At 60.3% G+C, this 113,366-nt stretch carries 106 protein-coding genes, 2 tRNA genes and 1 pseudogene (2 of these 109 running past the window's edge); 72 read left to right on the plus strand and 37 right to left on the minus strand.

Features of this window, described 5'->3' with window-relative positions:
- The 17 genes from AF71_RS09995 to folD all read left to right on the plus strand — a co-directional run.
- Positions 1-139, plus strand: partial view of a winged helix-turn-helix domain-containing protein gene (locus AF71_RS09995; RefSeq protein ID WP_018856802.1) — the 3' end only. Its footprint begins 533 nt before the window's first position; the window shows 139 of its 672 coding nt (coding positions 534-672); its start codon lies beyond the left edge, outside the window; the stop codon is at positions 137-139.
- Positions 140-268: 129 nt separating this feature from the next.
- Complete coding sequence (locus tag AF71_RS10000) at positions 269-1,570, plus strand: flagellar hook protein FlgE (protein ID WP_018856803.1); 1,302 nt, start codon at positions 269-271, stop codon at positions 1,568-1,570.
- Between the two features lie 18 nt (positions 1,571-1,588).
- On the plus strand, positions 1,589-3,055 hold the full coding sequence (gene flgK, locus AF71_RS10005; RefSeq protein WP_169681195.1) for a flagellar hook-associated protein FlgK: 1,467 nt from the start codon (positions 1,589-1,591) through the stop codon (positions 3,053-3,055).
- 3 nt (positions 3,056-3,058) lie between these two features.
- Positions 3,059-4,180 carry a flagellar hook-associated family protein gene (locus AF71_RS10010; RefSeq protein ID WP_169681197.1) on the plus strand — a complete coding sequence of 374 codons (1,122 nt, stop codon included), beginning with the start codon at positions 3,059-3,061 and terminating at the stop codon, positions 4,178-4,180.
- A gap of 36 nt (positions 4,181-4,216) precedes the next feature.
- A complete protein-coding gene (flaF, locus tag AF71_RS10015; RefSeq protein ID WP_007530128.1) occupies positions 4,217-4,564 on the plus strand; it encodes a flagellar biosynthesis regulator FlaF in 348 nt (115 codons plus the stop codon).
- Positions 4,561-5,010, plus strand: a complete 450-nt coding sequence (gene flbT / locus AF71_RS10020) for a flagellar biosynthesis repressor FlbT (RefSeq protein ID WP_018856806.1) — start codon at positions 4,561-4,563, stop codon at positions 5,008-5,010. Before flaF ends, flbT begins: the two co-directional genes overlap by 4 nt.
- Positions 5,001-5,441 (plus strand): flagellar hook assembly protein FlgD, encoded by a 441-nt coding sequence (flgD, locus tag AF71_RS10025; RefSeq protein ID WP_018856807.1) that lies wholly within the window; start codon positions 5,001-5,003, stop codon positions 5,439-5,441. The genes flbT and flgD overlap by 10 nt, the downstream gene beginning before the upstream one ends.
- Before the next feature lie 63 nt (positions 5,442-5,504).
- Positions 5,505-5,771: a flagellar biosynthesis protein FliQ gene (gene fliQ, locus AF71_RS10030; RefSeq protein WP_018856808.1), complete on the plus strand. Its 267-nt coding sequence runs from the start codon at positions 5,505-5,507 to the stop codon at positions 5,769-5,771.
- An 88-nt stretch (positions 5,772-5,859) separates the two neighbouring features.
- On the plus strand, positions 5,860-7,947 hold the full coding sequence (gene flhA, locus AF71_RS10035; protein ID WP_169681199.1) for a flagellar biosynthesis protein FlhA: 2,088 nt from the start codon (positions 5,860-5,862) through the stop codon (positions 7,945-7,947).
- Entirely contained in the window at positions 7,944-8,696 is a 753-nt protein-coding gene (fliR, locus tag AF71_RS10040) for a flagellar biosynthetic protein FliR (protein ID WP_018856810.1), read from the plus strand. The genes flhA and fliR overlap by 4 nt, the downstream gene beginning before the upstream one ends.
- Before the next feature lie 4 nt (positions 8,697-8,700).
- A complete protein-coding gene (locus tag AF71_RS10045; protein ID WP_018856811.1) occupies positions 8,701-9,114 on the plus strand; it encodes a hypothetical protein in 414 nt (137 codons plus the stop codon).
- 31 nt (positions 9,115-9,145) lie between these two features.
- Positions 9,146-9,712 (plus strand): rod-binding protein, encoded by a 567-nt coding sequence (locus tag AF71_RS10050; RefSeq protein WP_025659520.1) that lies wholly within the window; start codon positions 9,146-9,148, stop codon positions 9,710-9,712.
- Between the two features lie 17 nt (positions 9,713-9,729).
- Positions 9,730-10,095 carry a hypothetical protein gene (locus AF71_RS10055; protein WP_018856813.1) on the plus strand — a complete coding sequence of 122 codons (366 nt, stop codon included), beginning with the start codon at positions 9,730-9,732 and terminating at the stop codon, positions 10,093-10,095.
- Positions 10,095-10,601: a membrane protein gene (locus tag AF71_RS10060; RefSeq protein WP_025659519.1), complete on the plus strand. Its 507-nt coding sequence runs from the start codon at positions 10,095-10,097 to the stop codon at positions 10,599-10,601. The genes AF71_RS10055 and AF71_RS10060 overlap by 1 nt, the downstream gene beginning before the upstream one ends.
- Before the next feature lie 317 nt (positions 10,602-10,918).
- The gene (locus tag AF71_RS10065) at positions 10,919-11,722 is read left to right on the plus strand and encodes a WecB/TagA/CpsF family glycosyltransferase (RefSeq protein ID WP_169681316.1); all 804 of its coding nucleotides are present in this window, start codon (positions 10,919-10,921) and stop codon (positions 11,720-11,722) included.
- Positions 11,723-11,809: 87 nt separating this feature from the next.
- The gene (locus tag AF71_RS10070; protein WP_169681200.1) at positions 11,810-13,540 is read left to right on the plus strand and encodes a succinoglycan biosynthesis protein; all 1,731 of its coding nucleotides are present in this window, start codon (positions 11,810-11,812) and stop codon (positions 13,538-13,540) included.
- Between the two features lie 117 nt (positions 13,541-13,657).
- A complete protein-coding gene (gene folD / locus AF71_RS10075) occupies positions 13,658-14,557 on the plus strand; it encodes a bifunctional methylenetetrahydrofolate dehydrogenase/methenyltetrahydrofolate cyclohydrolase FolD (RefSeq protein WP_169681202.1) in 900 nt (299 codons plus the stop codon).
- On the opposite strand, the gene AF71_RS10080 is transcribed toward folD, so the two are convergent.
- On the minus strand, positions 14,536-15,582 hold the full coding sequence (locus tag AF71_RS10080) for a substrate-binding domain-containing protein (RefSeq protein ID WP_169681204.1): 1,047 nt from the start codon (positions 15,580-15,582) through the stop codon (positions 14,536-14,538). The genes folD and AF71_RS10080 overlap by 22 nt on opposite strands.
- Before the next feature lie 286 nt (positions 15,583-15,868).
- Between AF71_RS10080 and AF71_RS10085 the strand changes: the two genes are divergently transcribed.
- The 6 genes from AF71_RS10085 (at position 15,869) to AF71_RS10110 (ending at position 22,991) form a co-directional block, all read left to right on the plus strand.
- The gene (locus AF71_RS10085) at positions 15,869-17,233 is read left to right on the plus strand and encodes an ABC transporter substrate-binding protein (RefSeq protein ID WP_169681206.1); all 1,365 of its coding nucleotides are present in this window, start codon (positions 15,869-15,871) and stop codon (positions 17,231-17,233) included.
- Positions 17,234-17,397: 164 nt separating this feature from the next.
- On the plus strand, positions 17,398-18,411 hold the full coding sequence (locus AF71_RS10090) for a sugar ABC transporter permease (protein ID WP_018856820.1): 1,014 nt from the start codon (positions 17,398-17,400) through the stop codon (positions 18,409-18,411).
- Between the two features lies 1 nt (position 18,412).
- A complete protein-coding gene (locus tag AF71_RS10095) occupies positions 18,413-19,576 on the plus strand; it encodes a carbohydrate ABC transporter permease (protein WP_018856821.1) in 1,164 nt (387 codons plus the stop codon).
- A gap of 26 nt (positions 19,577-19,602) precedes the next feature.
- Entirely contained in the window at positions 19,603-21,255 is a 1,653-nt protein-coding gene (locus AF71_RS10100) for an alpha-glucosidase family protein (protein ID WP_169681208.1), read from the plus strand.
- Between the two features lie 21 nt (positions 21,256-21,276).
- A complete protein-coding gene (ugpC, locus tag AF71_RS10105; RefSeq protein ID WP_018856823.1) occupies positions 21,277-22,368 on the plus strand; it encodes a sn-glycerol-3-phosphate ABC transporter ATP-binding protein UgpC in 1,092 nt (363 codons plus the stop codon).
- Positions 22,369-22,637: 269 nt separating this feature from the next.
- Entirely contained in the window at positions 22,638-22,991 is a 354-nt protein-coding gene (locus tag AF71_RS10110; protein WP_169681209.1) for a hypothetical protein, read from the plus strand.
- 73 nt (positions 22,992-23,064) lie between these two features.
- Here AF71_RS10110 and edd read toward each other — a convergent pair whose 3' ends face one another.
- The 5 genes from edd to AF71_RS10135 all read right to left on the minus strand — a co-directional run bounded on the left by edd (position 23,065) and on the right by AF71_RS10135 (position 30,013).
- A complete protein-coding gene (gene edd / locus AF71_RS10115) occupies positions 23,065-24,885 on the minus strand; it encodes a phosphogluconate dehydratase (protein ID WP_018856825.1) in 1,821 nt (606 codons plus the stop codon).
- A gap of 60 nt (positions 24,886-24,945) precedes the next feature.
- Positions 24,946-25,644 carry a 6-phosphogluconolactonase gene (pgl, locus tag AF71_RS10120; RefSeq protein WP_112649568.1) on the minus strand — a complete coding sequence of 233 codons (699 nt, stop codon included), beginning with the start codon at positions 25,642-25,644 and terminating at the stop codon, positions 24,946-24,948.
- Between the two features lie 11 nt (positions 25,645-25,655).
- Positions 25,656-27,131, minus strand: a complete 1,476-nt coding sequence (gene zwf, locus AF71_RS10125; RefSeq protein WP_062375911.1) for a glucose-6-phosphate dehydrogenase — start codon at positions 27,129-27,131, stop codon at positions 25,656-25,658.
- A gap of 133 nt (positions 27,132-27,264) precedes the next feature.
- Complete coding sequence (locus AF71_RS10130) at positions 27,265-28,563, minus strand: FAD-binding oxidoreductase (protein ID WP_018856828.1); 1,299 nt, start codon at positions 28,561-28,563, stop codon at positions 27,265-27,267.
- A gap of 13 nt (positions 28,564-28,576) precedes the next feature.
- The gene (locus AF71_RS10135) at positions 28,577-30,013 is read right to left on the minus strand and encodes a glutamine synthetase family protein (protein WP_025659508.1); all 1,437 of its coding nucleotides are present in this window, start codon (positions 30,011-30,013) and stop codon (positions 28,577-28,579) included.
- Positions 30,014-30,138: 125 nt separating this feature from the next.
- Here AF71_RS10135 and AF71_RS10140 point away from each other — a divergent pair, with 125 nt between their 5' ends.
- The 4 genes from AF71_RS10140 (at position 30,139) to AF71_RS10155 (ending at position 36,474) form a co-directional block, all read left to right on the plus strand.
- A complete protein-coding gene (locus AF71_RS10140; protein ID WP_025659507.1) occupies positions 30,139-31,320 on the plus strand; it encodes an NAD(P)/FAD-dependent oxidoreductase in 1,182 nt (393 codons plus the stop codon).
- A gap of 150 nt (positions 31,321-31,470) precedes the next feature.
- On the plus strand, positions 31,471-31,614 hold the full coding sequence (locus AF71_RS10145; protein ID WP_018856831.1) for a hypothetical protein: 144 nt from the start codon (positions 31,471-31,473) through the stop codon (positions 31,612-31,614).
- A gap of 324 nt (positions 31,615-31,938) precedes the next feature.
- On the plus strand, positions 31,939-34,467 hold the full coding sequence (locus tag AF71_RS10150; RefSeq protein ID WP_018856832.1) for a HAMP domain-containing methyl-accepting chemotaxis protein: 2,529 nt from the start codon (positions 31,939-31,941) through the stop codon (positions 34,465-34,467).
- Between the two features lie 165 nt (positions 34,468-34,632).
- Complete coding sequence (locus tag AF71_RS10155) at positions 34,633-36,474, plus strand: methyl-accepting chemotaxis protein (protein WP_169681211.1); 1,842 nt, start codon at positions 34,633-34,635, stop codon at positions 36,472-36,474.
- Here AF71_RS10155 and AF71_RS10160 read toward each other — a convergent pair.
- Positions 36,447-36,680, minus strand: coding sequence for a hypothetical protein (locus AF71_RS10160; protein WP_018856834.1), 234 nt, complete (start codon positions 36,678-36,680; stop codon positions 36,447-36,449). The two genes, AF71_RS10155 and AF71_RS10160, sit on opposite strands and share 28 nt — an antisense overlap.
- 87 nt (positions 36,681-36,767) lie before the next feature.
- Here AF71_RS10160 and AF71_RS10165 point away from each other — a divergent pair, with 87 nt between their 5' ends.
- Complete coding sequence (locus tag AF71_RS10165) at positions 36,768-37,637, plus strand: LysR family transcriptional regulator (RefSeq protein ID WP_018856835.1); 870 nt, start codon at positions 36,768-36,770, stop codon at positions 37,635-37,637.
- A 17-nt stretch (positions 37,638-37,654) separates the two neighbouring features.
- On the opposite strand, the gene AF71_RS10170 is transcribed toward AF71_RS10165, so the two are convergent.
- Both AF71_RS10170 and aceA read right to left on the minus strand, forming a co-directional pair.
- Positions 37,655-37,891: a hypothetical protein gene (locus AF71_RS10170; protein WP_025659502.1), complete on the minus strand. Its 237-nt coding sequence runs from the start codon at positions 37,889-37,891 to the stop codon at positions 37,655-37,657.
- Positions 37,892-37,913: 22 nt separating this feature from the next.
- Positions 37,914-39,203: an isocitrate lyase gene (gene aceA / locus AF71_RS10175; RefSeq protein ID WP_018856837.1), complete on the minus strand. Its 1,290-nt coding sequence runs from the start codon at positions 39,201-39,203 to the stop codon at positions 37,914-37,916.
- A 191-nt stretch (positions 39,204-39,394) separates the two neighbouring features.
- On the opposite strand from aceA, the gene AF71_RS10180 reads away from it, so the two are divergent.
- The 5 genes from AF71_RS10180 to AF71_RS10200 all read left to right on the plus strand — a co-directional run bounded on the left by AF71_RS10180 (position 39,395) and on the right by AF71_RS10200 (position 45,006).
- Entirely contained in the window at positions 39,395-40,807 is a 1,413-nt protein-coding gene (locus tag AF71_RS10180; RefSeq protein WP_169681213.1) for a short-chain fatty acyl-CoA regulator family protein, read from the plus strand.
- Between the two features lie 126 nt (positions 40,808-40,933).
- On the plus strand, positions 40,934-42,034 hold the full coding sequence (locus AF71_RS10185) for a polyamine ABC transporter substrate-binding protein (protein WP_062375939.1): 1,101 nt from the start codon (positions 40,934-40,936) through the stop codon (positions 42,032-42,034).
- 93 nt (positions 42,035-42,127) lie between these two features.
- Complete coding sequence (locus tag AF71_RS10190; protein ID WP_169681215.1) at positions 42,128-43,270, plus strand: ABC transporter ATP-binding protein; 1,143 nt, start codon at positions 42,128-42,130, stop codon at positions 43,268-43,270.
- A 3-nt stretch (positions 43,271-43,273) separates the two neighbouring features.
- Positions 43,274-44,185 (plus strand): ABC transporter permease subunit, encoded by a 912-nt coding sequence (locus AF71_RS10195; RefSeq protein WP_062375944.1) that lies wholly within the window; start codon positions 43,274-43,276, stop codon positions 44,183-44,185.
- A gap of 2 nt (positions 44,186-44,187) precedes the next feature.
- Positions 44,188-45,006 carry an ABC transporter permease gene (locus tag AF71_RS10200; RefSeq protein WP_169681217.1) on the plus strand — a complete coding sequence of 273 codons (819 nt, stop codon included), beginning with the start codon at positions 44,188-44,190 and terminating at the stop codon, positions 45,004-45,006.
- On the opposite strand, the gene AF71_RS10205 is transcribed toward AF71_RS10200, so the two are convergent.
- Entirely contained in the window at positions 45,007-46,887 is a 1,881-nt protein-coding gene (locus AF71_RS10205) for an AsmA-like C-terminal region-containing protein (RefSeq protein ID WP_112668177.1), read from the minus strand.
- A 163-nt stretch (positions 46,888-47,050) separates the two neighbouring features.
- On the opposite strand from AF71_RS10205, the gene AF71_RS10210 reads away from it, so the two are divergent.
- Complete coding sequence (locus AF71_RS10210; protein ID WP_169681219.1) at positions 47,051-49,003, plus strand: acetoacetate--CoA ligase; 1,953 nt, start codon at positions 47,051-47,053, stop codon at positions 49,001-49,003.
- Between the two features lie 223 nt (positions 49,004-49,226).
- Here AF71_RS10210 and AF71_RS10215 read toward each other — a convergent pair whose 3' ends face one another.
- Positions 49,227-52,901, minus strand: a complete 3,675-nt coding sequence (locus tag AF71_RS10215; RefSeq protein ID WP_169681220.1) for a PAS domain S-box protein — start codon at positions 52,899-52,901, stop codon at positions 49,227-49,229.
- Between the two features lie 215 nt (positions 52,902-53,116).
- On the opposite strand from AF71_RS10215, the gene AF71_RS10220 reads away from it, so the two are divergent.
- On the plus strand, positions 53,117-53,566 hold the full coding sequence (locus tag AF71_RS10220; RefSeq protein WP_018856846.1) for a phasin: 450 nt from the start codon (positions 53,117-53,119) through the stop codon (positions 53,564-53,566).
- Positions 53,567-53,693: 127 nt separating this feature from the next.
- Positions 53,694-53,770 (plus strand) — tRNA-His (locus tag AF71_RS10225).
- A 152-nt stretch (positions 53,771-53,922) separates the two neighbouring features.
- Here the strand turns inward: AF71_RS10225 and AF71_RS10230 are convergent.
- Positions 53,923-54,666, minus strand: a complete 744-nt coding sequence (locus AF71_RS10230) for a hypothetical protein (protein WP_062375956.1) — start codon at positions 54,664-54,666, stop codon at positions 53,923-53,925.
- 351 nt (positions 54,667-55,017) lie between these two features.
- On the opposite strand from AF71_RS10230, the gene AF71_RS10235 reads away from it, so the two are divergent.
- The gene (locus AF71_RS10235) at positions 55,018-55,752 is read left to right on the plus strand and encodes a polysaccharide pyruvyl transferase family protein (protein WP_169681223.1); all 735 of its coding nucleotides are present in this window, start codon (positions 55,018-55,020) and stop codon (positions 55,750-55,752) included.
- Between the two features lie 156 nt (positions 55,753-55,908).
- Here the strand turns inward: AF71_RS10235 and ppk2 are convergent, their stop codons facing one another.
- Positions 55,909-56,826: a polyphosphate kinase 2 gene (gene ppk2, locus AF71_RS10240; protein WP_018856849.1), complete on the minus strand. Its 918-nt coding sequence runs from the start codon at positions 56,824-56,826 to the stop codon at positions 55,909-55,911.
- A gap of 582 nt (positions 56,827-57,408) precedes the next feature.
- On the opposite strand from ppk2, the gene AF71_RS10245 reads away from it, so the two are divergent.
- The 3 genes from AF71_RS10245 (at position 57,409) to AF71_RS10255 (ending at position 58,894) form a co-directional block, all read left to right on the plus strand.
- Complete coding sequence (locus AF71_RS10245; RefSeq protein ID WP_018856850.1) at positions 57,409-57,654, plus strand: helix-turn-helix transcriptional regulator; 246 nt, start codon at positions 57,409-57,411, stop codon at positions 57,652-57,654.
- A gap of 243 nt (positions 57,655-57,897) precedes the next feature.
- Entirely contained in the window at positions 57,898-58,362 is a 465-nt protein-coding gene (locus tag AF71_RS10250; RefSeq protein ID WP_169681225.1) for a hypothetical protein, read from the plus strand.
- A 64-nt stretch (positions 58,363-58,426) separates the two neighbouring features.
- Positions 58,427-58,894, plus strand: coding sequence for a DUF4174 domain-containing protein (locus AF71_RS10255; RefSeq protein ID WP_018856852.1), 468 nt, complete (start codon positions 58,427-58,429; stop codon positions 58,892-58,894).
- A gap of 21 nt (positions 58,895-58,915) precedes the next feature.
- On the opposite strand, the gene AF71_RS10260 is transcribed toward AF71_RS10255, so the two are convergent.
- Both AF71_RS10260 and AF71_RS10265 read right to left on the minus strand, forming a co-directional pair.
- Positions 58,916-59,797: a LysR family transcriptional regulator gene (locus tag AF71_RS10260; RefSeq protein WP_025659491.1), complete on the minus strand. Its 882-nt coding sequence runs from the start codon at positions 59,795-59,797 to the stop codon at positions 58,916-58,918.
- The gene (locus tag AF71_RS10265) at positions 59,794-60,108 is read right to left on the minus strand and encodes a putative quinol monooxygenase (RefSeq protein ID WP_169681228.1); all 315 of its coding nucleotides are present in this window, start codon (positions 60,106-60,108) and stop codon (positions 59,794-59,796) included. The genes AF71_RS10260 and AF71_RS10265 overlap by 4 nt, the downstream gene beginning before the upstream one ends.
- A gap of 192 nt (positions 60,109-60,300) precedes the next feature.
- Here AF71_RS10265 and AF71_RS10270 point away from each other — a divergent pair, with 192 nt between their 5' ends.
- The 8 genes from AF71_RS10270 to AF71_RS10305 all read left to right on the plus strand — a co-directional run bounded on the left by AF71_RS10270 (position 60,301) and on the right by AF71_RS10305 (position 68,692).
- Positions 60,301-61,797 (plus strand): CoA-acylating methylmalonate-semialdehyde dehydrogenase, encoded by a 1,497-nt coding sequence (locus tag AF71_RS10270; RefSeq protein WP_018856855.1) that lies wholly within the window; start codon positions 60,301-60,303, stop codon positions 61,795-61,797.
- Positions 61,798-62,026: 229 nt separating this feature from the next.
- Positions 62,027-62,509, plus strand: a complete 483-nt coding sequence (gene rirA / locus AF71_RS10275) for an iron-responsive transcriptional regulator RirA (RefSeq protein WP_018856856.1) — start codon at positions 62,027-62,029, stop codon at positions 62,507-62,509.
- Between the two features lie 332 nt (positions 62,510-62,841).
- Positions 62,842-64,437 carry an ABC transporter substrate-binding protein gene (locus AF71_RS10280; RefSeq protein ID WP_018856857.1) on the plus strand — a complete coding sequence of 532 codons (1,596 nt, stop codon included), beginning with the start codon at positions 62,842-62,844 and terminating at the stop codon, positions 64,435-64,437.
- A 90-nt stretch (positions 64,438-64,527) separates the two neighbouring features.
- Positions 64,528-65,532: an ABC transporter permease subunit gene (locus tag AF71_RS10285; protein ID WP_016552833.1), complete on the plus strand. Its 1,005-nt coding sequence runs from the start codon at positions 64,528-64,530 to the stop codon at positions 65,530-65,532.
- 9 nt (positions 65,533-65,541) lie between these two features.
- Positions 65,542-66,432, plus strand: coding sequence for an ABC transporter permease subunit (locus tag AF71_RS10290; protein WP_018856858.1), 891 nt, complete (start codon positions 65,542-65,544; stop codon positions 66,430-66,432).
- Position 66,433: 1 nt separating this feature from the next.
- Positions 66,434-67,270 carry an ABC transporter ATP-binding protein gene (locus AF71_RS10295; RefSeq protein WP_169681230.1) on the plus strand — a complete coding sequence of 279 codons (837 nt, stop codon included), beginning with the start codon at positions 66,434-66,436 and terminating at the stop codon, positions 67,268-67,270.
- Positions 67,267-68,106, plus strand: coding sequence for a dipeptide ABC transporter ATP-binding protein (locus AF71_RS10300; protein ID WP_018856860.1), 840 nt, complete (start codon positions 67,267-67,269; stop codon positions 68,104-68,106). Before AF71_RS10295 ends, AF71_RS10300 begins: the two co-directional genes overlap by 4 nt.
- 52 nt (positions 68,107-68,158) lie before the next feature.
- Positions 68,159-68,692, plus strand: coding sequence for a gluconokinase (locus tag AF71_RS10305; protein ID WP_169681232.1), 534 nt, complete (start codon positions 68,159-68,161; stop codon positions 68,690-68,692).
- On the opposite strand, the gene AF71_RS10310 is transcribed toward AF71_RS10305, so the two are convergent.
- From AF71_RS10310 to AF71_RS10325, 4 genes are all read right to left on the minus strand, one after another.
- The gene (locus AF71_RS10310; RefSeq protein ID WP_169681234.1) at positions 68,689-69,909 is read right to left on the minus strand and encodes a YeeE/YedE family protein; all 1,221 of its coding nucleotides are present in this window, start codon (positions 69,907-69,909) and stop codon (positions 68,689-68,691) included. The genes AF71_RS10305 and AF71_RS10310 overlap by 4 nt on opposite strands.
- Before the next feature lie 131 nt (positions 69,910-70,040).
- On the minus strand, positions 70,041-71,288 hold the full coding sequence (locus tag AF71_RS10315; protein WP_025659486.1) for an FAD-binding oxidoreductase: 1,248 nt from the start codon (positions 71,286-71,288) through the stop codon (positions 70,041-70,043).
- 74 nt (positions 71,289-71,362) lie between these two features.
- Positions 71,363-71,866, minus strand: coding sequence for an isoprenylcysteine carboxylmethyltransferase family protein (locus tag AF71_RS10320; protein ID WP_112667597.1), 504 nt, complete (start codon positions 71,864-71,866; stop codon positions 71,363-71,365).
- Positions 71,863-72,915: a type III polyketide synthase gene (locus tag AF71_RS10325; RefSeq protein WP_169681235.1), complete on the minus strand. Its 1,053-nt coding sequence runs from the start codon at positions 72,913-72,915 to the stop codon at positions 71,863-71,865. The genes AF71_RS10320 and AF71_RS10325 overlap by 4 nt, the downstream gene beginning before the upstream one ends.
- A 164-nt stretch (positions 72,916-73,079) precedes the next feature.
- On the opposite strand from AF71_RS10325, the gene AF71_RS10330 reads away from it, so the two are divergent.
- From AF71_RS10330 to AF71_RS10350, 5 genes are all read left to right on the plus strand, one after another.
- Positions 73,080-73,670 (plus strand): tetratricopeptide repeat protein, encoded by a 591-nt coding sequence (locus AF71_RS10330; protein WP_018856866.1) that lies wholly within the window; start codon positions 73,080-73,082, stop codon positions 73,668-73,670.
- Positions 73,671-73,721: 51 nt separating this feature from the next.
- Entirely contained in the window at positions 73,722-74,327 is a 606-nt protein-coding gene (locus tag AF71_RS10335; RefSeq protein WP_025659483.1) for an RNA polymerase sigma factor, read from the plus strand.
- Positions 74,324-75,109, plus strand: coding sequence for an anti-sigma factor (locus AF71_RS10340; protein WP_169681238.1), 786 nt, complete (start codon positions 74,324-74,326; stop codon positions 75,107-75,109). The genes AF71_RS10335 and AF71_RS10340 overlap by 4 nt, the downstream gene beginning before the upstream one ends.
- Before the next feature lie 233 nt (positions 75,110-75,342).
- Positions 75,343-76,737 (plus strand): selenium-binding family protein, encoded by a 1,395-nt coding sequence (locus tag AF71_RS10345; RefSeq protein WP_169681240.1) that lies wholly within the window; start codon positions 75,343-75,345, stop codon positions 76,735-76,737.
- 29 nt (positions 76,738-76,766) lie between these two features.
- Entirely contained in the window at positions 76,767-77,399 is a 633-nt protein-coding gene (locus AF71_RS10350) for a hypothetical protein (protein WP_169681242.1), read from the plus strand.
- A gap of 142 nt (positions 77,400-77,541) precedes the next feature.
- On the opposite strand, the gene AF71_RS10355 is transcribed toward AF71_RS10350, so the two are convergent.
- The 4 genes from AF71_RS10355 to AF71_RS10370 form a co-directional block, all read right to left on the minus strand.
- Positions 77,542-77,760 carry a DUF982 domain-containing protein gene (locus AF71_RS10355; RefSeq protein ID WP_025659479.1) on the minus strand — a complete coding sequence of 73 codons (219 nt, stop codon included), beginning with the start codon at positions 77,758-77,760 and terminating at the stop codon, positions 77,542-77,544.
- Between the two features lie 473 nt (positions 77,761-78,233).
- Entirely contained in the window at positions 78,234-78,371 is a 138-nt protein-coding gene (locus AF71_RS10360) for a hypothetical protein (protein WP_162716094.1), read from the minus strand.
- Between the two features lie 974 nt (positions 78,372-79,345).
- The gene (locus AF71_RS31310; RefSeq protein WP_210258229.1) at positions 79,346-79,582 is read right to left on the minus strand and encodes a hypothetical protein; all 237 of its coding nucleotides are present in this window, start codon (positions 79,580-79,582) and stop codon (positions 79,346-79,348) included.
- Between the two features lie 685 nt (positions 79,583-80,267).
- Positions 80,268-80,341 (minus strand) — tRNA-Gln (locus AF71_RS10370).
- A 256-nt stretch (positions 80,342-80,597) separates the two neighbouring features.
- Between AF71_RS10370 and AF71_RS10375 the strand changes: the two genes are divergently transcribed.
- The 3 genes from AF71_RS10375 to AF71_RS10385 are packed head-to-tail and all read left to right on the plus strand — an operon-like array spanning position 80,598 to position 83,305.
- Positions 80,598-82,133, plus strand: a complete 1,536-nt coding sequence (locus AF71_RS10375) for a Ppx/GppA phosphatase family protein (protein WP_169681244.1) — start codon at positions 80,598-80,600, stop codon at positions 82,131-82,133.
- Positions 82,134-82,142: 9 nt separating this feature from the next.
- Positions 82,143-82,862, plus strand: a complete 720-nt coding sequence (locus AF71_RS10380) for an RlmE family RNA methyltransferase (protein ID WP_018856877.1) — start codon at positions 82,143-82,145, stop codon at positions 82,860-82,862.
- Positions 82,863-82,921: 59 nt separating this feature from the next.
- Complete coding sequence (locus tag AF71_RS10385; protein ID WP_018856878.1) at positions 82,922-83,305, plus strand: VOC family protein; 384 nt, start codon at positions 82,922-82,924, stop codon at positions 83,303-83,305.
- 3 nt (positions 83,306-83,308) lie between these two features.
- On the opposite strand, the gene AF71_RS10390 is transcribed toward AF71_RS10385, so the two are convergent.
- Positions 83,309-84,733 carry a DHA2 family efflux MFS transporter permease subunit gene (locus tag AF71_RS10390; RefSeq protein WP_169681246.1) on the minus strand — a complete coding sequence of 475 codons (1,425 nt, stop codon included), beginning with the start codon at positions 84,731-84,733 and terminating at the stop codon, positions 83,309-83,311.
- A gap of 251 nt (positions 84,734-84,984) precedes the next feature.
- On the opposite strand from AF71_RS10390, the gene AF71_RS10395 reads away from it, so the two are divergent.
- The 3 genes from AF71_RS10395 (at position 84,985) to AF71_RS10405 (ending at position 88,201) form a co-directional block, all read left to right on the plus strand.
- A complete protein-coding gene (locus tag AF71_RS10395; protein ID WP_169681248.1) occupies positions 84,985-85,974 on the plus strand; it encodes an MBL fold metallo-hydrolase in 990 nt (329 codons plus the stop codon).
- A 178-nt stretch (positions 85,975-86,152) separates the two neighbouring features.
- Positions 86,153-87,637, plus strand: a complete 1,485-nt coding sequence (gene guaB, locus AF71_RS10400) for an IMP dehydrogenase (RefSeq protein WP_018856881.1) — start codon at positions 86,153-86,155, stop codon at positions 87,635-87,637.
- 3 nt (positions 87,638-87,640) lie between these two features.
- Complete coding sequence (locus tag AF71_RS10405) at positions 87,641-88,201, plus strand: hypothetical protein (protein WP_113470017.1); 561 nt, start codon at positions 87,641-87,643, stop codon at positions 88,199-88,201.
- 1 nt (position 88,202) lies between these two features.
- On the opposite strand, the gene AF71_RS10410 is transcribed toward AF71_RS10405, so the two are convergent.
- Entirely contained in the window at positions 88,203-89,120 is a 918-nt protein-coding gene (locus AF71_RS10410; RefSeq protein WP_169681250.1) for a LysR family transcriptional regulator, read from the minus strand.
- Between the two features lie 95 nt (positions 89,121-89,215).
- Here AF71_RS10410 and AF71_RS10415 point away from each other — a divergent pair, with 95 nt between their 5' ends.
- From AF71_RS10415 to AF71_RS10425, 3 genes are all read left to right on the plus strand, one after another.
- The gene (locus AF71_RS10415) at positions 89,216-89,971 is read left to right on the plus strand and encodes an SDR family oxidoreductase (RefSeq protein ID WP_062376003.1); all 756 of its coding nucleotides are present in this window, start codon (positions 89,216-89,218) and stop codon (positions 89,969-89,971) included.
- A gap of 105 nt (positions 89,972-90,076) precedes the next feature.
- Positions 90,077-90,499: an MAPEG family protein gene (locus tag AF71_RS10420; protein ID WP_169681252.1), complete on the plus strand. Its 423-nt coding sequence runs from the start codon at positions 90,077-90,079 to the stop codon at positions 90,497-90,499.
- 98 nt (positions 90,500-90,597) lie between these two features.
- Entirely contained in the window at positions 90,598-91,473 is an 876-nt protein-coding gene (locus AF71_RS10425; RefSeq protein WP_112667585.1) for a dienelactone hydrolase family protein, read from the plus strand.
- On the opposite strand, the gene AF71_RS10430 is transcribed toward AF71_RS10425, so the two are convergent.
- Positions 91,474-92,379, minus strand: a complete 906-nt coding sequence (locus tag AF71_RS10430) for a hydrogen peroxide-inducible genes activator (RefSeq protein WP_025659470.1) — start codon at positions 92,377-92,379, stop codon at positions 91,474-91,476.
- Positions 92,380-92,768: 389 nt separating this feature from the next.
- Here AF71_RS10430 and AF71_RS10435 point away from each other — a divergent pair, with 389 nt between their 5' ends.
- Positions 92,769-93,401, plus strand: a complete 633-nt coding sequence (locus AF71_RS10435) for a TetR family transcriptional regulator (protein ID WP_018856887.1) — start codon at positions 92,769-92,771, stop codon at positions 93,399-93,401.
- Between the two features lie 2 nt (positions 93,402-93,403).
- Here the strand turns inward: AF71_RS10435 and AF71_RS10440 are convergent, their stop codons facing one another.
- The gene (locus AF71_RS10440; RefSeq protein WP_018856888.1) at positions 93,404-94,360 is read right to left on the minus strand and encodes a LysR substrate-binding domain-containing protein; all 957 of its coding nucleotides are present in this window, start codon (positions 94,358-94,360) and stop codon (positions 93,404-93,406) included.
- A gap of 202 nt (positions 94,361-94,562) precedes the next feature.
- Here AF71_RS10440 and AF71_RS10445 point away from each other — a divergent pair, with 202 nt between their 5' ends.
- On the plus strand, positions 94,563-94,862 hold the full coding sequence (locus AF71_RS10445; protein ID WP_018856889.1) for a DUF1127 domain-containing protein: 300 nt from the start codon (positions 94,563-94,565) through the stop codon (positions 94,860-94,862).
- Positions 94,863-94,949: 87 nt separating this feature from the next.
- On the opposite strand, the gene AF71_RS10450 is transcribed toward AF71_RS10445, so the two are convergent.
- From AF71_RS10450 to AF71_RS10470, 5 genes are all read right to left on the minus strand, one after another.
- Positions 94,950-95,810 (minus strand): DUF937 domain-containing protein, encoded by an 861-nt coding sequence (locus tag AF71_RS10450; RefSeq protein WP_169681254.1) that lies wholly within the window; start codon positions 95,808-95,810, stop codon positions 94,950-94,952.
- A gap of 98 nt (positions 95,811-95,908) precedes the next feature.
- On the minus strand, positions 95,909-97,282 hold the full coding sequence (locus AF71_RS10455) for a glutamate--cysteine ligase (protein ID WP_169681256.1): 1,374 nt from the start codon (positions 97,280-97,282) through the stop codon (positions 95,909-95,911).
- Positions 97,283-97,431: 149 nt separating this feature from the next.
- Positions 97,432-98,169, minus strand: coding sequence for a 16S rRNA (uracil(1498)-N(3))-methyltransferase (locus tag AF71_RS10460; protein ID WP_169681259.1), 738 nt, complete (start codon positions 98,167-98,169; stop codon positions 97,432-97,434).
- Positions 98,170-98,182: 13 nt separating this feature from the next.
- A complete protein-coding gene (locus AF71_RS10465) occupies positions 98,183-99,682 on the minus strand; it encodes an inorganic phosphate transporter (RefSeq protein ID WP_169681261.1) in 1,500 nt (499 codons plus the stop codon).
- A 62-nt stretch (positions 99,683-99,744) separates the two neighbouring features.
- Positions 99,745-100,257, minus strand: coding sequence for an NUDIX hydrolase (locus AF71_RS10470; RefSeq protein WP_025659467.1), 513 nt, complete (start codon positions 100,255-100,257; stop codon positions 99,745-99,747).
- Between the two features lie 258 nt (positions 100,258-100,515).
- On the opposite strand from AF71_RS10470, the gene AF71_RS10475 reads away from it, so the two are divergent.
- Complete coding sequence (locus tag AF71_RS10475; RefSeq protein WP_169681264.1) at positions 100,516-101,406, plus strand: LysR substrate-binding domain-containing protein; 891 nt, start codon at positions 100,516-100,518, stop codon at positions 101,404-101,406.
- Positions 101,407-101,498: 92 nt separating this feature from the next.
- Entirely contained in the window at positions 101,499-102,656 is a 1,158-nt protein-coding gene (locus AF71_RS10480) for an adenosylhomocysteinase (protein WP_169681266.1), read from the plus strand.
- A 40-nt stretch (positions 102,657-102,696) separates the two neighbouring features.
- Here the strand turns inward: AF71_RS10480 and AF71_RS10485 are convergent, their stop codons facing one another.
- The gene (locus AF71_RS10485) at positions 102,697-103,695 is read right to left on the minus strand and encodes a zinc-dependent alcohol dehydrogenase family protein (RefSeq protein WP_169681268.1); all 999 of its coding nucleotides are present in this window, start codon (positions 103,693-103,695) and stop codon (positions 102,697-102,699) included.
- A gap of 106 nt (positions 103,696-103,801) precedes the next feature.
- Between AF71_RS10485 and AF71_RS10490 the strand changes: the two genes are divergently transcribed.
- A complete protein-coding gene (locus tag AF71_RS10490) occupies positions 103,802-104,653 on the plus strand; it encodes a LysR family transcriptional regulator (protein WP_169681270.1) in 852 nt (283 codons plus the stop codon).
- Positions 104,654-104,666: 13 nt separating this feature from the next.
- Here the strand turns inward: AF71_RS10490 and AF71_RS10495 are convergent.
- Positions 104,667-104,771 (minus strand): annotated as a pseudogene (locus AF71_RS10495) (LysR family transcriptional regulator); the annotation flags it as partial.
- A 282-nt stretch (positions 104,772-105,053) separates the two neighbouring features.
- Here AF71_RS10495 and AF71_RS10500 point away from each other — a divergent pair.
- A complete protein-coding gene (locus AF71_RS10500) occupies positions 105,054-106,190 on the plus strand; it encodes a site-2 protease family protein (RefSeq protein ID WP_025659463.1) in 1,137 nt (378 codons plus the stop codon).
- Between the two features lie 206 nt (positions 106,191-106,396).
- Here AF71_RS10500 and AF71_RS10505 read toward each other — a convergent pair whose 3' ends face one another.
- Positions 106,397-107,293: a LysR family transcriptional regulator gene (locus AF71_RS10505; protein ID WP_169681272.1), complete on the minus strand. Its 897-nt coding sequence runs from the start codon at positions 107,291-107,293 to the stop codon at positions 106,397-106,399.
- A gap of 132 nt (positions 107,294-107,425) precedes the next feature.
- Here AF71_RS10505 and AF71_RS10510 point away from each other — a divergent pair, with 132 nt between their 5' ends.
- From AF71_RS10510 to glcF, 3 genes are read left to right on the plus strand one after another with little or no spacing between them, the layout of a single operon-like run.
- Positions 107,426-108,865, plus strand: coding sequence for an FAD-linked oxidase C-terminal domain-containing protein (locus AF71_RS10510; protein ID WP_018856901.1), 1,440 nt, complete (start codon positions 107,426-107,428; stop codon positions 108,863-108,865).
- Positions 108,862-110,067, plus strand: a complete 1,206-nt coding sequence (glcE, locus tag AF71_RS10515; protein ID WP_169681273.1) for a glycolate oxidase subunit GlcE — start codon at positions 108,862-108,864, stop codon at positions 110,065-110,067. The genes AF71_RS10510 and glcE overlap by 4 nt, the downstream gene beginning before the upstream one ends.
- A gap of 3 nt (positions 110,068-110,070) precedes the next feature.
- Complete coding sequence (glcF, locus tag AF71_RS10520; RefSeq protein ID WP_169681275.1) at positions 110,071-111,384, plus strand: glycolate oxidase subunit GlcF; 1,314 nt, start codon at positions 110,071-110,073, stop codon at positions 111,382-111,384.
- A gap of 118 nt (positions 111,385-111,502) precedes the next feature.
- On the opposite strand, the gene AF71_RS10525 is transcribed toward glcF, so the two are convergent.
- Both AF71_RS10525 and AF71_RS10530 read right to left on the minus strand, forming a co-directional pair.
- A complete protein-coding gene (locus AF71_RS10525; protein ID WP_018856904.1) occupies positions 111,503-112,183 on the minus strand; it encodes a L,D-transpeptidase in 681 nt (226 codons plus the stop codon).
- A gap of 135 nt (positions 112,184-112,318) precedes the next feature.
- Positions 112,319-113,059 carry a L,D-transpeptidase gene (locus AF71_RS10530; protein WP_169681277.1) on the minus strand — a complete coding sequence of 247 codons (741 nt, stop codon included), beginning with the start codon at positions 113,057-113,059 and terminating at the stop codon, positions 112,319-112,321.
- Between the two features lie 210 nt (positions 113,060-113,269).
- Here AF71_RS10530 and AF71_RS10535 point away from each other — a divergent pair, with 210 nt between their 5' ends.
- Positions 113,270-113,366: the start of a DNA-3-methyladenine glycosylase I gene (locus AF71_RS10535; protein WP_018116680.1), read on the plus strand. It continues 533 nt past the right edge of the window; only the first 97 of its 630 coding nucleotides appear in the window; the start codon lies at positions 113,270-113,272; its stop codon lies off the right edge, out of view.

Below are 113,366 nucleotides of genomic sequence, written 5' to 3' on the forward strand. Positions count from 1 at the left end.
CGGGATTTTCGACGACGAAGTCGAAGAAAACGTGGTTGAAAGCCATATTTCCAAGCTGCGCAAGAAGCTCCGGAAGAAGCTGGGCTTCGATCCGGTCGATTCGAAGCGCTTCCTTGGCTATTGCATTGACTGGAACTGATTTTTTCAGAACGGGCCGCGTTGCCTGAACCTGGTCGCTGCATTCTCGCGACATTGGTTCAACGCCAGACAGCCTCACGCAAGGCCCACCAAATACTCTCAAGCCTACTAGGGGAATCGAGGTTTTCAGATGAGCATTTTTGGCAGCATGAAGACGGCCGTGTCCGGCATGAACGCCCAGGCAAACCGCCTCAGCACCGTCGCCGATAACATCGCGAACGCAAACACGACGGGCTACAAGTCCGTTTCGACCGCTTTCTCGTCGCTGGTCCTGCCATCGACCTCGGGTAACTATAATTCGGGCGGCGTCCAGACATCCGTTCGCCAGTCGGTTTCGGAACAGGGCGACATCTCCTACACGACATCAGGCTACGACCTGGCGATCTCGGGCGACGGCTTCTTCATCGTTCAGAGCCCGGACGGCGTTCCGGTTCTGACCCGCGCCGGCGATTTCACCAAAGACCCCGAAGGCAACCTGGTCAATTCCGCCGGCTTCAAGCTGATGGGTTATTCTTACGACGCTGGCGCGCCGGCCGTCGTCGTCAACGGTTTCTCGGGACTCGTGCCGATCAACGTCAACCAGTCCGGCTTGACGGCCATCGCTTCGACGACCGGTACCTTTACCGGCAACTTGAACTCCAATGCCAACGTCGCAACTGGCAACCTTCCGTCTTCCAACACGGCGCCGATCACAGCTGACACGAAGCAGATGTCGATGGTTGGTTACGACAAGCTCGGCAACACGGTTCAGTACGATTTCTACTTCACCAAGACGGCCGTGACGACGCCCCCGCCGGCAGCTCCGGGTGTTGCGAGCACGTGGGAGGTTGCAGTCTTCCGTCATGACGATGCGGCAACAGGTGGAACCTCATCATTTCCGTACACTTCGACGCCGGGTCCGGCTCTCGTTGGCTCGACAAATTTGACGTTCGATGCCAACGGCAAGATGGTCAGCACTGGCGCCCTCACCATCGCCGATCCCGTCACCACCGGTTCGATCGCCATGGACCTCAGCGGTTTCACGCAGCTCGCCGCTGATTTTGCAGGTAGCGGCACGCCGAACGGCCAGGCCGCCAGCCCGGTCAAGGATGTCACGATCGATAAGGACGGCACGGTATATGCCAAGTATGCGGATGGCACGTCGAAGCCGCTCTACCGCATTCCGCTAGCGACCGTCGCCAGCCCGGACAACATGACGCTGATGAGCGGCAACGTTTATAGCGCAAACGGCCAGTCCGGCGTGACGGTCACCGGCTTCCCGCAGACCAACGGTTTCGGCACGATCCAGGCGGGAGCACTTGAAAGCTCGAACGTCGACCTCGCCGGCGAACTGACCGAAATGATCGAGTCGCAGCGCAGCTACACTGCCAATTCCAAGGTGTTCCAGACGGGGTCCGACATCATGGACGTCCTCGTCAACCTCAAGAGATAAGTAGGGTTCGGATAAGCCATGTCGCTCACTTCCGCACTGAATACCGCGCAGAGCATATTCAGCAACACCGGCACTCAAAGCAGTGTGGTGTCGAACAATATCTCGAACTCCAGCAACAGCGACTACGTGCGCCGGCAGGCGATGATCACCACGTCGCTGAATGGAGCGCAGGTTGTGAAGATCAGCCGCGCGCAAGAAGACGCGCTAATGCGTCAGTGGCTGAAGGCGAGTGCGCAAGACAGTGGCCAGCAGACGCTGCTTGGTGGTCTGACCGACCTGAAATCGATCATGGGCGGCAACGACTACGAGACGTCGCCGGCCAACTACCTGGCGACGTTCCGCGAAAAGCTGCAGGCTTTCCGCACATCGCCAAGCAGCACCATTGCCGCGCAAAGCGCAGTCACGGCTGCGCAGGACGTCGCCAATTCGCTGAACAACGCGACGAAATCCGTGCAGGCGGTACGCCTGGGCGCCGACAAGGAAATTGCAACGCAGGTTTCGACGCTCAATACGCTGCTCGCGCAGTTCAAGACGGCGAACGATGCCGTCAAGAGCGAAACGGCAACCGGTGGTAACCCTGCCGATGCGCTGGACGATCGCGACAAGCTGCTGAAGCAGATTTCTTCGATTGTCGGTGTCAACGCCGTCGACCGTCAAAACGGCGACATGGCGCTCTATACGACGGACGGAACCGTCGTGTTCGACACCATTCCGCGAACGGTTACTTTCGTCGCGCAGGACACTTACACCGCCCAGACAAAGGGCAACGGCGTCTACATCGACGGCGTGCTGCTCGGCAGTGGCAAAGGGTCGACAACGACGGCGCAGGGAAGCCTGCAGTCACTGCTACAAGTGCGCGATGACATCGCAACGACGTTCCAGTCGCAGCTCGATGAGATCGCAAAGTCTCTCGTGACTATGTTCTCGGAGACCGGCGGCACTCCCACTACGACACAGCCAGGTCTTTTCGTCTGGAAGACGGCGACCGGAGCAACTGGCGGCACACCGACGACCACAGGCGTGATCGATGGCATCGCGGGTACGATTGCGGTCAATGCCGCCGTCATCACCAACCAGGGCGGCGACCCGATGAAATTGCGTGACGGCACGATCACCGGCCTCACGAATCTCAATCCGACGGGCAGCAGCGGTTTCTCCGACAATCTCGATGCGCTCTACACGGCGATGGGCGCGGCCCAGACCTTCTCGTCGACCGCCGGCATCTCGTCCAACGTGAACATCATGGACTACGCCTCCAATTCGATCGGATGGCTCGAGCAGTATCGAAGCGATGCGACGACTGCGTCCGAGAATACGGCAGCGGCGCTCTCGCGTTCGACGGAAGCTTATTCCAACGAGACCGGCGTCAATCTCGACGAAGAACTGACCCTGCTCCTCGACATCGAGCAGTCCTACAAGGCGGCCACCAAGATCCTAAACGCTGTCGATGAAATGTTGAAGTCATTGCTAGACATAGCGAGTTAAGCCATGAAAAGTTCATTTATTTCTAGTTCGGCCATTCAGAACGCAATGCGATTGACGATCCGCCAGTCGCAGAAGCAATTGGTAACCGCGTCTCTCGAGGCGACAACGGGCGTTTACGCCGACATCGGCGCCTCCCTGGGCTCTGGTGCAGCCAAGAGCGTGAATTTCACAGCTGAGGTCAGCCGCATCAAGGCCCTCAAGGGCAGCAATTCCATCGTATCGGCGCGTCTCGAAGCTTCGCAGCTCGGCCTCAACAGTATGAAGACGGCCGGCGACGCACTGGTCTCCAAGCTGACCGCGCTTCAGGGAAGCCAGGACAAGACCAGCATCGCGGTGGCCATGCAATCTGCCGGCGACGCGCTTTCGCAGCTGATGGACACGGGCAATTCGATGCTCAACGGCGAGTACCTGTTCTCGGGTATCAACACCGATGTGCAGCCGCTCACCAACCAACAGAATGCCGCAACGACCGCCATTCAGACGAACCTCGAAGCCTACGCGAGCGGCCTGGGCAAGCCGGTAAGCTCTTTGACCGGCGCCGAGATGGGCACCTTCATCACGAACTTCGTTGAGCCGATGTTCTCCCAGGACACGTTCAACAGCACCTCCACACCGGTTGCATTCCCGCCGCCCGGCGCACCGACCCCGGTTGCACCCGCGGCCTACGTCACGCCGCCGGCCTGGAGCGATTGGTCGGCTGCTTCGAACCAGAACATGACGAGCCGCATCAGCAACTCTGAAGTCGTCACGTCGTCGACCAATTCCAACTCGGACGGCATGCGCTACTTCGCGCTGGCTTCGATCACAGTGTCGGCGCTGGCCAGCCAAAATCTGGGCGCCGACGCACTGAGCAAGGTCACCTCCACGGCGATTGGCTATGCCGCGCAGGCCACGACCGGCATCGTGACCCAGGCGAGCCAACTCGGCCTTTCGCAGGAGCGCGTCGAGAAGGCCAATGACGCTCTCGATGCACAGTCGAGCATTCTTCAGAACAAGCTCGTCGATCTTCAGGGCGTGGATACGTCGGAAGCGTCGACGCTGGTCAATACCCTCCAGACTCAGCTGGAGACCGCCTACACCATCGTATCGAAAATCCAGCAGTTGAGTCTCGTGAATTACCTTTGATGATCAAAGGTACGAAAGACAAAGAAGGATGCATGAATGTATCAGTTCTCTTACTCCGAGATCATGGAGGACTCGGTGGCCGATGCGAAGGAGCGGGAGCGTCAAGTTCTCGACCGGTCCATAGAGCTGCTGTCGATTGCGCGAGACAAAGAGAAATACAGCCGGGAAGCCATTGATGCATTGTTCTACACCCGGCGCGTTTGGGTAAGTTTTATCGAGGATCTCAAGCATCCGGACAACCAGCTTGAGATCCAATTGCGGGCCAACCTCATCTCCATCGCGATCTGGATCTTGAAGGAGTGCGATCGGATCAGGCGCCGGCAATCGACAAACTACCAAGGCATTATCGACGTTACCACCATCATCAGGGATGGACTAAAATGAAAAGCACACTTCGTATCTCGCTAAAAGCCGGGGAAAAGATCTTCATCAACGGTGCGGTCCTGCGCGTCGATCGCAAGGTCGCGCTGGAATTCCTGAATGATGTAACATTCCTTCTCGAAAACCACGTCCTCCAGCCGGAAGACGCGACGACGCCTCTGCGCCAGCTCTATTTCATCGCGCAGATGATCCTCATCAATCCGGAAGGCAAGGATCAGTCGACCGCGATGTTCCGCAAGTCGATCACGATGCTGCTGACCTGCTTCAAGAACGAGGAAGTCCTCGCCGAACTGAAGCGCGTTGACGGTCTCGTTTCGACCGGCCGCGCCTTCGACGCCCTGAAGGCGATCCGCGGTCTCTATCCGATCGAGGATAGCATTCTCAACAACCAAGAAATGCACCCGACGATGGTCGAGCAGATTCGCAAGGAGATCGCACCATGGCGGTAGACGGCGTCTCAAACGTCAATAGTTCTTCGTCGTCGAGCACCTCGAGCGCGCAACAGAAGGCGACGCTCAACTACGACAACTTCCTGCAGCTCCTCATCGCGCAGATGAAAAACCAGGATCCGACGGATCCGGTGGACGCGAGCGAACAGATGTCGCAGCTGGCGAGCTTCTCGCAGGTCGAGCAGACGATCCAGACGAACAGCAAGCTGGACACGCTGCTGGCGAGCTCCAGCCTGACGCAGGCTGGCAGCTACATCGGCAAGTACATGACCAGCGCTGACGGCAGCGTGAAGGGCACGGTTGCGTCGGTGAAGGTTTATTCCGACGGCATCATTGCGACGACGACGGATGGCGGTAGTATTCTCGTTCAGGCGGGAATCACCCTGGCCGACAAGGCTCCGACGACGACCGACACATCGTCTTCGAGCTAGTTGAAATGACAAGGCGGTTCGGCCACACCGGACGGACCGCAAGGCGATATGAGGTTGCCTGCAATGAATGAAGCTGATGCACTTGACCTATTCCAGGCAGCGATCTGGACCGTTCTTGTTTCCGCCGGCCCGGCGGTCGCAGCGGCCATGATCGTCGGTCTGATCATCGCGCTGTTCCAGGCGCTGACGCAGGTTCAAGAAGCGACACTCACCTTCGTTCCGAAGATCGTGGCCGTCCTCGTCACCATCGGCATCTCGGCTCCGTTCGTCGGATCGCAGATTTCGATTTTCACCAATCTGGTGTTTTCGCGCATTCAGTCAGGTTTCTGAGCCACTTTCGCGCAAGCTTCGCCATTTAAGTCTCGTTCCGAATTGGTGGGCATCATGCCCGCACCTCTCATGAAGAGACGGAATCGAAATGGCGCAACCTCCTGCACTCCCCCTCCCGAAAGCCGGACTTAGCGTACGTGATATCGGTTTTGCCATGGGCATCATCGTTATTATCTGCGTGCTCTTCCTGCCGATCCCGCCGTTCCTGATCGATATGGGACTGGCCTTCTCGATCGCCTTCTCGGTGCTGATCCTGATGGTGGCGCTGTGGATCCAGAAGCCGCTCGATTTCTCGTCCTTCCCGACCATTCTTCTGATCGCGACCATGACGCGATTGGCGCTGAACATCGCGACGACGCGCGTCATCCTATCGCATGGCAACGAGGGTCATGATGCCGCCGGCGGTGTCATCGCGGGCTTTGCCAGCCTTGTCATGTCCGGCGACTTCGTGATCGGTCTGATCGTCTTTTTGATCCTGATCACCATCAACTTCATCGTTATCACCAAGGGTGCTACGCGTATCGCGGAAGTCGGCGCGCGCTTCACCCTCGATGCGATCCCCGGCAAGCAGATGTCGATCGACGCCGACCTTTCGGCCGGCATCATCGACGAGAAGGAAGCACAGCGCCGCCGCAAGGAGCTGGAAGAGGAAAGCTCCTTCTTCGGCGCCATGGACGGTGCGTCCAAGTTCGTTCGCGGCGACGCGATTGCCGGCTTGCTGATCACTTGCATCAACGTCTTCGGCGGCATCATCATCGGTTACTTCCGCCATGGAATGCCGATCTCCGAAGCCGCCGACGTCTTCGTCAAGCTCTCGGTTGGTGACGGTCTCGTTTCGCAGATGCCGGCCCTCATCGTTTCTCTCGCAGCCGGCCTTCTCGTGTCGCGCGGCGGCACCGTCGGTTCCACCGAACAGGCAGTCGTCAACCAGCTCAGCGGTTATCCGCGGGCGCTTTCTGTTTCTGCGGTTCTGATGGCGATCCTCGGCCTGATGCCGGGTCTGCCATTTGTGCCCTTCATGTTCCTGTCCGGTCTTCTGGCCTTTGGTGCCTGGTTCATTCCCCGCCAGGTCGAGGCGGAGAACAGGGCTCGCCGCGAGCTGGAAGAAAAGAAGGTCGTCCAGAACAAGGAACTCGAAAAGGATTCCGTCAAGTCGGTGCTGCGCACATCGGAAATCGAGCTCGCGCTCGGCAAGATGGTGTCGACACGCCTGCTCGGCGCTCACCAGGAGCTTGCCTTCCGCGTCGGCAAGATGCGCAAGAAGTTCGCGACGCAGTACGGTTTCGTTGTTCCGGAGATCAAGGTCACGGACGATATCGGCATTGCCGAGAAGTCCTATCAGATCCGAATCCACGGTACGACGGTCGCGTCCAACATGCTGCGCGTTGGCGAAGTTCTTGTTGTCACCGGCTCCGGCCGCAAGCCAAGCATTCCGGGCGACGAGATTCGCGAACCAGCCTTCGGCATGCCGGCGGTTTCCATACTCGAAGCATTCGCCGACGATCTGAAGCGCGAGGGTTTCCAGCCGATCGACAACGTTTCTGTCGTCCTGACGCATATGAGCGAAGTCATCCGCAACAATCTGCCGGCGCTCCTGTCGTACAAGGATGTGAAGGTCCTGATCGACAGGCTCGATCCGGAATACAAGAAGCTGGCGGACGAGATCTGCTCGTCGCACATGTCCTATTCCGGCCTGCAGGCCGTGCTGAAATTGCTCCTCGCCGAGCGTGTGTCGATCCGCAACCTGCACCTCATCCTGGAAGCCGTCGCCGAACTCGCGCCGCATGTCCGCAAGACCGAGCAGATTGTCGAGCATGTGCGTGTTCGCATGGCGCAGCAGCTTTGCGGCGATCTCGCGGACAACGGCGTGCTTCGCGTGCTGCGACTCGGCAACAAGTGGGATCTCGCCTTCCATCAGGCGCTCAAGCGCGACAACAAGGGCGAGATCATCGAGTTCGACATCGACCCGCGCATGCTCGAAGAGTTCAGCGAGCAGGCGACGAAAGTTATCCGTGAATTCATGGATCGCGGCCTGCCGTTCGCCCTTGTCACCTCGCCGGAAACACGCTCCTATGTGCGCATGATCATCGAACGATTGTTCGCAACGCTCCCGGTCCTGTCGCATGTCGAGCTGGCCAAGGGCATCGAGATAAAGATTCTGGGCTCCATTTCATGATAACAGACCCGCAAGGGACCGTCCTGGCGCTGTTCCTGATCTTCTGCAGGATCGGCGGCTGTGTTCTGGTGATGCCCGGCTTTTCGTCTGCCCGTGTCGCACCGCACTTGCGGGTTTTCATTGCAGCTGCCTTATCCCTTGCGATCCTTCCAGTGCTCTGGGAAACGGTCTATCCGATCGTCCACACCTCGAACGCCACCTATATTGGCTACATTTTCAGCGAGTCGCTGGTTGGCGTCATGTACGGCATGCTTGCTCGGCTTTACACGCTCGGCCTGCAGTTCGCAGCCAGCGTGATTGCGATGATGGTCGGCTACACTCAACCGAGCGCGGGCGATATCTTCGAAGATTCACCGGAAAGCAGCCTTTCAGGGTTCATCACCTTTGCCGGCATGATGATCCTGTTCATGATGGACTTTCATCACGTCGTCTTCCGGGCATTGGTCGATTCCTACACGTCGATGCCCTTCGGAGGCATCCTGCAGATGCGCAGCACGCTGATCTCGTTCACGGACACGCTGTCATCGACATTCATGATCATGCTGCGGCTCTCAAGCCCCTTCCTGATCTACGGCCTGATGTTCAACATCGCGATCGGCTTCATCAACAAGCTGGCGCCGCAGATTCCGGTGTATTTCATTTCGACGCCCTATCTGCTTCTCGGCGGCCTGTTCCTGTTCTATTTCTCAGTGGCGGCGCTGGTCAGCCAGTTCGGCCAATCCTTCGCCAGCGTGTTCATCGGCAGGTAGCGACATGGTGGACAAGACGCGCTCACAGAAACTGAAACGCCTCGTGGCGGTTCAACGTCATCTGGAGCAGATGGCTGAATTCGACCTTGCCGAAACGAGCCGTCAGCGGTCGGAAGTCAACGAGCAAATGGACAGCGTCATCCTGGCGCTCGGCTCCATGGACCCGGTCCATCATGCCTTCTCGCAAAGCTATGCGGATCGCTTCAACCGATTGGGGATCAAGGACAAGCAGCTGATCGGCATGCAGCAGATTCACGAAATGCGCGTTGTTCAGGAACGCGCCAAGGGCGATCGCCTGGAAGACGGCATGCGTGAGGCGCTCGAGGCCGAGCGCCGCGAAGCCGCCGACAACGCAGTCTATGATCTCATCGATCAAAAATTCGGTACGCCAGCCTCCAGCAAGCTTCAAAAATCATAATCGTCACAATCTTAATCAAGAGGATTGTGACTTGGCTATTTCACCTCCGAGTGATCTGGTCCTGGATGTTGTCAAAGCTGCCGACCCGCTCGAGGTGCAGGCAGCCCAGGAAAAACTGAAGGCAAACCAGGCGGCGTTTGCCGCCAACAGTCTCGCCGAAGCCGGCAACGGCTTTACCTCGGCCGTCGATATTCTCGATCGCGCCGCGGGCAAGACCGGTTTGAGCGACAGCAAAAACCGCAGCACCAAGACAGAAGAGGTGCCGGAAACCTACCGCAAGTTCGAGGCCATGGTCCTGCAGAACTTCATCAAGAACATGCTGCCGAACGACAGCGAAGAAGTGTACGGCAAGGGTGCCACCGGTGATATCTGGAAGGGCATGATGGCCGAACAGCTCGGCAACGAGATTTCGAAGGGCGACGGCATCGGCATTGCCAAGCAGCTCTATCACGATGCGCTGAAGAAGCAGGAAGGCAAGGTCGCCAACGCTTCCACCGATCAGGACGATCGCAACATGGCGATGAGCATGATCGACGACTTCCAGCGCAAGACCTTCGGTACACCAACTGCGGACAACAAGTCCGCCAATGACGCCTGAGAAAATCGAGGACAAAAATGGAAATAATCTCGAACGACTATCGTATCAAATCGGTTCTTGGACGCCTCGAAATGATCATCGACAACGAGAACACGCGTATCGGCAACGATCCGCAGTTCGATCTCAAGGTGTCGAACACGCACAAGAGCCGCTGCCTCTACGAGCTGTCGATGCTCTTCCGCGACACAGACCCGAAGGAACTGGCTGCCACGCATCTTGATCAGCTGCATGGGCTCAAGAAGAAGCTGGTGCTGAACGCACGGCGCGTCGAAGCGCATCTGGAAGCGGTCCGCACCGTTGCCGATCTCCTGAAGAATGCAGTCCAGGATGCGGACGCCGACGGCACCTATTCCCAAGAGCAATTCGTAGCACGTGACGCTTGATGATTAAGCTCGTTCTGACAGGCGTCTGGGTTTGCGCGATCACGCTGGCATCGGTCTATTTCTCGGTGCACATGGCAACGGCACCTGCGCCGGCCCCCGATGATTCCAAGCAAAGCCAGCTCGAGCTTGTAAAGGGCGAGACGATCACCGTGCCGATCATCGCCGACGGTACAATTACCGGCTACTTCCTCGGCAGGATCTCTTTCATGATGAACAAGGACGCGGTGAAGAACGTGTCCTTGCCTCTGACGGAAATGACGACCGACGAGCTCTTTACATTGCTCGTCGGCAACAAGATGATCGACATCTCCAACATGAAATCCTTCGATCCGAACGCCTTTCGGGAGATGATAAAGAAGGACGTCAACCAGCATCTGGGTGGAGAGTATATCGAGCAGGTCATGCTGGAACAGCTCGACTACCTCCCCAAGACGAGTGACTCCGGACAACACAAGAGGACGGGCAAGCCCGTCAACGTCGTCGCTCCGGAACCGGTAGCGGATTAAAGCTGCCAGAGAGTGACTCGGTCCTTGCTTTAAGCGGCGCCCTTGGGGCGCCGTTTCTGCGTTTTTGTGCCGACTGTAGACGGTTAATAATTCCTTCCACCAAGGGGCGAAATTCAAACGGTTTTCCTAAGAGATAGTTGAAATCGCGCTGTTACAAGACCGGCCCGATGGGCTGACTGTGCACTGACATTCTGTTTCTCGGAATTCTCTCATGCGCTCCCAGGCCAACGCCACCGGTCGATGTTGAATCGTCTGGTGCGGCTATGTGATCTGTTCGGGGATGCATGCGCATGAAACACTATCGTCAGGAAACCGGCATGAACCTGATCGCGAATTTCGCGGTCTTGTCGTCGCGCCGCGCGATTTTCGATCTGCCGGTCTGCGACCTAGGCTGGGATGACGCCCTGGTGCTTTTCAATGAACTCCTGTCGATACCGGTCGGGCAGACATCCGTTTCCTTCGTCACCGCGCGCAACATGCTCATGGCGCTGCGCGACAGCGACTATCGCGCCGTTCTTGCACAAAACCTGCTGCTTCCCAATGGTCCAGGTTTCAACATCGCGTCGAAGGTGGCGCATGGCTCGCCGTTCCCTGCCAGCTTGAGGGCCGCCGATTTCGTGCCGGCGCTGCTGACGTTCATGGAGATACCGCGCCGCATCGGCCTTATCGGCACGAACCCTCAAGAGGCTCGCCTGACTGCAGCGAAATTCCGTCGGCACGCGCCATGGCACGAGTTCACCGTCATTTCCGACACCCTCTCCCACACAGAAGGCAGGTCGCGGATCGTAGATCAGATCGACGGGCAAATGCTCGACATACTCGTCGTCGGAGCGCGCACTCCATTTCAGGAAAAATGGATCCAAGAGAACATCCGGGCGGATCACGCTCGCCTGGTGCTTGCTGTCGGCGACCTGTTCGATGTCGTGGCCGGTATGATCCGCCCCGTGCCGAAGATTGTACGGACGGTGGGACTTGAACGCGCCTATCGCTGGACGCAATGGCCGGCGCGCCCTGGCCTTCGTTCCGGCCTGGGCTTTGCTGCCTTCCTGTACTACGCCCTCCGGTACGACGGAACGCCGCATGCGGATACGGAACTGACCGACGCAAGGCCCGCCAGTTAACCTTTTCTTTGCCATGAACTTTTAGTGTTGGTTAACCCGTCCGCTTTCGCGGATGGCTTCGACCGTTCATACGCATGAGATCTGGCGATGTACGACAACAACCCGAGAAGCCAAGCCTTCCGCCGACCTGTGGCGGTCGAGGGCGAGCGTGTGGCGATGCCATCCAAAACTGCGGCCGCGATGCCGGCTGCGGAGGCAGAATTGCTCGGGGTGATCGAGCGTGCGCTCGAGCGGCAGCGGGCCAGCCGTGATGCCGAGGCGCCGCCGCCGCTTGTCAGCCGCATCGAAACGATCCTGGGCAAGCGGCTCGAGGCTGCGAACGATGCAGCGGCTGCCGCGATCGATCCGTCCTCTGTTGTGCCTTCGGAAGTTACATGCGCCACAGAAGCGACAGCGACCCCGAACGTGGCCACGCTGCCTACCGAACACAGTGCACCGAAATCGCAGCGTCTGAAGCCACTTGCGATAGTTGCTCTCATCTCCGCATTGGGCGCGGCGAGCGGTGCCCTGATCCCGGCCGAAACGGCGCGCTATAGCGCTGACGCTGTGTTCGCTGTCCAAGGTGACGGCGAAGGCCGTGCGGCCGTCGCTAAAGCGGCCGAGAAGACGCTTCGGTCTTCCCACGCGATCGCGGCAACGGTCGCTGCGTTGAAACTCGATCGCGATCCGGAATTTTTCGGCCTCTCCTCGGATGCGTTTGCGGTGGCTGTCGACCTGCTTTCGACCGATGGCGCTGCCGCCGATCCGCTTTCGCACGCAGAAGCATCGCTCGTTTCCGCGATCCGCACCACGAGCGACCCTCACGCCGGCACCATCGATTTCAAGGTGACGACCGGCAGCGCCGAGAAATCCGCGCGCATTGCGAACTACCTGGCGTCTGTCGTGACAGGCTCAGGAACCACAAAGGCCGCGGCCGAAGACGGGTCGCTGAAGAAGGCGGCCGACGCGGCGCAACTCGATCTTACGGCCTTCACGCAGAAAAGTGGCGAAGGCAACGTGAAGGTTGCCATCGATCTGCAGCGGCAGATCGGGAGCATGGACGCGGAACTGAAGGCAGGGGACGAGCGAATTGCTGCTGCCCAGGAAAGGGCCCGTCGTCTGAAGGCGGCGAAGGTTGGCGATGTCATTGCCGGTACGCTGGATGCGGACCTCATGTCGCCGACGCTCGTCGATCGCCGCGACAAGTATGTGGCGGCACAACTGTCTCTTTCACAGCTGTCGGCCAATCTCGGTCCCCGCCATCCCCGCTTGCAAGCTCAGCAGGCAGAGGTCGACGGCTTGAAAGCAGCGATCGGTGACGACATCGCCCGGCTGCTCCGCGAAACGACCGACGAGATGAAGCAGGCGACAGTCGAGAAGCGGCAGCTAAGCGACAGTCGCAATGCACTGGTTGCGCAAAGCAAGGATACGGGTGTCGACCTGGCGAAACTCGCCGAGCTTCGCGACAAGGCGAGTGCGGCACGCCAGCGCCTTGAGGATGCGATCACGACCGGAGCGGTGACGCCTGGTGCCGGCAGCCTGCGACTGCAGAAGGCGGTGCAGGTCGCCGCAGTGCCGGCGGAGGAGGGCTGGCTCCCCACGTTGCTCGGCGCCTTTGCTGGCCTCGCATTTGGTCTTGCGACAGTGTCTTTCAAAGCGCGCGCCAGGTTCACGGCGTCCGCAAGGAAGGAACCGTCGCTGCCCACTCCCGCCCCGAAGCCGGTTGTCGTCGCGCCATCGGCAGCTGAGCCTGCCGCGATGCCGCAGGAAGTGGACATTATACGCGCGGAGCTCGCCGCCATGCGCGACAGGTTGCGTACCCGGCAGGCGGCATCCTGACCAGCTGCGACACGATTGTTCTTGCATTTGCCATTTTAGGCAGGATAGGGCGTGGACAGGCAAATCGCGCTGGGCGCCACCGGCTACAATGGGCGAAAGCAAGGGCAGGAGATAGTCTTGACGACAGTGATTGATGGCAAACAGGTCGCAGCTTCCGTAATCGAAACGGTGAAGGCGGCGACATCGGCGCTGGACAAGCAGAGCGGTGTCAAGACGGGTCTTGCGGTCGTGATCGTTGGCAATGATCCGGCCAGCCACGCCTACGTCAACTCCAAGAGCAAGATGGCGAAGGAATGCGGCTTCAAATCCGTCCAGCACACTTTGCCTGTCGAGACCACGCAGGATGAGTTGGCGGCACTCGTCGCGTCACTGAACAACGACCCCTCGATCCACGGCATCCTTGTGCAACTGCCGCTGCCGAAGCATCTGAAATCCGAACCGATCATCCAATCGATCCTGCCGGAAAAGGATGTCGACGGTCTGCACGTCGTCAATGCCGGCAAGCTTGCGACCGGCGACCTTGAAACGGGCCTGGTATCCTGCACGCCAGCCGGCGCGATGGTCTTCGTGCGCCGCACGCACGGCGAAGATCTCTCCGGCCTGAATGCCGTCGTCATCGGCCGCTCGAACCTGTTCGGCAAGCCGATGGCGCAGTTGCTGCTGAACGCCAACGCGACGGTCACCATCGCTCACTCGCGCACCAAGGATCTGCCCGTTGTCTGCCGCAATGCGGATATTCTGGTTGCCGCCGTTGGCCGGCCGGAAATGGTCAAGAGTGATTGGGTGAAGCCCGGCGCCACGGTCATCGACGTCGGCATCAATCGCATTCTGGCTCCCGAGAAAGGTGAAGGCAAGACTCGTCTGGTCGGGGATGTCGCCTTTGAAGAGGCGGCAAGGGTCGCCGATGTCATTACGCCGGTTCCGGGTGGTGTGGGCCCGATGACCATTGCGATGCTGATGGCCAACACCGTCATTGCCGCCCATCGCACCGCCGGTCAGACACCGCCGACATTCTGATCCTGCCGTGGAGCAGGGCCCGTTGAGGCCCTGACGATCAGCTCGGTCTTCCAGAGCTCCTGCTCCGGGAAGGGCCCTTCCTGCTTGATCGTTCCGATGAGCCGTTGGGCGATGCGCACGCCTGCCGCCCGAAGCGAGGATCGTGTCGTCGTCAGCGGCACCGAGAAGTTCTCGGGCTTCAGATGTGGCAGGACGTCGTCATGCGCGATCAGCGAGATTTCCTCCCCGAGCTTCAGGCCGGCCTGGTTTACGGCGCGGATCGCGCCAAGCGCCAACACCGTACTGGAGCAGAGGATGGCCGTCGGCCGCTCCGGTATCTGCAGAAAGCGCTCCATTGCGGTCTGGCCAAGCTCGTCCGTCATTAATGTGTGGCTCATGTGATCGTCCGGAAGCGACAATCCCCGCTCTGAAAGTGCGGCAATCATTCCGTTCTTGCGACGGATCGCAAAGTCGAGATGCTCCGGCCCGTTGAGCAGGGCAAAGCGCGTATGGCCGAGCTGAAGCAGCAGGCGCGCGGCATCGTAGAAAGCGCCTTCATTGTCGATGTCGAGGTAGGGATAGTCCGGCTCGGAGCCGAAGGAGCGGCCATGCACGAGGAAGGGCATCGAAAGCGACTTCAGCATCGGTAGTCGCGGATCATGGCCGCGCATATAGGCGACGAACAGCGCATCGACATTGCCGCTGATCGCAAGCCGCCTCAGCGCGCCCACTTCGTCGTTGGGATCGGCCGGCATGATCACGAAATGAAAGTCGTGGCGCACGGCCTCCTCGCCGAGGCCCGTCAGGAATTCGCCGAAATGGACGTCCGAATAGTGGTCGGGAGCGGTTGGCATTACGAGGCCGATGGAACCGGCCTTGCCGGTCGCAAGCCGCTGGGCCGCCTTGTTCGGACGGTATCCGGTTTCCTTGACGGCCTGCAGCACGCGCTCGCGCGTCGCCTCATTGACTTCGGGGTAGCCGTTCAATGCGCGGCTTACCGTCGTCTGCGACAGTCCAAGCAATTCCGATAGCTGTTTGAGATTCACGTGTTATGCTTCCTCCGCTCGCACTGGCCGCCAGCTCCAAATGGCATCCAAAGCGCTTTCAATTATGTAGCAGCTGCACCGCTTGACTCAAGCAAAATCGCGCCATATTCCCAAGGGTGTGGCGTCGGTACTTCGGGGATAACAGGGCCGCGTCTGCTGCCCTTTTTGCGAAATAGCTTGACTCTTTTCCATCGAAAGTGAAATGAGTGCATTTGTCAAAGCGCTTTGGAACGGCATCCAAATAGTTTCAAAAGTGCGGTTGGGATTGTGATGGGAGGTTGATCACATGAGAAAGACGTTTTTGATGGGCGTTGCCGCGGCGGCGCTTCTTGCTGCGGGTGCCGCGTCGGCTGCCGATCTGAAGTTTGCCCCCGGGCAGGATTCGAAGTTCAACTGGAAGAGCTACGACGACTTCAAGGCTGCTCATGCCGACCTGAAGGGCGAGCAGATGACCATCTTCGGGCCATGGCGCGGTGAAGACGAAGCCTTCTTCCGCAGCATTCTGGCCTATTTCACCGAAGCGACCGGCGTGGACGCCAAGTACTCGTCTTCGGAAAACTATGAACAGCAGATCGTCATCGACACGCAGGCTGGCTCGCCGCCGAACATCGCGATCCTGCCGCAGCCGGGCCTTCTCGCCGACCTCGCCGGCAAGGGCTTCCTGACGCCGCTCGGCGATGAGACCTCTGCTTGGGTCAAGGAAAACTATGGCGCCGGCGACAGCTGGGTTGGCTATGGCACCTACAAGGGCAAGGACGGCAAGGAAGCCTTCTACGCCTTCCCATACAAGGCCGACGTGAAGTCGCTTGTCTGGTATGTGCCGGAGAATTTCAAGGAAGCAGGCTACAAGGTCCCGACGACCATGGAAGAGCTCCATGCCCTGACCGACCAGATCGTCAAGGACGGCGGCGTGCCGTGGTGCATCGGCCTCGGCTCCGGTGGTGCGACCGGCTGGCCGGCAACGGACTGGATCGAAGACATCATGCTGCGCCAGCAGAAGCCTGATGTTTACGACAAGTGGACGACCAACGAAGTGAAGTTCACCGATCCGGCCGTCGTTGCCGCGATCGAGGAATTCGGCTCCTTCGCCAAGAACGAGAAGTATGTCAGCGGTGGCGTTGCAGCCGTAGCTGCGACCGACTTCCGCGACAGCCCGAAGGGTCTCTTCGGCGTGCCGCCGAAGTGCTATCTGCATCACCAGGCTTCATTCATTCCGTCCTTCTTCCCAGAAGGCACGAAGCTCGGTCAGGATGCCGACTTCTTCTATATGCCGACCTATGCGGCGCATGCCGATCTCGGCAAGCCGGTTCTGGGCGCTGGTACGCTCGTAACCGTCACGAAGGACTCCAAGGCCGCCCGGGCGTTCGTTGAATTCCTGAAGACGCCGATCGCACACGAAGTCTGGATGGCGCAGTCCAGCTTCCTGACGCCGTACAAGGGCGTCAACACGGCAGCCTATGCAAACGATCAGATGAAGCGGGAAGGCGAGATCCTGACGACTGCGACGACTTTCCGCTTCGATGGTTCCGACCTGATGCCTGGCAAGATCGGCGCGGGCGCATTCTGGACAGGCATGGTCGATTTCGTTGGTGGCAAGTCTGCGGAAGACACCGCCAAGCAAATTCAGGGTGCCTGGGACGCGATCAAGTGACATCGCCTGAGTTCCATGCCGTCGGTTGCGGCGGCATGGTTGAAATACATGGCCGGATACTGGGAGTGTCCGGCCACTGTCGCCTGTCGCGTCGAGCGATGGCGGCGTGACGACATCGGCGCGCATACCCGTCAGGACAGACAGGGTAGCAGGGGGAGGGACGAATGCTGTCGCAGATAGTTTCCGCTTTGGGGGTCGTGGTCGTGGCGGTCTTCGCCTGCTCGGCCTACTTCTATTTTTCCAACAAGATCCTGGATTGGTCCCTGCCGGTGAAGGATGGTGACATTCATTCCGCAGCGCGCAACCTGAATCGCCGGGCGATGATCCGCCCGTGGCTGTTCATCGGGCCGGCCCTTCTCCTCCTTGTCGTCTACCTCGTTTATCCCGTGGTCGCGACGCTGATCCTGTCCTTCTATGACCGCTCCGGTGAGCAGTTTGTCGGCTTTGCGAACTATCAGTGGGCTTTCACCGACCGCGAATTCCGCCAGTCGATCTTCAACAACATCCTGTGGCTGGCGGTCGTGCCGGCGGCCTGCACCTTCTTCGGCCTCGTCATCGCCGTGATGACCGACCGCATCTGGTGGGGCAATATCGCCAAGAGCATCGTCTTCATGCCGATGGCGATCTCTTTCGTCGGCGCATCGGTTATCTGGAAGTTCATCTACGAATACCGCGGCGGCAACGATGTGCAGATCGGCCTCCTCAACGCGATCGTCCAGCTGTTCGGCGGGACGCCTCAGGTATGGATCTCGGTTCCCTTCTGGAACAACTTTTTCCTGATGATCATCCTCATCTGGATTCAGACCGGTTTTGCGATGGTAATCCTGTCCGCGGCGCTCCGCGGCATCCCTGAGGAAACCATTGAAGCCGCCGTCATCGATGGCGCAAACGGCTGGCAGATCTTCTGGCGCATCATGGTGCCGCAGGTCTGGGGTACGATCGCCGTTGTCTGGACCACGATTACCATTCTCGTGCTCAAGGTCTTCGACATCGTGCTGACCATGACCAACGGTCAATGGAATACGATGGTGCTCGCCAACCTGATGTTCAACTGGCTGTTCCGAGGCGGTGGTGACTCCGGCCGAAGTGCTGTTATCGCGCTGATCATCATGCTGGCCGTGACGCCGATCATGGTCTGGAACGTCCGTCGCGCCAATCGCGAGCTGGGAGGCCACTGAGATGACGCTTACCCGAGATTTCTTCAAGATCGGCCCCGCCCGTCTCTTTGTCCACTTTGCGGTCCTCGTGATCGTCGTTCTGTGGCTGATCCCGACGCTCGGTATCTTTGTCAGCGCGTTGCGCGACAAGGACCAGCTCGTCGTCTCCGGCTGGTGGACGGCCTTTGCGGGCTCGTCACGCACCGTTGCCGTGCGCCTTGGACAGCCCGACCAGCAGAAGCAGGAAGGCGCCATTTACGTCATTTCGGGCAATGTGCTGGAAGGACAGCAGGGGCGCTCCATCCGCGCTTTCGGCACGCGCGTCCAGCAGCCGTCCGCCTACAAGGCGGGCGAGACGGCTGATCTCGGCGACGGCGTGTCGCTCACCGTCGCAGCCGACGGCAACTATCGCTATATGAAGTATGCCGCCTTCGGACCGGATGACGGCGGCCGCCGTGTCTATATTTCCGTCGCCACGCCGCCGGAATTCACGCTGCAGAACTACAAGAACGTTCTGACCAGCGAGGGTATCGGGCAGTCCTTCATCAACTCGCTGACTGTCACCATCCCGGCGACGATCATCCCGATCCTGATCGCCGCCTTCGCGGCCTACGCGCTGAGCTGGATGGAGTTTCCGGGGCGCGCGTTGTTGATCGCGCTTGTTGTCGGCCTTATCGTCGTGCCGCTGCAGATGTCGCTCATTCCGCTTCTGCGACTTTACAACGGCATCGGCGCACTGCTCGACGCTCCGTCGAAGACCTATCCCGGCATCTGGTTCGCGCACACTGCCTTCGGCATGCCGCTCGCAATCTATCTGCTGCGCGCGTACATCGCCGGTCTCCCGAGGGAAATTATTGAGTCCGCCCGCGTCGACGGCGCCAGCGATTTTGAAATCTTTACCCGTATCGTACTGCCCTTGTCCTTCCCCGCGCTCGCATCCTTTGCGATCTTCCAGTTCCTGTGGGTGTGGAACGACCTGCTTGTCGCCATGGTCTTCCTCGGCACCGACAGGGACCACCTCGTGCTGACAGGCGCGCTGAACGCGCTGCTCGGGTCACGGGGTGGCAACTGGGAAATCCTGACGGCCTCGGCCTTCGTCACCATTGTCGTACCTCTGCTCGTGTTCTTCGGCTTGCAGCGCTATCTGGTGCGTGGTCTGCTCGCGGGCTCGGTCAAGGGCGGTTAGCAACCCAAGACGATCGAACAGGAAACATGAGCATGGCATCCCAATCCATTTTGACGGCCGACAAGGACTGGTGGCGCGGCGCGGTGATCTATCAGATCTATCCGCGCTCCTACCAGGACTCCAATGGCGACGGCATCGGCGATTTGAAGGGGATCACCGCCCGGCTGCCGCATGTCGCCGCCCTCGGCGCCGACGCGATCTGGATCTCGCCTTTCTTCACTTCGCCAATGCGCGATTTCGGCTACGATGTCTCCGACTACGAGAACGTCGATGCCATTTTCGGCACGCTGGTGGATTTCGACACGCTGATTTCAGAGGCCCATCGCCTCGGCATTCGCGTGATGATCGACCTCGTCATCTCGCACAGCTCGGACCAGCATCCCTGGTTCGTCGAGAGCCGATCCAGCAAGACCAACGCGAAGGCCGACTGGTATGTCTGGGCTGATGCCAAGCCTGATGGCACGCCGCCGAACAACTGGCTGTCGATTTTCGGCGGTTCCGCATGGGCGTGGGATCCGACGCGCATGCAGTACTACATGCACAACTTCCTGACCTCGCAGCCGGACATGAACCTGCACAATCCCGAGGTTCAGGACCGGTTGCTTGATGTCGTCCGCTTCTGGCTGAAGCGCGGCGTCGATGGCTTCCGCCTCGATACGATCAACTTCTACTTCCACGACAGGGAACTGCGCGACAATCCGGCGCTCGCCCCCGAGCGCCGCAACGCTTCAACCGCTCCGGCGGTCAATCCCTATAACTTCCAGGAGCACCTTTACGACAAGAACCGGCCGGAGAACCTGGAGTTCCTGAAGCGGTTCCGCGCCGTGCTCGAGGAGTTTCCGGCGATTGCTGCCGTCGGCGAGGTGGGCGACAGTCAACGCGGTCTTGAGATCGTCGGCGAATACACGTCAGGCAATGACAAGATGCATATGTGCTATGCCTTCGAGTTCCTGGCGCCCGACCCCTTGTCGCCCGAACGCGTCGAGGAGGTGATGGAAGACTTCGCGGCCGCGGCACCCGATGGCTGGGCCTGCTGGGCGTTTTCCAACCACGATGTCATGCGCCATGTCAGCCGCTGGGGCTCGCTGGTCGCCGATCACGATGCATTCGCCAAGCAGTATGCGTCGCTCCTGATGACGATGCGCGGTTCCGTCTGCCTCTACCAGGGCGAGGAACTCGGCCTGACCGAGGCCGATCTCGCCTATCAGGACCTGCAGGATCCCTACGGCATCCAGTTCTGGCCGGAATTCAAGGGCCGTGATGGTTGCCGCACGCCGATGGTTTGGGATAGCCAGGTCGCCCAGGGCGGCTTCTCGACCGTCAAGCCGTGGCTGCCGGTTCCTGTCGAACACATCCTGCGCGCCGTCAGCGTCCAGCAGGGCGACGAGAACTCGGTCCTCGAGCACTATCGCCGCTTCCTCGCCTTCCGCAAGCTGCATCCGGCCTTTGCCAAGGGCGAGATCGAGTTCATGGAACCGCAGGAGGACGTGCTGATTTTCGTGCGCGAGTACGGCAACGAAAAGCTGCTTTGCGTCTTCAACATAAGCGCTACCGAAAGTGCCGTCGTTTTGCCTGCCGGTGACTGGCAGGCGTTGACGGGCCACGGCTTCGTCAGCAATAACTACGGTGAGAAGATCGATATTCCGGCATGGGGAGCGTACTTCGCTCGTCTCGCCTGACGACTTGAGGAGGAGGATTTAATGACTGGACTGACGCTCAAGGATATTCGCAAATCCTACGGTTCCGTGGACGTTCTCCACGGCATCGATCTGGAGATCAAGGAGGGCGAGTTCGTTGTGTTCGTCGGTCCTTCGGGCTGCGGAAAATCCACCCTGCTGCGCATGATTGCCGGCCTGGAGAACATTACCGGTGGCGACATGTATATCGATGGCCAGCTGGTCAACGATGTGCCGCCGTCGAAGCGCGGCATCGCCATGGTGTTCCAGTCCTATGCGCTCTATCCGCACATGACGGTCTACGACAACATGGCGTTCGGCATGAAGATCGCCGGCGAAAACAAGCAGGAGATCGATCGCCGTGTTCGTGCGGCGGCCGACAGTCTTCAACTCGGCAAATATCTCGATCGCCTGCCGAAAGCGCTCTCCGGTGGTCAGCGCCAGCGTGTTGCCATCGGCCGCGCCATTTGCCGCAATCCGAAGGTCTTCCTCTTCGACGAGCCGCTGTCGAACCTCGACGCAGCTCTCCGTGTCGCGACCCGCATCGAGATCGCCCGCCTGAGCGAGCAGATGGCCGGCACGACAATGATCTACGTCACGCACGACCAGGTCGAGGCGATGACACTTGCCGACCGCATCGTCGTTCTTTCCGCCGGCAACATCGAGCAGGTGGGCGCACCGCTGGAGCTCTACGAGCGTCCGGCCAATCTCTTCGTCGCCAAGTTCATCGGCTCTCCGGCCATGAACGTCATTCCGTCGACGATTACCGAGGCTGGCAACTCAACGACGGTGACGCTGACCGGCGGCAAGTCCGTAACGCTGGACATTCCGACGGCGGGCTCTGAGAAGGGCAAGACCGCGAGCTTCGGCGTTCGCCCCGAGGATCTACGCATCGCCGGCGCCGGCGACGACTACCTCTTCGAGGGCGAAGTCTCGATCGTCGAAGCGCTCGGCGAAGTGACACTGCTCTACATCGAGGGTCTCGTTCCGGGCGAGCCGATCATCGTCAAGCTGCCTGGCATTTACGATATCAAGAAGGGCCAGAAGATGCACTTCTCGGCCGACCGCTCCAAGCTGCATCTTTTCGATGCGGAAGGGCGCACGTATCGTAAATAAAGTTGCCTCGTTGCGAACGAGAAAAATCAGGCCCGGGGACCGCGATGTGTTGCCCGGGCTTTGTTATGTATTTGATCGAAAACGGGTTTATTCTTGCAGGTTCGCTGCGGCGTTCAGTGCGTATAGCGTGCCGGATCGAAACTACTCTCACCTTCTGTTAAACATCGCCAGCTAGTATTTCCTCATCGAATATCGAAGGGAATACGGCGGTGGCAGCATCGAATCCAATGCCTTCCGGGCAGCACTTTCTAAATAAGGAGGAATCCTTCATGTACGACCGCGAAGTGCGGTTCAAAATGGAGGATACGATGAATGCCGCACGCATCGAATATACTGAGAAGGGCGTCATGCACATGGCGTCCCGGCGTTGCGATATCATTCGCATTTCGAAGAGCACGGCCGTCCTCGCGCTCCTCACCCAGTATGCCCTTCCGAAGCAGTTCTATCTCGATATCCCGGATGCACGCATCACCAAGATCGGCTGCATGCTAACGCGGGTGAATGCCAACGACACGATCGAAGTTCGCTTTCTGCGCATGCTAAATGATAAGGAACTCAACAAGATCTTCGTCTACAGCACACACCCGGCACACCGCGATCGCGTGCTCGACATCCGCGGCTGATTTCGCCAAGCATCAAAAGCAAAGCCCGCGAGTTTCCGCGCGAGCTTCGTTGTTTCTAGAGCGGGCTATTGCCTCAATGGAAGAGGACGCTGGCCCCGCGATCCGAAGGACCGACGGCGCGGCGGAAGGGCGAAAAAAGCTCGCGGCCCATGCCGAATTCGTTCTCGGAAAGATCGGCAACCACGGACTCGCGTTCCGCCAGATCGGCAGCATCGACCAGAACCTCCAGCGTGCCGGCGATCGCGTCGAGGCGAATGATGTCGCCGTCCTTGATGCGAGCGATCGGACCACCATCGACAGCCTCCGGCGTCACGTGGATTGCAGCCGGAACCTTGCCCGAAGCGCCGGACATACGGCCGTCGGTCAGAAGTGCCACGCGGAAGCCGCGATCCTGCAGCACGCCGAGTGGCGGCGTCAGCTTGTGCAGTTCCGGCATGCCATTCGCCTTCGGTCCCTGGAAGCGAACGACGGCGATAAAGTCCTTGTTGAGCTTGCCTTCCTTGAAAGCGTCCTGCAGTTCCTGCTGGCTGTGGAAGACGATGGCCGGCGCTTCGATGACGTGGCGGTCCGGCTTGACTGCAGAGATCTTGATGACGGCCTTGCCGATATTGCCGCGAAGCATTTTCAGGCCGCCATTGGCCTGGAAGGGGGTTTCGATATTGGCAAGCACCTTCGGGTCGACACTCTTTTCCGGTGCCGGTTCGCGCACGATCGTGCCGTCGTCACCGAGGCGGGGATCGATCGTGTAAGCCTGCAGGCCATGGCCGAAGACCGTACGAACGTCGTCATGCACCATGCCGTGCTTGAGCAGCTCCTTGATAAGGAAGCCCATGCCGCCGGCGGCGTGGAAGTGGTTCACGTCGGCAAGGCCGTTCGGATAAACGCGCGCCAGCAGCGGCACGATCTCGGATAGCTCGGCAATATCCTGCCAGGTCAGCTGGATGCCTGCTGCCCGCGCCATGGCGACGAGGTGTAGCGTGTGGTTCGTCGAGCCGCCGGTCGCGTGCAGGCCGACGACGCCGTTGACGATAGAGCGCTCATCGATCATCTCACCGGCCGGCGTGTATTCGTTGCCCTGGGCCGTAATCGCCAACGCACGCTTGGCAGCTTCGCGTGTGAAGGCTTCGCGCAGCGGAGTGCCTGGATTGATGAAGGAGGAGCCGGGCATATGGAAGCCCATAATCTCCATCAGCATCTGGTTCGAATTCGCCGTGCCGTAGAAGGTGCAGGTGCCCGGACCGTGGTAGGACTTCGACTCTGCTTCCAGCAGTTCGGCGCGGCCGACCTTGCCTTCGGCATAAAGCTGGCGCACGCGTGACTTCTCGTCGTTCGGCAGGCCCGACGTCATCGGACCGGCCGGCACGAAGATCGCCGGCAGATGCCCGAAGGAGAGGGCGGCGATGACAAGGCCGGGCACGATCTTGTCGCAGACGCCGAGGAAAAGCGCGGCATCGAACATATTGTGGGAGAGGCCCACGCCGGCAGCCATGGCGATCAGGTCGCGCGAGAACAAGGAAAGCTCCATTCCCGGCTGCCCCTGGGTGACGCCATCGCACATGGCAGGAACACCGCCGGCGACCTGCGCGATGCCCCCGGCTTCCGCTGCCGCCTCGCGGATGATCGCCGGATAATGCTCGAAGGGCTGGTGCGCGGAGAGCATGTCGTTGTAGGAAGTGATGATGCCGAGGTTTGGCACGCGGTCGCCTGCAAGCGCGTCCTTCTCGGCGGGGGAACAGACCGCAAAGCCGTGCGCGAGGTTGGCGCAACCGAGAACCGAGCGGCTTACACCCTTGGAGGTCGCATTGCGCAGGCGCTCCAGATAAAGTCCGCGTGTCGGCTTCGATCGTTCGACGATGCGGGAGGTGATCGCAGAAATGCGTGCATTAGCGGACATGGGAGGTATCCTGCCTTGTTTGCTCTTCAGTTTTTCGTTCGCGGCTATCTGCCCGAAGGCTTATGGAGCCCAGTAGATTTCGACGGGGCTCGCCGCCCGCCGCAAAATGGCGCGGATCGGCATCTCTGCCTCGTCGCCGGCGCTCTGCGCTTTCGTCAGGACGTCCTTCTTGCTCTCGCCTTCGATGTGAAGCACGAGCAGCTTTGCATCCTGAAGGCTGGAGAAGGTGAAGGTGAGCCGCGGCTCGCCCGCGCCCTCCGCCTCCATGGTGATGATACCACGCGGCGTGTTGGGGTCGAGCGCCACCTTCAGATTGCTGCCGCGCGGAAAGAACGAGGCGGTATGGCCGTCGCCGCCCATTCCGAGGATCGCCACATCGAAGGGATTGCCGATCGTGGCCGTCGCGCTCGTCGCAAGCCTCGCAGCCTCCTCGACCGAGCCTGCTGCCTGGTAGAGCGGCAGGAAGTTTGCAGCCTTCGCCTTGTTCCGCAGGAGGTTTTCGGCCACCAGCAGATGGTTCGAGCGCGGATTGTTCGCCGCTACGAAGCGTTCGTCGACGAGTGTGATGGTCACTTTGGTCCAGTCGAGATCGCGGGCCGAAAGCTCTTGGAAAAACAGTTTCGGCGTCGAGCCGCCGGAAACGGCAAAGGTTGCCGCTCCCCGTGCGTCGATTGCCGCGGAAAGCGACGCAGCGACTTTGTCGGCAAGGTTGCGAGCCAGTTCCGCGCCATTGGCAAAAGCATGCATCGTCGCTGCCATCGTTCTTTATCCTACAGGTTGTCGTGCCAGGTGCGGCCGTCACGCTCGATGAGCGCGATCGACTGGCTGGGGCCCCAGGTGCCGGCGGTGTATCCCTGAACCTTCTGGCCGGTCGAATCCCAACCCTTCAAGATCGGGTCGACCCACTGCCATGCGGCCTCGACTTCGTCGCGGCGCATGAACAGCGTCTGGTTTGAACGAATGACGTCCATCAGCAGCCGTTCATAGGCGTCCGGATTGCGGACCTGGAAAGCGTCGGCAAAGCTCATGTCGAGCGAGACGTTGCGGAGGCGCATGCCGCCCGGGCCCGGATCCTTGATCATCAGCGACTGCTTGACGCCTTCATCAGGCTGCAGGCGAATGATGAGCTGGTTCTGGTTGATACGGCCGGCGGACTGGTCGAAGACCGAGTGCGGGATCGACTTGAAGGTGATGACGATTTCCGACATGCGGCCGGCAAGACGCTTGCCGGTACGGATGTAGAAGGGAACGCCAGCCCAGCGCCAGTTGCCGATTTCGGCCTTGATGGCAACGAAGGTTTCGGTGTTCGAAACGCCGCCTTCGAGCTCCTCAAGGTAACCCTTGACCGGACCACTGCTGGAAGCGCCGGCGCGATACTGGCCGCGAACGGTATTGGTCTCGACGTTCGATGCATTGATCGGCTTCAATGCGCGCAGCACCTTCAGCTTCTCGTCGCGGACGGCCTCGGAGTCCATCGAGGAGGGGACCTCCATCGCGACCAGGCAGACGAGCTGCATGATGTGGTTCTGCACCATGTCGCGCAGCGCGCCAGCGGTGTCATAATATCCGGCGCGGCCTTCGAGGCCGACCGACTCGGCAACCGTGATCTGCACGTGGTCGATATGGTTGGCGTTCCACAGCGGCTCATAGAGCGCATTGGCAAAGCGCAACGCCATCAGGTTCTGCACCGTTTCCTTGCCGAGATAGTGGTCGATGCGGAAGATCTGCTCTTCCTTGAAGACCTTGCCGATCGTGTCGTTCAGCTGCAGGGCGGAAGCAAGGTCGCGGCCGATCGGCTTTTCAACGACAATGCGCGTCGACTTGGTGATCAGCTTGTGGTCATGAATTTTCTGCGAGATGTCGCCGAAGATGCCCGGAGCAACGGCGAGGTAGAAGGCGCGCACGCGATCCTTGCCTTCGTCCAGAAGCTTCTTGAGCTGATCCCAGCCGGCATCCGAACGCGCATCCACCGGCACGTAGTACAGGCGCTGCAGGAACTTCGTAACCTCGGCCTCGTTGTATTCGCCCTTCTTGAGGTGCTCCTTCAGGGCGTCCTGGGCAAACTTGCGATATTCCTCGTTCGTCAGCGGGCTACGCGACGCGCCGATGATACGGGTCGGTTCGGAGAACTGCCCCTCGATCTGACGATGGTAAAGGGCAGGCAGCAACTTGCGTTCCGCAAGGTCGCCGCTGCCACCGAAAACGACATAATCAAAGGGTTCAACGGGGATGGTTTGGCTGCTCATGAGGATGTCTCTCAATCAGACGGGTTATTGGCTCTTTAATCTAATCGATTTAAAAAAGCCAGTGTGCGATGCAATGAATCTCTCGGAAAGAGGTTTTAGATCGAATTGCCGCGCGATGAAATCCGCAATCTGACTAAAACTTGTCGCGCAGTGCAAACCAGGAGAGCGCCAGGAAAAGCAGCGGCGCGCGCATGGCCGCACCCCCGGGAAAGGCCGGAATATCGAGCGACTTGAAAAGATCGAGATCCGCCGATTTTCCCAGAACCGCTTCGGCATAGAGCTTTCCGCAGTAATTGGCGAGCATGACACCATGACCGGAATAGCCGCCGATCGACGTCACGCCAGGCATGACCTCGCGCACAAAAGGCTGACGCGGCATGGTGATGCCGACCGAACCGCCCCAGGCATGCGTGATCTCGATGTCCCGAAGCGCCGGGTAAATCTCGGCGATCTGCCGGCGGATGTGCTGCGTTATGTCGCGCGGATTGTCGGCCGTATAGGCTTCGCGCCCGCCGAAGAGCAATCGTCCGTCCTTGGACTTGCGGAAGTAGCGCACGACAAAGCGCGAGTCGGCCACGGACTCGCCGCCCGGCAGCACCTGCGGATGCGCGTCGAGCGGCACCGTGGCGCCAATGAAGGAGCGGATAGGCATCACGTGACTTGCCGTCACCGGCTCGAGATTGCCGACATAGCCGTTGCAGGCGATCAGCGCCCTGTCGGCAGTGATCGTGCCCCTTGGCGTCTCGATCAACACCTTGCTGCTGCCATGAAGGATCGCCGAGGCCTTGGTCATCTCGAAGATCTGCGCGCCGGCATTGGCGGCAACCCGGGCAAGGCCGATCAGCAGCTTCAGCGGATGGATGTGGCCCGTCCCGATGTCGCGAACGCCGCAGTGGTAGCGCGTCGAGCCGAGCCGTTCCTGCGTTTCGGCTTTGTCCATGAAGCGCACATGCGGATAGTTGTAGCGCATCGCCGCGATCTCGGCGTTTTCGTAGTAGTCGGCCCTGTAGCTCGGCTTGTGTGCAACGTTCATCTGCCCCGGCATGTAGTCCATGTCGATCTGATAGTCGGTCGCGAAATCCATGAGATGGTGCTTGGCCGCCTCGGCGAGATCGAACAGCGCGCGCGAACGCTCGTAGCCGATCTTTTCCTCAAGCTCTTCCGGCCACCAGCGTTGCCCGGTGCCGAGCTGGCCGCCGTTGCGCCCCGAGGCGCCGTCGCCGAACCGGCACGCCTCGATGAGAACCACCGAGACGCCGGATTTGGCGAGATTGTAGGCGGCCTGAAGGCCGGTGTAGCCGCCGCCGACGATTGCGACGTCGCATGTCTTCGAGCCGTCCATTTCCGGGTAGGTCGGCCGCTCGCCTGATGTTGCCTGATACCAGGAAATGCCGGGCGCAATCGGGCTCTGCCATCTCTCCTGCGATGTCATGATGAAGCCCTCCCTAAACATTCAGCAGAAGGAATTCGCGCTCCCAGGGGCTGATCACCTGCATGAAAGTTTCGAATTCCCCGCGCTTCACACCGGCGTAGATGCCGAGGAACTCCTTGCCGAACACTTCCTCGAAGGCTTCCTCGTCTTCCATCAACGCGACTGCTTCCAGAAGGCCGCGTGGCAGTTCGATCGAGCCCTCGTTTGCCGTATCCTCTGTTGGTGCTGTCGGCTCGATGCCCTTCATGATGCCGAGCAGGCCCGATGCGAGCGAGGCGGCGAGCGCAAGGTAAGGGTTGGCATCCGAACTCGGCAGGCGGTTTTCGACGCGCCGTGCCTGCGGATCGGATACCGGGACGCGGAACGCCGTCGTGCGGTTGTCATAACCCCAGGCATTGTTGACGGGCGCCGACATGTCAGGCGTCAGCCGCCGATAGGAGTTCACATAGGGCGCCAGCATCACCATGGAACTCGGCACGTATTTCTGCAGGCCGCCGATGAAATGGAAGAACTCACGAGAGGCGGAACCATCAGGGTTGGAGAAGATGTTCTTGCCGGTTTCCTGGTTCACGACCGACTGGTGGATGTGCATCGCCGAGCCCGGCTGTCCCTGCATCGGCTTGGCCATGAAGGTGGCATAGATGCCGTGCTTCATCGCCGCTTCGCGGATCGTGCGCTTGAACAGGAACACTTGGTCGGCAAGTTCGATCGGATTGCCGTGGCGCAGGTTGATTTCCAGCTGCGCCGGGCCTTCTTCGTGGATCAGCGTATCGATCTCGAGACCCTGCTTTTCCGAGAAATGGTAGATGTCGTCGATCAGTTCGTCGAATTCGTTGATGCCGGCGATCGAATAGCCCTGACCCCCGAGGATCGAACGGCCGGAGCGGCCCTTCGGCGGATGCAGCGGATAATCCGGGTCATCATTCTTCGCCACGAGGTAGAACTCGATCTCGGGCGCCACGATCGGCTTCCAGCCGCGATCGCCATAGAGTTTCAGCACGCGCTTCAGAACGTTTCTCGGCGTGTAGGGGACCTCTTCCCCATCCACGCTAACGATATCACAGATCACCTGCGCCGTCGGGTCGGTTTCCCAGGGGACGACCGAAAGCGTCGAAAGGTCAGGCACCAGCTTCAGGTCGCTGTCGCGCGGCTCGTAGCGGAAGCTTTCCGTCTCGTCCGGATATTCGCCGGAGATGGTGTGACGGTAGATCGCCGAAGGCAGCGCAAGCGAGGTGTTTGACGTGAACTTGGAACTCGGCATCATCTTGCCGCGCGGCACGCCGGCAAGATCCGGCGTAATGCATTCGATGTCTTCAATGCCGCGCGCCCGTAAGAACTGCGCTGCTTCCTTCCAGTTTTCCACGCCGCGCTGATGTCCGGGGTCCGGGGGTGTCTTCTTCGAGGCAGGTACGTTTCTGGCAGGCTTCAGCGTCGTCTTTTTTGGGGACATGACACACCGGTTTGCGTTGATCGTGACGGCATCATAGCTGGAGTTTGGCAATTGGCGAGGGGGAGGCACGTTGACTTTCGCCTCTTGATGGAAAAAGAAGATGCCTTTCGACAAGGGAAGTGGTTTTGCAGCGAAAAAGCGATGTGATCGTCATCGGCGCGGGCGCAGCCGGCATGATGTGCGCCATTCGCGCCGCTCAGCGCGGCCGCTCGGTCATCGTTCTCGACCATGCGAAATCGCCGGGCGAAAAGATCCGCATCTCCGGGGGGGGGCGCTGCAATTTCACCAACATTCACGCCGGCCCGAAGAGCTTCCTCTCCGCCAATCCGCATTTCTGCAAGTCGGCGCTGGCGCGCTTCACGCCTTCGGATTTTATTGCCATGGTCGATCGTCATCGGATTGCCTGGCGCGAGAAGACGCTTGGGCAGCTGTTTTGCGACGACAGCGCCAAGGACATCATCCGCATGCTTCTCGATGAGATGCAGGCTGCCGGAGCGGCGTTGCATCTGCGCACCGAGATCGCGGACGTGGAAAAGAGCGGCGAAGGCTTCCGCATCTCGACGTCGGAGGGGGCATATGAATGTCGCTCGCTGGTGATCGCGAGCGGCGGCAAGTCTATCCCGAAAATGGGTGCCACGGGCTTTGCCTATCGCATTGCTGAGCAGTTCGGCCTTCCCATGGTGGAGACGCGGCCTGGACTTGTGCCGCTGACCCTGGATCAGGCGACGCTCGAAAGCCTTTCCGACCTGTCGGGCATATCGGCGCCAGCCGAAATCCGTCACGGCAAGACAGCATTCCGCGAAGCCCTGCTGTTCACCCATCGCGGCCTCAGCGGCCCTGCGATCCTGCAAATCTCCTCCTACTGGCGCGAGGGCGAGGACATCACCGTCGACATCGAGCCCGATGTCGATCTGTTCGAACATCTGAAGGCGGCGAAAAGGGTGAATGGCCGGCAGTCCGCTCAGACGGCGCTGGCCGAGATACTCCCGAAGCGGCTGGCGCAATATCTGGCCGACCGAGAAGGCATCGTCGGCCATATGGCCGATCTTTCCGACAAGGTCCTGGCGCGTTTGGCCGAAGCGGTACAAAGCTGGAAAATCAAGCCGTCCGGCTCTGAGGGCTACAGGACTGCCGAAGTGACGCTCGGCGGCATCGATACGACGGGGCTCGACTCCCGTACCATGGCGGCGAAGAGTATTCCGGGCCTCTATTTCATCGGTGAATGTGTCGACGTGACCGGCTGGCTCGGCGGCTATAACTTCCAGTGGGCCTGGGCTTCGGGCTTCGTCGCCGGTGAATCTCTATAGGCGCGAAACTATCTGCTCGATTCAAGAGTTCTTAAGAAGGGTGCGCCATCCTGCCTCATGACTGAATGGAAAAGCACTTCCTAAATAGAGCTTTACCAACAGGTCGTTTTGTTGGATTGTTGTGTCAGAAATGAAGTGAGGTTCTGCAAAATGAACAGGAACGCACGACGCGCCCGCGCCATTGCAATCGCTCAAGCCAAGCCCGACAACAAGCTCGTTGCCGCACGCTACTTCGTCCTCTCTGCCAGTGCATTGGCCGCCGTGGCCGCTCTCCTCCTCGCACGTTGGTTCTGACACTCCCGATCTCGGATCTGTGAGCATCGGCCGCATTCGGGCCGCCGGCCATCTCTGGGCCAAATCGATTTGACCACCGCTAAAATCGATTTGATTGCGGCTATCCGTAATTTCCGCTTATCCGAAAATTAAGACATCCTCTGCAAAACTTGCTCGATGATTTTTTGGGCGCTTCCGCGTTGGCGTGAGGCGAACCGGCAATGACTGCCGACCGGGCCTCGCCGTCCGGGACTCCAATGTTCCAATAAAGCAGCTCGATGCACTCGGTCGGCGCCCCGCCAGGCGGCCGGCGGGAGGAGTGGTGTATGGAAGGCCGGAACCGCTATGTTGATTGACAAGTTTCTTTCCCGTTTCAAGATCAAGACCAAGGTCCTGATCTTTGTATTGCCCTTCGTCGTGAGCATTTCTGCCGTCGGCCTGACCGGCCTCTATGCTTCGGGCATGCTGCAGGGACGTATGGAAATCTCCAACAGCGTCCTGCAGTCGCTCAGCGGGTTCAAGGATCTCTATGGCTCCATGGACGACTTCCTGCAAATGACCAGCCAGGAAGCGCGTGACAAGCTTTACGGGGACATCAAGACGCAACAGGGCACGCTGAACGCCACGCTGAAGCAGATCGGCGACAATGGCGGTCGCGACAACCTTCTTGCCGCCATCGACGGTACCTCGGGAATTTCCGACACCGTGGGCAAGCTCTGGACCCTGCACGAGCAGGAGCTCGCCCTTCGCAAGTCGATCGATGACGCGCAGAAGGTGATGATCACCAGCCGCTTCAACGTCAACTACGATGCGCAGCAACTCGAGGAAAACATCCGCAAGGATGAGGGCAACGCCACTGCAACGCTGCGCGCCGCCGACCGCCTGCTGAAGGGCGGTGATACCCTTGCGGCCGTCATGGCCGACTTCAACAAGGCCCAGCTGCCGGCTGACAAGCTGAAGGTCGTCACGGACGCCATTCCCGCTATCGCAAAGGCGCAGCGCCTGATCGAGATTTCGGTCCCCGCGAACCAGAAGAGCATGACACAGTCGCTGTCGCAGACGATCAGCGACGTGAAGGCGCAGGCAACGGCGGCCGATGCCGGCACCGACGAGGCGATCGCCAATCTCGGGCGACTTGTCTCCCGCTTCCGTCAGATGTCGACCTATACCCAGCTGACGGCAACGCAGATGATGCGCGCAGCGACGACGACCTTCGTCGAGCTCGACAGCCGTATCGCGCAGACGAACTCTGTTCTCGAAGACACGCGCCGTCTGGAGAGCGCGATCTACTCGCTGCAACTCGTGCTCGGTGAGTTCGCTGCCAAGCCTGGCAAGGAAAATCGCGTCCGCCTGCATCAGGAGATCGCGACGCTCGGCACCAACCTAAACACGCTGCTCGCCAGCGCGAAGGGCATGAATTTCGCGGAAGACATCGTCGCGGCAATGTCGCCTGCCCTTGCCTCCATGGATAAGGATGCGCAGAGCCTGGTCGACACGATCAACCAGCGCGTCACCGACTACGCATCCGCTCGCCAGCAGCTTGATGCCGTCTGGGGGCAGCTCACGACGTTTGCCGAATTGCAGAAGAAGAGCGCCGGTGCCGAGCGCACCCAGGCAAATGGCATCTCCGTGCTGACGACGGGCCTCGGCATCCTGGTTTCGATCATCGGCGGTATTGCCCTTGTCCTGACGCTGCAGCGCCCGATCGGCCAGATCACCGCCGCGATGCGCCGCATTGCCGATGGTGCGCTCGACACCAACATCTCGGGCGACCAGCGGTATGACGAAATCGGCGACATTGCCCGCGCGCTTGGCATCTTCAAGGAAAATGCGATCTCCAAGATCCGCATTGAGGAGCAGAGCGAGGAAGAGCGCGTCGCGGCCGAGCATGAACGCCAGCGCAACGACGCCGAGAAGCGCGAAATGGACCGCCAGATCGAGTTTGCTGTCAATGCGCTTGCCTCCGGTCTCGAGCGCATGTCGCAGGGTGATATTTCGACCACGATCGACACGCCGTTCATCGGTCGCCTCGAGCAGCTCCGCCAGGACTTCAACGGTTCGATGATGCGCCTGCAGGCCACCATGAGCCAGATCCGCGACAACGTCGAGATGATCCAGGGCAACGGCAACCAGATGGCTCAGTCTGCTGAAGACCTCTCCAAGCGTACTGAGCAGCAGGCGGCTTCGCTGGAGGAAACCGCCGCTGCCGTTGACCAGATCACTGTCACGGTCCGTTCTTCGGCCGAGCGGGCCAAGGACGCCGATCAGATCGTGCGTCAGGCAAAACGCAGCGCCGACGACTCCGCAGTTGTCGTCAGCAACGCGATCGACGCAATGGGCCGGATCGAAGCGGCGTCCCGGCAGATCGAACAGATCATCGGCGTCATCGACGAGATCGCATTCCAGACCAATCTGCTGGCTCTGAACGCCGGCATCGAGGCAGCACGCGCCGGTGAAGCCGGCAAGGGCTTCGCCGTCGTCGCCATGGAAGTGCGTGAATTGGCGCAGCGCTCCGCTGCTGCGGCGCAGGAGATCAAGGGTCTCATTAACAAGTCGACCACCGAAGTCAGCTCCGGCTCGCAGTTCGTGCAGGAGACCGGCACGGTGCTCGCGAAGATCAGTGCCCAGATCGTCACGATCAGCCAGCATGTCGAAACGATCGCCCGCGCGAGCCATGATCAGTCGAGCGCACTTGGTGAAGTCAACGCGACGGTCAACCAGATGGACCAGATGACGCAGCAGAATGCGGCCATGGTCGAAGAGACGACGGCAGCAAGCCGCGAGCTTGCGGTCGAGGCGGATTCACTGCTGCGGCTCATCCAGCAGTTCAAGATCGACGGCGACATGCAGGCGAGCGTCTACCGCGCGGCATAAGACGACGACCAAAACAAGCGCTTGGAAGGCCCCGGTATACCGGGGCTCTTCTGTTTTTCCGAATATCGGCCGCGTCTTTTTAAGTTTTCGACGATTATCAATTTTTTGAAGATTTTCTTTAAATTTTCGCATTAGCCTCCGGGGCTCACGTCTCAGGGGATACCTATGCTACGCCTGTTCTCGGCTTCCATCGTACGTCAGATCGTCGCCATCACACTCGTTCTACTCGTCTTCAGCACCGCAGCGATCGTCTGCGCCACCTATTACAATCTGAGCGCTTACGTGATGACGAGCGCCGTGTCTGACGCCAAGGATGCAAGCAGGACGATGGCGGTCCTCTACGGCGCGAGCGATGCCGGAGTGAAGGTCGACGTGAGCAACAACGAGCTTGCCGGGGTAACCGAGGAGAAGCTGCCATCGCTCGGCGATCACGTTCTGGTCGATCGCACGGCACAGTCGATTGCTGGCGTTGCCACCGTCTTTGAACGCCAAGGCAGCGACTACGTCCGTGTTTCCACGAACGTCAAGAAAGAGAACGGCGACCGCGCTGTCGGCACGAAGCTCGCGGCGGATCATCCCGCGCAGGCGGTACTGGCCAAGGGGCAGGCCTACTACGGCCCGGCTGACCTTTTCGGTCGGAAGTTCATGACAGGCTATTTTCCGGTGAAGAACACGGCCGGTTCAAACGTCGGCATCCTGTTCATCGGCATCCCGATGGAGGTCTATTACAGCAGCCTGCAGCAACTGCTGATGCTGGTGGCCGGTGTCGGTGTAGCGGTATTGCTGCTCGTCGGCGTGGCAGCCTACTTCGCCATCCAGGCGTCCATCCGGCCGCTCGAGGCGCTGACGGCGACCATTCATACGATTTCCGACGGCAATCTCGACAGGCCGATCCCTTGCGTTGAGAAGCAGAACGAATTCGGCGCGATCGGACGCGCGCTCGCGCTGTTCCGCGACAACGCCCGCGCCCGCCAGGACTTGGAGATGCAGGCGGCCGAACAGCGGCAGCTTAGCGATAGTGAACGTGCCCGCAACGACGCCGAGAAGCGCGCGCTTGACGGCCAGATCGACTTCGCCGTCAACCAGCTCGCCGCCGGTTTGGGGCGCCTGGCGCAGGGCGATGTTTCGCAGACGATCCAGACGCCGTTTGTCGGTCGCCTTGAGCAGCTTCGCGTCGATTTCAATGCGTCGCTCGTGCGGCTGCAGGAAACCTTGGCGCGCATTCGCGACAACACCGCTTCGATCCAGAACAACTCCGGCGCGATGCTGGCGTCTGCCGATGAGCTTTCGAAGCGTACGGAAGCACAGGCTGCCAACCTGGAGGAGACGGCGGCCGCAGTTGAGCAAATCACCGTGACCGTCAAATCGTCGGCCGTACGTGCCCGCGAAGCGAATGATGCCGTGTCCGCGACCAAGAAAAACGCCGATAGTTCAGGCGCTGTCGTCACCGACGCGGTCGCGGCGATGAACCGTATCGAAGAGGCGTCGAAGCAGATCGAGCAGATCATCGAAGTCATCGATGACATTGCGTTCCAGACGAACCTTCTGGCGTTGAATGCCGGTATCGAAGCCGCCCGGGCTGGCGAGGCGGGCAAGGGTTTTGCCGTGGTTGCGCAGGAGGTGCGCGAACTTGCACAGCGGTCCGCCGATGCGGCGCGCGAAATCAAGGGGCTGATCGAGAAGTCGACGCGCGAGGTTACCGCAGGCTCCGGCCTTGTGCAGAAGACCGGTGCCGTGCTCGCCGCGATCAGCCAGGAGATCATTGCGATCAGCAGCCATGTCGAAATGATTGCGACGGCAAGCCAGGATCAGTCCGCTGCCCTGCAGGAGGTCAACGGCGCGGTCAATGCGATGGACCAGATGACGCAGCAGAACGCCGCCATGGTCGAGGAAACGACCGAGGCGAGCCGCCAGCTCGCCAACGAGGCCGATGCGTTGATGACGCTGGTACAGCAGTTCCGGTTCGAAGCCGCCCAGAATTACGACCGCGTGAGACATGCGGCGTGACCGACGTTCCCGGATCGGCAAGCGTCCGTTCTTCCGGAGCGGCGCTTCCCGCTCCATAGCCACGGAGACGTGAGGAAAGCCGCGACACGGACCGCGCGGGAGCTGCCGAGGCTCTCGTAGAATTCGCTTTCGGCCTTTGCCGAGTACTTGTCACGACTGCCATTCAGCAGGTCTGCAATCTGGGCGACGGCGATGAGAGTGATCATGGCGATGTCCTTCTATATGGGCATCGCCTTAGTTATTCCTCGAAATTTGGTTTATAAACGGGAATTTCCTCACTATGTTTTTCATCGATGAAAAACACACAATGGGATTCCTTTCAGCTATTCGTGCAGGTCGCTCGCTTCGGCGGGCTGACGGGCGCCAGTGCGTCGAGCGGGCTCAGTCCCGCCACGATTGGTCGTCGCATGCTCGATCTCGAGCATGAGATCGGCAAGGCGCTCTTCATCCGCAGCCAGAAGGGTTACAGCCTCACCGCGGATGGCCAGGTCCTTTTGGATCATCTGCAGGACATGGAGGCCGCGGCGCGCAAGATTGACGCCTGGCGGCAGGCCGGGAGCGTTGGTGCGACGGTCAAGGTTGCCGCCGGCACTTGGGTCGCGTGGCTTCTGACGGAGAATTTCGCCGCGATCCGCAAACCCGGCGATGCCTTCGCTATCTCTTTGACGGTCGGCGAAGCGCGCGCCAACCTCAATTACAGGGAAAGCGATATCGGCATCCGCGCCTTCGAGCCCGAAGAAAGCAACCTTGCCGCCCGCCTGCTGGGCGAGGTGGCCTACGCGGTCTATACGAGACGCAATGTTGACGCGACCGAGGACAGGTGGGTGGCCGTCTCCGAAGAGGATGCGATCTCGAACTATCTCCGCTGGCCGCACCGCAATGCAGGCGGCTTGATCGTTGCAACGGTCAACCGGCCACGCTCGCTGCTGGAGCTGGTGAGAGGAGGGGCGGGCAAGGCGGTCTTGCCATGCTTCGTCGGCGACCTCGATCCCGAACTGCAGCGTCTTGGCGGCGAACTGCCGGAATTGCGCCACCGGCAGTGGATCGTCATGAACAACGAGGATCGGCACCGGCCGGAAATCCGGACCGTTGCCGATCGCATGACGAAATTGCTGAAGAGCTATGTCGATCTGTTTGCGGGCAGGCGCGCCAGCCGAAGTTGAGGGCGCCCGCCGCGATCTCAGTTGCGCCCCGCGACTATGATGGGGATCAAAAGATCTCCCCAGTTACCGTCGCCGCCGTGGTGTCTCGCCGAGCGAACGATCTCGACGGAGACACCGGCATCGACCGCCTTCATGACCGACTGGTTCAGTCGGTGCAGATCGTTGGCGAGCGTGCGGATCGTCGTCTGCTGGTCTGTGGTCATGCAGGTGGACTGTTCTTCAGCGCGTTCCTTGACGCGTGCAAGAGTAGGCATGGCATTCTCCTCCTTGGTGCGATCATTCTGCTGCTGGTTTGAACTGTGCATGTTCGGTGGATTCCCTCATCGCCGTAGTCGACGAACGTCCGCCGGTGATGGCCATCGAAACGGCATCGAAGTAACCGGTGCCGACTTCGCGCTGATGCTTGGTCGCGGTGTAGCCGTTGATCTCCGCCGCGAACTCCGCCTCCTGCAATTCGGAATAGGCAGCCATCTGCCGGTCCTTGTAGCCGCGGGCGAGTTCGTACATGCCGAAGTTCAGCTGGTGGAAGCCGGCAAGCGTGATGAACTGGAACTTGTAGCCCATTGCGCCGAGTTCGCGCTGGAACTTGGCGATCGTCGCGTCATCCAGGTTTTTCTTCCAGTTGAACGACGGCGAGCAGTTGTAGGCGAGCAGCTTGCCGGGATGCACCTTGTGGACCCCCTCGGCAAAACGGCGTGCCTGCTCGAGATCCGGCTTCGACGTCTCGCACCAGATGAGATCGCAGTGCGGTGCATAGGCGACGGCACGGGCGATGCACGGCTCGAGCCCGTTGCGAACCTGATAGAAGCCTTCGACCGTGCGGCCGGCATCGTAGTCGACAAAGGGCTGGTCGCGTTCGTCGATATCTGAGGTCAGTAGCTTGGCGGCTTCCGCATCCGTGCGGGCAATGACGAGCGTCGGAACACCCATGACGTCGGCGGCGAGGCGAGCCGCATCGAGGTTGCGGATGTGTGCTGCGGTCGGGATCAGGACCTTGCCGCCGAGATGGCCGCACTTCTTCTCCGACGCCAGCTGGTCCTCGAAATGGACGCCGGCTGCACCGGCCTCGATATAGGCCTTCATGATCTCGAAGGCGTTCAGCGGGCCGCCGAAGCCTGCTTCCGCGTCAGCAACAATCGGCGCAAACCAGGTCTCGACGGAGAGGCCGTTCTGCTCTGATGTTTCGATCTGATCGGCGCGCTGCAGGGTCCGGTTGATCCGCTTGGCCAGTTCCGGACCGGCGTTTGCCGGATAGAGGGATTGATCCGGATACATGGCCGAGGCGGTGTTGCTATCCGCGGCGACCTGCCAGCCGGACAGGTAGATTGCCTTCAATCCGGCGCGAACCATCTGCATCGCCTGATTGCCCGACAGGGCTCCGAGAGCATTGACGAAATCATCCTGATGCAGAAGCTGCCACAACCGCTTGGCGCCCATTTCCGCGAGGGAATAGCGCAGTTCGACGGAGCCGCGCAGCCGCTTGACGTCATCGATCGAGTAGGGACGCTCAACCCCATTGAATCGCCCAGCTGGAAGGTCCCGGTGCAGCTTGTCAAATTCTGTCATCTTATGCTCCTTGCAGATTGTGTGGTCAGTTTGGATGATTGACAGAATTTACAGATCCCGGAAAAAGACCAGAGTTTTCTATGGAGTAGCCATCAGAAACGAGTTAGGATGCAAAGCCTTGACAGGCTGGCTCTGTCAATTTGTAAAGTATTGTAAAGTTATCTGCGCGGACTTTTGTAAAGGATTGTCACATGGCGGAGCGCAAGATTTTTGCGGGGCCAAAGGTCCGGCGCATTCGCAACGGCCTCGGTTTGACTCAGTCAGCGATGGCCGAGGAGCTTGGCATCTCTCCATCCTATCTCAACCTTATCGAGCGCAACCAGCGGCCACTGACGGTGCAACTGCTCCTGAAGCTGTCGTCGGTCTACAAAGTCGATCTGGAGGAGCTGAGGGACGAGAGCGGCGGCAGCCTCAACCAGCTGCGCGAGATTTTTGCGGATCCGCTCCTGGCCGGCGAGCTTCCCGGCGACCAGGAACTCGTGGAGGTCGCGGAGGCCGCGCCCAACGCGGCAAGCGGCATCATCAAGCTGTACCGGGCCTATAGCGAACAGGCGAGCCGCCTGTCGGACCTGACGTCGTTGACGGCCGGCGCGGGGCAGGTACCGCTCGCCGGTGCGCGGCTGCCGGCCGACGAGGTCCGCGATATCATGGAGCGGCGCTCCGCCTATTTCTCTCAACTGGAGGTTGCGGCGGAGACCTTCCTGGCCCGCTTTGCCGAGACGCGCGATCTGCCGGCCGCGTTCAGGGAGTGGCTGCGGGCGGAACGCGGGATCAGCGTGCGTGTCCTTCCCGTTCACGTCATGCCCGATCTGCGGCGCCGCTTCGACCGGCACTCGATGCGGCTCTTCGTTTCCGAGCGCCTGTCGCCGGCCGATCAGGCGCATGAGATCGCCATCGAGGTGGCAACGCTCGCCTTGCGTGATGCGATCCTGGCGGAACTCGATGGTCTGGCGCTGTCGACGCCGGAGGCGAAGCGGATAGCGCGCTTCGAACTCTGTCGTTACGGCGCCTTGGCGCTTGCCATGCCCTATGGGCCATTTCTCTCCGCGGCCCAAGGCAGCCGATACGATGTAGATATCCTCCGTTCCCGCTTCGGAGTTTCCTATGCGCAGGCCGCAGCGCGGCTGGTCATGCTGCAGCGACCGGGCGCTTCCGCGATTCCCTTCTTTATGATTGAGATCGACGCCGCCGGTCACCGACTGCGGCGGGCTGGGGCGCAGGGTTTCCCGCATTCGCGTTTCGGCGGCGGCTGTCCCAAGCTGAACATTCATGCCGCCTTCCTGCAGCCGGGCCAGATCCTTGCCGAAACGGTCGAAATGCCGGATGGCGCCCGCTATCTCACGGTCTCCCGGACGCTTGAAGGGCCGATCGCCGCGTTCGGCGAGCGCGTCAGGCGCACCGCATTGCAGATCGGCTGCGACGCTGCCGCAGGCGAAGCGTCGGTCTACGGCCAGGTCGCAACGTCTCAGCAGCCAGTTGCGATAGGACCTGCTTGCCGCCTTTGCGAACGGCGCGGATGCCTCTCACGCGCCGAGCCGCCGGTCACACGACCATTGGGCCTCGACGAGATGGTTGCGGGCCTCAGCAGCTTTGATTTTCAATGATTGTGAAATGATTGAGAGTGCAGGTTTTTGCGCTTGTGGGCTCACAAAAACATTTCTAGTCTGCTTGCAAAACCAGAGGGTCGGCGTCTACAGGCGCCACAAAGCAAGAAGAAGACAGGAGATATCATGAGGTCAACATTCGCAAGACTTGCAGCGAGCGCCGTTGTGCTTGCATTCGCCGCTGCGCCGTCCTTTGCGCAGGAGCGGGTGGTCAACGTCTACAACTGGTCGGACTATATCGACAGCTCCATCCTTGAAGACTTCACCAAGGAAACCGGCATCAAGGTCGTCTACGATACCTTCGATTCCAACGAGACGGTTGAAACCAAGCTGCTCGCCGGCGGTACCGGCTATGACGTTGTCGTCCCGAGCGGCGACTTCCTGCAGCGCCAGATCCAGGCCGGCGTCTTCCAGAAGCTCGACAAATCCAAGCTGCCGAACCTTTCGAATATGTGGGATATGATCCAGCAGCGCACCGCCATGTACGACCCCGGTAACGAATACGCGGTGGACTACATGTGGGGCACCAACGGGATCGGATACAACAAGAAAAAGCTCGCCGAAATCCTCGGGCCGGACGCAAAGGCGCCGGGCCTCGAAGTCATCTTCGATCCGAAGGTTGCGGAAAAATTCAAGGACTGCGGCATCTATGTCCTCGATGCGCCGAAGGACGTCCTGCCGTCTGCCTTGACCTACATCGGACTTGACCCCAATTCGAGCAAGCCGGCCGATCTGCAGAAGGCCGGCGAAATGCTGGAAAAGGTACGGCCCTTCGTTCGCAAGTTCCACTCCTCGGAATACATCAACGCCTTGGCGAACGGCGACATCTGCATCGCTTTCGGTTATTCCGGCGACATCTTCCAGGCTGCCAACCGTGCGACCGAAGCCAAGAACGACGTGGAGGTCGGTTACTCCATTCCGTCACAGGGCGCGCAGATGTGGTTCGACATGATGGCGATCCCGGCGGATGCCAAGCATGTTGCCGAGGCGCACGAATTCCTCAACTACATGATGAAGCCTGAAGTCATCGCCAAGGCCAGCAACTACGTATTCTACGCCAACGGCAACAAGGCGTCGCAGCAGTTCATCGACAAGGAAATCCTCGAAGACCCGTCGGTCTATCCGAGCGAGGACGTGATGAAGAAGCTCTATAGCGTCACCCCATGGGATCCGAAAACGCAGCGCACGGCGACCCGGATCTGGACGAAAGTCGTCACCGGCCAGTAAAGAGTATCAGGCCCGGACGGCAACGCCCGGGCCTTTCCTTATCATGCCGATTGCGGGGACGTCGGTTCTCAAAATGACTTTTCGGGGCACATAATGAAGTCACTTGGCAATATTCGCCGTTCCTTTGCGCCGTGGGCAGACCCGGCATCGAAGCCGTTCATATCGTTCAATAACGTCACGAAGCGGTTCGGTGACTTCACCGCCGTCGATGACCTGTCCCTGAATATTTATCATCGTGAGTTCTTTGCCCTGCTTGGGGCTTCCGGATGTGGGAAATCCACGCTGCTGCGCATGCTTGCAGGCTTCGAGCAGCCGACCTCGGGCGAAATCGTCCTCGACGGTACCGACATGGCTGGAACGCCACCGTACAAGCGACCGGTCAACATGATGTTCCAGTCCTATGCGCTGTTTCCGCATATGACGGTGGAGAAGAATATCGCCTTCGGCCTGCGCCAGGATGGCATGCCCAAAGAGGAGATCACCGAGCGCGTTCTGCAGATGCTGAAGATGGTGAAGCTCGAGAAGTTCGCCACGCGCAAGCCGAACCAGCTGTCCGGTGGCCAGCGCCAGCGCGTGGCCCTGGCGCGTTCCCTTGCCAAGCGACCGAAGGTGCTGTTGCTCGACGAACCGCTTGGCGCGCTCGACAAAAAGCTGCGCGAGGAAACACAGTTCGAGCTCATGGACCTGCAGCAAAACCTCGGCCTGACCTTTGTCGTGGTCACCCACGACCAGGAGGAGGCGATGACCATGGCGGACCGCATTGCGGTCATGAGCCACGGAAAGGTCATCCAGGTCGCGACACCGGCGGAGATCTACGAGGCGCCGAATTCCCGCTTCGTCGCCGACTTCATCGGCGACGTAAATATCTTTGATGGCAAGGTCGCGAGCACGAACGACAGCACCGTCGAGATCGCCGTCGACGAAAATTTCTCGATCAGTGTCGTCACTCCCGAAAAGCCGGCAATGGGCGCGCCAGTCGGCTTTGCCATCCGTCCGGAAAAGCTGAAGGTCTCGCGCAAGCCGCCAGCCAATCCAAGGGTAAACGCGGCGTCCGGGGAGCTGTGGGACATCGCCTATCTCGGCGACATGACGGTCTTCCACGTGAAGCTGAAGAGCGGCAAGGTGGTCAAGGCCTCGCTCCTCAATGCGCAGCGCGCTGTCGACGACCCGTTCACCTACGACCAGGAAGTCTGGATTACCTTCGCCGTGGATGCCGGCGTCCTCCTCAAGGATTGAACCATGGGCAAGCTCGGTTCCGCATTCTACAATCGCCTGGTCATCATCATTCCCTATGTCTGGCTGCTGCTGTTCTTCATGGCGCCGTTCTTCATCGTCTTCCGCATATCGCTCTCGACGACGGCAATCGCCATGCCTCCCTACGAGCCGGTCTTTGCTCTGGCTGACGGCTGGGCCGAGTTCTGGGCGAAGATGCGCACCTTTTCCTTCGAGAATTACAGCTATCTGCTCGACGACCCGCTCTATTTGAACGCCTACATATCGAGCGTCGTGATCGCTGGCGTATCGACGTTCCTTACGCTGCTGATTGCTTATCCGATCGCCTACGGCATGGCCCAGGCCCCACGCAGCATCCGTCCGACGCTACTGATGCTCGTCATCCTGCCGTTCTGGACGAGCTTCCTAATCCGCGTCTACGCCTGGATCGCAATCCTGAAGCCGGAGGGATTGTTCAACCAGCTGCTACTGTCGGTGCACGCCATCGATACGCCGTTGATCATTCTGAACACGAATGTCGCGGTCTACATCGGCATTGTCTATTCCTATCTGCCGTTCATGGTCCTGCCCCTCTATTCCTCGCTGGAAAAGATGGACGGCACCTTGATCGAGGCAGCGCAGGATCTCGGCTGCACGCCGATTACCGCATTCTGGCGGGTAACCTTCCCGCTGTCGCTGCCAGGTGTGGTTGCCGGATGCATGCTGGTGTTCATCCCCGCGGTTGGCGAGTTCGTTATCCCCGACCTGCTTGGCGGATCGGAGACGCTGATGATCGGCAAGACGCTGTGGAACGAGTTTAACTCCAACCGCGATTGGCCGGTGTCCTCGGCGGTGGCGACGATCCTGCTCTTGATCCTGGTGATCCCGATCGTGTTCTTCCAGAACGCGCAGGCCAAGGCCGACGAGCAGGGGAGATAGACATGCTGAGATGGACCCGTTTCAACATCGCCTCCGTCGCGCTCGGCTTTGCGTTTCTCTATCTGCCGATCGTCCTGCTGGTGGTGTTTTCCTTCAACGAGTCGAAGCTGGTGACTGTCTGGGGCGGCTTCTCGACCAAATGGTACGTCTCGCTCCTGCACAATCAGGCTCTGCTCGATGCCGCCTGGGTGACGATCCGCGTCGGCCTCCTTTCGGCCACGGCGGCAACGGTCCTTGGAACGCTCGCCGCGATCGCCTTGGTGCGCTACACGCGCTTTCGCGGCCGCATGCTGTTTTCCGGCATGGTCTATGCACCGCTTGTCATGCCCGAGGTGATTACCGGCCTGTCGCTTCTACTGCTGTTCGTGACGATCGGTTTCGACCGCGGCTTCTGGACGATCACGCTGGCGCACACCACCCTCACCATGTGCTTCGTCGCCGTCGTTGTGCAGTCGCGACTGTTGACGTTCGACAGGTCGATTGAGGAAGCGGCGCAGGATCTTGGCGCACCACCGGTGCGGACCTTCTTCGAAGTGACGCTGCCGATCATCGCGCCTGCCGTGCTTTCCGGCTGGATCCTCGCCTTCACGCTGTCGCTGGATGACCTCGTCATCGCGAGCTTCACCTCCGGCCCTGGGGCGACGACGCTGCCGATGAAGATCTACAGCCAGGTCCGTCTCGGGGTAACGCCTGAAATCAACGCGGTCTGCACTATTCTCATTGCAGTCGTGGCGATTGGCGTCATCTGCGCCTCCACCATCACGAAACGCCGTGAACTGCAGCGCGAGCGTGACGAACGTGCGGCTGCAAACGCGCCGTGACTATTTGGTCGATCCCTGCTGCGTGACGGGAGCCGGGGAGATCACCGGCTCCGGCCACGCGCCGCCAACGAAGAACGGCAGAGGCGGGAAACTCGTCGATGCTGTCGGGTCAGTTGCTTCGATCGTCCCCGACAGTGCCAATCCATTCGAGTGGTATGGGATGACGCCGGAAAGGATCAGCGTCTGCTGGGGACCTTCGATACGGCCGCCATGGATGGTCGCCACGCCATCGGCGAGATCGGCGGCGATGTCGAAATTGTCAAAGGCAAAGGCACGGTGGGATACCGCGTTCAGCGTGAAGAAGTCCGCGCGCGTGGCTTCTTCGCGTACGGCCTCCGCATCGAAGCCCGGAAGCGAGCCCGAGCGCGCGCGGAAAGCGATCCTGCCCGTCACGTCGCCGGCTTCGACCTTCCAGAGCGGCTTTGTCGTTTTGATCGACATGTCGAGAGAGCCGGTGGCAAGGGGGAGTGGCCCCTTCAGCTGAAGCCGCTCGATCAGCCCGGCGAAGTCGGCGCCGCGGATCGACAGTTGCAGTTTGCCGCCGCCGTCGAAATCACCGCGCATCGCCTCGAGATGAGCGGACAGGGAGCCGCCTTCAAACTCGCTGTCACCGATGTCGAACTTTGCCTCGTTGCTGGAAACGATGATGCCCGCTCCGACATCGGAGAGGATGAAAGGTTCGATGAGGGCCTGTTTCGCGGAAAGCCGGAGATCAAGATCGAGTTTCTGCAGCGCACCGCCATCAGGCCGTCCGCCAGCCTCGCCGGCGGCCAGACGAAGCACGAATGCATCGAAGAGCGACCTGAAATTCATCTGGTCGAAGGCCAGCGTGCCGCCGAGTTTGGCGCGTTTGCCTGGCGGAAAGGCCACGTCCATCACGCCCTTCGCATTCGACCCATTCATGCTCATATTGACATTGTCGAAGCGGAATCCGTTCGCAACCGAAGCGACATCGGTCTCGATCGAGAAGGTCTTGAGGGTCGCGATACCCGGCAGCGAGCGGTCGGCCCATGTCAACAGTGCCGGCAGATCGGGGATGTTCAGCGCCATGTTGCCGGAGAGGTCAAAGAGATGCGAGATGTTCGCGAGTCCCTGGAACCGTGCCGTGAGCAGGCTCGAAGTCAGCGATCCGCTCATTTCGGCCTTGTTGCCGCCGAAAATGAGAAGCGGGCTGGGGGACGAGAAATCGAGCTTGAGATCCTGCCCACTCATCCGTGCGATCAGCACGGCGGTAATCGGACTCGACAGTTTGCGCCAGCTGACGTCGGCGGTCACACCCTCGAAGCGATAAGTCCTACCGCTTGCGACATCGGCGACGTTGACGGTGCCATCCTCAACTGTGATGGCACCGACGGCGGCATCCAGTTTCCGATCTAGAACCTCTCTTCCACCTTCCTCACGCGCGCCTGAGATCGCTCGCGCCAGAAGCCCCTCATTGGTCCAGTCGATCACGCCGCTGCTTTCACGGGTGAGTTGCAGGTTTGGGCGGAAAAGGTGGAACTCGTGGAAGCTCGCGCGCCCTCGGATCGCATCGATCAGGCTGAACTCGGCGGAGAGGCTTTCGATCGTTCCGAGCAGCCTATTGCTGTCGCCTTTCTGGTGAACCGAGATCTTGCTGAGGGTGATGCGAGGCGTCGGCCAGAATTCGATGACCGGCTTGCCCGCGACCTCGGCACGATAGCCGGCCCATTTGGACAGGGCATCCTCGATGCCGGAGCGAACGAGGCCGGTTGAAATCAGGTAGGGGGCGGCGACACGAAGCGCCACGAAGATCGACAGGACGACAAGCAGGGTGACTGTGGCAAGCCGGGCGAAGCCAGGCAGCCAGCGTGACACGGGTCTGATTTTCTTCCGCCATCGCGGTTGTCTTGACGTACCCATGAATTCCGCCGGTATTTTCGGCCGTCGCCGCCGTTAATGCTCTGAAATGCCCGATATATCAAATGCAAGCTGCATGCAAACGCGAGCCTCTGACTTTGCTCGTCACTCCCTTTATAAGCTGATATTGCATGGTATACAGGCGAACAAATAGGAGAAGTCTCGAATGCGCGACGATAAGCCACTCTGGATACCTTCGCGCACATCGGTCGAAGCGAGCCCGATGTACGCCTTCATGCAGCAGTGCAACCGTGACTTCGATCTCTCCCTGACAAGCTACCATGATTTGCACGCTTTTTCTGTCGCCGACAGGGAACGGTTCTGGACATCGGTCTGGGAGTTCTGCGGCGTCAAGGGCGAGCGCGGAGCACGCGCGCTCCTCGATGGCGATGTCATGCTCGATGCGCGCTTCTTCCCGGATGCGATGTTGAATTTTGCCGAGAACCTGCTTTCCGGAGAAGGCGCTGACGATGCACTGATCTTTCGGGGGGAGGACAAGGTTGCCGATCGTTGGAGCTGGGACCGGCTGCGTGGCCTGGTTTCCAGGTTGCAGCAGGCATTCAAGGCAATGGGGATCGGTCCCGGAGATCGGATTGCGGCGATGATGCCGAACATGCCCGAGACGGTGGCCTGCATGCTGGCGGCCGCGTCGATCGGCGCGATCTGGTCGTCCTGTTCGCCCGACTTCGGGGAGCAGGGTGTTCTTGATCGGTTTGGCCAGATCGGGCCGAAGCTTTTCATCGCCTGCGACGCCTATTGGTATGGCGGCAAGCTGCAGGACGTGAAGGCCAAGGTGGCGACCGTGACGAAGCAACTCGGCGCGCCATGCCTCGTCGTCCACTATGCAGGGGGTGCCGCCGCGGTCGCCGACGAAACACCCGGCGCCAAGACGCTGGACGACTTCATCGCGCCCTTCGAGCCGCGTTCTGTCGAGTTTACGCGCCTGCCCTTCGCGCACCCGCTCTATATCCTCTTCTCATCGGGAACGACCGGCGTTCCGAAGTGCATCGTCCACTCGGTCGGCGGCACATTGTTGCAGCACCTCAAGGAACACCGGCTGCATTGCGGAATTCAACCCGGCGAGAAGCTTTTCTATTTCACCACATGCGGCTGGATGATGTGGAACTGGCTGGTGAGCGGCTTGGCGGCAGGTGCCACGCTTTGCCTTTTCGACGGCTCGCCTTTCGCGCCTGACGGCAATGTGCTCTTCGACTTTGCGGCAGCCGAGAAGTTTGCTGTTTTCGGGACCTCGGCGAAATATATCGACGCGGTGCGCAAGAGCGGGCTGACGCCGCGCACCACTCACGACCTCTCCAGTCTTCGGCTGATGACATCGACCGGATCGCCGCTCTCGCCGGAGGGCTTCTCCTTTGTCTACGAAGGCATCAAGGAAGACGTGCAACTCGCATCTATTTCCGGTGGCACGGATATTGTTTCCTGCTTCGTCCTCGGCAACCCCTTGCAGCCAGTCTGGCGTGGCGAAATCCAGGGGCCGGGCCTCGGCCTGGCGATGGATGTGTGGGACGACGAGGGCCGGCCGGTTCGCCAGGAAAAGGGTGAACTTGTCTGTACAAAGGCCTTTCCGTCGATGCCCGTGATGTTCTGGAACGATCCTGATGGGGCGAAGTACAGGGCAGCCTACTTCGAGCGTTTCGACAATGTATGGTGCCACGGCGACTTCGCGGAGTGGACCGCGCACGAGGGCATCATCATTCACGGGCGCTCTGACGCCACCCTCAATCCCGGCGGCGTCCGCATCGGAACCGCGGAGATCTACAATCAGGTCGAACAGATGGGCGAAGTCGCGGAGGCTCTCTGCATCGGCCAGGAATGGGATGACGATGTCCGCGTGGTTCTGTTCGTGCGCCTCGCGCCCGGCGTATTCCTGACCGATGACCTGACGAAGGCGATCAAGAGCCGCATTCGCACAGGCGCCTCGCCACGGCATGTGCCGGCAAAGATCATTGCCGTCAGCGATATTCCTCGCACCAAATCGGGGAAAATCGTTGAACTTGCGGTGCGCGAGGTCGTCCACGGTCGGCCGGTCAAGAACAAGGAGGCGCTTGCCAATCCGGAGGCGTTGGATCTCTTCGCGGGGCTTGCCGAACTGCGCGCGTGAGCAACGGGTGCAACCGGCCACTACAAGCTTTCACCGTTAACAGATTGAAGGCTGCGGCAACTTTTCGCTAAGAAACGTTGGTCATGAATGAATTTAACTTGGGGCTGCAGATGAACGAGGCAGCCGGAGCCTTGGGCTCCTGAAACATGATGTTGCTTAACTAAGCCTTTGTTGAACAGCACACCCCAACTCTCAGGCAGCCCCTCCGGCTGCCTTTTTTCGTTCAGCCTGCAAGGACCCGCTGTGACGGGAAGGCGATCTCTACCAGCGTGCCTTCGTTGGGTGCGGAACTGATCGCGAAAATGGCCCGGTTGGCATCGACCATCGCCTTGGTCAGCGGCAGGCCGAGTCCCGTACCTTCGCCACGCGGCCGAGACTGCGCGGACACCTGACGGAACGGCTTCATGGCTTGGTCCAGTTCGCTCCGTGTCATGCCGACGCCGGTATCGCGCACCCGCAAGACGACGCTGCCGTTTGCCTCATAGGAGGTGGAGACGACAATCTGTCCGCCCGCCGGCGTGAACCGTATCGAGTTCGACAGGATGTTGAGTGCAATCTGCTTGACCGAACGGAGGTCGGCGACGACGTCAGGCACGGCCTGGGATAGGGCTGTGCGGATGATGACTCGCTGGCTGTTGGCCTGCGGCTGGAGGAGCGAGACCGCCTCCGAAACCGCCTCGTTCAGGTCGATGGCGCCGAAATCGAGGTCCATTTCGCCGGCCTCGATCTTCGAGATATCCAGCAGGTCGTTGACGATATCGAGGACATGGCGTCCGGAACGACCGATGTCGTTGGCATACTCGACATAGCGCGGATGCCCGATCGGGCCGAAGCGCTCGCTCGCCATCATGTCGGAAAAGCCGATGATCGCATTGAGGGGCGTACGGATCTCATGGCTGACGCGCGCGAGGAAGTCGGTCTTGTGTTCGCTCGCCGTCTCCGCTGCGCTCTTGGCGCTGCGCAGTTCATCCTCGGTACGCTTCCACTGGGTGATATCGCGGATGACCGCGCAATAGCCGCTCGAGGAGGTGAGGCGTCCCATCGTCATGAACAGCGGCACGAAGCCGCCGCCGGCTTCGCGTCCGATGACTTCGCGGCCATCGTTAAGCACGCTTGCGACGCCGTGGCCCGAGAGGCCGCCGAGGTAATCGAGCACAGCTCTTTGGCTCTCATGCGCAAACAGCATGACGAAGGGCTTTCCGCGGGTCTCGTCCTCATCGTAGTTGAACAGCGCGCTTGCCGAGCGGTTCATCGAGCGGATGTCGCCTTCAGCGCCGATCACCACGACGCCGTCGGTCGCCGTTTCCAGGATCGAGCGCAGTTCTTCGACTTCCACCTGCAGCTTGGCGACCTTCTCCAGCATCCTTTCGAACGAACGAGGCTCTGCGGGCGGCGCAGGGCGCGCGCGAACTGCCGCGTCGCTTGCCGCCGGCATCAACGCCAGCATCAAGGCGCTGCTTTCCTCCCAGCGAATGGACTGCAGCCGCGCCGTGACCGGAACGAGACTATCATCGACCGTTACCAGCATCATCGAACCGGAGCGGCCGGCACTTCCTTCGAGCTCCGAGCGCTGCAGCAGCGCATCGATGCCACCGACCTCGCCCAGGGCTTCCAGCGACTTGTAGCCGGTCAGTCGCATGAATTCCGGGTTGGCGTGGATCAACTGGTCGCCCGCATGCACGAGGACGGCGACAGGCAGCTGGTCGATGGCAGCCGCGGACAGGCCGGCGCCCATCTTTGCGCGCGGCGGAATGAAGCTCGCCAGCATATCCATCTGGCTGACGGTTTCTTCCAACCCCTCGGTCACACCGTCGTCGGGTGCGGAGGCCGAAGTGACCGTCTCGGGTTCGTTGACAGAAGGCTGTGCCTCGTCACCCTCTTTCTGTTCAGGCGAGGCGTCTACCGAATCGTCCTCGAATGCGGAGGATTGATCAGCATGCATACTGGCCTTCGGCGTTTCCGCTGCCGCGATGTCGCGCTTCCCGGTTTCGCTTACCCGAGGCTCGTCGTCGCTGCGCGGCTCGCGAACGCCGAAGGCTTCGAGACGCTTGGCGATCTCGCGGAAATTTGCCTGCTCGGCGGAGGTGAGCTGCGGCCCGGCCCCGTGGAGCTGTACGATCTTGTCGGTCAGGCGGCGGCTCGGACTTTCGACGATCCGCAGGGCCGGCGGCTCTGCTGATGGTTGTGGTTTCGTCGGCTCGGGTGTCGCCTCAATGTCAGCTTCGGTGGTTGCGGCCTCTTCTGCAGCCGGCTCGAAAGCCGGGGCGGCCGTCTCCACCACCGTCGGCTCGCTGGTCGCCACTTCATCGGCGAGCGCCGACAACGCTGCGTCGTCAGAGGTTTCCGCCTGCTGCTCGAGCGCTGCCGCGTCGATGCCGTTCGGGCCAAGTGTCAGGCCTAGCGCCAAAGGATCTTCGGCGGCATCGGACAGGCGCACGACACCGAAGCCGCGAAAACCGTCGAATTCCCGGCTTCGGGTGTAGGTGGGCAGGGCCGCGAGGTCGACCGGGACTGCCAGACTCGTCCCTTCGATCGGCCAGTTGATTGTCTTGCCCGACCATGTGTCGCGCCGCGCCAGAGCTTCGCTGATCTTGCCATCGGGATCGAGATTGAAGAGTGCCGAAATATCGCTGAAGGGCGTGCCGACGATGTCAGCCGCATGTGGTCCGACCGCCTCGGCAAATTCGCTCGACACCTCGCTGAACCGTCCCGCCGCGTCGATTTTCCAAACAAATCGGGTCGCGCGGCTATTTGGATTGAACACAAAGGTACCCGCCTTGGCGGCCCGGGCTGGCTCCGACTGCTCTATCTCAGGGGCGGCGGCGGCATCCTGATCGGCGGCGGCTCCCACATGTTCGGTTGCTGGTGCTTCCGCAGGACTGTATGCGACGGCAGCGGCCACAGCGGGTTCATCCGTCAGGCGTTCCGGCGTTGTCTCGGTTGCGTTCGGTTCCTCGGCAGCCTCGTCCGTCGGAGCCGGCAGCGGTTCGGCTTCCTGGCCCATCGCTTCAGCGCCGATCGCCTCCTCGGCGATTGCGGCAGCTTCCGTGGTCATGGCTTCGGGTTCGCCCTCGTGATTGTTCTCCTCGGGAAGCTCTTCCATGTCCTCGATGCCAGCAATGGCATCGATCGCGTCGACAAAGCTCGCGACCTGCGGTGCCTCCTTATGGTTAACGGTGGCTGTGGAAAAGTCCTCTGCGGGCGCCTGAGAGTCGATCGGGTCGAGATGCCCGATGACGGTTTCAACGGCGAATAGGAGATTGAGGGCCGGCTCGTCACTGAGTCGTCCGACGGCGGCCGGAAGGAGGCCCTTGCCGGTGGCAACGGGCCGTTTCACCAATCGGTCCGCGTGGCCGCCCGCAAGCGTCGTCATGGCCTTGGCGGTTTGCTCCGTGACGCCCAGCGCGGCAAAACCGGGCGACGCGGCGATGATTTCGCCGTCGGCGCCGATCACAGCCATATGCGTATCCGGATCGTCGAGTCCCTTGAGCATCCGTTCGGCGGATGCCTTGATCGACAGGGCGTTGGTCGCAACCGGCAGGGACAGAAGAACCGCGCGCTCCCCGGAAGAAAGGCGGATCAGTTCGACAGTTGCCTGAACGGCAACACGTTGGAAGCCCCGGGCAATGCGGATCATAAAGTTGCGGCTGTCGCCGACATTCGCGAGCTGCCGGGCTGTGGCTTCCAGCTGGCGAAAGGTGATGTCAGCCGCATTTATGCCTTGGTCGAGCAGATCGTAGACCGCCGATTGCCCGAAGAGCTCGGCGCCGGCGCCGTTCGCCCAGAGCGCGCGGCCGAGATCCGCCGACAGCAGCACCATCGCTTCGCCACGCGAAAAGCGTTCCCGTACCCGGGCATGCACGGCGATGTCGATGAACGGGTACTGCACTGCGGGCATGATCGAACCTTCGGCTTCGGTCATCGTGAAAATTAATAGTCTATTAATAACGATAGCCCGGAACGGGGTCCAGAACGGCGTCCGGCTTTCGGCTGGAAAGGTTAACGCATTGTGCGCCGCACAAGTATGTTGCAATGCACAAAAATCTGCGCTATATAATGGACATCTAACCTACGAGGCCATCACGCATGCCGAGGCAAAAGGAGCGCAAACCAATGGCTAACATAAAGATGGACGACGTTTTTTCAATGTCGTCGTTTGATCCTTCCAAGTTCACTGAATCTTTCCGCGACTTCGCGGAAAAGGGCGCACAGCAGTCGCGTGAAGCCTATGCCAAGATGAAGAGCGCCGGCGAAGAAGCGAGCAAGACGCTCGAAGTCACGGTTCAGACTGCCCAGGCCGGCGCTGTTGAAATCGGCCACAAGGCGATCGACGCTCTGCGCACGAACGCGGAAAACTCGCTGACCCACATGGAAGCGCTGCTTGCAGTCAAGTCGGTCGCCGAGCTCGTCGAACTCCAGACGACTTTCCTGCGCAAGCAGGTCGAGCTGACGATCGAGCAGGCGAAGACCATGCAGGAAACCTCCAAGCAGGTTGCCGAAAAGCTTGCGAAGCCTTCCAAGGAAGCAGCTGAAAAGGTCATGGCCTCCTTCAAGGCGGCCTGATTCTTTAACAGGACACACGAAGAGGCTGGACCATTTGTCCGGCCTTTTTGTATATTGGGGCGAGATAGGGCTTGAATTAATTTCCAAGTCCTCGTATGTGACCCCCGTCGCGTCGGACGCGACTTGTGCGGTTGTAGCTCAGTTGGTTAGAGCGCAGGTTTGTGGCACCTGAGGTCGGAGGTTCGAGACCCCCCAACCGTACCATTCTTCCACAATGAAATCAGAGTACAACCGACCCTGTCCGCCCGGGAACCATGTTCCGGGAATGCTACTTGGAACTTGTCTCGAACATCTGGCGCGTTGAAGGTCTAGGCGTTCTGCAATTGGCGTGGCAATACCGCCAAAAGCTCGTCGGGTCAGCTTCCGCCGTCCGCGCCCTCCCAAAAAGAGGTGGCATTGCGAATGTTTTTCGAGATCCCCCGTTCTTCCCGCCACGTGCGTCCGGTGTCCTCAACTATCGGCTTGCGGTCCGGAGAGAATATATAGTTATCGTAGCCTGCGACGGCGCGCTCCAAGGCCGAATTCACACCTGAATAGAATTGCTTCTCCGGATCGAAGAGCGGGTCCATAAGAACGGCGCTCATCCTGGCGAAATTGCCCTCAATAACCGAGGGAGATGTCGTGAATTTCGGATAAGTTCTAGGAAGCGGAAGCTTGATGCCTAAGATGGTCGTGTAGCGCCTGCGTCTATGAAGATATCCCCGCCTCGCTATGTCCCAGTTTTGATTGGCAGTGTGGAATGATGCCTGCTTGACGTTCTCAGACTCGAAACAAGCCTCGATGCGAGAGTCGATGTCATCCAACGCCAGCCAGTCGTCTTCCAGGTGCATGACGAAGCCGCTCGTCGTCGACGACCAGAGCCTTTTCACCGCGGAACCAAAGCCCGCGTCAAAGGGCGTGAAAATAACAGGTGATGGGAAGTAGCGCCTTACGACTTCGACGCAGGCCCCTAAGTCAGCCTCGTCTCCGAATATGGGATCAATATTTACGAAGACGTTTTGCACATCGTGGTGGGCAAATGCTCGATGGGAGAAGCTGTCCAGTGTCGCGCGCAGGAGTTCCGGTCGACGACCGGCAATGATCGTTACGTCGATTTTCACTTTTGCGTCACCTACAGATTGCCACCAATTGGCTGGCTTTCGCCCAAGCAACCCTGTATGCGAACCCGACATGGATTTGGAGTCCGTAGTGAAAAAAATCGTAAGAGAAAGGGCAAACTCAAGAACGCGACTGGGCTTTTCGTGGCATCTGAAAGGAGAAAATTCAGCGCCAATGAGATCGCGCCCTTGGTGTTTTTCCGTTCGAAGCGTCAACCGCCGATTACCTCGATCTGCTTCAGATCGAAGTCTTTGGCTCTGCGAGCGTATGTGATGTCCCGGACTATTAATGTATATGCGGCTTCCGTAGGTAGCCGGTTCGGTCAGGAGGCGGAGAACTTCGGCGACAACCTAATGGCTGATTTGCTGGAGGGAATGTTTGGCCTCAAAGCCAACTACGTCAAGCATGGCTCCGCGGAACTCCTCGGCGTTGGCAGCATTCTGGACTCCTATTACAGAAGAAAGAAGGGCGCGAGTGTTCCGCTTCTTTCAAGACGTCCCTGGAGAACGCTGCATGTCTGGGGCTCGGGTTTCATGAACGAGAATTCTGCGGCCGTGTGGCCGCAACGATTGAAATTTCATGCCGTCCGCGGGCCGCTCACGGCCGCGAGAGTGAAGCAACGTTTGCCGTTGGGCGACCCGGCTCTCCTTCTCCCCAGGCTCTGGCCTATGCGGGGCATTAAGCAATTCGCTGTTGGAATTATCCCTCATTTTGCAACCCTTCCGCTTTTCAGGGCCAGGTACGCGAGCAGCCTTCCTAAAGGATGGCAGATTATCGATCTCCTGCAGAAGCCGAAGGAGATTTGCGAGCTGATTTCGGCGTGTGACGTGATCGTCTCCAGCAGCTTGCACGGGCTCATTGTCGCCGATGCGTACGTTGTACCGTCAAGGTGGGTAGCGCCGGAAAACTCTATTAAAGGCGATGGCTTCAAGTTCAGAGACTATGAGGCACAGCGAGGAGTTGCGTTTTCGCCTCCGGTCGAGTTCCATGAAATATTGAGCAATGGAATCAAGGGTGAAGACCTAACTGTCTCCACGCCAAGCAACCACTTGCTTGACCAGCTAGTTTCGTCTTTTCCTTTCAAGTGACTTCCAAGATTCTGGGCCATCCTGATCGCTCTCCAAGAATGGTCGGTCTCAAAGGCTTATCACCGGCGAACCCGGAAAGCTTAGCCAGAGCACCGCTTCGCCTGCCGCGCGAGTGGGGACAAGGCGAATGCCCCGTTCCCCCCAAGCGCATACCAATCAATACTTCGATGGAACGTAGAGTTCTGGCGGCAGCACCTTGCGCTCGTAGTCCGGATTGAAGACGCGGTTGGGCAGGGTGATCTCCTCGTGCGGCACCTCAGTGTAAGGGATCTGACGCAACAGGTGATCGATGCAGTTCAGCCGTGCCCGCTTCTTGTCGTTGCCTTCGACGATATGCCACGGGGCTTCCGGAATGTTGGTGCGCGCGAAGGTCTCTTCCTTCGCCTTGGTATAGCCTTCCCAGCGGACGCGCGATTGCAGGTCCATCGGCGAAAGCTTCCACTGCTTCAGCGGGTCGTGGATGCGCACGAGGAAGCGCATCTGCTGCTCTTCATCGGTGATCGAGAACCAGTATTTGACAAGCCGGATGCCTGAGCGAACGAGCATGCGTTCGAATTCCGGCACGTCGTTGAAGAACTCCTCGACCTGGTCCTCGCTCGCAAAGCCCATCACCCGCTCCACGCCCGAGCGATTGTACCAGGAGCGGTCGAAAAGAACGATTTCGCCCCCGGCAGGCAGATGCGGGACATAGCGCTGGAAGTACCACTGAGTCTTCTCGCGGTCGGAAGGCGCGGGCAGGGCGACGGCGCGGACAACGCGCGGATTGAGGCGTTGCGTGATGCGCTTGATCACGCCGCCCTTTCCGGCGGAGTCGCGACCCTCGAAGATCACGACGACCTTCTCCTTATTATAGACCACCCAATCCTGAAGCTTGATCAACTCCGCCTGCAGCGAAAGCAGCGCGCGAAAATAGTCGAGCCGCGGGATCGATGCTGGATGGGCGTTGCGATAGATTTTGCGGATCGCGTCTGACAGCGCCGGCTCCGAGAGTTCCAGCTCGTAGTCCTCATCGATGGTGTCGGCCAGTTCGGCTTCGAGCCAATCGGACTGGTTGATGTCGGATATGTTGTTCATAGGCGTTCACCCTCGATGCGTTCGTGGCGCGGTTTGAAACGTGGCGGCATGGCGACGATGTCTCTGAACAGTCGTCATCTTCCAGCAGATCCTTAGTCGGATTTATTCCCTTAGAATGAACCTCCTGTGACACTCGACGTGGGCTTTGCTGCGTTCGAAGAGTGGTCGCTTTTTGCGTGCGCCCGCCGAGTGAATGAGGGCCGGGCAGTAACCTAGGGGCGGTGTCACATGAACCGCGGATGCGCTTTCATCAAGAACTCGTCTCCCGGCCTTTGTCGTCTCATTTGCCCAGTTTCGGCCGCAAATGATTCGCCCGAAACATGCGCCCATGCCTAAGAATAGGTGACAAATCGCCGCGTGCGAGACGTTTTTTCAACAGGTGGCAACGTCCATGTGGCCGGCGAGGCGGTCAGGAAAATGTGCTTTGCTAACAAGGGGCAATCAGATTTTGCCCACTTGCCCGAGGCTCCGTTGCCGCGCTCTCGTTGATCACGGATTAACCGTACTGCATTGCAAATCGTGATCGGGGGTGTCATTTTCCGGTCGGGGGTTAATTCAGAGTGATTTCAGAAGGAGACGTAAATGTCCATTTCGCTCAGCAATCTGGATGCATCCAAGGCTACCGCCGTTTCGGCCGTGAATGTAGCCGCTGCTGTACGTGCCGCTCGAGAGGCCGTAGGCTATAGCCTCGACGACCTCGCAGTGACTTGTGGCCTGGTTGTTAATGAGATTGAGGAAATCGAGAGTGGTGAGGATGCTGATCCCGCCAAGCTCAAGCGGATCGCCTCTGCATTGCAGGTGCCGCTCTCATCGTTTGCTCCGATGTGATAATGACCTCAGGGCCGGGCAGGCAGTCGCCCGCCTGGCCTTGCCTCTCCCAAAAACGCCTGTAACACCGCCCTTCATCTTTTCTTAACCATCTCCTCCGAACCGCTGAACGCTCTTGCTCGCGAAGGGTAATTTTACCGCCGCTGATTGTCCGGTGCGTTAGCAACTTCATCGCAAATGTCCGCCCTCGAACGAGCCGGGTGCCTGTGCACTTCGACGGTTTTGTGTATAGAGGAGAGGGCAATGAGCCGGGCTCGACGCATTGGCGCCACGCGGATTGATTTGAACGAGCTCATCAAGCGTAGCGCGCTTGCCCTCCTTGCCATTCTTGCGGTCTTGCTCCCAGTCCTGAAAGTCAGCTTGGTCAGCGAGTCGGACGATATCGTTCTCGGGGATTTCCGGTTGCTGGGTGGGGCGGCCTATCTGCTGCTGGTGGCCTTTCTGTGCGGCCTTTCTACCGTTGTCATCGATAGCATGCGGGCACATTCGCGCTTCATCGACATGGCCGGATTGATCATCGCGGTCGCGGCCGTCTCGCGCGCTGCCTATAGTCTCAGCGCGAGCCTTATACGCAATCCGATCGCGGTTGATGCACCTCCCCAGAGACTGGATCAGTTGGCGCAAGTCTCCTTGTCCTATGGCAGCGTTCCGCTGTTGCTCATCCTGTTCGGCGCCTTGTGGCAGTCGCGAAAATCCTGGCGCAGCTAAGCGATCGATTGGGGATGGAACCGCGCTCGCTCCTTGGACGTTCTAGTCGATAGGAGAAATGCGCATGTCGAAGACGCTTCTATATGGCGCGACCAAGGTGGATGAAGGCAACGAAGCCTATTCCGCCATTGCGAGCCTTGAGCAATTCCAGTGGCGGAACCGTGTCCTTGTCATCTTTGCAGACAAGGGAAACGCGCGGGCTGCTCGCCAGGAAAACCAGTTGCTTGCCGATCGCGATGCCTTGCAGGACCGCGATATGGTCATTCTCAAGATCGTCGGCGGCAGTGTCAGGGAGCTTTTCGGCGCTGGCGAAAAGCTGGACGCTGCGGCGATTGCCCGCGATTTGGGTGATCCGACTGCCGGAGAGTTCGCAGCCTTTCTCGTCGGCAAGGATGGAACGGTAAAGCTCAAGGTGAGCGAGCCGGTCACCAGCGCCGAACTGTTTGCGATCATCGACAGCATGCCGGTGCGCGCTGCCGAAGTTGCGGCAGAGAAGCAGCAGACGAGCGAAGAATCTGAGAAGCGCGACTGACCCTGCCGCGCTGACCCGATGTTACAGGAATATGTGGCGCTCGGCGGCCACGAGTTCCTGCAGGAAATCGGAAACGGTACGCACCCGCACGAGTTCGCGTGCGCTTTCATGAAACGTCGTCCAGTACGCTCGCCGGATCGAGATATCGGGCAGGATGCGCACGAGTTCGAGATTCTGCCGGGCAATATAGTCGTGCAGGATGCCGATCCCGGCGCCGGAAAGCACGGCTTCTGTCTGCCCCGTCGCCGAAGAAATCTCGAAGGCGGCGTTCCAGTTCCGCATCACCTCGCCGGTGAAGTTCAGCGATTGGGAAAAGATCAGGTCCTCAACATAGCCGATCCGCCGGTGCTGTTTCAGTGCCTCGACGTTGGCGGGCTGGCCATTAAGTTCGGCATAGCTTCGTGATGCATAAAGGCCGAGCGTGTAGTCGGTGAGCTTGGCCGACACGAGCCGGCCTTGTTCGGGCCGCTCCAGCGTGATGGCGATATCCGCCTCACGCTGTGAAAGCGAGAATGATCGCGGCACCGGCACAAGCTGGATCTTCAGTTCCGGATGACGCTCGATCAGTCGACCCATGCGGGGCGCGAGAAAGGAAACGCCGAAACCGTCGGGCGCTCCCACCCGCACCGTCCCGGCGATTGCCGTATCGGTACGGCCAAGATTTGCCTGCACGGACAGCATTTCGGTTTCCATCCGCTCCGCAGAGGCGAGGAAAACCTCGCCCTCGGCCGTCAGCTCGCAGCCATTTGTGCGGCGGACGAAGAGGCGGCTCTTCAGCGCCTCTTCCAACGAGGTGAGCCGTCGAGAGAGGGTGGCATGGTTGAGCCCCAGACGTTTCGAGGCGGCAAGGATCTGCCCGGTGCGGGCCACGGCCAGGAAAATGCGGACATCGTCCCAGTTCATGGCTTGCCACGCATCATGATCGGGTCGACGTCGATGAGCGTCAGGGACTTCACCATTCCCGCGGTTCTGTTCTTGTATTTGAGGAAATGCGGTGTCTGCAGGTGCGCTTCGTAGGCTGCCTGGTTCGCATAGACCTCGAGGATACGGATCTTTTGCGGACTGTCCTTGAGGGAAACGGCGTTCAGCGACAGAACGCCGGGCTCCAGTGCGACAGAGGCCTCGATCTCCTCGGTCAACAGAAGGCGATAGATTTCAAGCTTGTCGGGATCGATTTCGAGCTCGGCCATTCTGACAACCAGTTTCCTGCTCATCGAAGCACTATCTCCTCTTCAGTTTGCATCGACCGTGGTAGTCTAGCGGAGTCCTGCGTGGACCTTGAGAGAAGCATCAGCTCGATCAGCTGGGCTTCAATTTACGCACAACGGTTGCTTATCTCAGCGCATTGATTTGTGCAAATTGAAGTGTGATTGTTTCGGCATCCAAAAACAGGAGGAGGCACATCCATGCGTGAGATCGGTCATTTCATCGGCGGTAAGCACGTCGCCGGCACCAGCGGCCGCACCAGCAACGTCTTCAACCCGGCAACCGGCGAAGTCCAGGCCACTGTGGCGCTGGCAAATGTCGAGGAACTGCGCGCCGCAGTCGAGAACGCCAAGGCCGCTCAGCCAAAGTGGGCGGCGACGAACCCGCAGCGCCGCGCCCGCGTCTTCTTCAAGTTCGTCGAATTGCTGAACAAGCACATGGATGAACTCGCTGTCCTCCTCTCGACCGAGCACGGCAAGACAGTCGAAGATTCCAAGGGCGACATCGTTCGTGGTCTTGAGGTCTGCGAATTCGTCTGTGGTATTCCGCATCTGCAGAAGGGCGAATTCACGGAAGGCGCCGGCCCGGCAATCGACATGTACTCCATGCGCCAGGCGGTCGGCATCGGTGCGGGCATCACCCCGTTCAACTTCCCGGCCATGATCCCGATGTGGATGTTTGCGCCGGCAATAGCCTGCGGCAACGCCTTCATCCTGAAGCCGTCCGAGCGCGACCCGTCCGTGCCGCTGCGTCTCGCCGAACTCATGATCGAAGCAGGCCTCCCGGCAGGCATCCTCAATGTCGTCAATGGCGACAAGGCTGCCGTCGACGCTATCCTGACGGATCCGGATATTGGCGCGGTCTCCTTCGTCGGCTCCACGCCGATTGCCCGCTACGTCTACGGAACGGCCGCCATGAACGGCAAGCGCGCCCAGTGCTTCGGCGGCGCGAAGAACCACATGATCATCATGCCTGATGCAGACATGGACCAGGCCGTCAACGCACTGATGGGCGCAGGTTACGGCTCTGCCGGCGAACGCTGTATGGCGATCTCGGTCGCCGTCCCGGTCGGCGAGGAAACCGCCAATCGCCTCGTCGAGAAGCTGACGCCGAAGATCGAATCGCTGCGTATCGGCCCCTACACGGACGAGAAGGCCGATATGGGTCCGCTCGTTACCAAGGAAGCCTACGCCCGCGTCAACGGACTGATCGATCGTGGCGTCGAGCAGGGTGCAAAGCTCGTCGTCGATGGCCGCGGCTTCAAGCTGCAGGGTTATGAAGACGGATATTTCGTCGGCGGTACGCTGTTCGATCATGTCACGCCGGACATGGATATCTACAAGACGGAGATCTTCGGGCCCGTTCTCTCCGTCGTCCGTGCCAAGAACTACGAGGAAGCGCTCGACCTGCCGATGAAGCACGAATACGGCAACGGTGTCGCGATCTACACCCGCGACGGCGATGCCGCCCGTGACTTCGCCTCGCGCATCAACATCGGCATGATCGGCATCAACGTCCCGATCCCGGTTCCTCTGGCCTATCATTCCTTCGGCGGCTGGAAGGCCTCGAGCTTCGGTGACCTCAACCAGCATGGTTCGGACTCGATCAAGTTCTGGACCAAGACGAAGACGATTACCGCCCGCTGGCCCTCGGGCATCAAGGACGGCGCCGAATTCGTCATGCCGACGATGAAGTAAGACGAACGAACGACGTTATTGAGTTGGGGGCTTCGGCCCCCAATTTGCGTTGAACGTGGTTCTGGCCGTCACCGAAAGTCTCGCGTGACATGATCCCGGGTTCCGGACCAAATAACGTCGCGGCAATCCGTCTCACATAAGATGATTATGATTTTCATATTTTGGAATTGTTCAAAACTAGCAAAGCCACTATATAGACCACGTGTAACTGACGATTCTGGAGATCGGCATGCGTTTGACCAAGCAGACCAACTATGCGGTTCGCATGTTGATGTATTGTGCTGCCAATGAGGGGCAGCTGAGCCGGATTCCGGAGATTGCCAAGGCATACGGTGTTTCCGAACTCTTTCTGTTCAAGATCCTGCAGCCTCTGAACAAGGCAGGGTTGGTCGAGACGGTTCGCGGTCGCAACGGTGGCGTTCGGCTCGGCAAGCCTGCGAAAGACATCAGCCTCTTCGACGTGGTTCGCGTCACGGAAGACAGTTTTGCAATGGCAGAGTGTTTCGAGGATGACGGCATGGTCGAATGCCCGCTTGTCGACAGCTGCGGTTTGAACTCCGCCTTGCGCAAGGCCCTGAACGCTTTCTTCGACGTGCTGGCGCAATATTCGATTGACGACCTCGTCAAGGCGCGGCCGCAGATCAACTTCCTGCTGGGCCTGACCGGCGAGCACGAACGCCGCAAATCCCCCGTCGTGGCACCCGCTGCCTGATCGGCGATGACGAAATTTTGATCCGGCCGCGGCAGTGTCAAATGCCGCGGCCGTTCCGTTCTAGGGGAGTTTTTTGTCGGGAGTTTCGCGTGACGCGTGTGTGAAAAGGTCGCAGCTGGCGCGAAATTATACCAAATGCGACAAGAATCACGTTTATTCAGTCCGTTTATTTCTAAGTGCGGCCCATTTTTGGCGGAAAATTACTAAAGTTGCCCATCTGGAAGAATTTTCCACTTCGGTCGTTGATTTCAGCAAACAAATGTCGTTCCATCTGCCGTCATTCCGGGTTCCCCGGGATCTCAAATAAAAGAACAAACCTGGGAAACGATATCATGAAAAAGATGTCTGTCTTGCTGGCCGCGACGGTCCTGGCTTCGGCCATGGCATCCGCAGCCTGGTCTAAAACGCTCGTTTACTGCTCTGAAGGGTCGCCGGAAGGCTTCGATCCGGGCATTTATACCGCAGGCACCACCTTCGATGCCTCCTCGCGTACGGTTTACAGCCGTCTCGTCGAGTTCCAACATGGCAAGACCGAAATTGAGCCGGGCCTGGCCGAAAGCTGGACGGTTTCCGACGACGGTACGGTCTACACCTTCAAGCTGCGTCCGGGCGTCAAGTTCCAGACGACCGAATTCTTCACGCCGAGCCGCGATCTGAACGCTGACGACGTCGTCTTCTCGTTCGAGCGCCAGCTGAAGGCTGACGGCCCCTGGGCCAAGTACGTTGCCGGCGTTTCATACGAATATGCCGCGGGCATGGGCTTCCCGGAACTCATCAAGTCCGTCGAGAAGGTCGACGACCTGACCGTCAAGTTCACCCTGAACCATCCGGAAGCACCGTTCCTCGCCGACCTGGCAATGGACTTCGCGTCCGTCCTGTCGAAGGAATATGCTGACAAGCTGCAGGCTGACGGCAAGATGGAACAGATGAACCAGATGCCGCTCGGCACCGGTCCGTACACCTTCGTTGCCTACCAGCCGGATGCTGTCATCCGCTACAAGGCCAACGAAACCTACTTCAAGGGCAAGGAAAAGATCGACGATCTCGTGTTCGCGATCACCCCGGACGCTTCCGTCCGCGCTCAGAAGCTGAAGGCCGGCGAATGCCACATCATGCCGTATCCGAACGCGGCTGACATCAAGGACCTGCAGACGGACTCGAACCTGAAGGTTCTGGAACAGCCAGGCCTGAACGTTTCCTATCTCGCGTACAACACGCTCCAGGCTCCGTTCGACAAGGCCGAAGTGCGCAAGGCGCTGAACATGGCGATCAACAAGCAGGCGATTGTGCAGGCCGTCTTCCAGGGTGCTGGCCAGGTTGCCAAGAACCCGATCCCGCCGACGATGTGGTCGTATAACGACGACATCAAGGATGACGTATACAACCCGGACGAAGCAAAGAAGATGCTCGAAAAGGCTGGCGTCAAGGATCTCAGCATGAAGATCTGGGCTATGCCGGTTTCGCGTCCATACATGCTGAACGCACGTCGCGCCGCTGAACTGATGCAGGCTGACCTTGCCAAGGTCGGCGTCAAGGTCGACATCGTCACCCACGAATGGGCTGAATACCTCAAGCTCTCCAAGGACAAGGCCCGTGACGGCGCTGCGATCCTCGGCTGGACCGGCGATAACGGCGACCCGGACAACTTCCTTGACACCCTGCTCGGCTGCGAAGCCGTCGGCGGCAACAACCGTGCACAGTGGTGCAACAAGGAATTCGACGATCTCGTGAAGAAGGCCAAGAAGACCGCTGACGTCGCAGAGCGCACCAAGCTCTACGAACAGGCGCAGGTCGTCTTCAAGAAGGAAGCTCCGTGGGCGACGATCGATCACTCCACGGAATTCGTACCGATGAGCGCCAAGGTTTCCGGCTACGTGCAGGATCCGGTTGGTGTTCACCGTTTCGACGGCGTTGATATCGCCGAGTAATCAAAATTATGCAAAGATGCCCGGCAATCCCGGGCTTGGCCGGCGGTCAGGTTTGATACCTGACCGCCGGAACACTATGGACACTTGCCAATGTTGCGATTTCTCATCGGACGCCTCGCGATCCTGATCCCAACCTTCATCGGCGTTTCACTCATCGCCTTCTCGTTCATCCGCCTGCTGCCCGGTGACCCGGTCATGCTGATGTCGGGCGAGCGCGTGATGGCGCCGGAACGCCATGCCCAGGTCATGCATGATCTCGGCCTCGATCGACCCGTCTATGTTCAATACCTGGATTACCTCGGTAACGTGGTGCAGGGTGATCTGGGCTCGTCGATCGTTACCAAGCGCCCGGTTCTGCAGGAGTTCGGCTCGCTCTTTCCGGCGACGCTTGAGCTTTCGCTTTGTGCGATCATTTTTGCCATCGTGCTTGGCATTCCCGCCGGCGTCTTCGCCGCGGTCAAGCGAGGAACCTGGTTCGACCAGAGCGTGATGGGCGTTGCCCTCGTCGGCTACTCGATGCCGATCTTCTGGTGGGGCCTGCTGCTCATCGTTCTCTTCTCGAACACGCTGCATTGGACACCCGTGTCCGGCCGCATTTCGCTGATGTATTTCTTCAAGCCGGTCACCGGCTTCATGCTGATCGACAGCCTGCTCTCCGGCCAGGCCGGTGCATTCAAGTCGGCGTTCGTCTCGCTCATTCTGCCGACGATCGTTCTCGGCACCATTCCGCTTGCGGTCATCGCGCGACAGACGCGCTCGGCCATGCTGGAAGTGCTCGGCGAAGATTATGTTCGCACCGCGCGCTCCAAGGGTCTCGCCCCCATCCGCGTCGTTGGCCTGCACGCGCTTCGCAACGCGATGATCCCGGTCGTGACGTCGATTGGTCTGCAGGTCGGCGTGTTGCTCGGCGGCGCGATCCTGACAGAAACGATCTTCTCCTGGCCTGGTATCGGCAAGTGGATGGTCGATGCGGTCTTCAAGCGCGACTACACCGTCGTTCAAGGTGGCCTGCTGCTCATCGCCGGCATCATCATGATCGTCAATCTGATCGTCGACCTCATGTACGGTCTGATCAACCCACGTATTCGTCACTAGGAGCGGCTTATGAGTGCGATAACCACCAAGTCGACCCAGCCGTCAGCGCTCTCTGAGTTCTGGTACTATTTCTCTCGCAACAAGGGTGCCGTCATCGGCTTCGGCATCTTCCTGCTCGTGCTTTTGACAGCGATCTTCGCGCCGTTGATTGCCCCGCATGATCCGAACGTTCCTTTCGACGGCATGCAGCGCGTCCCGCCGGTTTGGTCGGACAAGGGCAATCCGATGTTCCTGCTCGGAACGGATGCCGTCGGTCGCGATATGCTGTCGCGCCTCATCTATGGCACGCGCTTCTCGCTGTTCATCGGCCTCGTCGTCGCCTCGCTGTCGGCTGTCGCCGGCGTGCTGCTCGGCCTCGTTGCAGGCTATTTCCGCGGCCGCGTCGACACCTTCATCATGCGCGTCATGGATATCATCCTGGCATTCCCTTCGCTGCTGCTGGCCCTCGTGCTGGTCGCCGTTCTGGGACCGGGCCTGCTCAATGCCATGATCGCCATCTCGATCGTCAACCAGCCGCATTTCGTGCGACTGACGCGCGCCGCCGTCATCAGCGAACGCGAAAAGGAATATGTCGTAGCGTCGCGCGTCGCGGGCGCCGGCACCTTCCGTCTGATGTTCAAGACGATCCTGCCGAACTGCCTGGCTCCGCTGATCGTTCAGGCAACGCTCGCATTCTCCGCCGCGATCCTTGATGCCGCAGCCCTCGGCTTCCTCGGCATGGGCGCCCAGCCTCCGACATCGGAGTGGGGCACGATGCTTGCCGATGCGCGCGAATTCTTCCAGAGCTCCCCGTGGCTCGTCACTTTCCCGGGTCTTTGCATCCTGATCACCGTTCTTGCCATCAATCTGATGGGCGACGGCCTGCGCGATGCGCTCGACCCCAAGCTGAAGAGGTCCTGATATGGCACTTCTTGAAATCGAAAATCTCGCCGTTGAGTTTCAGACGTCCACGGGCCCGTTTCGCGCAGTTGATGGCGTGTCGCTCAAGGTGGATGCGGGTGAAGTCCTGGCAATCGTCGGAGAATCCGGATCCGGCAAGTCGGTCTCCATGCTCGCGGCGATGGGCCTTCTGCCCTGGACGGCAAAGGTAACGGCCGACAAGATGGTCTTCGACGGCCGCAACCTGCTTGGCATGTCGGCGAGCGAGCGGCGCAAGATCATTGGCAAGGATATGTCGATGATCTTCCAGGAGCCGATCGCCAGCCTCAATCCCTGTTTTACCGTCGGCTTCCAGATCGAAGAAGTTCTGCGAATCCATCTGGGGCTGGACAAGGCTGCACGGCGCAAGCGCGCCATCGAGCTGTTCGAGGCCGTTGGTATTCCCAATCCTGCCGAGCGCCTCGGCCATTTCCCGCACCAGATGTCGGGTGGTCAGTGCCAGCGCGTCATGATCGCCATCGCAATCGCCTGCAATCCGAAGCTCTTGATTGCCGATGAGCCGACCACTGCGCTCGACGTCACCATTCAGAAGCAGATCCTCGATCTCCTGATGCGGCTGCAGACGGAGCACGGCATGGGCCTGATCATGATCACGCACAACATGGGCGTTGTCGCCGAGACAGCCGATCGCGTGATCGTGCAGTATAAGGGCCGCAAGATGGAAGAGGCCGACGTCCTGTCGCTCTTCGAGTCGCCCAAGAGCGATTACACGAGAGCGCTGCTTGCCGCCCTGCCGGAAAATGCCACCGGTGATCGACTGCCGACCATCGGCGAAATTTTCAAGGGAGCGGCCCAATGACGCCCGTCCTCGAAGCAAAGAACATTGTCCGCAACTATTATCTGCCGGGCGGTCTCTTCAAGAAGGAGAGAACCGTACACGCCGTCAAGGGTGTGAGCTTCAAGGTAGAGCAGGGCAAGACGCTGGCGATCGTCGGCGAAAGCGGTTGCGGCAAGTCGACGCTCGCCCGCATCGTCACGATGATCGATCCGGCGAGCGGTGGCGATCTCTTCATCGACGGCAAGAAGATCGATATCGCTGCAGGCGATCTGACACCGGAAATTCGCCGCAAGGTGCAGATTGTCTTCCAGAACCCCTACGGCTCGCTGAACCCGCGCAAGAAGATCGGCGACATCCTGATGGAGCCCCTGATCATCAACACCGATACGGCCGCCGCTGAGCGGCGCGAATTGGCGATGGCGATGCTCAAGAAGGTCGGCCTGCAGGAGATCCATTTCAATCGCTATCCGCACATGTTCTCCGGCGGCCAGCGCCAGCGTATCGCGATCGCCCGCGCTTTGATGCTGAAGCCGCGGCTTCTGGTTCTCGATGAGCCGGTGTCTGCACTCGACCTTTCGGTCCAGGCTCAAGTTCTCAATCTGCTCGCGGATTTGCAGGACGAGCTGAACCTCACATATGTCTTCATCAGCCACGATCTCTCGGTCGTCCGCTATATGGCCGACGACGTCATGGTGATGTATTTCGGTGAAGCTGTGGAGTATGGCGCGCGGGATCAGGTTTTCAACGATCCGCAGCACAGCTATACGAAGACCTTGTTTGCGGCCACGCCGCGCGCGGATGTTGACACCATCAAGGCTCGCCTTGCGCGCAAGAGTGCGACACTCGCTGCTTCATAAGGTAGTCGTTCTCCCGTCCCCGGGAGTGCCGGAACGCTGAGAGAGACAAGCAATGCCAAAGACCAACGGAACCCCTTACGCCATCATCGTCATGGGGGTCAGTGGTTGCGGCAAGTCCTCGATCGGCCTGAAGATTTCGGACGCCCTCGGCATGCAATTTGTCGAGGGCGACCAGCTGCATCCTGCATCGAATGTCGAGAAGATGTCGAAGGGCATTCCCTTGACGGATGACGACCGGATGCCTTGGCTCGACCTCATCGGTCAGACAATGAAAGCGTCGCTTGATCGTGGGCAGGGCGTCATCGTTTCCTGCTCGGCGTTGAAGCGCATCTATCGCGACCGGCTGCGCAAGGCGGTGAATGGAAAACTCTGTTTTGTCTATCTGTCAGGCTCGAAGGAGCTGCTCACGAAGCGGATGGGTGAGCGCAAGGGTCACTTCATGCCTGCATCCTTGCTGGAAAGCCAACTCGCGACACTCGAAGTGCCGACCGGCGAGCTCGGCGTCGTGACCGTCGATATCGACAATACAATCAAAGGGATGGCGGAAACGGCGCTCCGCGATCTCAAGTCTTTGGGCGTTGTTTAGCCGTCGGTCCGCAGCAGGACCTTCTTCTCGAAGAAGAAATAGGGCCGCAGGCGAACGCCGATGACATTGCCGGCAAATGCGGCCACGGCCCAGAGATAGCCATGCAGGCTGCCCGACGAGATGCCGGAGAAATAGGCGCCGATGTTACAACCGTAGGCGATGCGTGCGCCGTATCCGAGCCGCAGGCCGCCGATCACAGCAGCTAGAACCGAACGCAGCGGAATATCCCAGCTCGGTGCCAATCGACCGGCGAGCGACGAGGCGAGCATTGCACCTGCAATGATGCCGAAATCCATGACGGAGGTGATATCCGCAAAGACGCTGTCGGCCAGCGCCTTGGCATTGGCGGGCGTCTGCCAATAAGCCCAGGCGGTCGGGTCAATGCCGATGATCTGTGCGCCCTTGGCGCCCCAAAGTGCAAAAGCCGAGGTGATGCCCCAGGGGCGACCGGCGATCGACAGAGTCACGAAGTTCAGCAAGGCAAGGGCAACGGCGCCGAGGACAAGCGGCCACGGTCCGCGCAGGAAACGCGAAAAGCCGCGGCGCGGGGAGGGCGCTTCCTTTTCGAGCGAGCGGTGCCAGCGCTTCTCGACGACAACAGTCAGTGCGGCGATCGCTGCAAAGATGATCAGCGAGACCGCGATGCCGCCGATGGCGCCGAAGCTCTGTACCAGCGAGGTCGGTGGAAGTGACGGTAGGCTCACCCACCAGTCGAAATTCACGGTGCCGAGCACCGAGCCGACGATAAAGAAGAACAGGGTGATGAGCATCCGCGCATTTCCGCCGCCGGCGGTAAACAGCGTACCGGAAGCGCAGCCGCCGCCGAGCTGCATGCCGATCCCGAACATGAAGGCGCCGACGAGCACGCCGATGCCTGCGGGCGACACCGAACCCTTGACCTCATGACCGAACAGCGTGCCGCTCGCCAGGAACGGAAAGAACAGCACGACGGCGATCGCCAGCAGGATCATCTGCACGCGCAGGCCGCGTCCGCGACCATCCATGATGAAGACGCGCCATGCGGAGGTGAAGCCGAAGGCGGCGTGATAGAGGGCAATGCCGAGGGCGCCGCCGACAAGGAACAGTGCGCCCTGAGCCGGGCCGTAATAGTAGCCGAGCAGTAGTGTGCCGAGGACAAAAACGACGAGCGCGCCGAGACCCGGCGTGCCGAGCGGGGGCTGCCGTGTCTCGAGGGCGGGGGAGGAGGCAATAGACATGTTGGATTTCCTGAGAGTTTCCCTCGTCTTATAGGCAACTCGGCGTAAACGTTGGAGGAATCAGGTCCTCCTTTCCGCCGGTCTGGCGGATTGTTGTCCTTCTATGAGCCTGTTTGGTATGCGCGCGTTGCTTATGGGTTGAAGCGCTGCGGCGAATAGGCCGAAATATCGATGAACGGTGCCTCGCCGGTGATCGCTTCCGCCAGGGCGCGGCCGGTGACAGGCCCGAGCGTCAACCCGTGATGAGCGTGGCCGAATGCGAACCACAGCCCGTCGTGCCGGGGCGCCTTGCCGATGATAGGCATCATGTCGGGCGTGCACGGTCGGGCGCCCATCCACGGCTCCGGATCGAGCCGCTCGCCGAGCGGAAAGACTGTGCGTGCCACCTTCTCGGCGCGATCGAGCTGCACCGGTGTCTTCGGCGCATCGAGTGCCGCGAATTCCGCACCTGTTGTCAGCCGGATGCCCCGGCTCATAGGTGCGAGGAAATAACCGCGCTCGGCATCGAGCGTCCAGTTGTTGAGGGTCGCATCGCCTGCCGCGGCATAATGCATGTGATAGCCTCGCTTGACGCCGAGGGGGAAGGCATAGCCGAGCCGACGTGTTGCAACAGCAGCCCAGGGGCCGAGCGCCAAAACCGCATCTTCCGCGTCCAGAGCCCCCTCGCTGGTGACCACCCGCCAGCTCGAGCCGGAGCGACCGAGCGAATTGGCGTCGCCAGTGACACACCTTCCGCCCAGACTCTCGAAGTAGGTGCGGTAGGCCATCGTCAAACCGTGCGGATCGAGTACGGACCAAGGATCGCGCCACCGCAGGCCGCCGACGAAATCTCCCTTGATATGAGGCTCCAGCCGCGCGACGGCTGCGGCGTCCAACTGCTCGTGCATGACGCCGAACTCGGCTCTAAGGCGCTCTGCCTCGGCAAATTCCGCGTCGCGCCGGCCAGCCGTGCGGAAAATCTCCATCCAGCCGTTCTTGCGAATCAAGTGCTGTGCATTGGACGCTTCGATCAGATCATTGTGCTCCGAGATCGAGTGCTCGATCAGCGGGGCATAGGCGCGGGAGATCATCTCATGGCGTTTCGCGCCGGAATTCCACCAGTAGCGCGCAAGGAAGGCGAGCTGTCCGGGCAGCGCCTTGAGGTGGTAGTGAGCGTCGATCCGGTTGTTGAAAGCGTAGCGGATCAGAAGCCCGAGTTGCTGCGGAAAACCGTACGGCACGACGCCTTCGCGTTGAATGAGCCCGGCATTCCCGAACGAGGTCTCCTTGCCTGGGGCCTTGCGGTCGATCAGCGTCACCTGCCGACCCCTGCGCTGCAGATGAATGGCCGTCGACACGCCGACGATACCGGCGCCCAGTACAATTGCATTCTTTGTCATTGCCGTGCATTCCAACTGTTCCAAGCAATGAAAATGCAACTACGGCAGGCTGCACGCAAACGAAAAATGTCGTTTTATTTCAAAAACATTGTCGTTCTGAGTGCCTCGTTTTCGGCTTTGATGCGGACGTAAAGTACGGCCGCGTTCAGCACTGAAAATGTCGCCGCGTAGAGGGGCATCCCGAAGGCAAGCGGAAGGACGGCGATTTCGCCAGCCACGATGACATAGTTCGGATGAGCCATGAATCGGTAGGGTCCGCTGCTGACGAGCGGAGCGCCCGGGAGAACGATGATGCGTGTTGTCCACCGCCCCTTGAGCGTGCCGATGACCCAGAGCCGGCCAGCCTGCAAAACCATGAAGACGGCAAACCAGATTGCGTCGACCGGACGACCGATCGCCAGCAGCCATAATCCGGCTATCCAACAGCCGTGCAGCGCTACCATGAAAGGATAGTGCTGCGGCGCGACCTCTTTCGCGCCGCTGTTTAGAAGCACCCGCGTATTGTGGCGGGCAAGGGCGAGTTCCGCGAGGCGCTGTGCGGTCACGAAGGCGAGCAGTGCAAGGGAGGGCCACATCATGCGGCTCTCTTCAAGGTCACGCAGCTGGCGGAGAAACCCGGTCCTAGGGCGACCATCGCGCTGCGTTCCGGCAATCCCTCCTTCAAGGCGCGCTCCAGCACGAAGAGGATCGTCGGCGAGGACATGTTTCCGTATTCCGCAAGCACCGCGCGCTCGTGATCCAGGGTTCCCGATTCTAGCGACAGCGCGCTCTCCAGGGCCATAAGCACCCTCGCGCCGCCGGGATGGCAGATGAAGCGACCTATATCGCGACGAGAGAGACCGTTTCTCGCCAATATCCCGTCGACGGCCGGGCCGAGTTCCGTCTCGGCAAAGGGCGGTAGCGATTGAGCGAGAACCACGCCGAAGCCGGTGTCGTCGATCTTCCAGCCCATGATACCGAGCGTATCGGGGAAAAGATGCTCCCCCGTCGACTCGACTTCGGCCTTACCCCCTCGCCCCGCCCGGAGAATGCAGGCGGCCGCGCCATCGCCGAAAAGTGCCGTGGCGATGATGTTTGCGCGCGTCAGCTCGTCCAGCCGGAAAGCCAGAGTGCAAAGTTCTATTGCCACGAAAAGCACCGTTGCGCCCGGCCGATCGCGGGCAAATCGCGAGGCGATGGCGAACCCAGAAACACCTGCTGCGCAGCCGAGTCCGAAAACGGGAACGCGTTCGATGTCCGAGCGGAAGCCCATTTTCTCTGCGAGCTGTGCATCGAGGCTCGGTGTAGCAATGCCCGTGGACGAGATGGTGACGATGCAGTCGACGTCGCATCCCTTTAGACCGGCCTGCTTGAGTGCATGGGTGGCCGTCTCGAAAAACAGGCTGCGCGCGACTTCGCCATAAGCCTCCATTCTGTCTTGCCAACCGTGCGGCTCGATGAACCATTCCAGCGGACGGGCGGCATAACGTCTCTTGATGCCGGCATTCTCGAAGACGCTTGCCAAATGCGAAAAATCCTTGAAGCGGGACGAAAACAGGCGCGCAGAGGTTTCCGCCGCCTCCTTTTGCGTGATGACGTGCTCCGGCGTCGCGACGGCAAGACTCAACAGTTTTACGGTATCACTCACGGGATGCTCCTTTTGCCCGGCGCGTGAGCGGCTAACACGTCAGGCCCGCATTTATTCGCCCGCACCGAGATCGCAAGGTGCAAAAAAGAAGAACACGCAATCGAATAAAGTGCCAGTCAACGGTGTTCATTCGCCGCCAACGTCATTTTCGTAGGAGATATCCCATGACGATCGCGACTGTTCGTATTGCTTCCATCCTGGTCGGCGGCTGCATTGCCGCGTTTGCACTCTCCACGCCCGCATTTTCGATTGGCGGCGGCAGCAGCAGCGGCGGCAGCAGTAGCGGATCCAGCGGGTCCAGCGGCTCCGGAGGGAGGAGCAGCGAAAGCACCATGCCGACCTGCAAGAAGGGCCAGATGTACGACAAGAGGACGAAGAGGTGCGTCAAACAGAGCAGCGCCAACGTGACGGAAGAAAACCGCACGGACTACGCCTATTCGCTGGCAAAGGCCGGACGCTATGAAGAAGCGCTCGCCATACTCGATACGCTGAAGGATCCGAATACCGCCGAGGCTCTGAACTATCGCGGCTACGCCACCCGCAAGCTCGGCCGCACGGATGAAGGCATTTCCTACTACCTGAAGTCCGTTGAGCTTGATCCCAAATACGCGCAGGTTCGTGAATATCTCGGCGAAGCCTACGTCATCAAGGGTCGGCTCGATCTTGCCAAGGAGCAGCTGGAAACAATCAAAACGATCTGCGGCACCGATTGCGAGGCGTATCGCGATCTGAACGAAGCGATCCTCAAGCCTTGACCATTGAAGAACAGCGGGAATGCGCAACCACGGTTGAATAGGAACCTTCCAATGCCGGTCGCGTACACCACATTTCCTGCCTATAGTCGCGCAGTACCAGAGCCGTCGGTGCAACCGGCGGCTTTGGAAGGAAAAATCGTGGCGGAGGCTCTCATCGCAAGCGAAGCCGATATCAAAAGTGGCCTGGCGGACAATCTGCTGCGGCTGTGGCGCTATGGCCTTGTGCTCTCGCATCGCCGCGACGTTGCCGACGATCTCGTGCAACAGACCTGTGTTCGCGCTCTGGAGCGCGTCGAGCAGTTCGAGACGGGAACGCGGCTGGACCGCTGGCTGTTCTCCATCCTTCATTCCATTTGGTTGAACGAGATCCGGTCGCAACGCGTGCGCCTCGGTCAGGGCTTCGTCGATGCAGACGAGGCCCTTGTTGTCGATGGCGCCCGCGACGCGGAAACCCATCTCATGGCAAACCAGGTTCTGCGGCTGGTCAATGCGCTGCCGGATGCGCAGCGTGCAGCGGTCTTTCTCGCCTATGTGGAAGGTCTTTCCTACAAGGAGGTCGCAAGCGTATTGGATATCCCGATCGGCACCGTGATGAGCCGCCTTGCCGCCGCGCGCGCCAAGATAGCCGCCAGTGTCTCGGGAGAGGGGGTTACATGAACGACAAGAACCAAATCCTCTCCGATGAGGAGTTGACGGCCTATATCGACGGTGAGCTGTCGGATACGGAGGTCTCGCGCATCAAGGCGCTTCTCGACTCGAACGCGCGTGCGGCCGCGAGGCTGGAGTTGTTGTCGCGGAGCAGTCTCCCCTTCAAGCAAGCCTTCGAGCCGCTGCTTGCCGAAGCTCCGAAGGCAAGGCTCGACACCTTGCTCGGTACGCCGGCCGACGCGAAGCCGGCTCCCGAACGCTTCGGTCGCCGCGGTTTCCTTGGTGCGCTTGCAGCCTGCCTCGTCGCCGGAATTGTGGCTGACCGGGCCTTCATCAGCATCCGCAATCGCGTTGATGCTCCTGATGAAAGCAGCGAATGGCGCGCCGTCGTTGCCGAATACCTCGCCCTCTACACTGTCGATACCCTGGCCGGCCCGTCGCCGTCAGGCGAAGCGCAGGCAGCCCAGCTCGCCAGGCTCGTCGACAAACTTGGCATCTCCCTGTCACCCGAAGCGGTGTCGCTGCCCGGCATCGAGTTCAAGCGCGCCCAGTTGCTGCAATACGACGAAAAGCCGCTCGCACAGATTGCCTATCTGGACCCGGAGACGGGGCCGCTGGCACTCTGCATCGTTCGCTCGGACGTCGGAAAGCAGGATCCCGACGTCGAAGGCCGACGCGGCATGAATGTCGTCTACTGGTCGAACGAAACGCACGCCTTCATGCTGATCGGACGCATTCCGATCGACCGGATGCAGGAACTGGCGGAGGATGTCCGCAAAAGGACTGCATGAGGTCTGAGGCGGAGTGGCGGCGAGAGCGGCTATGAAAAAAAGGACTGCCCAATCCCGCGATTTTTTGAGATAGTTGCGTGGGGAGGATGACCTCTACGGCTCGCGTGGCCGGTTCGAATTGGTATCCCTTGAACGTCCTTGGACCCGCCCCATCCGCAGCGTGAGTCGGCTGTCGGCAAGCATTTAGCGAGCATTTTTCACTGTTCAGCACACGCTAGCCAGGAGCAATTCACATGGAAACGTGGAAACCTGATCCGAGCTTTTATCCGTCGCCACGCATGGCCATGAAGGCGGCGCCAGAGACGTTTGCCTATGTCGTCGCCTTCGATCCAACGCGAGCGGTTCCCGATGAACTTGCTGTCGTCGATGTCGATCCGACATCGGCCAGTTACGGGCAGATCATAAACAAGCTCGCGATGCCTAATGTCGGTGACGAACTGCATCATTTCGGCTGGAATGCCTGTTCGTCCTGTCTGTGCCCAAACGCGCCGCACCCGCACGCTGAACGCCGCTATCTGGTCGTGCCGGGACTGAAATCTTCCCGAATCCATATCATCGACACCAAGCCGGACGGCAAAAATCCTCAGATCGTCAAGGTGATTGAGCCCGCGGACGTGGCCGAACGAGCCGGCTATTCCCGGCCGCACACCATCCATTGCGGCCCCGAGGGCATCTATGTGGCCGCGTTGGGCAATGCCGAAGGCAAGGCCCCAGGCGGGATTTTTCTGATTGATCACAGGACTTTCGAGGTCCGCGGACAGTGGGAGATAGATCGGGGAGAGCAACAGCTCTCCTATGACGTATGGTGGCACCTTGGCCACGACACGCTCGTTACCAGCGAGTGGGGCACGCCCGATACCTTCGAAAACGGGCTCGTCCCCGACATCCTGCTCGGCGCGAAATACGGACGCCGTCTGCATTTCTGGGATCTGCACACACGCAAGCACCTGCAGACGATCGATTTCGGCGACAAGTACCAGCTCGTATTCGAGCTCAGGCCCGCGCACGACCCGACGAAAGCCTATGGCTTTGTCAACTGCGTGCTCAGCCTAGAGGATCTCTCCTCCTCGATTTGGGTCTGGCACCGTGACGGTGAAAAATGGGGGGTGACAAAGGTGATCGACATTCCGGCGGAGCCCGCCGATGCCGACCAACTGCCGCCAATGCTCAAGGGTTTCAAGGCCGTGCCGCCGCTTGTCACCGACATCGATCTCTCGATGGATGACAGATTTCTCTACGTGTCCTGCTGGGGAACCGGCGATCTCCTTCAGTACGATGTATCAGATCCGTTCAAACCGAAGCTGACCGGCAAGGTCCGCATTGGCGGTATCGTTTCGCGTGCGTCGCACCCAGGGGCCGAGAATGGCGCGCTGAACGGGGGCCCGCAGATGGTCGAGATCAGCCGCGATGGTCGTCGCATCTACTTCACCAACTCGCTTTACGGGGCGATCGATGAGCAGTTCTATCCCGATGGCATAACGGGCTGGATGGTGAAGCTCGATGCGAAGCCGGAAGGTGGCATTGCCTTCGACGAGAAATTCTTCGTCGAATGGCCCAAGTCACACCGTCCGCATCAGGTCCGCCTGCAAGGTGGAGACTGCTCGTCGGATTCCTATTGTTATCCCTAGGGAAACGACATCAGGCAAACGAGGCGCCGATGAACGAGCTCTGGCCCTGGATGCTGCTGGCGGGACTGGGCGCCTTTCACGGTCTCAATCCCGCGATGGGGTGGCTGTTTGCCGTTGCGCTCGGCGTTCACCGGCAGAGTTTCACGGCGGTGGTTCAGGCCGTACCCGCCATTGCCCTCGGGCATGCTGTCTCCATCGCGTTGGTGGCCGGAGCTGTAGTCGTCGCCGGCCTTTTCGTGAACCAGGATGCTGTGCGCATGGCCACCGGCGTGACGCTCGTTGCCTGGGCGATCTGCCATCAAGTCTTCGGGCACAGTCGCCGCGTTCGCGTCGGCTTGCGGACGGGACTCGCCGGCCTTGTGCTCTGGTCGTTCCTGATGGCCACGGCCCATGGCGCCGGCCTCATGATCCTGCCCGCCCTGATGCCCCTCTGTCTGACCCAGCCGCCATTGCCGAATGTTGGCGGCGCCGGTTCCGCCGCCATGGCGATTGCCGCAGTCGGCGTCCACACGCTCGCAATGTTGGCGGTCACAAGCCTCATTGCGCTGACGGTTTATCGCTGGGTCGGGCTCGAAATATTGCGCAGTGCCTGGATCAACGTCGACTTGCTGTGGACGGGGGTTCTGTTCGCCACCGGTGTTGGGCTGCTGATCATCAGGTGAAGGCGAGTAGACCTGGCACACGCGCACCAGTAAGGACCAAACGCGCAGCCGTCCAGCTTGTATCAAGCAGAGGCAGCAGCCAAGACCTCGACCCGACAGCCGCCTGAGGACCGGATCACCGAAATTGGTGCACTCGAACGACTTAGCGCGTGGCCGCGAGCTGAACGGCGGACTTGGCGTCTTCCGTTTTCATCCGACCTTCAACGACCGCTCGGCAGGCCTTCCAGGCTCGTTGCCACTTGGCCGCACTCTGGTTCGGTTCATGGACGAGCCAGGTCAATGCCTCCTCCGGGGAGCCGACGACAATACGAATGCGGTTGTCTCCCAGCACGAGAGGTGTTTCCCATCGGTGTACCAGCATGGCCACACTCCAATCATGTGAGGGTCCGTTATCGGCGCCATCGAGTACTCGTTCCGCCTTCAGATAGATGGGTATTCGCAGCAGGCAATCAAAGGGAAGAAATGGATGGCAGGTCGCCAAGTGCCTCAAACAGGAACGGTGATCGGTGTTTCTTGGGCGACGATAAGGCGACCGATACAGATGCCGATCGCCCTTCCGAACCTCAATTCTTCTTTGGGGCGCTTTGGCTGGCCTTCGGCTGAGAACTTAAAATGGGCGGGCCGCCTTTGTCGGCGGCCGTCTTTTCCTTCTTGGGCTTCCAAGAAGACGGAGCGGCTGAAGCTCCTCCGTCTGGAACGTGAGGCTTGCGCGCCCGCACCGACGGCGAAACCAAAGCGCGGGCGGCACGCTTCTTGGTCTAAACAACAACGTGATGGAGATCAGCGATCTCGGGATCTTCATGGCGAAGACACGACCATCCTCACAGTAAGGAGTTAGGCCATCCGGAACACTGCCTCTGCGTCAAGAGCCGCTGCGAGAAATGCGGACTGCGCGTCTCCCTGAGTGACTGTTTCCGTCATCGTACCAGCGTAGGCCTGCATTGCCGAGAAGAAGGCGCGGCCGTTCGTCACCAGGCCAATTCGCAAAAAAGCATATCAAGGTCTTCTTCTGGAGATGCAACAGGATGCAGCACGCGGTTGCGTTCACAACGACTAAGACTAGCCAGCTCGGTACCGACACAGGGTCTCCGATTCCACATTCGAGAATAGTGGATCACACAGTTAGCCAGCGTAAGACATGAGGGAGAAACATTCCTCACCCGTGCGATCCACTCCCTCAATCCCCGCCTTGACGCGTTGTTCCATGCTATCGGCCTGCTATATCGGGAAGGCGGAGAGTCCTACAGCTCCAGGAAATTTCTACCGGGGAGGCCGTCCCTGAATGGAGGCGCGTGTCCGCTCGAAGCTTGGTGGAGATATTGCCGAAATCACCCGGCCAAAATGCCTTTCCAGTTCCCTGGATAGGTCGTCGGGGGAGGTCATCCCATGTTGGAAACGTTCGAAAAGTAGCTTGGCTGCGATGTTGTATCGCTCAGGATGAGCAACACTACTGGCAGCACTGTATCCAGCCGCATCCAAGATGCCTTGCAGCATAGTAAGGTCCCTGGAATGTAAGACATAGCCGAATTCGGAAGACACTTCGGTCCTCCTTCAATTTGGGGCGAGGGCTCTGAGCCCTGATGCAGCAGCGCCCGTGACATTGGCTGCTGAAGAAGCGAGCATGCCTGAGCGTGGCTCCGGATGCAACGCAATTCGTGCAATTTTTGTTTTTATCAGACTTCGAGAATAAAACCAAAAATTGCGCTTGCGTTTCATGCAGCGAGTGCCTATATGCCTTTCATCGGCATTGCTGATGAGCGCTGGAATATGTCTGCCGCTCGCAATTTGCCGCAATCGCTTTCTACTTTTGACCACGGATGTACTGGCACTGGTATGAGTAGCGATGTGAGGAAGGTCGGTGCGGTTTCGCCCGGCCTTTTTTGTTGGCTGCTCCGCTGGTCGACGTCTTGAGGCTCACTGCGAAAGACGAACCCTGCGCGCAGTTCCTACGACAGGTCATGACCGACCTTGGCGGAGTAGGAAAGCTTGCTGAGCGCGTCGTCAAGGAACGGTGCACCTGCGGCGGCACCGATCGCCGGGGCAACAGCGATATCGAGAATTCGGCGCCGGCCAAGCGTGGTCGGGCTTTCATACGTAATGATCGCTGGTGGCGGATAGAAGGAAAGGCAGAGATGGGTCGAAACGAACGGGCGCCGACCGGCTGCAGACCGGTGCATCAGCATTCGGATGCCATCCTGGAAGCCGCGAGTGTTCGCCTCATGGAGCAGCTCTAGATAATTCGATCTGATCGCAAAGATATGAGATGCAGATACCCCGTTGTCGAGCAGGTATGTGGATCCGCTGCAGCCATCCTTCAGCGTCAGATGTTTTTGGATGCCAAACATCGCGAGCAGCTTGTAAGCTCAGCCATTCTCCAGATCGAGCTCCAGCACTTCGATGTCGGCGGGACGGTCGTTGCGTCTTGCGGCGATCGAGACGTCTTCAAGATGCAAGCGCATCACGTCGCGTTCATGTTCGCAAAGCTTTTGGAGCTGCGCTGGGACATCGGTTCCTTCGAGTTCATCTTCAGCTCGGCCATGAGCGTGTTGAGCTTCCGACCGACTGCTTGAGCCTTTTTATGATCCGAACAATGAAGGCTCAATGAAAGCCGGCTGCCCGGCTGGGATCGCGTGAAAGAACTGGGGAACACGCGCCCGCCGGTAAAAGATGTTGCCGCGGCGAATAAGGTTCTGGACGTCGTGGCGGACCGCCATGGGATAGTTGCCCTTGACTGCCACTGCGACGCCCCCGCGCTCATTAGGCGGGCATCACCTGTGTGCTACAGTTCTGGGCATCAGGTCGCGCATGATGCCAAAACGATATCCGGCAGGACCGGAAAATCAAGGAATTAAGGGCATTTAGGAGAATTGGCTGGGGAACCTGGATTCGAACCAAGATCGACGGAGTCAGAGTCCGCTGTTCTACCATTGAACTATTCCCCAGCAGGTGCGGCGCTCGAAGCGGCTCCGCTGGTGTGCGGCGCTTATAAACAAAAGCTGGCGGATTGCAAATACCTGTTTCGAAAAAAATGAACAGGGTTTTTACGCTGGCTTTTGAGCTCGAAGAGAGGACCTATTTCGCTAACGCCAAAAAGAATTTGGTGATTTCGCCATGCGCTGGTATCTTCGCGCCAACGCAAAATCGAATGAGCGCCTGCTGCATACCTTTTGGACTTGCGCGGCGCGATGGAAAAAGAACGTGGAAGACCCCGAAGGCGGCCAAAGGCCGCAAGGTAACGGGGCGTCGGCGGCAGGGCGTAGGGATGGTAAGAAATCCAGGCGCCGCAAGGGCAAGCGTGGCGGGCAATCCCGCAATGCGAACCAGTCCGCTCAGCATGTCCTGTCCGGCGATGCCGGAGAGGCGGCGCGCCCAATTGAAGCCGACAGTGTCGCGCGGAAGCGAAAGCGTCGCCGTCGTGGCGCAGGCGCTCCAAGCGAAGCGGTTCAACAGCATCAGGCAAGCAACGAAAACGCCCAAATCGCGACGCACGCTGTTCGCGGTGACGGCGAATCGGTGCCGAGTCGCCGCAATCGCCGCAAGCATCGCGGCAAGCGCGGCCTCCAGGGACGCCCACTGGTCCATGAAAAGCCGACCGGACGTCCGGCCCAGCCGCAGCAGCCAGCGCCCGCCGGGCGGGCCGGGGCAGCCGAATTGCGAACCGGCCAGAACGATAATCGTGGGGCACGCCCGTCCGAAGGAGGGCAGCGCAGCCACGAACATCCGTGGCCGGATGAGCTTTACGCCGCTCTCGATCTCGGCACCAACAATTGCCGTCTTCTGATCGCGCAACCGACGCGGCCGGGTCAGTTTCGCGTTGTCGACGCCTTCTCCCGGATCGTACGCTTGGGCGAGGGACTGGCGGCAAGCGGCCGCCTCTCCGACGATGCGATGGATCGCGCCGCCGATGCGCTACGTGTCTGCGCCTCCAAGCTGAAGAGCCGCGAAATCCGCCGTATGCGGCTGATCGCGACCGAGGCCTGCCGGCAGGCGAGCAACGGGGCCGTGTTCCTCGAGCGCGTCATTGCCGAGACCGGCCTCGAACTCGAGATTATCGATCGGGAGACCGAAGCGCGGCTTGCCGTCTCGGGCTGCTCGTCGCTCGTCGGACGCGAGACCCGCTCCGTTGTCCTCTTCGATATCGGCGGCGGCTCCTCCGAAATCGCGGTCATTCGTATCGGCGACAACCGCTTCAATCGCCTCGCAAACCACATCACCCACTGGACCTCGCTTCCCGTCGGCGTCGTCACGCTATCGGAGCGTCATGGCGGGCGCGATGTCACCCCGGATGTTTTCGAGGGCATGGTGGTGGAAGTGGCGGGCATGCTCGACAACTTCGATTGCCCTGCGATCGACATCGGTCACGCGGATGATTTCCATCTCATCGGCACCTCGGGAACGGTGACGACGCTCGCAGGCGTCCACCTCGACCTGCCGCGCTACGACCGCCGCAAGGTCGACGGCATCTGGCTTTCGGACGACGAGGTCTCGGCGATGCAGGCAAAGCTGCTGTCGTGGGATTTCGCAAGCCGGGCCGCCAATCCCTGTATCGGACCGGATCGCGCCGATCTGGTGCTCGCCGGCTGCGCGATTCTGGAGGCGATCCGCCGCCGCTGGCCGAGCCCGCGCATGCGGGTTGCCGATCGCGGCTTGAGGGAAGGCCTGCTCACGGACATGATGGCGGACGACGGCGTCTGGCGGCGCCACCGCAACCGCCGCGGCCAGCGCGGCAAATAGGGGACAAGCATGGCGAAGCCAACGATTGCGGGTAGCCGCACCGGCCGCAAACTCGGCCAGCGCGTCAAGAACAAGAAGATGAAGGCGTCGTCGCGGCAATGGCTGCAGCGCCACATCAACGATCCCTATGTGCAGCGCGCCCAGCTCGAGGGCTATCGCGCTCGTGCCGCCTTCAAGCTGCTCGAGATCGACGAGAAGCACGGCATCCTGAAGGGCGCCCGCCGCATCATCGATCTGGGTGCCGCACCGGGAAGCTGGTCGCAGATCGCTGCCAAGGTCACGGGCTCGACGGATGAGGATATCCGTGTGGCGGCGATCGACTTCCTGGAGATGGATCAGCTGCCGGGCGTGAAGATCCTGCAGCTGGACTTCCTCGATCCGTCAGCGCCGGCACAGTTGATCGAGGCCGTCGGCGGCACGCCTGATCTGGTGATCTCGGACATGGCAGCCCCCACGACCGGCCACCACCGTACCGACCATTTGCGCACCATGCATCTCTGCGAAGTGGCGGCACACTTTGCCATCGAAGTGCTGGGGGAGGGTGGCCACTTCCTGGCAAAGACCTTCCAGGGAGGCACCGAACGCGATCTTCTCAACATGCTGAAGCGGCATTTCAAGCAGGTTGTCCACGTCAAGCCGCCGTCGTCGCGGGCCGAATCCGTGGAGATGTTCCTGCTGGCGAAAGGCTTCAAGGGCCGCCAGATGGAGCCCGATGTCACCGAAGCTTGATCTTTGGGCTGGTCTCGGGTGATGATCCGGTCTCCCAAGACTTGGAATGCCCGGGTACCATGCTCCTATACGTCACCCTCGGAACCAACGACATTGATGAAGCGCGGCGGTTTTACGATATCGTTCTGCCGCTGCTCGGCTATCGCCGCCAGCGCTACTCCGAAGAGGAAATCGGCTACGCCGCAGATGGCGACACCCGATGCCGGCTCTGGATCGTAACCCCGTTCAACCGCAGGCGGGCATCAACTGGCAACGGCTCGATGGTCGCGCTTCATGCCGAGCGCCGTGCGGACGTCGATGCGTTTCATGCCGCAGCCCTTGCCGCGGGCGGCGTAGACGAAGGCGCCCCCGGATTGCGGCCGTTCCATGCCAATTTCTATGCCGCCTATGTGCGCGATCCGGATGGCAACAAGCTGAGCGCCGTCTGCGAGACTCCGGAATAGGCCTTACTTCACGGCCGGTTGTTCCGCCTCGATCGTCGCCGGGGTGATGCGCTTCGCACGGTGGCCGGAAACAAGCGCGCCGGCGCTCCTGTCCATCCGGATGAACGGGATGGTCGCCACGACAGTCAGGATCGCGATCACATAGAAGGCGACGTGGAAGTCGGCCACCTGCAGCGCCTCGCCGCGGAAATAGATCGATGTTTCAAGGATTGCTGCGGCAACTGCGACGCCAAGCGCCAGGCTGATCTGCTGCATCACCGAGCTCAGCGACGTTGCCTGGCTCGCCTGTGCATCGTCGATGTCGGCAAAGGCCAGCGCATTGACGCCGGTAAAGAAGAACGAGCGCGAGAAGCCGCCGATCAAAAGAATGGCGATGATGACGAGATGTGGCGTCTGTGGCGTGAAGAAGCCGGTCGCGACCGTAACCATGGTCGTCACCCCTGCTGCCGAAAGCAGTGTGGTGCGGAAGCCGGCAGCCGCGAAAACGCGACGCGCCATGAACTTGGTCGTGATCGCCCCGATCGCGCCGGCAAAAGTGATGAGACCCGATTGGAACGGCGTCAGGCCGAAGCCGAGCTGCAGCATCAGCGGCGTCAGGAAGGGCATGGCGCCGATACAGATGCGAAACAGCGTGCCGCCGGTTGTCGATGCGCGGAACGTCGGATTGCGGAAGAGGTTCAGATTGAGGATCGGCGCTGGATGCCGTTTGGCATGGCGCACATAGAGAAAACCGCAGACGAGGCCGATTGCCGTCGCCATGATGCCGATAACGGGCGGCAAGGCCGGGAGGCTGACGACGGAAAGGCCGAAGACGACGCCGGCGGCCGAAAACGATGTCAGCAAAAAGCCGGTGAAATCCAGCTTCGGCGGCGCCGTCGCCTCAACCTCCGGCAGGAAAATCGTTGCCAGCCAGACGCCGACAATGCCGACCGGCACGTTGATCAGGAAGATCCAGTGCCAGGTGAAATAGGTGGTGATGAAGCCGCCTAACGGCGGTCCGGCCAACGGTCCGACGAGCGCCGGGATGGTCAGCAAGGCCATCGCCGAGACAAGCTCGCTTCGCTTCGTCGTTCGCAGAAGCACAAGGCGGCCAACCGGCGTCATCATCGCACCGCCCATGCCCTGCAGGAAGCGCGCAATGACGAACTCGATCAGGCCGGACGAGATTGCGCAGAAGATCGACCCGACGACGAAGACGCAGATGGCCAGGCGGAAAATGCGCTTGGCGCCAAACCGGTCCGCCATCCAGCCGCTGATCGGAATGAAGACCGCAAGCGACACCATGTAGGAGGTCAGTGCCAGCTTCAGCGTGATCGGCCCGACGTGGAGATCGTTGGCGATGGCGGGCAGGGCGGTCGATATGACGGTGGAGTCCATCTGCTCCATGAAGAGAGCAACGGCGAGGATCAGCGGAACGATGCGGTTCATACGCGAAATGCCTTGAAGGTCTTGCGAAGGCGGTGGAGGCCCGTGCTCTGTAGTCCTCGCGACAGGCTCTGCCAACCCTTCATTCCGCTTCCGAAGCACGTTTGCATCACGTCTGCGTGAGACCGCTTGCTCAGCAAATTCAACGGCCAAGATTGACATATGCTTGTTTTGGCGGGTGCAACAAACGCGGCGGCTGTTGGTCATTTGGGGGTATGCGGCAGTGATGCTGCACGTTATTGGGAGGCCGGGATATGGCACTACCGGGGATGAAACGGCGCACTTTGCTTGCTGCGGGCATCAGCCTGTTGGCGACGCCGATGATTTTGAAAGAGACGGCCGCTATGGCCGTAAGTGGAGACAAGACCAAGATGGATGCGACGCCGCAGCCCCAGTTCAATCAGTTTAAACTCGGCTCCTACAAATTTACCGTCTTCAAGGACGGCGCCACGATTGCCGAAAAGCCCTATGAAACCTTCGGAAGCAACCAGAAGCCGGAAACGGTTCAGGAGCTGCTTGCGAGGAATTTCCTGCCGACCGACAAGTTCGTCAATACTTACGCACCGACGCTGATCGACACAGGATCGGATGTCATCCTTGTCGATACGGGTTTTGGCGAAGGCGGTCGCGCCCGCGGCAGCGGGCTGCTTCGCGATGGGCTCAAGGCTGCCGGCTATTCGCCCGACGACATCACGCTGGTCGCGCTGACCCATCTGCATGGCGATCATATCGGCGGCCTGATGGAAGGGGGCGCACCGGCCTTCAAAAACGCGCGTTACGTCATCGGCCAGATCGAATACGATTTCTGGACGGACAAAGCGCGTGAAGGCACAGCCGCCGAAGGCGGTCACAAGACAGTTCTCGCCAACGTCGTGCCGCTTGCCGAGAAAGCGACGTTCATCGGCGATGGCGGCACTGTTGCAAGCGGCATCACCGCAATGCTGGCGCCGGGCCACACGCAGGGCCACATGGTTTTCCACATCGAATCCGAGGGTAAGCGCCTCGTGGCAACGGGCGACACCGCCAATCACTATATTCTGTCGCTGCAGAAGCCGGATTGGGAGGTTCGTTTCGACATGGACAAGGCGCAGGCAGCAGCAACGCGTCGCAAGGTCTTCGGCATGATCGCGGCCGACAAGATTGCCTTCCTAGGCTACCACATGCCGTTCCCCGCCGTCGGCTTTGTCGAGGCACACGACGACGGATATCGCTTCGTTCCGAAGACCTATCAGTTCGACCTGTGAGACCGCTGCATGGCAGCCATACCAAGCCCGGCGAACACGTCGGGCTTTTTGCTATTCACTTCCTGTCATAGACGTGTTACCAGCCCTCGCCAACTTCCAAAGCAACCCTTGCACACTGCCGGTGCGGACGATTCGTTCCGGGAGGCGTTGCATTTTTCTTAATTGAAGGAAATTGGCCATGGCTCGCATCATAGAAACGCCAACCGGTTTGGATGCACTCACCTTCGATGACGTGCTCCTGCAGCCCGGTCATTCCGAGGTCCTGCCCGGTCAGACGAGCGTTGCAACGCGCATCGCCACTGACTTCGAGCTGAATATCCCGATCATCTCTTCGGCCATGGACACCGTCACGGAAAGCCGCCTTGCCATCGCCATGGCTCAGGCCGGTGGCCTTGGCGTGATCCACAAGAACCTGACGCCGGCCGAGCAGGCCGAACAGGTCCGCCAGGTCAAGAAGTTCGAAAGCGGCATGGTCGTCAACCCGGTTACGATCGGTCCCGACGCGACGCTCGCCGATGCGCTCGGGCTGATGAAGACTTACAGCATCTCGGGCATCCCGGTCGTTGAAAAGTCCGGCCGTCTCGTCGGTATTCTGACCAACCGCGATGTTCGCTTCGCCTCCGATCCGAAGCAGAAGATCTACGAGTTGATGACGCGCGAGAATCTCGTCACGGTCAAGGAAAGCGTCGACCAGCAGGAAGCCAAGCGTCTGCTTCATGCGCATCGCATTGAGAAGCTGCTGGTGGTCGACGGAGAAGGCCGCTGCGTCGGTCTCATTACCGTCAAGGACATTGAAAAGTCGCAGCTCAACCCGAACGCATCCAAGGATGCGCAGGGCCGCCTTCGCGCCGCTGCCGCTGTCGGCGTCGGTGACGATGGTTTCGAGCGCGCCGAACGCCTGATCGAGGCAGGCGTCGATCTTCTCGTCGTCGATACCGCGCATGGTCATTCGCAGGGCGTTCTCAATGCCGTCGGACGAGTAAAGAAGCTGTCCAACTCCGTCCGCGTCATGGCCGGCAACGTCGCGACATCTGACGGCACCAAGGCGCTGATCGATGCAGGTGCCGATGCCGTCAAGGTCGGTATTGGCCCGGGCTCGATCTGCACGACGCGCATCGTCGCCGGTGTCGGCGTTCCGCAGCTCGCAGCCATCATGTCGGCGGTTGAGGCAGCACGGGCGCAGGATATCCCTGTCATCGCCGACGGTGGCATCAAGTTCTCGGGTGACGTCGCCAAGGCGATCGCATCCGGCGCTTCCGCTGTCATGATCGGTTCGCTGCTCGCCGGCACCGATGAGAGCCCGGGTGAAGTCTATCTCTACCAGGGCCGTTCCTTCAAAGCCTATCGCGGCATGGGTTCCGTCGGCGCCATGGCGCGCGGCTCGGCAGACCGCTACTTCCAGGCGGAAGTGCGCGATACGCTGAAGCTCGTGCCCGAGGGCATCGAAGGCCAAGTTCCCTACAAGGGCCCGGTTTCGGGCGTCCTGCATCAGCTTGCAGGCGGCCTCAAGGCAGCCATGGGCTATGTCGGCGGCAAGGACATCAAGGACTTCCAGGAGCGCGCGACCTTCGTGCGCATCTCCGGCGCCGGCCTTCGCGAAAGCCACCCTCACGATGTGACGATCACCCGCGAGAGCCCCAACTATCCGGGCTCCGGCGGCTGAAAAATGAACGCGGGCAGCCGTATTCCGCTCTGGATTATTGCGCTGCTCGCGGCTATCTGCCTTGGCGTGCTTGCGTGGACGACGTTCGGCTTTGTTGTCCCCTTCAAGCACGAAACCGGGCAAGCCGTTCTCGATATCTATTTCGCCGGTTATGACGAATTGACCGTCGGCCGGATGCAGCGGCTCCTCGGCGAGAACGAGATTGCCAACAATCTGTTGCGGGCCATGTACGCTGGTCCCGAGCTGATCTTTCCGGCACTTCTGACGGCACTCCTCTTGCTGGTCTTGATCAAGCTGAGACCCGGCGGCTCATACTTCAACCGCCCGATTCGGCCGTTCTTCGCCAAGCTGATCTATGCGCTCCCCTTCATCTATGGCCTCGCCGACTACGGCGAGAATGTCTCCAGCTTGATCGCCTTCGGGGACAGTGCCTGGGCGGATCAGGCCGCGCAGTTGTTGCCGTGGATGACACGGCTGAAATTCGCAAGCCTCGCCATCTGCCTCGTCGTCATCATCCGCTTCGCTGTCGTTCGTGCGATGCGCGGCGAAGAGGGCGAGCAGTAGCTTACCGCGGCCACCGCCATGGCGGATTGGAAAGGCGAGCCGCCATGAACTCCGATAATACTTCGACCTTTGCCGGTCGTGCGCGTGCGGACGGCGTGACAAAATAGAGTGCCCCGCTGGGCAGGCTCCAATCGGTCAAGATCGCCTTCAAGCGCCCGTCAGCTAGGTATTCGCTGGCCATGAACTCCGGCAGCTCGCAGATCCCGAGGCCGCGCAACGCCATTGGGATCAATGCTTCCGAATTGGTCGCTCGAAGTGGGCCGGTTGGGGTGACGAATTCCTCCTCGCCTGCCCTATTCGTCAGCCGCCATATGTCCTGGCGTGGCCGATAGGCATAGCCGAGGCAGTGATGCGCGGCCAGCTCTCGAGGATGCTCAGGACATCCGTATTTCTCGAGATAGGCAGGCGACGCCAGAATGAACGGCTTAACCGGCGCGAGCCGACGGGCAATTAGGGACGAGTCCGGCAAAACCGCGATACGAAGCGCAGCATCGAAACCTTCCCCCACGAGATCGACGCTCGCGTCGCTCATGTGAAGATCGATGCTGATGTCGGGGTAGAGTTCAAAGAACTCGGGCAGGATCGGTGCAATCCAATGCACGCCGAACGTCATTGGCGCTGCCAGCCGGATCAGACCGCGGGGACGACTCGACAGCTCGAGCGCCGCATTCTCGATCTCCTCCGCATCGGAGTAGATCCGCGACGCGCGCTCGGCGAGACGGAGGCCGAATTCCGTCAGCGACAGTTGGCGCGATGTCCGATTGAACAGCCGGGCACCCAGTCTCTGTTCCAGGCGTGCGACGCCGCGCGAAACGGTTGCTACGGAAATACCCAGCGTCTTTGCCGCGCGGGCGAACGATCGCTCCTCCGCCACTTTGGCAAACATCGCGAGGCCTTCGAAGTCTGGCAGCTTCATCATTTCGTATTTGCAACAATGGTTTTCATTCCTTTCTATTTCGAAACGATCGGCGCGTCCATATCTTCTGCTCAGTCGAACAAAAGGAGACGACGACAATGACTCAGAAATTGAATGGCAAGATTGCAGTGATAACCGGCGCCACGTCGGGCATCGGTCTCGCCACGGCGAAGCGTTTCGTCGCCGAAGGCGCTCGCCTCTTCATCACCGGCCGCCGCGCAGATGTGCTCGCCGCGGCCGTCGACGAGATCGGCGGCAACGTCATCGGCATCCAGGCCGACTCCGCCAAGCAGGCCGATCTCGATCGTCTGTTCAATCGCGTGAAGGAAGAGGCCGGCCGCATCGACGTGCTCTTCGTCAACGCAGGCGGGGGCTCGTTCGCGCCGCTCGGTCAAATCACCGAAGAACAGTTTGACGACACGTTCAACCGCAACGTCAAGGGCGTGCTCTTTACCGTGCAAACGGCACTGCCGCTGCTCGGTAACGGCTCGTCGGTTATTCTGACGGGCTCGACGGCCGGTGCGACGGGCACGCCCGCTTTCAGCGTCTACGCTGCCTCGAAGGCGGCGATCCGCAACTTCGCGCGCAACTGGATCCTCGATCTCAAGGACCGCGGCATCCGCGTCAACACGCTTAGCCCCGGCCCGACGGAAACGACCGGCCTGGTCGAACTCGCAGGCAAGGACAAGGCTGACCAGCAGGGCCTTCTCGACTATCTCAGTTCGCAGGTTCCGATGGGCCGCGTCGGTCGCGCCGAAGAAATCGCCTCCGCAGCTCTGTTCCTGGCTTCGGATGAATCGAGCTTCGTCTCTGGCGCAGAACTCTTCGCCGATGGCGGCATCGCCCAGGTCTGATGCAGCAGCCATGCCCGTCGCACAATCGCGACGGGCATTTGCGGCGTCGGTTGTTTTCCTCTACAGCGTGGAAATCAAACGGAAAAACCGCAAGGAAGAGACAGCATGACCGGCTACGAGATGTTCTGGCCCATTATTGCCCACGTAGCCCTAGTCTATTTCCTCTACATGCTTCTCTCGTACCGCCGGCAAAAGCTGGTTCGGGGGGGCAAGATCCGGCGATCGAACTACCGGGAAAATCGCGACGAGCCAGCGGAAGGCCTTGTCGTCAAGCATTGCCTCGCCAACCAGTTCGAGTTGCCGGTGCTTTTCTACGCCTGTTGCGTCCTTCTTTACATGACGGAAGCCGATAACCTCGTCGCCGTTGTTCTTGCCTGGATCTTTGTCGCAACGCGCTATCTGCACGCCTTCATCCACGTGACCAGCAACAATCTGCGTTATCGCAGCCCGCTCTTCGCCTGCGGCTATGTGGTGCTCGGCGCCATGTGGATGTGGCTTGCCGCCTGGATGGCATTCGCGAACGGTTGAGCGACTTGAAGTAACGCAGTTTTGTTCCTGCGTTACTGGCCGCTGACCTATCTTCCCCGACAGGCGAAAGCCGACAGGTAGGGAACGGGAGGCCTCAAATGAACAAGCCGGAAATCACGCAGGCGATGATCAACGCCTACGACGAATACACGCATCTGACACTCGATCGCCGCAACTTCATGGACAAGCTGACGAAACTGGCCGGTTCCGCCGGCGCAGCCGCTGTCATCGCACCGATGCTTGCGGCCAACAAGGCAAGCGCCGAAATGATCGCCGCCGACGACACGCGGGTGGTGGCCAAGGACGTCACCTATCCCGGTGGAGCTGGTGAGATGAAAGGTTACCTCGTCGAACCCAAGGATGCATCGGGAAAACTCGGCGCCGTGATTGTTATCCACGAGAACCGCGGTCTGAACCCGCACATCCGCGATGTCGCGCGCCGCATGGCGCTGGAGGGCTTCATCGCGCTGGCGCCAGACTTCCTCTCGCCTCAGGGCGGCACGCCGGAGAATGAGGACAAAGCCCGCGAGATGTTCAGCACGCTCGACCGACCCGCCACGGTGGCGAACGCGGAGGCGACGCTTACATATCTGAGCAAACTCGACAATTCCAATGGCAAGGTCGGCGTGATCGGTTTCTGCTGGGGTGGCGGGCTGGTTAACGATTTCGCTGTTGCCTCGCCGGACCTGAAGGCGGGTGTTGCCTATTACGGCGCCCAGCCGAAGGCGGCCGATGTGCCTGGTATCAAGGCTGCGCTGATGCTGCATTACGCCGGCCTCGACGACCGTATCAATGCCGGCATCGACGCCTACAAGAAGGCGCTGCAGGACAATGGCAAGGACTTCCAGATCTTCGTCTATGACGGCGTCAACCACGCCTTCAACAATGACACGTCGGCGGCTCGCTACGACAAGAAGGCGGCCGACCTCGCTTGGAGCAGGACTGTCGAATTCCTGAAGAAGAACCTGGCCTGATCAGGCCGCCAGCTCGCGCGGCGCAGGGGCGACAGCGATGATCGCCTCTGCCAGCGCCTCCATCTCCTTGCCACGATGGTTGCTGCGACGCCAGGCAAGGCAGATCTCGCGCGACGGCTGTGGATCGGTAAAGGGCACGATGCGGATCGAATTGCGGCTGGTCTCCGTCGGAATGGCGATCTCGGGAATGAGCGTCATGCCCATATCATGCGACACCATCTGCAGCAGCGTCGCCATTGAGGTCGCACCAAAGTTGACGAGGCTGCGCTTGCCGGCGCTGCAGACGGCAAGGGCCTGATCGCGCAGGCAATGTCCTTCCTCGAGCAGTAGCAGGCGATCGACATTTACTTCATGCTCGGTGAGCGGCGACATCAGCACCGCCTCGCCGTTGTCCGCTACGGCCATGAAGAAGCGGTCGGTGAAGAGCGGTCGCGTCTGGATGCCTTCGATATCGAGCGGCAAGGCCGCGATCACGGCATCGAGCTTTCCCGTCAGGAGGTCCGCCATCAACCGATCGGTGACCGCCTCCCGAAGTTCCACCTCAACGCTGGGGTAAGTCTTGCGCAGATGCGGAACGAACTGAGGGACGAGGTAGGGCGCGACTGTCGGAATAATTCCGATGCGGATCAGACCTTCGAGCGTGCCTTCGCCCTTTCGGGCCGTCTGCTCGAGCAGGTCGACCTGATGCAGGATGGCGCGGACATAGTGCAGAACCTCTTCGCCTTTCGGCGTCAGGATCGTGCTCTGCCGCGTTCGCTCGACTAGCTTGGCGCCGAGATATTCTTCCATTTCCATGATCTGGGTCGACAGCGCCGGCTGGCTGATGTGGACCATTTCGGCGGCCCTGCCGAAATGGCGCGTCGTTGCCAGCGCATCGAAATAACGCATCTGTCGTAAGGTCAGCATGATAATCTCTTCCAATCGATAATCTCATTAAGTACGACTTGAGATTATCGAAGGTCAATGGAATTACGAGCAAGGCCGCTCTTCAGGTGGCATCTGAGTGGCCGCCGATTTGAGGGCACTTGAGGCACATGTAGCGTGCGCGAATCGGTGCGCGCAGCGACCGAGAAGCCACGGCCACAACGATTAACGTCCAACCCGTCGCAAGTGAGCAAAACAACACGCGGAGTTGACCAAATACGGGTGTATCACCCCGATTTTCTTATACTTTTCCCCATCCGTACAATCCGATGCATCTCGTTTACGAGTCGTGAAGACCTGCATGTCATATCGGCGAGATGGCGCCGGTATGAACCACCTCCGTCGCTCCACATAGAACAAATGGGAACGACATGAAGGTCGGAAGTTTGGATCGTATTGGCCTCCGCCGGAAGCCAAAGCAGGAACGCAGTATTCAGCGGCTCGACCACATCTTGTCGGCCGCAGCCGCACTCATCGCTGAAAAGGGCGTAAGCGCCATGCGGATGACGGAACTGGCCGTCGCCGCCAAGGTTCCGATTGGTTCCGTTTATCAGTATTTTCCCGAGAAGGCGGCGATCGTCAAAGCGCTCTTCGACCGCCATGCGCTGGCGCTCCAGACGCGCATCGCCGAGGCCTTTGCGTCCGTGCACTCCGTCGACCATGCGCTCGAGGTACTCGTCGCGACGATCGACTGGCACTACGCCGACTATCGCAACGATGCCGCCTATCTCGGCATCTGGATGGGTACCGAAACCGACCACGACCTGCTGCTGCTCAACATCGAGCATAGCAAGCGGATTGCCGACATCTTTCAGGATACCGTCCGCCGCGTCGCACCTGAGCTCTCCGCAGCGGACATGCAGGCCCGCAGCTATCTGTTCAGCCATCTGCTCGGGGCATCGATCCGCCTTGCGGTCGTCAGCGAGGATTCCCTTGCAAGACGCATCCTGGATGAGTGGAAGCGCGTGATCCGAACAGCCTTCCTCTCACCGGTTGCCGCCTGAGCCTACCAACTCGGGACGATGCCAGCGACCTTGAGGCGGGGCTGAGCCCGCCCATAGGCGTTCTTGACGTCAGCGTCGAGATTGTCGTCGACGACAGCGGGCGTGATGTTGTCGAGGCAGGCGGTGATATGCGCCGTGATCGCGTTCATCAGCGAGATGGAAACACCCGGCCGCTTCATGATGCCGATCTGGACCGGGGGCAGGGCAGGGAAGCCGTCCGCCTGGCTTAGCACCTTCATCCCCGTGCGCAGAGCCGATTCCGGCATGACGGAAACGGCCATGCCGGCGAGGACCGCGGCCGCGACGACGGTGCACGACCAGCTGGTGAACAGGATCTGGTGTTCGCGACCGACCGCATCCAGCGCCGAGCAGGCGAGCTGCCGCCACTGGCAGTCGCGACGGCCGACGGCGAGCGGCACGGGGGCATCGTCGCGGATCGGATGGTTGGCAGAGCCGACCCAGCAGAGCGGTTCCGTTCGCACGACATCCGACATGCGTTCGCGCGGATTGTGGGTCACCAGCGCGATGTCGAGCTCGCCGCGATTCATGCGCTCGGCGAGGCCCACCGAGGGTTCGCAGACAATGTAAAGCTCGACGTTCGGATGCGTCTTGGCAAAGCGGCCGATGATCTCGGGCATGTAGCGGTCGGCGTAGTCATCGGGCGTGCCGATGCGCAGCGTGCCCTCGAGACGGTTGTCATCAAAGGCTGCGATCGCTTCGTTGTTGAGGCGAATGATTCGTCGCGCATAGTTCAAGAGCTTCTCGCCTTCGACGGTGAGGCGGTTGCCGCGCCCGTCCTTGATGAAAAGCTGCTTGCCGATGCGCTCTTCCAGTCGCCGCATCTGCATGGAGACAGCGGACTGCGTCTTGTAGACTCTGTCGGCAGCCTTGGTGAAGCTGCCGGAATCCACAATCGCAATGAAGGTCTGCAACTGATCAATATCGAGAGGCGCTGACATGAGTTCACCTATAAAGATCTCTGATGTTAATCATTAGAAACATTCGTTGGACTGATCAATAGGTGTTTGGCATCTTCGGGGTGCAAATCAAGCAAAGTGAAGGACAGACACCCTGCCTGTCCGCTCCGATTTCAACCCGATGCCTTGCCGCTCGACCTCGCGGGAGGGGTGGGTTGTTGCGCGCCAATGAAAGGATCGTCCCATGCGCACGACAGACCGGATACTCGAACTCGACTGCAGCCAGACCTCGCTGACGTTCTTCCAGCGTCTCGTAAATGGCTTTGCAACGCTGTCATCCGTACTGCGCGTGATCCGCAACCGTATGGAGATCAACAAGCTGAACGAGCTCGATGACAATCAATTGAAGGATATCGGCCTTAGCAGGACCGATCTCACTTCCGCGTTCCTGGCGTCCACCTTCTTTGAAGATCCGTCGGAACACCTGACTAAATCCGCGCGCAACCGCGGACCGAAGTCGCTCTTCCGGTCCCAAAAGGATTGAGACCGGCCCAGTTTTTCCCCGCAGGGTGATAGCCAATAGCCCTGCCTCTTACCCGGTGACCGGCCTCCCAGCCGTCTCCGGGTTTTTTTATGCCTTCGGGGGAGTGGAGGGCGCCTTCGGCATAAAGGTCTCGAAGATCGCTTCCATGCTCTTCTGGTAGCTCTTCTGAACCTCGAGCCCGCTGTCGAACATGTTGTTCAGCATGTCGACGTAGCGTTCCGCCTCTGCCTTTGCCTGCTCTTTCGGGGCTTCGGCTCGTTTCGGCTCAACCGGCTTTCCGAGCGAGCCCATCATTTCCTGAAAGGCCTTTGCGAATGGATTGTCGAAAAACGGATTGGTGACCGTCTTCTCTGCCTCCGGCTTCTGCATGCCGAACATCTGCTGCATGGCCTGAGTGAAAGGATTGTCGAAGATGGTGGGCTCCGGAGCGGCCTTCTGCTTCGGCGCAAAGCCGGTGCTTTCCAGCCATTTCTGGATGGTTTCGCCCATGGCGGTGTTGATGAATGGATTGACGGGCGCGTTCATCTGCCCCATCGACTGCTTGAACAGGCCGCCCATCAAAGTATCGGCCATCACGGGCAGCATCTGCTTGTAGATCTCCTGGCCGATCCCGGTCATCTGGGCAGCCTGCGCCGCAACCGCCCGCGAGACCTCCTTGGAGCCGAACAGCTGCCCGAGGATGGTGTTGCCATCATCGATTCCTTGCGGGGTGAAGGCCTTGCCCATGTCCTCGAAATATTTGGCGTAGTTGCCGGAGGCGACCGCCTGCATCAGCCCCATGAAGTCGTAGGGGTTGCTGCTGCTCCGTTTCAGGCTGGCGGAAAATGCCGGCATCAGCGCGGCCATCGCCTTTGTGGCCTGCTCCTGGGCAAGATTGAACTGCTTGGAGACCGCATCCATCGCCGCGCCGTTCTGGGCCTGCATCATCATGTCGAAGAGTGGCAGCATGGTAATCCCTTTCCCGGTTTCGCAACGCGTAATTGCGTCACTATAGCCGGAAAAAGGAATGCGCAAACCGCTTTTTGCAGAAGGGCTTAGGGTAGACCCTAGTATTGATACTCTTCGAAGACAGGCTCCACGGAACCGTTCCAGCGGCGGTGATACAGCGCCAGCAGATCCTCGGCCAAAGTCGCCTTCTTGGCCATGACTTCGTCGAGCGGCGCAAGGAAGATGGTTTCGTCCTGGCCTTCCTTGTTGAGCTTGTTGCGCGCTCGGAGACCGGACTTCGAAACGGCGATCACTTCGCGCGCCGTCTCATAAAGCTCATGGCCGCGGAACTTTGCCCTTAAACCCTGGGACGGGACGGCATCGCGCAACGCGTTGACCTCGTCGAATGTCCAGTCCTTGGTCAGCATATCCGCGTCTTCGAGTGCAGCATCGTTGTAGAGAAGCCCGACCCAGAAGGCCGGCAACCCGCAAATGCGCCGCCACGGGCCGCCATCGGCACCGCGCATCTCTAGGAAGCGCTTCAGGCGAACGTCGGGGAAGAGGGTCGAAAGGTGGTTCGTCCAGTCGCCCATCGTCGGCTCCCAGGCGGCAACCGCGCCCTTCAGCGCGCCGTTCATGAACTGGCGGAACGTGATGTGGGTACAGTCGTGATAGTGCCCGTCGCGCACGATGAAATACATCGGCACGTCGAGGGCCCATTCGGCATAATCATGAAAACCGAAATCGTCGCGGAAGGTGAAGTCCAGCAGACCGGAGCGATTGTTGTCGGTGTCGCGCCAAATGTCGCCGCGCCAGGAGAGCAGGCCGTTGGGCTTGCCTTCGGTAAAGGGCGACGAGGCAAAGAGCGCGGTTGCCAGAGACTGAAGCTTCATCGAAACCCGCATCTTCTTGCGCATGTCGGCTTCGGAGGAAAAGTCGAGGTTCACCTGGATGGTGCAGGTGCGATACATCATGTCGAGACCCTTGGCGCCGACCTTCGGCATGTAGCGGGTCATGATCTCGTAGCGGGATTTCGGCATGACAGGCGTTTCGGCCAGTGTCCATTTGGGGCTGCCGCCAATGCCGAGGAAGCGGATGCCCATCGGCTCGGCGATCTCGCGCAACGTCGCCAGATGGGTATTCGATTCCTTGCAGGTCTCGTGGATCGTTTCCAGCGGCGCGCCGGACAGTTCGAACTGGCCGCCAGGCTCGATCGATATCGCGCCCATTCCGTTCGGCTCGCCCAGGCCGATGATGTTGTCGCCGTCCATGATCGGGTCCCAGCCGGATTTCTGCTGAAGGCCTTTCAACAGCGCCGAAATGCTGGCCTCGCCGAAATACGGCACAGGGCCGTTGTCCGCCCGGAAGAAGGCAAACTTCTCATGCTCGGTACCGATGCGGAATTTTTCCGCCGGCTTGTTCCCCGCGGCAAGATAATCGGTCAGCTCCTGAATCGAAGAGAGTGGCGTCTGGTCGGTGGTATCGCGAGCCATTCAAGTCTACCTGCAATGGGAGAGCGCCTGGAAAAACCCGGGCAATTGGAAGGGTGATTAGGACCGCTCCCACGTATGTTGCAAGTGAAATTGTTTCAACGGTCCATCAAAAAAATAGCAGGATATTTCGGCCGCGACCGATCCTAAGGTTAATTCCAGTCGCCGATCGACGCTTGAATGACTGCCATGGCAGCAACCGCAGCCGTATCGGCTCTGAGGATCCGCGGCCCGAGCGGGATTGCGGTCACGAAATCGAGGCCGCGCAGCCGCGCGCGCTCTTCCTCGGAGAAACCGCCCTCTGGGCCGACAAGGAGCGCCAGCTGTCGCTCGCTGATCTTGGACAGCAGTGGTAGCGGGTTCTGCCCCGCATCGCCCTCGTCGCAATAGATGATGCGGCGGTCGCTCGGCCAAGTGTCCAGCAGGTCGAACAGCTTCACGGGCTCGGCAACGTCGGGGATATCGAGTATGCCGCATTGCTCCGCTGCCTCGATGACATTTGCCTTCAGCTTGTCGAGATTGGTGATCTTGCCCTGCACATGCTGGGTCATCACTGGACGCAGAAGGCCTGCGCCCATCTCGACGGCCTTCTGCACCAGGTAGTCGAGTCGCCCGACCTTCAGTGGTGCAAAGAGATAGTGCAGATCGGACGCCGCCGGCTGCGGGCGGGTCTGTTCCTCGGCGACCAGTACAATCCGTTTCCGCGTTGGAAAGGTGAGGCGCGCCTTCCACTCGCCATCGCGGCCATTGAAGACGAGCAGTTCGGCGCCATCAGTCATGCGCAGTACGTTGGCGAGATAGTTGAAGTGGTCGCCCGTCGTCTCGACCGTTGCTCCGGCGGCGAGGGGAGCGTCCACAAACAGCCGTTGTATCCGAAAATTGGCGCGCATCGAAAAGTCCTGCTCATACAAAGAGCGCGAACATAACCCAATAGATCATCGCTGCAAGCGCTGCCGAGGCCGGCACCGTGATGATCCAGGCGGCGATGATCGTCATGAAGTGCGAACGGCGAACGAGATAGCGGCGACGAACCTCATGCGTGTTCGGATCTTCCGGTTCATCAATCGCCCAGCTTTCCGCCTTGCGCCGCACGTACCGGATGCGTCGCTTCGAGTTCCGGGTGTACCACTCGCGGAAGAAGCCGACGCCAAACACGGAACCGACCGCGATATGCGTCGTACTGACGGGCATGCCGAGCCACGAGGCCACGATAACCGTGAAGGCCGTCGACAGCGCAACGCAATAGGCGCGCATGGGGTTGAGCTTGGTGATCTGTTCACCGACCAGCCGGATCAGGCGCGGCCCGAACAACAGTAGGCCGACCGAGATACCGAAGGCGCCGATGAGCAGCACCCAGATCGGGGGCTGGCCATTCGTGCCGGCTGCGGATCCCGCGACCGCGCGCACGATTGCCGAAAGTGGGCCGACTGCGTTGGATACGTCGTTGGCACCATGTGCGAAGGAGAGCAGAGCTGCCGAGCCAATCAGGGGAATCTGGAAGAGAACGCGCAGCGAGCTGTTGCGGTTTTCCAGCCCTACGGCCTGCCTGTGAACGAATGAACGCGCGGCAAACCATCCGAGGCCGCCGGCCGCGACGCCGAAAAGGAGGATTGTGAACGAGGAAAACGCGCCAGCGGGCGTAAGCTGCAGCACCATGTAGGAAGCAAAGCCACCGAGCATCATCGCGATCAGAACGGGGACCCAACGCCGCGCCGCGGCAATCTTGTCGTCGCGGTAGATGATCAGGCTCTTCACGAGGAAAAGCAGGCCGGCCGCAATCACGCCGCCAAGCAGCGGCGAAGTCACCCAGGCCGATGTGATCTCGACCATCACCCGCCAGTTCACCGGGTCCGGACCGACCGCGCCGATACCCGCTCCAATCACCGCGCCGACGATCGCGTGCGTGGTCGAGACCGGTGCGTTCATCCAGGTCGCGAGGTTGATCCACAATGCGGCGGCCATCAGTGCCGCTATCATGATCCAGCTGAGTGTGCCTGGTGGGACTTGCACGGCATCCACGATGCTGGAGGAGATCGTCTTGACGACCTCGCCGCCGGCAACTGTCGCCCCGAGAATTTCGAAGATGGCTGCGATGACAAGAGCTTGCCCCATCGTCATCGCTCGGGCGCCCACGGCGGCGCCGACGTTATTGGTAACGTCGTTTGCACCGATGTTCATGGCCATGTAGGCGGCGAGCGCCGCTGCCGCGATCACCAGCACGGCGCTTGGCCGGTCAAAGACATAGACGCCCGCGAAAAGCATGGCTAGCCCAAGGAAGATCAGCCCGAGGCCCGGCGCCACCAGTTTTCGCGAGACGAACTTCGTCGCATCCTCGACATGCGTCAGCTTGTCGAGGTCTTTGTCGAGCGTTCGTTTCGTGAGGACGGCTGATCGGTTGGGCATGCTATTCCTTCGTTGAATCCTGCTTTAGCGCCGCCAAGTTTAGCAGCGCAAGATGGCAGTATTCATTCCGCCGGAATTTGCTTTGGCATGCTTGCCGCAAGCTGTTCCGTCATGCGGCGCTTGAACAGCAGGATGAGATTGCGAAGTTCAGGCTCATGAACGCGCTTCACAGCCTCGTCGCAGGAGACCCACTCCACCTTGCGCTCGCCTTTTTCCTTGAAGTTCTTGGCGATCTCCAGAACCTCGAGAGCATAGACCTGCACTTTACAGGTGACCTTTAGGCCGTTCTTCAACACCTTAGGGTAGGAGTAGGAGCCAAGGATCTCGTTCTCGACGGTTCCGCGCGCACCGGCTTCCTCGAATGCCTCGCGTGCGGCGACCTCATACGAGCACCTTCCGTCCATCGGCCATCCCTTGGGGATGACCCAGCGGCCGGTGTCGCGGCTGGTCAGTAAAAGTACTTCAACGTCGTTGGTTTTCTTTTTGACCCGATAGCAGAGCGCAGCATATTGTTGACGCGGAGGGCGCCGAAACATGAGCTGGACGTCTGCAGCGAGGCGGGCGAGAAGAGTCAACGGTCGGGTCACCTTGGCGTTCTGTTCGAGTGAGTCGTCGTCTATATTAGTATCCGCTGGAAAGCTTGCGCGATCCATACGCATTTCATGCTTTTGGCTCGGATTTGATAACTATCAATAGGAACTTTTTGTTTCGCCGGGTAACAAAAAATCCGTCAGATACTATCCTGATTCCGCCAATGCACAGGCGTTCAATATGAGCGCGCCTTGCATTTCAATCAACGGCGGCGTCATCTCATACACTGTTATGTCAATACTATGGTAATCATGCGTCTTCCTCCCTTAAAAGCCATCCGCGCCTTTGAAGCCGTATACCGTCACGGCAGCATTCTTGGCGCCGCCGCCGAGCTTGGTGTTGTACGCGGCGCGGTGCGCCAGCAGATCTCGATCCTGGAGAACTATTTCGGTGAGAAACTGTTCGAACGCGATGGCAGAAAATTGGCTGCGACCGCGAAAGCTGCACTGTTCGCGGAGGCCTCCACCGCTGCCTTCGCGACGCTGGAACGCGCCGCTGCAGATTTTGTCGGTGGCGAGGATCGCCGCATTCGCCTCGGCGTACCTTCGGCCTTTGCTATATGGTGGCTGATGCCGCGGCTTGCAAACATGCAGGCTGCGCTTGGCGTCGTCGACGTCGATATCCTGCCGATGTCGGTCGTCGAGCCGCTGGCGCTGCACCCGGAACTCGACGCCGTCATCATGGGCGCCGAATACCGGCCAACGGCAGGGGTGACAGCGGTCAAGTTCATGGAGGACGAATTCGGACCCGTCGCGACACCGGATCTGGCAGAAAGGATCGCCGGCGATCCAGCGCGGATGGTGGAGATCACCGCTCTTGTCAGCCGCAGCGCGCCAACCCTTTGGCAGGAGTGGTTTGCCGAGAGCGGCACTCAGGCCGTGATGTTCCGGCGCAAGCAGGAATTCGAGGATCTGCTGCTGGTGCTCGGGGCGGTGCGATCGGGGATTGGTGTTGTGCTCGCGCCGCGCGCTGCCATCGAAGATGACTTGCAGCGCAATCTGCTTGCTGCACCCTATGGCTTCATTCGCCGACTGGCCGGCTATAGCCTGTGCTGTCGCAACGTCGACTCGCCGAAACCCGCGTTCGTCGCCCTTCGCGACTGGTTGCTCCGCTCTGGCGCGGCGACGCAATAGGGCAGATTTTCTGCCCTATTGCGAAGAATTATCTCCATGGTCGAAAGGCGCTGCCGAGCCTAACACTGCGTTGCGAGCAAAAGGACATGGATATGCAAAGAGTAGCAAGCCGCATCGAATGGATCGGCAACAGCTGCAGGTTGCTCAAGGCAACGGCGGCAGAATTCGAGAAGACCCAACCGTTCAACGGCTTGACCATCGGCACGGGGATTCATCTGGAGCCGAAGACCGTGGCGCTGCTGATGACCCTGAAAGCCGGCGGCGCACGGCTTGTCTGCACCGGAAATCTGAACAGCACGCAGCCTTCGACCGTCGAGTTTCTCCGTTCGAAGGGGATCACCGTGTTCGCGACCCAGACAACGGACCCAGTCGCGCATCATGAGAGCCTGCAGGCGGTCGTCGCGGAAAAGCCGGATCTTCTGCTCGACAACGGCGGCGACCTCTTGGCGATTGCGGCCGGGGCTCCTTACGCCAGCCTTCTCGGAGGCACCGAGGAGACTACGTCAGGCCGCACACGCCTGCTGCCGATACGGGCAAAATTGAACATGCCGATCCTGGTCATCAACGACAGCCCGATCAAGCAGTTCGCCGAAAACAGACATGCCGTCGGCCAGAGCCTTTTCGAAAGCTACATACGCTTCACCAACCGCTCGACCAACGGCAAGCGTGTGACGGTTTTCGGCTACGGGGCCTGCGGCAAGGGAACCGCTGCCTGTTTCCGCAACGCGTTTTCAGCCGTCAGCGTCGTTGATATCGATCCGGTGACGGCGCTGGGGGCGCATCTTGACGGATTTTCCACGCCGCTGCGCAACGAGGCGATTGCCTCGGCCGACGTGCTCGTCACCGTTACGGGCTTTCCCGCGATCATCACCGCAGCCGACCTTCCGCTGATCAAGGATCGTGCAATCCTGATGAATGGCGGACATTTCCCGCATGAGATCGACGTTGCCGCATTCCGGCAGCACCCCGATGTCGTGCGGATCGATCGCTACGAGGCGGATCACATCGAGACCCTGCACCTGAGGGACGGTCGCTCTTTCCATGTTCTCGGCGGTGGCCACATGGCGAACCTCGCCGGTCCTAGGCCGCTCGGCAATTCCGTTGAATCGATGGATCTTGGTTTCACACTGCAGGCGCGCTGCCTCGAGCGTGTCGCCAGACGCGAAGTCGGCGCCGAGAGCTGTCTCGTCCCGGTACCCGCGGATATCGATGCCATGGTGGCGAGCGCCTATCTCGATCTGGCGCGATAGGTGACGGGCGCGGCGAGATTCCGCCGCGCGCGTCCAGATTTCAGGCGATTTCCACCACCAGCTTGCCGTTTGCCTGACGGTTTTCGATCAACGCGTGCGCTTCGGCGGCATCGGAAAGTCCGAAGCGGCGCGCGTCCAGCCTCGGCATCAGCTTGCCGGCCTCGACGAGCTTGCCCACCTCGCGCAGGATCTCGCCGTGGTGGCTTCGCCCTTCGCCGGTCAGAAGCGGCAGCAGCGTAAAGACGCCCGAATAGGTCGCCGCCTTGAACGACAGCGGGGCAAGCGCATGCGTCCCCCATCCGAGCGCGCTGACGACGTGGCCAAACCGGCCGACCGCCTGGAAGGCTGTATCGAGGCCCGGGCCGCCGACGGTATCGTAGACGATGTCGAAGCCCTTGCCGGCCGTGTGATTGCCGACATAGTCCGCCACGGTCTCTACCCTGTAGTCGATCGGCGTTGCTCCAAGGCTTCTTAGATAGCCAGCCTTGGAGCCACCGTCGACGGCAAACACATCAGCACCCGCGGCTTTTGCGATCTGTACGGCAATGTGCCCCACGCCACCGCCGGCGCCGAGGACAAGAACCTGCCGGCCTTCGCGGACATTGGCTCGATCGACCAATCCTTCCCAGGCGGTAATCGCGATCAGCGACAGGGCTGCTGCCTCCCGCATCGAGAGATTGTTGGGCTTCGGCGCGATCAGCCGGGCGTCGACCGCTGCGAATTCAGCCAACGAGCCCTGGATGCCGCCGACGCCACCGGTCGTGCCATAGACTTCGTCGCCGCGATGGAACTCGGTGACGCCGGGGCCGACCTGCTCGACGACGCCGGCAATGTCCATACCTACAACGGCCGGGAACGGATGGCGCGCATGGGTGGCATTGCCGGCGCGGATCTTGGTGTCCAGCGGATTGACGCCGCTTGTCTTGATACGGACTAAAACCTCGCCTTCGCGCGGCGCCGGCCGGGCGATCTCGGCCAGGCGGAAATCCGCGTTCGGCGCGTCGATCAGGAGCGCCTTCATCGTTGTGATCTGTGACATGCAACTCTCCTTCGTCTGTTGTTGCCTGGAGAATGCGCCGTTGATATGAGAATGGAAATGAAAGACATTGCACGAAGTTCATACATTTTTGTATGGGAGTCGGCTTGTGGAATGGAGCGATCTCAAACTGTTTCTGGCGATCGCGCGCCAGGGAACTCTCGGCGCCGGCGCCCGCAGCCTCGGCCTGACGCAGCCGACGATGGGGCGTCGCCTTCGCGCCCTTGAAATCTCGCTCGGCCAGACCCTGTTTCAGCGGACAGCCGACGGGTTTGTGATGACCGACGAGGGCGCAGCCGTCTTTGCCCACGCCGAGCGGATGGAAGAGGAAGCACTCGGGCTCGAACGCGAACTTGCCGGACAGAGCCGGCAATTGAGCGGCTTCCTGCGCTTGTCCTCTTCGGAGTGGTTCGGTGCACATGTGCTGGCGCCGGTCCTTGGGGAATTCTCGCTGCGCTATCCGAAGATCGTCGTGGAATTGCTGACCGATAGCCGCCTGCTCAGTCTCTCCCGCCGGGAGGCGGATGTCGTCGTTCGGATCGCGCCCTTTACCGAGCCGGACGTGATATCGAGGAAGCTGCTGCATATCGACTACCGGCTTTACATCCGCCGAGGGGCGGAGCACCCGAAGGCAGGAGATGGCGCGGGCGCGCGCCTGGTAACGATGGACGAGGCGTTTGGCGGCATGCCTGATGTGACATGGCTGACGCGTCTTCTGCCAAAGGCCGAGATTGCCATGCGCAGCAACAACCGCGATGTCCAGGCGACGCTGTGCAGGAATGGGGCCGGGCTCGCCGTCCTGCCGCGCCCCCTTGGCGATTCAATCGCTGATATCGAGCCGGTCGACCTCGGTGAAGCGCCGCCGGGGCGCGACACCTGGATTGGCTATCACCGGGATATGAAACGGCAGGCGCGCTTGCGGGCGCTGCTTAATCTCGTCATCGAGAGACTGGCGAATTGAGCGCCGGAAACCTCTAGCGTTCCCAGTAGGGAACCGGGCCGCAGATCTCGGCGAGATAGTCGATGAACAGCCCTACCTTGGCCGGCAAGAACTGGCGGCTGGGAAAGACTGCGGAAAGCCCCCGCCTCGTGAGCAGGGCCTCAAGACTAAGCGGGCCAGTGGGTTTTGGGTGCCAGGTCCGCCGCGCCGGTCCTTAGGATCCGATCTCCCGGTTCGATCAACCCTGAAATTCTGCCTGTCGCGGTGACTGGAAAAGGCGACAAGGTATTGCGCATTAATCGCACTAGATCTCTATTAGGGGTAGTGAAGATTGTAAGCCACAGGTCGCTGTTTCATCCTGAGGTGCTCTGATCCCGGCAAGCGCTTATAGTGCACCCCCGCATTTCCTGGAGTTATGAAGATGGGTTGGTCTCTGAATCTCGGCACGATCGCTGGCACGACCATTCGCGTTCACTTCACCTTTCTGCTTCTGCTCGTCTGGATCTGGCTGATGCACTACCAGATCGGCGGCACGGCGGCCGCGTGGGAGGGCGTTATCTTTATCCTTGCCGTCTTTGTCTGCGTGGTCCTGCACGAATTCGGCCACATCACAGCCGCCCGGTATTTTGGCATTCGCACGCCCGACATCACGCTTCTGCCGATCGGCGGCGTGGCCAGGCTCGAACGCATGCCGGAAGAGCCGGGACAGGAGTTCGCAATCGCGATCGCGGGGCCGCTCGTGAATGTCGCGATCGCCGTGCTGATCTTCATCGCTTTGGGAGGGCCGGCGGCCGTCGAGCAGATGGCGGAGATCGAGGATCCACGCACGAATTTTCTCGTCAGGCTGGCGGGCGTCAATGTATTCTTGGTTCTCTTCAACATGATCCCGGCCTTTCCGATGGACGGCGGACGCGTCCTGCGCGCCGCCTTGGCCTCGCGCCTCTCCTGGTCACGTGCGACCCAGATCGCCGCCACGATCGGACAGGGGCTGGCCTTCGTCTTCGGTTTCGTCGGGCTCTTCTACAATCCGCTGCTGATCTTCATCGGCATCTTCGTCTATCTCGCCGCGGCGGCGGAAGCACAGAACGCGCAGATCCGGCAGGTGGCGACCAGCGTGCAGGTCGGGGATGTGATGGTCACGGAGTTCGCCCGGCTGGAACGGTCCGCAACGCTCGACGAGGCGGTCGAGATGCTGCTCGCCACCACGCAGCACGAGTTCCCGGTGGTCGACTCCGCCGGCCATCTCGAAGGATTGGTGACCCGCGACGACATGATCCGGGCGTTGAAGGAAAAGGGACCAGCCGCTCCCGTCACCAGCGCAATGCGGAGCGACATTCCCAAGATACATTATCGCAAATCTCTGGAGGAAAGCCTGCGTCTTATGCAGGAGGCAAACGCTCCGGCCGTCGCCGCGACCGACAATACGGGACGGCTTGTCGGCCTCCTGACACACGAAACCATCGGTGAGATGCTGATGGTCCGTTCGGCCGTCCCGGATGCATTCCGCTTTGGCCGCCTGCGCGGGAACGGGCCAAGAACCGCTCGACCCAGCGGCTAACTATTCTTGAAGTGACGCCGTAAACCCTGCCGCCTGGGCTTTGGAACAACGGTCGTCGACGACGTTGCGCGCCATCTCCTCTCGACAAAGCGGCATCAAAACCGGCGTTCTCATGGATGTTCAGTCGGAGCGATCCTGCAAGGCTGAGTGTGTAACTCCAGTCTCCTTAATCCGCCCCGAATGGACAACCTCCTGAAAACCCACAGCTAGCGTTCCCAGTAGGGAACCGGTCCGTAGATCTCGGCGAGATAGTCGATGAACAGCCGTACCTTGGCCGGCAGGAACTGGCGGCTGGGATAGACCGCGGAAAGTGTCACGTTGCGCGATCCTTCGTAGGCAGGAAGGATGTGCACCAACCGTCCGTCTTGGAGCTCCCTGCCGATGTCCCAGGTGGAGCGCAGCGCGATGCCGAGCCCCGATATGACGGCCTCCCTGATGACCTCGCTTGAATTGGTGACGAGCATTCCTTCCGGCCGCAGGGAAAGCGGACCCTCCGGCCCCTCCAGCCGCCAGGCATCGTTGTTGTGGGCGGGCAGGCAGCGGTGGTGCTTAAGATCTTCGATGGTCTGGGGCGTGCCGTTAGCGGCAAGATAGTCCGGCGATGCGCAGAGCAGGCGACGCACGGGGGCAAGGCGCCGCGCGACGAGGCTTGAGTCCGTCAGTTCCGCAATACGGATGGCAAGGTCGAAGCCTTCGCCGATGATATCGGTGAATTCGTCGCTGAGCACGAGATTGATCGCCAAACCGGCATGCATATCCATGAAGGATTTCAGGTGCGGGGCGACATGCATGCGTCCGAACGAGGTGGGCGCCGTCACCTTCAGCGTGCCCTGCATCTGCGCCGAGCGTCCGGAAATGTAGTATTCGGCCTCCTCGATGCCGGCGAGAATGCCAAGCACGCGATCGTAGAAGCCCTGGCCTGCCTCCGTCAGGGAGATCTGCCGCGTCGTGCGCTGCAGGAGCCGCGTGCCGAGCCGATCTTCAAGCCGTTTTATCCGCTTCGACACGACCGCCGGCGAAAAGCCGAGAGCCCTGCCGGCAAGCGACATGCTCCCCGTCGAAACGACCTTTGCGAAAATTTCGAGATCACCGAGATTGGTCATTCGTTAGATTGTTTATCCTTTTGGAATAAGTGCTTAGCATTTGCGCCGTAATCGGGAAAGTGCTAAGCCCGACTGAGCCGGCAGCGCAGAGGATGTCTCCGGTTTTCGCTGTCGGAGCGAAGGGAGAGAGCCATGTCCGATACTATTTCGTTTCTCGCCCCGCGTGCCGACGTGCTTGCCCGCCGCAGGCAGATCGTCGCAGATCTCATCGACCTGCTGCCGCCGGAATGCCTGGTGCACGAGGCGCGCGAGTTGATGCCGTTCGAGACCGATGCCTTCGTTTCCTATCGCCGGATGCCGCTTGCTGTTGCCCTGCCGCGGACGACCGCGGAAGTGGCTGCGGTCATGAAATACTGTCATCGCTATGGCGTGCCGGTGGTGCCGCGCGGCGCCGGAACGTCACTCTCGGGCGGAGCAATCCCACAGGAGGATGCGGTCGTCATTTGCGTTTCCAAGATGAACCGCATTCTCGAAATCGATCTGGCCAACCGCGTGGCGGTCGTCGAAGCCGGCGTAACCAACCTGAATATTTCAGAATCCGTCTCGGCGGACGGCTTCTTCTATGCGCCCGATCCGAGCTCACAGCTGGCCTGCACGATCGGCGGCAATATCGGCATGAATTCCGGTGGCGCGCATTGCCTGAAATATGGGGTGACGACCAACAACCTGCTCGGCGTCAAGATGGTGCTGACCGATGGCACCGTCATCGATTTCGGCGGCAAGGCATTGGACGCCGGAGGCTACGACTTGCTTGGCCTTGTCTGCGGACATGAGGGCCAGCTTGGGATAGTCACCGAAGCGACTGTCCGCCTGATTGCCAAACCGGAGGGCGCGCGGCCGGTCCTCTTCGGCTTTGATACGTCCGAGGAGGCGGGATCCTGTGTCGCCGACATCATCGCATCAGGGATCATTCCCGTCGCGATCGAATTCATGGACAAGCCAGCGATCGAAATCTGCGAGGCCTTCGCCAAGGCCGGCTATCCGCTGGATGTGGGGGCGCTATTGATCGTCGAGGTCGAAGGATCGGAGGCGGAAATGGACGACATGCTGAAGAGCATCGTCGAAATCGCGCGCAAGCATGGCGTGAAAACCGTCCGCGAATGCCAGTCGGCAACCGAGGCGGCGCTGATCTGGAAGGGCAGGAAATCCGCCTTCGGCGCGACTGGCCGGATAGCAGACTATATCTGCATGGACGGAACCGTGCCGCTCAGCCAGCTTTCTTATGTGCTGACGAAAACCTCTGAAATCATCGACAGCTATGGGCTTCGCGTCGCCAACGTCTTCCATGCCGGCGATGGCAATATGCATCCGCTCATCCTGTTCAATGCGAATGATCCGGAAGATGCCGCCCGTGCGGAAGCTGCGGGGATGGAGATCCTGAAGCTCTGTGTCGATGCGGGCGGCTGCCTCACGGGCGAGCATGGTGTCGGCATCGAAAAGCGCGACCTGATGCGTCATCAGTATTCCGAGGCGGACCTGGAGCAGCAGATGGCGGCGCGCGCCGCCTTCGATCCGGCCTGGCTTCTGAACCCCTCCAAGGTTTTCCCGCTCGAGGGACGTCCGGCCGCATGATCGATCTATCGCCCACAACGGACGAAGAGGCCGCGGCAATCGTCCGCAGCCACACCGAGGCCGGCGAGCCGCTGGCGATCTGCGGCGGCAACACTCGCTCGGGTTTCGGGAACGCCGTGGCGGCGGAAAGCCGCCTGCGGTCGTCCAATCTGCGGGGCATCACGGCCTATAATCCCGGCGAGATGGTTTTGACCGCTCGCTCGGGAACGCCGTTGTCCGAGATCGAAGCCGCACTTGCCGAGAACGGTCAAATGATGGCCTTTGAGCCCATGGACCATCGGCCGATCATGGGAACGACAGGTGAGCCGACAATCGGCGGCGTCTTTGCCGCCAATGTCTCAGGGCCGCGCCGTTTCGTCGCCGGCGCTGCGCGCGACAGCCTGCTTGGCGTGAGCTTCATCAACGGCAAGGGCGAGATCATCAAGGCAGGCGGCCGCGTGATGAAGAACGTCACCGGATTGGATCTCGTCAAGCTGATGGCTGGCTCGCACGGCACGCTGGGCTTCCTGACGGATGTAACTTTCCGCGTGCCACCGCGGCCGAGAACCGAAGCAACGATCGTCATCTCGGGGCTGAACGATGCGGAGGCCGCCAACGCCATGGCGGCGGCGATGGCGCTGCCGGTCGAAGTATCCGGCGCCGCACATCTGCCGATGACCGTCGCCTGGAAATTTCTCGACAGTACGCTCTCCGAAGGCGAGGGAACCTGTCTCAGGATCGAAGGCCTGCCCGGCTCAGTCGATGCCAGGGCAACCAAGCTCGCCGCAGCCATGGCGGCATTCGGATCCGTCACGCGCTTCGAGCAGGCAGACAGTGTCCGTCTCTGGAGAGATATCCGCGATGTCGCGCCCTATGCCGACGGTACGGCTCGACCGGTGTGGCGCGTCTCCGTCGCCCCAGGGACCGGCCATCAGCTGGTCGCGGCACTTCGCCTCGAAGCCGGTGTTGACGCATACTATGACTGGCAGGGCGGCCTGATCTGGATGCGGATGGAGGCCGACGCGGATGCGGACCTTTTGCGCCGGTTCATCAAGGCGCTGGGCGGTGGCCATGCGACATTGATCCGCGCACCTGAAAAGATGCGATCTGGGATTGCGGCCTTTCAGCCCCAGCAGGAGGCTGTGGCCTTGCTTTCGCAGCGACTGAAACTGAAATTCGATCCCGCCGGCATCTTCAATCCCGGGAAGATGGCAGGAGCTTGAGGCATGCAGACCAATTTCACCCCGACCCAACTTGCCGACCCGCACGTTGCCGAATCCGAGAAGATCCTGCGCAAATGCGTGCATTGCGGCTTCTGCACCGCGACCTGTCCGACCTATGTCACGCTCGGCAATGAGCTCGATAGCCCCCGTGGGCGCATCTATCTGATCAAGGACATGCTGGAAAACGGGCGCCCGGCCGACGCCGAGGTCGTTACCCATATCGACCGCTGCCTCTCCTGTCTCGCCTGCGTAACGACCTGTCCCTCCGGTGTCGATTATATGCACCTCGTCGACCATGCGCGGGCGCACATCGAAAAGACCTACAAGCGTCCTTTCATGAACCGGCTCGTGCGCGCCATCCTTGCTGCTGTTCTGCCTTATCCCGATCGGTTTCGCCTCGCGATCAAGCTGTCGTCAGCGGGGCGGCCGTTCGCAGGTCTTTTAGCGCGCGCGCCCGCATTGAAACCATTTGCCGCGATGCTGGCGCTGGCGCCGCGTCGCATTCCTCCCGCCTCCGCCTATGCCGCGGTGGCAAGCCACCCGCCGGTCGGCGAGAAACGCGGTCGCGTCGCGATCTTGACTGGCTGCGCGCAGCCGGTTCTCGATCCCGGGATCAACGAGGCAACAATCAGGCTCCTGACACGGCTTGGTGTTGAAGTCGTCGTTCCCAAGGGAGAGGTTTGTTGCGGCTCGCTCGTCCACCACATGGGACGGGAAGAGCAGGCATTGGCGAGCGCACGTGCCAACGTCGATGTGTGGACGCGTGAACTCGAAGAAGGCGGGCTCGACGCGATCATCATTACCGCTTCCGGCTGCGGCACGACGATCAAGGACTATGGCCATATGCTGCGGCTGGATGCGGCCTATGCCGAAAAGGCGGCACGCGTTTCGTCCTTAGCGAAGGACATCACGGAATATCTCGCATCGCTCGAGCTCCCCGCGCAGATGCCGAAGGGCATCATCGTCGCCTATCACTCTGCCTGCTCGATGCAACACGGTCAGAAAATCACGATGGCGCCGAAGCAGCTGTTGAAGGCGGCCGGATTCAATGTCCGCGATCCTGCCGAAGGTCACCTCTGCTGTGGGTCGGCGGGTACCTACAACATCATGCAATCCGACATTTCCGATGCGCTCAAGACCCGCAAGGTCAGGAACCTCGAAGCAACGAAGCCGCGTGTGATCGCAACCGGAAATATCGGCTGCATGATGCAGATCGCGACAGGGACGGCGATTCCGATCGTTCACACGGTGCAATTGTTGGATTGGGCCTACGGCGGAGATATGCCGGAGAAACTAAAGGATCTGCCGCTGGCTTAGAGGTGCCGGATCGTCCGGTGGTCTCGAAAGCCCATGCATCGCATAGCCCTTGAGCTTGCGACCCCGCATCCGCGGTTTGAGATCGGCGACCGGTTGCCCGGCCGCCTAATTGCTTGGCTTAGCCGCCGAAAATCGTCCGCAGCACGTCGATGCCGCGATCTTCGAAGCTGATTTCGCCCTGCTTGTTGCCAGGGCCGACGACGATGACCTTCGTGCCGACGGGCGCACGATCGTAAAGATCGATCACATCCTTGTTCATCATGCGGATGCAGCCGGACGACATGTTGAGCCCAATCGACCACGGCTGGTTGGTGCCGTGGATGCGGAAGCTCGTATCGTTGCCGCCCTTGTAGAGATACATGGCGCGGGCGCCAAGCGGATTGTCCTCGCCGCCTTCCTGGAAGGTCGGGAGGATGTGGCCCTTCGCCGCCTCGCGAACACGCATCTCAGCCGGCGGCGTCCAGCCCGGCCATTCTGCCTTGCGGCCGATCTTCACCACGCCCGACCAGCCGAAGCCCTCGCGCCCGACGCCGATGCCATAGCGCGTCGCGCGGTCCTTGGTTTCGACGAGATACAGGAACTTGTGGTTGGTATCGATGATGATCGTGCCGGGTGCCTCGTTGGTGATGAGGTGCACGCGCTGGCGCTTGAACTGCGGCTTGACCGACTTCGGCGGTGCGGCGACCCGAACGACAGGCGCGCCATCGTGAGCGGGTGTAATCGGCTGCGCCGAGACCGATGCGGACATGGAAGTGACCAGAAGGCCGGTGGCCGCAAGAGCCGTCGCGAATTTCAGCATGGTTGATTCCCTCAAAGCAAAACCGGACCGAAGCTACCCTAACTTCGATCCAGTTCAAGATGTCGGCGCGGAATGAAACAGCTGCGATGTCTAATTGCAACTATTCTTGGCCGCGCGCCCGATATTCGGGAGCCTTTACATGACGATGACGCGGGTTCCAACCTTTACCCGCTCGTAAAGGTCAACGACATCCTCGTTGCGTAGCCGGATGCAGCCGGAGGAAACGGCGTTGCCGATCGTCCAGGGGGCGTTGGTACCGTGGATGCGGTAGAGCGTCGAACCGAGATACATGGCGCGCGCGCCAAGCGGATTCTCGGGACCGCCGTCCATGCGCGCCGGGAGATAGTGGCCCTTGGCGGCTTCGCGGCCAACCATTTCGGCTGGCGGCGTCCAGTCCGGCCATTCGGACTTGCGGGTAATCTTGTGCACGCCGGCCCATTCGAAGCCTGGCTTGCCGACGCCCACTCCGTAACGCCGCGCCTTGTCGCCCTCCATTACCAGGTAAAGGAAGCGGCTGTTGGTATCGATGACGATCGTGCCGGGCCGTTCCTTGGTGTCGTAGGTGACGATCTGCGGCAGAAATTGCGGCTCAAGCTGGCGGCGGACGACTGGGACGCCGGGATTGATGGCGGACACCGGTTGCGCCACGGCGGCCGGAGCGCGGCCGAAGACGCCGGATGTGAACAGACCGCGTTTCGGAAAGTCCGGTTGTCGGTAGACGACGGGACGAACCTTGCCGCCGAGCTGCATGACCCATGGGGCTGCAAGGTCCGGGCTTAGCACGACCGGCGGGCGCGTTGCATAACGGTCGTCGCCGAGCGCAGCGGTGGAAAAGACGCCGAGCATCGCTGCGGCGAGCAGAAGGGATTTCATCATCGGACGGACTCTCTACAAATGGCCGAAAATGCACGGACGGCAGCGGCCGCCTGCCGCCACGCTGCCACCGTTCCCGCCAGCGAATCGTAAATTTGAATTCATTCAAGTCCGAAGCGAGAGATAAACTTTTCGTCAGGGTTATCGTTCGGTTTGGAAAGAGAGTTTGCAAATGGTAAAGCCGGATTCGCAGCACGAAAGCGAAGCGGGATCATGAGCGATACGGGCATCATCATCGGCGAAGACGGCAAGAGCCGTTGTCACTGGCACGCCAACCTCCCGGATTACCTCAAGTATCACGACGAGGAAT

Origin of the sequence: Rhizobium sp. 57MFTsu3.2 (assembly GCF_012932765.1) — a bacterium.
GTDB lineage: Bacteria > Pseudomonadota > Alphaproteobacteria > Rhizobiales > Rhizobiaceae > Rhizobium > Rhizobium altiplani.

What these genes read in the sequence shown, in the direction of transcription:
- AF71_RS10000 (WP_018856803.1), top strand. Translation starts at nt 269, where the DNA reads ATGAGCATTTTTGGCAGCATGAAGACGGCCGTGTCCGGCATGAACGCC.
- flgK (WP_169681195.1), top strand. Translation starts at nt 1,589, where the DNA reads ATGTCGCTCACTTCCGCACTGAATACCGCGCAGAGCATATTCAGCAAC.
- AF71_RS10010 (WP_169681197.1), top strand. Translation starts at nt 3,059, where the DNA reads ATGAAAAGTTCATTTATTTCTAGTTCGGCCATTCAGAACGCAATGCGA.
- flaF (WP_007530128.1), top strand. Translation starts at nt 4,217, where the DNA reads ATGTATCAGTTCTCTTACTCCGAGATCATGGAGGACTCGGTGGCCGAT.
- flbT (WP_018856806.1), top strand. Translation starts at nt 4,561, where the DNA reads ATGAAAAGCACACTTCGTATCTCGCTAAAAGCCGGGGAAAAGATCTTC.
- flgD (WP_018856807.1), top strand. Translation starts at nt 5,001, where the DNA reads ATGGCGGTAGACGGCGTCTCAAACGTCAATAGTTCTTCGTCGTCGAGC.
- fliQ (WP_018856808.1), top strand. Translation starts at nt 5,505, where the DNA reads ATGAATGAAGCTGATGCACTTGACCTATTCCAGGCAGCGATCTGGACC.
- flhA (WP_169681199.1), top strand. Translation starts at nt 5,860, where the DNA reads ATGGCGCAACCTCCTGCACTCCCCCTCCCGAAAGCCGGACTTAGCGTA.
- fliR (WP_018856810.1), top strand. Translation starts at nt 7,944, where the DNA reads ATGATAACAGACCCGCAAGGGACCGTCCTGGCGCTGTTCCTGATCTTC.
- AF71_RS10045 (WP_018856811.1), top strand. Translation starts at nt 8,701, where the DNA reads ATGGTGGACAAGACGCGCTCACAGAAACTGAAACGCCTCGTGGCGGTT.
- AF71_RS10055 (WP_018856813.1), top strand. Translation starts at nt 9,730, where the DNA reads ATGGAAATAATCTCGAACGACTATCGTATCAAATCGGTTCTTGGACGC.
- AF71_RS10060 (WP_025659519.1), top strand. Translation starts at nt 10,095, where the DNA reads ATGATTAAGCTCGTTCTGACAGGCGTCTGGGTTTGCGCGATCACGCTG.
- AF71_RS10065 (WP_169681316.1), top strand. Translation starts at nt 10,919, where the DNA reads ATGAACCTGATCGCGAATTTCGCGGTCTTGTCGTCGCGCCGCGCGATT.
- AF71_RS10070 (WP_169681200.1), top strand. Translation starts at nt 11,810, where the DNA reads ATGTACGACAACAACCCGAGAAGCCAAGCCTTCCGCCGACCTGTGGCG.
- AF71_RS10085 (WP_169681206.1), top strand. Translation starts at nt 15,869, where the DNA reads ATGAGAAAGACGTTTTTGATGGGCGTTGCCGCGGCGGCGCTTCTTGCT.
- AF71_RS10090 (WP_018856820.1), top strand. Translation starts at nt 17,398, where the DNA reads ATGCTGTCGCAGATAGTTTCCGCTTTGGGGGTCGTGGTCGTGGCGGTC.
- AF71_RS10095 (WP_018856821.1), top strand. Translation starts at nt 18,413, where the DNA reads ATGACGCTTACCCGAGATTTCTTCAAGATCGGCCCCGCCCGTCTCTTT.
- AF71_RS10100 (WP_169681208.1), top strand. Translation starts at nt 19,603, where the DNA reads ATGAGCATGGCATCCCAATCCATTTTGACGGCCGACAAGGACTGGTGG.
- ugpC (WP_018856823.1), top strand. Translation starts at nt 21,277, where the DNA reads ATGACTGGACTGACGCTCAAGGATATTCGCAAATCCTACGGTTCCGTG.
- AF71_RS10110 (WP_169681209.1), top strand. Translation starts at nt 22,638, where the DNA reads ATGTACGACCGCGAAGTGCGGTTCAAAATGGAGGATACGATGAATGCC.
- edd (WP_018856825.1), bottom strand. Translation starts at nt 24,885, where the DNA reads ATGTCCGCTAATGCACGCATTTCTGCGATCACCTCCCGCATCGTCGAA.
- pgl (WP_112649568.1), bottom strand. Translation starts at nt 25,644, where the DNA reads ATGGCAGCGACGATGCATGCTTTTGCCAATGGCGCGGAACTGGCTCGC.
- zwf (WP_062375911.1), bottom strand. Translation starts at nt 27,131, where the DNA reads ATGAGCAGCCAAACCATCCCCGTTGAACCCTTTGATTATGTCGTTTTC.
- AF71_RS10130 (WP_018856828.1), bottom strand. Translation starts at nt 28,563, where the DNA reads ATGACATCGCAGGAGAGATGGCAGAGCCCGATTGCGCCCGGCATTTCC.
- AF71_RS10135 (WP_025659508.1), bottom strand. Translation starts at nt 30,013, where the DNA reads ATGTCCCCAAAAAAGACGACGCTGAAGCCTGCCAGAAACGTACCTGCC.
- AF71_RS10145 (WP_018856831.1), top strand. Translation starts at nt 31,471, where the DNA reads ATGAACAGGAACGCACGACGCGCCCGCGCCATTGCAATCGCTCAAGCC.
- AF71_RS10150 (WP_018856832.1), top strand. Translation starts at nt 31,939, where the DNA reads ATGTTGATTGACAAGTTTCTTTCCCGTTTCAAGATCAAGACCAAGGTC.
- AF71_RS10155 (WP_169681211.1), top strand. Translation starts at nt 34,633, where the DNA reads ATGCTACGCCTGTTCTCGGCTTCCATCGTACGTCAGATCGTCGCCATC.
- AF71_RS10160 (WP_018856834.1), bottom strand. Translation starts at nt 36,680, where the DNA reads ATGATCACTCTCATCGCCGTCGCCCAGATTGCAGACCTGCTGAATGGC.
- AF71_RS10165 (WP_018856835.1), top strand. Translation starts at nt 36,768, where the DNA reads ATGAAAAACACACAATGGGATTCCTTTCAGCTATTCGTGCAGGTCGCT.
- AF71_RS10170 (WP_025659502.1), bottom strand. Translation starts at nt 37,891, where the DNA reads ATGCCTACTCTTGCACGCGTCAAGGAACGCGCTGAAGAACAGTCCACC.
- aceA (WP_018856837.1), bottom strand. Translation starts at nt 39,203, where the DNA reads ATGACAGAATTTGACAAGCTGCACCGGGACCTTCCAGCTGGGCGATTC.
- AF71_RS10180 (WP_169681213.1), top strand. Translation starts at nt 39,395, where the DNA reads ATGGCGGAGCGCAAGATTTTTGCGGGGCCAAAGGTCCGGCGCATTCGC.
- AF71_RS10185 (WP_062375939.1), top strand. Translation starts at nt 40,934, where the DNA reads ATGAGGTCAACATTCGCAAGACTTGCAGCGAGCGCCGTTGTGCTTGCA.
- AF71_RS10190 (WP_169681215.1), top strand. Translation starts at nt 42,128, where the DNA reads ATGAAGTCACTTGGCAATATTCGCCGTTCCTTTGCGCCGTGGGCAGAC.
- AF71_RS10195 (WP_062375944.1), top strand. Translation starts at nt 43,274, where the DNA reads ATGGGCAAGCTCGGTTCCGCATTCTACAATCGCCTGGTCATCATCATT.
- AF71_RS10200 (WP_169681217.1), top strand. Translation starts at nt 44,188, where the DNA reads ATGCTGAGATGGACCCGTTTCAACATCGCCTCCGTCGCGCTCGGCTTT.
- AF71_RS10205 (WP_112668177.1), bottom strand. Translation starts at nt 46,887, where the DNA reads ATGGGTACGTCAAGACAACCGCGATGGCGGAAGAAAATCAGACCCGTG.
- AF71_RS10210 (WP_169681219.1), top strand. Translation starts at nt 47,051, where the DNA reads ATGCGCGACGATAAGCCACTCTGGATACCTTCGCGCACATCGGTCGAA.
- AF71_RS10215 (WP_169681220.1), bottom strand. Translation starts at nt 52,901, where the DNA reads ATGCCCGCAGTGCAGTACCCGTTCATCGACATCGCCGTGCATGCCCGG.
- AF71_RS10220 (WP_018856846.1), top strand. Translation starts at nt 53,117, where the DNA reads ATGGCTAACATAAAGATGGACGACGTTTTTTCAATGTCGTCGTTTGAT.
- AF71_RS10235 (WP_169681223.1), top strand. Translation starts at nt 55,018, where the DNA reads ATGGCTGATTTGCTGGAGGGAATGTTTGGCCTCAAAGCCAACTACGTC.
- ppk2 (WP_018856849.1), bottom strand. Translation starts at nt 56,826, where the DNA reads ATGAACAACATATCCGACATCAACCAGTCCGATTGGCTCGAAGCCGAA.
- AF71_RS10245 (WP_018856850.1), top strand. Translation starts at nt 57,409, where the DNA reads ATGTCCATTTCGCTCAGCAATCTGGATGCATCCAAGGCTACCGCCGTT.
- AF71_RS10250 (WP_169681225.1), top strand. Translation starts at nt 57,898, where the DNA reads ATGAGCCGGGCTCGACGCATTGGCGCCACGCGGATTGATTTGAACGAG.
- AF71_RS10255 (WP_018856852.1), top strand. Translation starts at nt 58,427, where the DNA reads ATGTCGAAGACGCTTCTATATGGCGCGACCAAGGTGGATGAAGGCAAC.
- AF71_RS10260 (WP_025659491.1), bottom strand. Translation starts at nt 59,797, where the DNA reads ATGAACTGGGACGATGTCCGCATTTTCCTGGCCGTGGCCCGCACCGGG.
- AF71_RS10265 (WP_169681228.1), bottom strand. Translation starts at nt 60,108, where the DNA reads ATGAGCAGGAAACTGGTTGTCAGAATGGCCGAGCTCGAAATCGATCCC.
- AF71_RS10270 (WP_018856855.1), top strand. Translation starts at nt 60,301, where the DNA reads ATGCGTGAGATCGGTCATTTCATCGGCGGTAAGCACGTCGCCGGCACC.
- rirA (WP_018856856.1), top strand. Translation starts at nt 62,027, where the DNA reads ATGCGTTTGACCAAGCAGACCAACTATGCGGTTCGCATGTTGATGTAT.
- AF71_RS10280 (WP_018856857.1), top strand. Translation starts at nt 62,842, where the DNA reads ATGAAAAAGATGTCTGTCTTGCTGGCCGCGACGGTCCTGGCTTCGGCC.
- AF71_RS10285 (WP_016552833.1), top strand. Translation starts at nt 64,528, where the DNA reads ATGTTGCGATTTCTCATCGGACGCCTCGCGATCCTGATCCCAACCTTC.
- AF71_RS10290 (WP_018856858.1), top strand. Translation starts at nt 65,542, where the DNA reads ATGAGTGCGATAACCACCAAGTCGACCCAGCCGTCAGCGCTCTCTGAG.
- AF71_RS10295 (WP_169681230.1), top strand. Translation starts at nt 66,434, where the DNA reads ATGGCACTTCTTGAAATCGAAAATCTCGCCGTTGAGTTTCAGACGTCC.
- AF71_RS10300 (WP_018856860.1), top strand. Translation starts at nt 67,267, where the DNA reads ATGACGCCCGTCCTCGAAGCAAAGAACATTGTCCGCAACTATTATCTG.
- AF71_RS10305 (WP_169681232.1), top strand. Translation starts at nt 68,159, where the DNA reads ATGCCAAAGACCAACGGAACCCCTTACGCCATCATCGTCATGGGGGTC.
- AF71_RS10310 (WP_169681234.1), bottom strand. Translation starts at nt 69,909, where the DNA reads ATGTCTATTGCCTCCTCCCCCGCCCTCGAGACACGGCAGCCCCCGCTC.
- AF71_RS10315 (WP_025659486.1), bottom strand. Translation starts at nt 71,288, where the DNA reads ATGACAAAGAATGCAATTGTACTGGGCGCCGGTATCGTCGGCGTGTCG.
- AF71_RS10320 (WP_112667597.1), bottom strand. Translation starts at nt 71,866, where the DNA reads ATGATGTGGCCCTCCCTTGCACTGCTCGCCTTCGTGACCGCACAGCGC.
- AF71_RS10330 (WP_018856866.1), top strand. Translation starts at nt 73,080, where the DNA reads ATGACGATCGCGACTGTTCGTATTGCTTCCATCCTGGTCGGCGGCTGC.
- AF71_RS10335 (WP_025659483.1), top strand. Translation starts at nt 73,722, where the DNA reads ATGCCGGTCGCGTACACCACATTTCCTGCCTATAGTCGCGCAGTACCA.
- AF71_RS10340 (WP_169681238.1), top strand. Translation starts at nt 74,324, where the DNA reads ATGAACGACAAGAACCAAATCCTCTCCGATGAGGAGTTGACGGCCTAT.
- AF71_RS10345 (WP_169681240.1), top strand. Translation starts at nt 75,343, where the DNA reads ATGGAAACGTGGAAACCTGATCCGAGCTTTTATCCGTCGCCACGCATG.
- AF71_RS10350 (WP_169681242.1), top strand. Translation starts at nt 76,767, where the DNA reads ATGAACGAGCTCTGGCCCTGGATGCTGCTGGCGGGACTGGGCGCCTTT.
- AF71_RS10355 (WP_025659479.1), bottom strand. Translation starts at nt 77,760, where the DNA reads ATGCTGGTACACCGATGGGAAACACCTCTCGTGCTGGGAGACAACCGC.
- AF71_RS31310 (WP_210258229.1), bottom strand. Translation starts at nt 79,582, where the DNA reads ATGCTGATGCACCGGTCTGCAGCCGGTCGGCGCCCGTTCGTTTCGACC.
- AF71_RS10380 (WP_018856877.1), top strand. Translation starts at nt 82,143, where the DNA reads ATGGCGAAGCCAACGATTGCGGGTAGCCGCACCGGCCGCAAACTCGGC.
- AF71_RS10385 (WP_018856878.1), top strand. Translation starts at nt 82,922, where the DNA reads ATGCTCCTATACGTCACCCTCGGAACCAACGACATTGATGAAGCGCGG.
- AF71_RS10390 (WP_169681246.1), bottom strand. Translation starts at nt 84,733, where the DNA reads ATGAACCGCATCGTTCCGCTGATCCTCGCCGTTGCTCTCTTCATGGAG.
- AF71_RS10395 (WP_169681248.1), top strand. Translation starts at nt 84,985, where the DNA reads ATGGCACTACCGGGGATGAAACGGCGCACTTTGCTTGCTGCGGGCATC.
- guaB (WP_018856881.1), top strand. Translation starts at nt 86,153, where the DNA reads ATGGCTCGCATCATAGAAACGCCAACCGGTTTGGATGCACTCACCTTC.
- AF71_RS10405 (WP_113470017.1), top strand. Translation starts at nt 87,641, where the DNA reads ATGAACGCGGGCAGCCGTATTCCGCTCTGGATTATTGCGCTGCTCGCG.
- AF71_RS10410 (WP_169681250.1), bottom strand. Translation starts at nt 89,120, where the DNA reads ATGATGAAGCTGCCAGACTTCGAAGGCCTCGCGATGTTTGCCAAAGTG.
- AF71_RS10415 (WP_062376003.1), top strand. Translation starts at nt 89,216, where the DNA reads ATGACTCAGAAATTGAATGGCAAGATTGCAGTGATAACCGGCGCCACG.
- AF71_RS10420 (WP_169681252.1), top strand. Translation starts at nt 90,077, where the DNA reads ATGACCGGCTACGAGATGTTCTGGCCCATTATTGCCCACGTAGCCCTA.
- AF71_RS10425 (WP_112667585.1), top strand. Translation starts at nt 90,598, where the DNA reads ATGAACAAGCCGGAAATCACGCAGGCGATGATCAACGCCTACGACGAA.
- AF71_RS10430 (WP_025659470.1), bottom strand. Translation starts at nt 92,379, where the DNA reads ATGCTGACCTTACGACAGATGCGTTATTTCGATGCGCTGGCAACGACG.
- AF71_RS10435 (WP_018856887.1), top strand. Translation starts at nt 92,769, where the DNA reads ATGAAGGTCGGAAGTTTGGATCGTATTGGCCTCCGCCGGAAGCCAAAG.
- AF71_RS10440 (WP_018856888.1), bottom strand. Translation starts at nt 94,360, where the DNA reads ATGTCAGCGCCTCTCGATATTGATCAGTTGCAGACCTTCATTGCGATT.
- AF71_RS10445 (WP_018856889.1), top strand. Translation starts at nt 94,563, where the DNA reads ATGCGCACGACAGACCGGATACTCGAACTCGACTGCAGCCAGACCTCG.
- AF71_RS10450 (WP_169681254.1), bottom strand. Translation starts at nt 95,810, where the DNA reads ATGCTGCCACTCTTCGACATGATGATGCAGGCCCAGAACGGCGCGGCG.
- AF71_RS10455 (WP_169681256.1), bottom strand. Translation starts at nt 97,282, where the DNA reads ATGGCTCGCGATACCACCGACCAGACGCCACTCTCTTCGATTCAGGAG.
- AF71_RS10460 (WP_169681259.1), bottom strand. Translation starts at nt 98,169, where the DNA reads ATGCGCGCCAATTTTCGGATACAACGGCTGTTTGTGGACGCTCCCCTC.
- AF71_RS10465 (WP_169681261.1), bottom strand. Translation starts at nt 99,682, where the DNA reads ATGCCCAACCGATCAGCCGTCCTCACGAAACGAACGCTCGACAAAGAC.
- AF71_RS10475 (WP_169681264.1), top strand. Translation starts at nt 100,516, where the DNA reads ATGGTAATCATGCGTCTTCCTCCCTTAAAAGCCATCCGCGCCTTTGAA.
- AF71_RS10480 (WP_169681266.1), top strand. Translation starts at nt 101,499, where the DNA reads ATGCAAAGAGTAGCAAGCCGCATCGAATGGATCGGCAACAGCTGCAGG.
- AF71_RS10485 (WP_169681268.1), bottom strand. Translation starts at nt 103,695, where the DNA reads ATGTCACAGATCACAACGATGAAGGCGCTCCTGATCGACGCGCCGAAC.
- AF71_RS10500 (WP_025659463.1), top strand. Translation starts at nt 105,054, where the DNA reads ATGGGTTGGTCTCTGAATCTCGGCACGATCGCTGGCACGACCATTCGC.
- AF71_RS10505 (WP_169681272.1), bottom strand. Translation starts at nt 107,293, where the DNA reads ATGACCAATCTCGGTGATCTCGAAATTTTCGCAAAGGTCGTTTCGACG.
- AF71_RS10510 (WP_018856901.1), top strand. Translation starts at nt 107,426, where the DNA reads ATGTCCGATACTATTTCGTTTCTCGCCCCGCGTGCCGACGTGCTTGCC.
- glcE (WP_169681273.1), top strand. Translation starts at nt 108,862, where the DNA reads ATGATCGATCTATCGCCCACAACGGACGAAGAGGCCGCGGCAATCGTC.
- glcF (WP_169681275.1), top strand. Translation starts at nt 110,071, where the DNA reads ATGCAGACCAATTTCACCCCGACCCAACTTGCCGACCCGCACGTTGCC.
- AF71_RS10525 (WP_018856904.1), bottom strand. Translation starts at nt 112,183, where the DNA reads ATGCTGAAATTCGCGACGGCTCTTGCGGCCACCGGCCTTCTGGTCACT.
- AF71_RS10530 (WP_169681277.1), bottom strand. Translation starts at nt 113,059, where the DNA reads ATGATGAAATCCCTTCTGCTCGCCGCAGCGATGCTCGGCGTCTTTTCC.